The organism is Paenibacillus sp. PL2-23 (assembly GCF_040834005.1).
Classification (GTDB): Bacteria; Bacillota; Bacilli; order Paenibacillales; family Paenibacillaceae; genus Pristimantibacillus.
Window position 1 is genome coordinate 1,594,897 of the sequence record NZ_CP162129.1, and the last position, 112,826, is coordinate 1,707,722.

Here is a 112,826-nt window from a genome sequence, read left to right on the forward strand (position 1 = left end):
CATGCTGGCGACATCCTCTCTAGTGAGCAGGCCGCCGGCGGATACGCCAATGAACACGTCCGCGCCCGCAATGGCATCCTTCAGGCCGCCATTGCGGCGCTCCGGATTGGTGTTGCTAGCGTACCATTGCCACGTCTCGTTGTCGTAGGTCTCATCCGCGTTCAATATGCCGGCCCGATCAACGCCTACGATATGGCGCGCGCCCCCCGCAAGGAGCATCTTCGTGCATGCGGTGCCTGCGGCTCCAATCCCGCATACCACGATACGCGAGTCGCTGAGCTCTCGACCCGTCAGCTTCAGCGCGTTCAGGAGGCCGGCGTACAGCACAACAGCGGTGCCGTGCTGATCGTCGTGGAATACCGGAATGTCCAGCTCCTCGCGCAGCCTGCGCTCGATTTCGAAGCAGCGCGGCGCCGAGATATCCTCCAGGTTAATGCCGCCGAACGCGGGAGCCAGATGCTTGACCGCCGCGATGACGGCTTCTGTATCCTGCGTATCCAGGCAGATGGGGAACGCGTCGACGTCGGCGAACTGCTTGAACAGCATCGCCTTCCCCTCCATGACTGGCATTGCGGCATAAGGGCCGATATTGCCAAGGCCCAGCACCGCGCTGCCGTCGGATACGACTGCAACCGTATTGCGTTTGATTGTAAGCGTATGAGCCTTGGAGGGCTCCGCTTGAATCGCCTGGCATACTCGCGCGACATCGGGCGTGTATACCCTGGACAGGTCGTCGCGGTTCTGAATCGGCGTCTTGGGCTGTACCGTAATCTTGCCGCCAAGGTGCAGGAGGAAGGTTCTGTCCGACACATGCAGCAGACGGATCCCCGGCAGCGCGTCAAATGCTCTGGCCAGCCGCTCGGAGGCGCCTTGCTCCGTTATTTTGACCGTTAAGTCGCGGATGCTCTTGTTCTTGTCGGTATGTATGACGTCGATGGCGACAATGTCGCCTCTTGCTTGCTCGATGGCCGTAGCCGCCTTGCCGAACTGCGCGATTTCAGTATCGATCTCGAGCCTGAGAATAATCGTCTTGCCGTCAGTGATTTGCGTACGCATAGTGGAAATCCCCTTTCTCCTTATACTATTCCCTTCGCCAGCATTATTATTGAAGTGGAAGAAAGCCGTTACTGCATAAGCTGCAGAACGGCCTCCGGACATTTTCTGGCGTTGTACTGATGATTGCGCCTGCGCTGAAGCTCCTCGCGGAACTGAGCGGACGACTCCCTGTCATGAATCAGCTTGAACCAGCGATCCACGGTATCGTTGGAATCCAGCATTTCGCCGAACCCGTTATGGATAAAATATTCGCAGTTCTCTTCCTCCTGGCCGGGAATGGGCTCGTAGAAGAGCATGGGAAGAGCCTTGCTCATGCCCTCCGTGCAGGTCATCCCTCCAGGCTTTGTCACAAGCAGATCGGCTACCTCCATCAGCTTGTGGACCTCTCGCGTGAAGCCGACGATTCGAATATTGGGATGCTGGAACATAGGATCGGTCAGCATCTTCTCCTTCATCTTCTCGTTGGAGCCGACACAGAAGATCAGCTGGGTTGTCTCGCGCCATTTGGTCATATAGGACAAGGCGCTGTCCTCGTAAAGTATACCCCATCCGCCGCCCATAATGAGCACGGTAGGCATCTCCTTTAGATCGAAATCCCTGCGGATCTCGTCCTTGGGATAGGTCACCCAGAAGTTGGGATGAACCGGAATGCCGGTAACCTCCACCCGCTCAGCAAGCACGCCCTTCTCCATGAGACGACGCTTCACATCCGGCGAGGAGACCAGATAATGGTTCACCTCCTGGCTTACCCAGGAGCCGTGAGCGTCATAGTCGGTAATAAGCGTATATAAAGGCATGTCGAGTCCAAGGCGCTTCAGTCGCGCGACAACCGCGTTCGGTACGGGATGCGTGCATACGATGAGATCAGGCTTGAGCTGGGCGATGACTTGAGAGGTCTGCGTATAAAACATACGGTGCAGCGCCAGCTGCGCAAATCGGTTTGTCGGTTTCTTGTAATTGCTGCGGTACATGAGGCCTACCATCTTCGGTCTCGAGCTGACCGTCTTCCGATATGCTGATACAATCCAAGGACCAAGTACAGGATTTAGAAATTTTCCTAGCTCGATGACCCTGGCTGAGATGCTGGGGCATAACTGCTTCATACCAACCGCCAGCGCGTTCGCGGCCTGAGTGTGGCCCGAGCCGAACCCCTCCGAGAGCAACAGCACTCTCTTCTTGCGCATAGTCTCACCCACTTTTCTATTTCCATATTACTTTGCATGTCAGGTTAACACAAGCACCGATCTAACCCTTGCGCTCAAAAAGCCATTGCTTTACAGTAATCACAAGAAACTTATGACGAATCCATAACGCAGGAGGAAATATATCATGTCAATCAAGCTGGAAGTTGGAGATCTGGTCAAGGCAGAGGTGAGGACTGGCCAATATGTAGGGGAGGTGCAGGAAGTCAACGGTCCGCGGGCACTCGTGAAGGTGCTGGCGGTGCTGAAGCATCCGGAGCAGGGCGATCTGCATCAGCCCTACGATCCCGACGTGGCGATGTTCCATGAGCGGCGCGCGCTGAGCTATACCGAAAAAACGAATGTGCTCCTTCGAGATATAACCCCTTACCACGGAGCCGTTCCGGACTATAAGGAGTCGCTTCTGGCATCCGCTGCGGAGCTGGAGGAGGCGCTCGACCGCCTCCATCGCTGGACCGCAAAAGGCTTGGAGGTTATTCGCCAGCTGCGCAAGGATTATGAGTAAACGAAGCATAAATTACGGATTAATGAAGGCTGTGTCCAAAATTTCGCGGTACCGGACTTGAAGGCCAAGCCCTTCCGATAAGGCGGCAAGCGGAACGTATGTTTTTTTCTCGCCGGGGAACTGCTCGAAGTAAGCCGGCTCCGCGTTCAGCGGGACGGTCTTGCCGTTAATCTTGATCGTCTTCGCGCCGATCGTCAGCTCAACGGTGCGGTCCTTCAGCGTAATTGTCGCGGTATTCGTCTTGGCGTTCCACGACCGCGCGGCGCCAATCGCGTCGGTGATGTCAGCGATGGCTACGAAGGTGCGCCCGTTCTTGATGCGCGGGGTATAAACGGTCTGCAGCTCCTTGCCCTTCACAACCACGGAGATAGGCACGCTGGCCGGCTTCTTGCTCACCGTTCTGTATTCGCCGAATACGGCTTCCGCGAACGCCTTGCCTATCGCCTTGTAGCCGTCCCGGGTAGGGTGGATGTCGCGCTCTGAGCCCTTCTTGCCGACATTTGTGTAGATCAGGACATTGCTCTCAATGGCAGCTGCCGCGTCCGCGATCTTGATGCTGAGGGGCTCGGCCACGCTCTCTAATGCCGCGAGCAGCCTTCGCTGCCCGTCCAGCAGAAACTCCGCGGTGCCTGGCGGGACGTAATACACCACTTCATTCCGGATCTTGGCGAACGGTATGGGCAGATATTGATTGGCGATTACGATTTCCGCTCCCGGCTGAAGCTTGCGGATGTCCGCCAGTGCGGCGGACAGCTGCGCTTCGAAGCCGCTCAGCAGGCCGTCAAGCTGGGACTGAAGCGCCGCTTGCTCAGGAGCGGACAGCTTGTCGTAATCGGCGAAGTTGTCGCCGGACTGCAAGCCCTTAATGAGAGACAGGAAATCGTTCCCGCCGATGGTGATCAGGACAAGCTCAGCCTGCTGGATATCCGCCTTCAGCTCAGAGGTCCGCTTGAATATATCGTCCGCCCGAGGATCGTAGAGGCCGGGCTGGATGGATGCCGTTGAAGCGGCCTTGCCGGCGGACGCGGATCTCAGCCACTTGCTGAGGCCCTCTGATGTCAGGCCGATCAAGCCGTAATTATCGTATTCCGCCCGCAGGCCATGGAACAGCGCCTGCTCGTACATATGCTCCGCGTAGCCATAGGGCACGGAGGTCTCCGTGAACCCGTGCTCATAACCAGCCGCAAGCGAATCCCCCAGGACGACTATGTCGTATGTAGACGCTGCGTTCGCGCCAGTCTCAGCCGCTGACAGAAAGGCTCCTTGCGTCAGCATAAGCGCGGCTAGCGTTGCCGCCGCGGTCTTCCTTAATTTACTATGCATCTCCAACACATCCCTCTGTTAATATAGAATTGCATGTTCCGCCAAACAATGCTTATCGCAATAATAAAAAATATTAAATTGATTTCCGATTTGCGCTAATGTTAAAATCATATAATAATCGCTTAGCAACGGTAGATGGCAAGAAGGATGGCAAGGAGCAGGCGGTGCGCCTCGTACCCTACCATTCTATGATACTTCAAGCCAAAAATGAAGCCAAATTAAGTGATCAAACCTGTAGTCATTTCTGCATTGCTTGCCCAAAAATCTTCTGATAGAGAGGTTGCACACAATGAAAGAAAATATTTTGGGATTGCCGCCTAAGCAAGGACTTTATGACCCGCAGAACGAGAAAGACGCTTGCGGAATGGGCTTTGTAGCCAGCATCAAAGGAAAAAAGTCGCATAAGGTGATTCGCCAGGCGCTGACGCTGCTGGAGAATATGGAACACCGCGGCGGACAAGGAAGCGAGCCTAACACCGGCGACGGCGCAGGTATTCTGCTTCAAATTCCGCATGATTTCTTCTCCGCGGAGCTGGGCAAACAGGGCATCCAGCTGCCGGCGGAAGGCGAATATGCGGTGGGCATGATCTTCATGCCGCACGAGGAAGAGGCGCGCGCTGCGATTGAGCGCGAGCTGGAAGCGATCATTCAGGAAGAGAAGCAATCGCTGATCGGCTGGCGCACAGTGCCTACGAACGACGAGAAGCTGGGCCAATCGGCGCTGGCTGTTAAGCCGTATGTACGCCAGGTATTCATCGGCAGGAACGCGGACCTGAGCGACACGCTTGCATTCGAGCGCAAGCTGTATGTCATCCGCAAACGCGCCGAGCTGGCGATTCGCTACGCCGGCAAAGAAGGCGGGAACATGTTCTACTTCTCCAGCTTGTCTACGAAGAAGATCGTATACAAGGGGATGTTGACGACCGAGCAGGTCCGTTCGTTCTATCAAGAATTGAATGACGAATCGGTTGTTTCCGCTATTGCTTTAGTGCATTCCCGTTTTAGTACAAATACGTTCCCGAGCTGGGAGCGCGCGCATCCATTCCATTATTTGATCCATAACGGGGAGATCAACACGCTGCGCGGCAACGTGAACTGGATGCATGCCCGCCAGACGCTGTTCGCCTCCGAGCTGTTCGGCGATGATCTGGAGAAGATCAAGCCGATCATTAACCCTGACGGCTCCGATACGGCTATGTTCGACAACACGCTGGAATTCCTGCATCTGGCGGGACGCTCCCTGCCGCATGTCGCGATGATGATGGTTCCGGAGCCATGGTCCAACCATGAGAGCATGAGCGACGACCGCAAGGCGTTCTACGAGTACCACAGCACGCTGATGGAGCCGTGGGACGGTCCTGCCGCCATGGGCTTCACGGACGGCACGCAAATCGGCGCGGTGCTGGACCGCAACGGTCTGCGTCCGGCGCGTTATTACGTGACCAAAGACGATCATATCATTCTGGGCTCCGAGGCCGGCACGGTTGAAATTCCTGCCGAGGATATCCTGTACAAGGACCGACTGCGTCCAGGCCGCATGCTGCTTGTCGACACGGAGCAAGGCCGCATCATTTCCGACGAGGAAGTGAAGGCGCAGATTGCCTCCGAGCATCCTTACCGGGAGTGGCTCGACGAGCATCTGGTCGATCTGGAAGCTCTGCCGGACGCGCCTGAGCTGCCGGATCCAAGCCATGACACGGTGCAGCAGCGCCAGCAGGCTTTCGGCTACACGTTCGAGGACATTCGCAAGGTGCTTGAGCCAATGGCGGGCAGCGGCCAGGAGCCGATCGCTTCCATGGGCTACGACGCTCCGCTGGCTGTTTTGTCCGAGCGTCCGCAGCGACTGTACAACTACTTCAAGCAGTTGTTCGCGCAAGTGACGAACCCGCCGATCGACGCGATCCGCGAGGAGATTATCACGTCCACCGCGACAACCATCGGACCGGAGCGCAATTTGCTGAATCCGGAGCCGGAGAGCTGCCGCCATATCAAGCTGGAAACGCCGATTCTGTCCAATGAGCAATTCGCGAAGCTGCGTCATATTCGTCGCGAAGGCTTCAAGTCGATTACGCTGCCGATCTTCTTCGCGGCAAGCGAAGGCGAAGAAGGGCTTCGTTCCGCGCTGAAGGGCATGTGCGAGGCGGCTGACCGCGTGATCGCCAAGGGCCATAACATCCTGATTCTGTCCGACCGCGGTGTAGATAAGGAGAATGCAGCGATTCCGGCGCTTCTGGCCGTATCTGCGCTGCACCATCATCTGATCCGCCAGGGCACGCGCACGAAGGTTGGCATCATGCTGGAATCCGGCGAGCCGCGCGAGGTGCATCACTTTGCCTTGCTGCTGGGCTATGGCGTCAACGCCGTGAACCCGTATCTGGCGTTCGAATCGCTCGACGACATGATCAAGCAGGGCATGCTGAGAGGCGTGTCGCATGACAAAGCCGTCAAAAACTTTATCAAGGCCGCAACCAAAGGCGTCGTGAAGGTATTGTCCAAGATGGGCATCTCCACGATCCAGTCCTATCGCGGCGCTCAGATCTTCGAGGCGCTTGGCCTGCGCGAAGATGTTATCAACGAATATTTTACTTGGACGCAATCCCGTATCGGCGGCATCGGCCTCGACGTTATTGCCGAAGAGACATTGAAGCATCATAACCGTGCCTTCGCGGACCAGGAAGGCTCCGAGAAGGAGCTTGATTCCGGCGGCGACTATCAATGGCGCAAGGATGGCGAAGACCATCTGTTTACGCCGCAGACGATTCATACGCTGCAGATGGCGTCGCGCAACAACGACTACAGACTGTACAAGAAGTTCTCGGAGCTTGTCCAAGGCGAGAACAAGAAGCATCTGACGCTTCGTTCCCTGCTTGATTTCAAGAAGGATGGACAATCCGTGCCGCTTGAAGAGGTGGAATCGGTGGAAGCCATTGTCGCTCGCTTCAAGACGGGAGCGATGTCGTTCGGCTCCATCAGCAAGGAAGCGCACGAGAGCCTTGCGATTGCGATGAACCGCCTCGGCGGCAAGTCCAACACAGGCGAGGGCGGAGAGGACCCTGCGCGCTTCACGCCTGACGCCAATGGCGACTCGCGCCGCAGCGCGATCAAGCAGGTGGCTTCCGGACGCTTCGGCGTAACAAGCCATTACCTTGTGAACGCGGACGAAATTCAGATCAAGATGGCCCAAGGCGCAAAGCCTGGCGAAGGCGGCCAGCTGCCTGGCCTGAAGGTGTATCCATGGGTTGCCGAGGTGCGCGGCTCCACGCCGGGCGTAGGCCTGATCTCGCCGCCTCCGCATCATGATATTTATTCCATCGAGGATTTAGCTGAGCTGATTCACGATCTGAAGAATGCGAACCCTCGCGCTCGCATTAACGTGAAGCTTGTGTCCGAGGTGGGTGTCGGCACTATCGCGGCTGGCGTTGCCAAGGGCCGCGCTGACGTTATTATGGTGAGCGGCTTCGACGGCGGCACTGGCGCTTCTCCAATGGGCTCCATCCGCCATGCGGGTCTGCCATGGGAGCTGGGCCTTGCGGAGACGCATCAGACGCTGATGCTGAACAATCTTCGCGACCGCGTAAGAATCGAGACGGACGGCAAGATGATGAACGGCCGCGACGTTGCGATCGCAGCGCTCCTGGGAGCGGAAGAATACGGCTTCTCGACAGCGCCATTGATCGTGCTTGGCTGCGTCATGATGCGCGTCTGCCAGCTGGATACATGTCCGGTAGGCGTCGCAACTCAGAATCCGGAGCTTCGCAAGAAGTTTATGGGAGATCCTTCCCATGTCGTCAATTACTTGCGCTTCATCGCTGAAGAGCTGCGCGAGATTATGGCGGAGCTTGGCTTCCGCACGATCGAGGAGATGGTTGGCCGCGTAGACCGTCTGGAGACCAAGCTGGTGACGGATCATTACAAAGCCAAAGGTCTGGATCTGTCCGGCATTCTGTATCAGGGCGATTACGGACAAGACGCGAACCGTCATTGCGTACAGGAGCAGAACCATGGGCTTGAGCTGTCGCTCGATATGCAGCAGCTTGTGCCAATGGCTAAGCCTGCGCTTGAGAACGGCGAGCTGGTGCGCGGCACATTCCCGATTCTGAATACGCACCGCGTTGTCGGTACGATTCTTGGCTCAGAGGTCACTAGACTGTATGGCGCCCAAGGCTTGCCTGAGGATACGATCTGGTATCACTTCGTTGGCACAGCGGGTCAAAGCTTCGGCGCGTTTGTGCCGAAGGGCATCACTTTATCGGTCGAAGGCGACTCCAATGACTACTTCGGCAAAGGATTGTCCGGCGGCAAGATTATCGTGGCTCCTTCACCGAAGGCTACCTTCGTGGCGGAGGACAATATCATTATCGGCAACACGGCGCTGTATGGCGCTACGAGCGGCGAAGCGTATATTCGCGGCATCGCAGGCGAGCGCTTTGCGGTTCGTAACAGCGGTGTGAATGTTGTGGTCGAGGGCGTTGGCGATCACGGCTGTGAATATATGACTGGCGGTCGAGTTGTCATACTCGGCTCCACGGGCCGCAACTTCGGAGCAGGCATGTCCGGCGGCGTCGCTTATGTGTACGACGCGAACGGCGACTTCTACAACCACACGAACCTGGAGATGGTATTGCTGGAGCGTGTGGAGGAGGAGACTGATATTTCTGAGCTTAGCGCCATGATCGAGAAGCATGTGAAATATACGGACAGCGCTGTGGGCACACGGATTCTGAACGATTGGGAAGCTTCCCTGAGCAAATTCGTGAAGGTCATTCCGAAGGACTACAAGCGGATGCTGGAGCAGATCCGCAAAGCGCAGGATTCCGGCCTCCAAGGCGGAGATGCGCTGCTGGCGGCATTCGAGGCTAACAAACGCGAGCTTGCTCGCACTGGCGGCAAATAATAGTTAACCGACTCGCAATGAAGATATTCTTCATTGCGAGTTTTTTATTTTTAAAATTAGCGGGCCAGCAAGCTGCCGTCTCATTTCGTTCAAAGTGTATTTTTATCGATTATAGGCGTATTCGACAAAAACAGTTCGAATGGCCCCTATCCCCTCCGTCAGCAATCGACAAGTTTCAGACATGCGCTGGGGTATAATATGAGATATTTGCTGCGTATGGAGGTGGACGAACGCGATGAAGATATTGATCCTGGCAAGCGGTATGAGAGAACGGGAACGGAGAATGTCTGCTCTCCCTCCATCCTGTTTGCCCATATTGGACGGACCCGACGGAGGGCCGGAATCGACGCTCGCCCGGCTATGGAGACAACTGTCGACCGCAGATTTACAGGATAAGACGCATATCGTCGCGGCTGGCGAGCATGCAGCGGAGATAAAGCGGCAGCTAGGCGTGAATATGCCTATTATAATAGAGCCCGAGCATAAGGGCAGCTACGGCGCGACAATGGCCGCCGCTGCGTATTTGTATACGGTCGGAGGCGTGACGCCAAACGAAACGATTATTGTGCTTTCGGGGGATGTATATGTAGAAGGCGACTTCTTTCATTGCATCCGAAGCTTGCCGAAGCTGCTAAGGGAGAGCGGCTCATCAGTCATGCTGGTTGGCGCGGAGGCGGAGCAGCCTAGAGAGGGCTATGGCTATATCGTCCCTGAGATACATACAGACGCAGCCGAGGAAAATGCTTATGACTGGAGGGTCAACCATTATTGCAAGGAGCCAAGCGAAGAGGAAGCGCGGCAATTAATGGCCAGAGGCGCGCTGAGGAGCTGCGGAGTGTACGCATTCCGGCTGGAGCTGCTCCTTCATCGCATGTCGGAAGCCGCGCTGCCTGTTTACTATGACGAGCTCTGCAAGCATGATGTTGGGCTGTCCGTACAAGACTTGGAGGACGCGCTGCTGATGGACGCAGCGATTGCACAATCCTGCATCAGGTTTGATGGCATATGTGCCTGCCTGGAGCACACGAAGACGGAGACCCGTACTATGGCGATGTCGACGAACCAAACCGATTAATATACCAATTGTTTCCTGTATGGGGTATAATAGTGGGGATAAGGGGGAGACGCGAACTGATGGAGCAAAATATCGTCCGAATGTTGAATGTAACGAAGCGAATCGGCGGCCGAACGTTGATTGACGGCTTGAGCCTTGATGTGCCTATGGGCGAGGTGTTCGGCTTTCTCGGACCCAATGGGGCGGGCAAAACAACTACGATTCGTATGATGGTCGGGTTAATGTCCATAACGTCGGGGGATATCCTCATTGACGGGAACAGTATTGCCGGAGATTTCGAGAAAGCGATTCGCCATGTGGGAGCGATAGTGGAGAATCCGGAGATGTACAAATACCTGACCGGCTATCAGAATCTCATACATTACGCTCGGATGATTCCGGGCATTACACCGCATAGAGTGAAGGAAGTTGTTGCGCTGGTAGGGCTGGAGGCGAGAATACACGATAAGGTCAAGACGTATTCTCTTGGCATGAGGCAGCGGCTTGGCGTGGCTCAAGCTATTCTGCATAAGCCTAAGCTGCTTATACTTGATGAGCCGACGAACGGGCTGGATCCAGCAGGCATACGCGAGCTCCGGGATTATTTGCGCAGATTGGCCAAGGACGAGGGCGTGGCCGTATTCGTGTCGAGCCATTTGCTGTCGGAGATGGAGCTGATGTGCGATCGCGTCGCGATTATTCAGAACGGCAGGCTGATTGATGTTAGAACGGTTCACCAGTCCAAAGCCTTAGCGGAGGCCAGCGCCAATATCCTGCTTGAGGTGGATAATAAGTCTGAGGCGGCCGCCCTTATTGCCTCGCTTGGGCAACAGGCGCTGGAGAATGCGGAGGGCTATATTGTCGTGCAGGGGAATAAGGAGCGGGCTGCGGAGCTTAACGCCGCGCTCGTCCATGCGGGTATCAAGGTATACGGCGTCCGCGCGGAGACGAAATCGCTCGAGGATCAATTCCTGGAGATGACGGGAGGCGAGCGGATTGGTTGATTTTCTGAATTTGGTACGTAATGAAAACATGAAGATGTTCAGGGCGCCGCGATTATACGTTATGCTGTCCATAGTCGTCGGGATGATCATGATTGTATCTGGCATCTGGTATTGGAACGAGATGGACAACGTCACCTCCACGGTGCGCGAAGTGCTGCTGGTGGAGACGTCGCTGCTGTTCTGGCTGGTCACGATCTTTACCGTTATTGTCTCGTCGAGCTCGGTAGCGGAGGAGTTTTCTACGGGGACCATCAAGCTACTGCTGATTCGTCCTTGGAGCCGTTCCAAAATACTGCTGTCCAAATACATATCAAGCATGCTGTTCGCTCTTATGCTGACGCTCGTGTTCCTTCTGACGGCGCTGCTTGTCAATTGGGTGCTGTTTGACCTGATTGGGGGAGCGAGGAACGTAGACGGCGGCGATACTGGTAATATGTTTATGGAAGGCATGGGAGACGCTACAACGACATTGATTGCAAGGTATTATGCGTTGACCCTCCTCAACACCGTGATGACGGTGACTATTTCCTTTATGCTGTCGACCATCTTCAGGAGCGCGGCGCTGGCGATTGCAATGGCGTTGTTTATCGAGATCATATTGAACAACCTGCTGCAGCTGCTGATGCTGATCGACAAGGCGTGGATTGATTATCTGCTGTTTGTCCATATGAACCTTACCAAATACGCTGGCGGCAATGTTTCTCCTATGGATGGCATGACGCTTGGTTTTTCATTGTCCGTGCTCGGCGTCTATTTTGTACTGTTTATTGCGCTTACGTGGTATATCTTTAACAAAAGAGACGTGGCGTCATAAGCCAATGTGGAGTGAGCAAGCCGCCTCCCTTCGTCCCCTATGAAGGGCGAGGGGAGGCGGCTTGCTTTGCTTCCATTATGCCATGTTGACGTTAACCGGCCTGCCGGGATTTGGCGCGGGCCTCCTGCGCCTTGTCTTCGTTCTTGGCGGCTGTCACAGCGGCAGCTCCTGCGACGCCAGCAGCTTCTCTCTGAGCCTTCTGCTTCGCGTCGGTTGATGCCTCCATCATGCAGCTGCCGTTCAGCGTAGCGCCGTCTTGGACAATGAGCGTATGTGCGGTAATATTGCCCACGAGATGGCCGGAGGAGGTAATAATCAATCTCCCCTTCGTCACAATATCGCCGAACAGCTTGCCTGCAAGCGTTACGTCATTTGCCGTAATGTTGGAGCGCGCGATACCGCACTCGCCGATGACAACATCCCCACGGCATTCAATGTCTCCCCGATATTCGCCTTCAATCCGAAGATTCGCTTCGCTAATGATTTTACCCTCTGCGATCGTTCCTTGCCCAATAAGAGTGTCAGTTGCCAGGGCGCGCTTCGTTTCTTTAAACATAAGTGAGAGTTCCTCCTTCGGCATCGTTAATGGATGTTGCGAGCCGCACCTCCCATTCAGCTATTCCGCGCTAGATACTTGAGCGGATTTACGGGCTCGCTCCTTTGCATAATTTCAAAATGAAGATGAGACCCCGTACTGCGACCGGTAGAGCCAAGCTGGCCGATCTTCTCCCCGCGAACAACGACATCTCCCGATCGCGCATCAATTCTCTTCAGATGATAATAAGCGGTTTGGAGCTCCCCCAGATGATCGATAATGACATAATTGCCAAGTCTGGAGTCATATCCGGTGTCGGATACGGTGCCATCGGCGGCGGAAAATACAGCATCGCCAGTTTCCCCGTCAATATCAATGCCCGCGTGAAAGGCGGCTCTGCCGGTGAATGGATCCTTCCGATAGCCGAAGCCCGATGTCAGCTTGCGGGAGCGAGTCGGCCAAAAGCTGGGATAGGCGTCCACAGTCATTCTCCGGTTTTGCGCCTTCTTTAATGTCTGCTCCATAGATTGCTCCATAGAGTCGACCATATCGCTGAGCGATTGGAAGTCAATAGATGTATGCTGGGCAAGGGCAGCGACAGGCATCATGCTCATGCTCATGCTCATGCCGTCAGGTATGTTGGCCGCTGAGCCGCTTGTTGTATCGATGACGGAGCCGCCGTATTTCTCTATGAACAGCTTCAGCTTGTTCTCCAGCTCGCTCAGCTCCCGCATCTTGTCTTTCATGTCCTGGGCCTGGCGCGACAGCTGCAATAATTCCTGCTGCAGGGTGACGATCGCTTCATCCTTACCGGAGATGACCTCATCCATTCCGGTAATGGTTTGCGTGAATTGTGCTGACTGGGATGCCAATTGCTCCTCCAGCTGCTTCAGCTCGTAGGCGGCCTTCACCTGGAGGCCGGCGATCGTTCCCGTAACCGCGATAGCGGCAGCAAGGGGGGCGGCTACAACAGAACGCTTCGAGACGGAGAACTGCTTGACAGTCTTGTCTGCACCGCGCATCACAACAAATGACCATGCCTGCTTCCGCGCTCGTTTCACTCCATAACTCCTTCCGGCCGGCGTTATAGTCCTGCAGAACGTTCTATGACTATTTATTCTGGAATGCTATAAAACATACCTTAAAACTTCTTCAATTGAGAATAAACAAATGATTTATATATAGTTGTTGTAAAATGGCGATTTTGCAGCGGGAAAGCTTCTACAATGAAAGCGGAGAGAAAAATTTGCAGCTGCGAGGTGTGTGGAGGAATGAATATTGCGGTGTTCGGAGCAGGCTATGTGGGTCTGGTCACTGCCGTTTGTCTGGCTGCCCAGGGCAACAAGGTAACGGTTGTGGAGAAGGATCGCGACAAGCTGGAGAAGCTTCAGGAAGGGCGAGTAACCTTCTATGAGCCGGATGTGGATTCTCTGCTGGATGCTGCCATGTCTTCGGGGCAAATAACGTTTACGAGCGACAGCGCTGCTGCAATAGCGCCAGCCGAGCTGCTGTTCATCTGTGTAGGGACGCCGGCGCTTCCTGACGGCAGCGCGGATCTTTCGCAGGTGGAAGCCGTCATGCGGACCATTCTGAAGCATTTATCCCACTATCAGATACCTTCACTTCAGCAAGAAGCCGAAGGCAAGCTGGTTGTTGTCAAAAGCACGGTGCCGGTGGGAACAGGGGACAGGCTGAGCCGGATGGCTGAGCTCCACATGCAGAGCATCGGGGCTGCCGTTCCGATAGAAGTGGCGTCCAATCCCGAGTTTCTGAGGGAAGGAGCTGCCGTTCACGACTTTTTATTCCCGGATCGGATTGTCATTGGCGTGGGAAGCGCCCGCGGAGAGCGACTGCTAAGGGAGCTATACCGTTCATTTGAATGTCCTGTGCTATCAACCGACACTCGGACTGCGGAGATGATCAAATACGCGTCAAATTCCTTTCTGGCAACCAAAATTTCATTTATTAATATGGTCTCGGATCTATGCGACAAGGTTCAGGCGGATGTCACGCATGTTGCGAAAGGCATGGGCTATGACAGAAGAATCGGCGAACAGTTTCTGAAGGCGGGCATCGGCTTTGGGGGCTCATGCTTTCCGAAGGATCTGCAGGCGTTTGCCGCGGTTGGCCGAAAGCATCATGTTCAGGTGGAGCTTCTGGAGCAGGTCATTCGTATTAATCAGGAACGCCCCGTCAAGCTGCTGGAGAAGCTGAAGGATGCGTTATGGGTGATGAAGGGGAAGCGGGTGACGGTGCTTGGATTAACGTTCAAGCCGCACACGGATGACGTGCGCGATTGTCCGGCTTCCCATGTTATAGCGGGCTTGCTGAGGGAGCAGGCGGAGGTGGTGGCCTATGATCCTGTCGGAATGGCCAACTTCCGAGCGGCTTACCCTGAGCTGTCTGCAAGGATGCGCTTTGCGGACAATGCGTATGAGGCTTGCGACAGGAGCGACGGCATCGTCCTGCTGACGGAATGGCCCCTGTTCAAGGAATTGGACTGGGTGCGCGTTCTCGCGAAGATGGAAACCCCATATCTGCTTGACGCGCGACACTATCTGATCGACGAGGAGCTCGGCAAGCTCGGCTTCGTCTGCAACTGAAGGGGACGGGGCTGAAGCGAAGCGAATAGTTCCAGAGGGAAGGGCAGAAACTAAACATTCTAAAGTATACATTTCCGATTATGAAAGTCGAGGTGGCGCAATGAGTCCGTGGGTTGGGTGGCTGCTTGCGCTGTATGTGCTCCAGTTCGCTGCTATTCTGCCCCTGGAGCATCGCCGCCAAAGCTACTTGACGGCATGGCTGTTCATCGCGCTTGTATGTCCGTTTATCGGCTTTGCGGCTTATTGGTTTATTGGAAGATGGCACAAAAGATCCATTCGCTCCGCAGTCCGGGTGTCCCCGGAGGCTGAGCTGAACGCGGCGGGCTCCAAGGCGGTAATCATTCAGACCTCGGAATGGGGTGACAGCTCCGCTCTCGCCCTGGAGCATCGGCTTCAACAGGCGCTTGCAAGGCTGTCCCCGTTCCCTGTAACGGGCCGCAACCGGACTCGGGTGCTGACGAATGCCGAGGAGACCTTTGAGGCTATACTGGACGCCATTAGAGCAGCGCGGCATCACATTCATATGGATTATTATACGATTCGGCATACTGGCGTCGGAGGGGAGTTTCTGGCGCTGCTTGCGGAGAAGGCGCAGGAGGGGCTGGAGGTGCGGCTGCTCTATGACGGAATTGGCAGCCTAGGCCTGGACGAGAGCTGCGTACGAGCTTTGCAGGAGGCGGGAGTGGAGACGGTCTGCTTCGCGCCTCCTAAGGCCGCTTTCCTGGAGCGAAGGCTGAATTACCGCAATCATCGGAAGATTGTAGTCATTGACGGGAAGATTGGCTTTCTTGGCGGCATTAATATCGGCGATGAATATTTGGGGCTGGATCCTAAGATTGGCTTCTGGCGCGACACTCATCTGCGAGTGCACGGCGATGCGGTTTATTATCTGCAGGTCATGTTCATGCAGGATTGGCGTCTTGCCAGCGGCAAGCAGCTCCCGCTTCGCGAGACATATATGCCGGCTCACAGCATACGGGAGACGGAGCGCGTCATGATTGTGCCGGGAATGCCTGGGGTGAACGACCGGGAAATCGTTGAGGTTATGTTCGCCGCGATAGCCGCTGCGAGAACGCGGATTTATGCCGCTACCCCCTACTTCATTCCAGACCCCGCCATAGCGATGAGCCTGCGGGTTGCGGCGCGAAGCGGCGTTGATGTGCGGCTTATTATTCCAGGTATAAGCGACTCCGAGCTGGTGCTGCTCGCTACGCTGTCTTACGTCCAGGACATGCTGGAGGCTGGCGTGCGGGTCTATCGGTATGGGAAGGGCTTTATTCATGCGAAGGTGCTGATTGTCGACGATATGCTTGCTTCTGTAGGCACTGCCAATCTCGATATGCGCAGCCTGTACAGCAATTATGAGTCCATTGCGCTGGTATTCGACGAGAAGCCTATTCGGGCTCTGGAGCGAGACTTCGAGGAGGATTTGCTGCAGTGCGAGGAGCTGGAGCTGGAGCTGTTCTCGAAGCGTCCCCGCAAGCAGAAGGCGCAAGAGGCCCTCATGCACATGCTCTCTCCGCTGCTCTAAGGCCTGAATGAGACCCCTTCATTCAGGGTATATTTTGTCCGTAGGCAAATACTTTTTTCCATTCAAGGAGGCGGGTCCAATGAGTGAACAGCTGCAATCCGAGCAGGAGAGGCACGCGGCTGCCGAGGGGCAATACGAGGGGCGGGACGTCTATGATATGGACATTGACCGTATGGTGAACGAAGGACTCGGAGGCGGTCAGGTCACCATTCATAATGGCTTGATTGCGGAATCCACCACCGATTCTATGGTCGAGAAGCCCGAAGGCGAATAAAGAAGCCTGAACGATTGGCATAAGGCAGGCAGCGCAAAGCCCGGGATGAAGCTTGACCTACAAGCATCATCTCGGGCTTTTGTCGCAGGAAGAGCCTTTATCCTCCATAAGCATCGCGGAATGCCTGGCATAGACGGCTGCGGTCCACGCCCCACAGCTCCGCGATTTCCCCGCTCACGTGCTCATCCCACCAATCGGCTTGCGCCTTGCGGTTGCTTTTATTGTCTACAATAAACTGCATATGCTGAACAACCTTCTTGTAATAAAGCGTTTCCGCCTGCTCCATTTTGTCCTTGGGCACCCATGTTTTCAGTCGTTTCATCGCGCGATACAGCTCGTTGCTGCAGGATCTGCGAATTTTGCGCGCCGAAGGCAAGTCTGTTGCGTGCTTCTGCTCGTTAGGCTTCATCGGGACCGTCTCCTCTCCCTTCATAAATATGCGCCGCCGCTGCGGGCGGTCACCGGCCTATTCAAGGCGAGACGAGTCATATTGGCGCAAAGCAGGAATAGGATAGGACATGTCGGAGTGGATGGCTTGCCTGAGCCTATGTTAAAATATGAGAGGCGAAGCCGGCTCCCGTCCGGCAGCGCACATATAGGATGGAGGAGCATGCATGGAAAGTTGGATTACCGAGATTATGGAGAAGTTCGGCTATATGGGCATTCTGCTCCTGATTGCGCTGGAAAATTTGTTCCCGCCGATTCCTTCGGAGGTTATCTTGACGTTCGGGGGCTTCATGACCACCTACACGAGCCTCACGCCTCTTGGCGTAATCGTTGTGGCGACGCTAGGCTCCTTGATTGGCGCAATTATTCTGTATTATATCGGCCGGCTGCTTGGCGTTGAGAGGCTGGAGGGCATTGTGGACCGTTATGGGCGCGTGCTGCGCGTCAAGAAGGGGGATATCCGCAAAGCAGACGCCTGGTTCGACAAGTATGGCTATTGGGCGGTGTTCCTGTGCCGCATGGTGCCTCTCATCCGCAGCCTGATCTCGTTGCCTGCCGGGATGTCCGGCATGAGGCTTGTGCCCTTTTTATTTTTTACAACAATTGGAACCTTGATCTGGAATACGATTCTGGTGTCCATTGGCACGGCCGTAGGCGGCAATTGGGAGCAGATTGTGGAGTGGATGGATGTGTACTCTAATATCGCTTACGCTGTTATTGCTGCAGCCATTCTTGTGGTGGTCGTTCTGTACATTCGCAGAGCGCGTAATTTTAAATCCAAATAAGAATTGGGACATACATAAGAGAGATGAGGGATAGCAATGGGAAAAAGTGTAGCGGATAAGCTCGGCAGGGGCATTACCGCCCAGCAGTTCGTGGACGGCATGACCAAAAACAAGGAAGCGTTCATCGCTTGGATGGAGAAGTTCAGCTGGCCCTCCTCTGACGATCGAGCCTATTTCGAATCGCTGAATGAGCGTGACGACCTGCGCTGCCTGATCCTGATGGCGGACTGGTGCGGGGATGTCGTGCGCAATGTGCCTGCCGTATTCGGAGCGCTGGAGGTAAGCGGCATCCCGACGGAGGTGCTCATAATGGAGGAGCATCTGGACACCATGGATCAATTCCTGACGATGGGCGGACGCTCGATACCGGTTGTCATCTTCGCTGACAAGGCAGGAACGGTGCTGGGAACCTGGGGACCCCGGCCCAAGCACATTCAAGAGCCGATGGTGGCGTTCAAGAGAGACAATCAGGATCGAAGCGCCCCTGATTACGATAGCAACCTCGCTGCCGCCCGCAAGGAAATTATGAAGCGCTATGGCGAAGGACCGGGCTATCAGACGCTGGTCGTCCAGGAGCTGCGCGAGCTGCTGGAGTCCTTCCAATGATGGCGACGGCGACCTTCAAGGTAGAGACGTATACGCTGGGACCGCTTCAGACGAACGCGTATTTGCTGACGGTCAAGGACGGGGGGAAGGAACGGGGCATCGTCATCGATCCCGGCATGAATCCCAAGCGGCTTCTGGATCGTATTCAGCATATCGAGCTGGAGGCGATTCTGCTGACGCACGCGCACTTCGATCACATGGGCGGCGTAGAGGAAGTGCGCAAGGCGGCTTGCTGCCCAGTCTACATTCATGACCTGGAGGCGGACTGGCTGACGGATCCGCGCAAGAACGGCTCCATGAGATGGCAGGACGTTACGCCGCCGCTATCGACAGATCCCGCGGAGCATGGACTTGCGGAAGGCCAGAAGCTGGAGCTCATCGGCCATACCTTCTCTGTGATGCATACGCCTGGCCATTCCCCGGGAAGCGTCAGCTTTCTGTGCGGCGCCCACCTGTTCTCAGGGGACGTGCTGTTCCGTCAGTCGGTGGGTCGAACGGATCTGCCGGGCGGCCGAGAGCGCGATTTGTACGATTCCATCCGGCTGAAGCTGTACAAGCTGGATGACGATACGATCGTTTACCCCGGGCATGGAGGCCGGACGGCCATCGGCTTCGAGAAGGCGAACAACCCTTATACGGTATAAGCGAGGAAGCATTCTTGGACGGTGACGGACGGGGATGCTTTTGCAGATTTAGATGGTGAAGCGGACTGGATATGACAAAGGGACGGTGCTAATCTATGGCAAATCAAACGAAATCGGCCGCTGCGAGCGAAGAGCTGGAGGAGCAAGGCGGCAAGAGTAAGCTGACGCCCGAGGAGAGGGAAGCGGAGAGCAAGCGCATCACAGCCGCCATCGCCGCGCAGCTGGCTATACCGGCAGCCAAGGTGAAGTCGGCGGTGTCTCTGCTGGACGAAGGCAATACGATACCGTTTATCGCGAGATACCGGAAGGAAATGACGGGCGAGCTGGATGAGAACGAGCTGCGCTCCATCGAAGAGAAGCTTCAATACATGCGGAACCTGGAGGAGCGCAAGCGCGAGGTGATCCGTCTGATCCATGAGCAAGGCAAGCTGACAGACGCGCTTCGGGCCGGCATTGTGGGGGCTGTGAAGCTGCAGGAGGTCGAGGACCTGTACCGGCCTTATCGGCAGAAGCGGAAGACGCGCGCCAGCGTGGCGAAGGAGCGCGGGCTGGAGCCGCTTGCGGCGTGGATCTGGTCGCAGCCAAGGCAAGGTGACCCCGCTGCGGAGGCCGCTCGTTATGTAAGCGAGGAGAAGGGGGTACTCACTCCCGAGGAGGCGCTGCAGGGCGCGATGGATATACTCGCGGAGCAATTCGCGGACGATGCCGCAATCCGCTCATGGGCAAGGAAATTCACATTCGAGCAAGCCTTGCTCCGTACGGAAGCGCGCAATGCGGAGACGGAGTCCGTCTACGAGATGTATTACAGCTATCAGGAGCCGATTCGCAAGCTTCCTCCGCATCGCATATTGGCCATTAACCGAGGAGAGCGGGAAGAAGTGCTTCGCGTGTCGTTCGACACGCCTGTGGACCGTGTGCACGAGCATATGCGGCGCAGCCTGCTCAGGAACGGGACGGCCGCACCGATCCGCCAGCTGCTGGAGGCCATTATTGAAGATGCTTATAAGCGTTTGATCGCGCCGTCGATTGAACGCGAGGTGAGAGGCGAGCTGACGGAGAAGGCGGAGGAGCATGCCATTACGATCTTCTCCGCCAATCTGCGCAACCTGCTTCTTCAGCCGCCCGTTCGCGGGCATGTTGTATTGGGCGTAGACCCTGCTTACCGGACAGGCTGCAAGCTGGCGGTAATCGATGATACCGGCAAGCTGCTGGAGGTAGCGGTCTCGTACCCGACGCCGCCGAACAACAAAGTAGCCGAGGCGGAGAGGCTGATCAACGGCTTGATCGACAAATATAAGGTGGAGCTGGTCGTCATCGGCAACGGGACCGCGTCGCGGGAGACGGAGCAATTCATCGCTTCGCTGCTGGGCAAGCGCAAAGCCTCGGGAGCTTCTGGCGGCGAGCTGAAATATATCATTGTGAACGAAGCGGGAGCGAGCGTCTACTCTGCCTCCAAGCTTGCGCAGGAGGAGTTTCCTGCGCTTGACGTAGCGGAGCGGAGCGCCGTATCCATTGCCCGCAGATTGCAGGACCCGCTTGCGGAGCTGGTGAAGATCGAGCCCAAGGCGATAGGCGTCGGACAATATCAGCATGACGTCAGCCAGAAGCGGCTCGACGAATCGCTTGGCGGCGTAGTGGAATCCGCGGTCAACCATGTGGGCGTCGATGTGAATACCGCCTCCGCGTCGCTGCTGTCTTATGTCGCGGGGATCAACGCAACGATCGCCAAAAACATCGTCAAATACCGCGAGGAGAACGGCCGATTCATCAAGCGGGCGCAATTGCAGAAGGTGCCGCGCCTCGGCGCCAAATCCTTCGAGCAGTGCATCGGCTTCCTGCGCATACCTGATGGCGCTAATCCGCTCGACCGCACGCCGATCCATCCGGAATCGTATGATGTGGTCGACGGGCTGTTCAGGGAGCTTGGTCTCAAGCTTAGCGAGCTTGGCTCGGAGAGCGCCAAGTCCAAGCTGGCCGCCATCGACGCCGCTTCGTTGTCAGAGAAGCTGGGCGTGGGCATTCCTACGCTTCGCGATATTATCGACAGCCTGCTGAAGCCTGGACGCGATCCCCGCGAGGAGCTGCCGCCGCCCATCTTCCATACCGATGTGCTCCAGATCGAGGATCTGACCGCCGGCATGGAATTGCAAGGAACGGTGCGCAATGTAATAGACTTTGGCGCATTTGTCGATATCGGCATCAAAAACGACGGCCTCGTCCATATCTCTCAAATGAGCGACAGGTTCATCAAGCATCCCATGGATGTCGTATCGGTGGGCGATACCGTTACCGTATGGGTGCTGAGCGTTGATCTGAAGAAGGGACGCGTCAGCCTGACGATGAAGAAGCCGAACTAAGCCGAACTAAGCCGAACTAAGCCGAACTAACACGAGACACTTTCCTCCAATGATACAACATACACCAAGGCAGCCGATTGCGGCTGCCTTTCTGCACATATAAGAAAGGATCACACGACAGCGCAGCTGTTTAGCTGTTTACGTCTTGACGCGTGCTAAGGATTTGTTAGTGAATTGACAAAAGAAAGAGGTGCAGGTATACTCTATAATGTGCTTGAAACAGTTGCAATTAAATATAGACCATCCTGAGGAGGAATCATTCAGATATGATCGTACAAAACGAAGTGGATCTGTCGTTTACTAATATTGTGGAAGGAAGGCGCTCGGTTCGCAAATACGACAGCAGCGCTGTCGTGACGGAGCAAGAAATTCGGGAGCTTCTGGAGCTTGCGACCAAAGCGCCTTCATCCTCCAATCTGCAGCCATGGCGCTTCCTGGTCGTAACCGATCCCGAGCTGAAGGCAAAGCTGCTGCCAATCGCCTTCAATCAGCAGCAGGTAGTTGAGGCCTCCGCTATCATCATCGTGCTTGCCGACCTGGAGATGTACACCCTGTCGGACAAAATTTACGAATCCGCTGCGGCAGCCGGCTACATGACGGAAGAGGTGAAGAATAACATGGTTGCGAATTCCACTCGCATGTATTCTTCGCTTCCGCCCGAGCGTTTGAAGGAAATCGCGGTGTTCGACACCGGCCTGGTCGCTATGCAGCTCATGCTGGCTGCAAGAACAAAAGGATATGACACCGTACCGATGGGCGGCTATAACCGCGATCAGGTGAAGGAGTTGTTCGGAATCTCCGACCGATATTTGCCGACGCTTATGCTGCCAATCGGCAAAGCGGCGGTGCCAGGCCATCCCACGACTCGCCTGCCGATTGATGACATTACTTTCTTCAACAAGCTGTAGCCCAGCAACAGTAGCATGCTAAAAACATGCTAAAAACCCGGCCATCCGCAAGCTGCGGGAGTGGCCGGGTTTTTGTATCAGGTACATTACATAAGCGATCCGCTGCTTTGCTCCTTGGGCGCCTGCTTCGTGCGATAGAAATACCAGCAGTCATTCAGAAGCTTGATTTGCCTGCGGTCCTTCTGTTGGAAAGCGCGCATCAGTTGGTTGCACAGCCACTGCGGCATACGCATCTCCCTCCTCCCGGCCTCACTTGTTGTTCTACTACCATATGGCGGAGGGCGAATGTCCGTGCAGGTCCAACCGAATTAGCCTAATTGCTCTTCCTCGTATTCCTCATACCACTGCTCCAGCTGTGCTTGCAGCGCGCGAATTTCGGTGAGCAGCGAAATCAGTGGGTATGACTTCTCCTGAATGCCCGCAAAATCCGCTTCAAGACTGTTAATGTATGGAAGTCCGCCGATAATGGATACCGCGGGATCATGAACGTCAACGTTATCGCATTCCGCGAGCGCGTAAGGCAAGGACGGAACATGCTCGGCCGTCAGCTTGTCTATCTCCTTGTGCAGCCTCAAGTTCAACGCGCTTAGCTGGTAAGCGTGCGATGCCGGCATCTCCACGAAGGATACGGTGTCCTTCTCTTTCATTAATACATATCTCATAGTTGCCATAAGCGATATTGCTCTCCCCTCGGTCCCTTATTCCTACTTGACAGTGTAGCTTATACAAGCGTTACAATTCAAGTAGTCAGGGGGCTGAGAATGTTGGATAATAGGAGCTTGCAGCTATGGGTGGAGCGCGTCTCACTGGAATGGTTCGGCAGGCCGTTTCTTCATCAGGCTACCTTTAACGCCAGGCTGAAGGCGACTGGCGGTCGTTATTTCACACGTTCGCATCATATCGAGATTAGTCCGCATCAGCTGGAGGCGTTCGGTGCCGACGAGACGGAGAAGATTATTAAGCATGAGCTATGCCATTATCATCTTCATCTTATGAATCGGGGATACCGGCATCGCGACGCGGATTTCAAAGAGCTGCTGGCTCGCGTGGGCGGCTCCCGATATTGCAGCTCGCTCCCGGATGGGGCAGGCAGGAGGGTTATTCCTTATCGCTACATGCTGATCTGCCAGTCATGCGGCATGGAATATAAGCGCAAGAAAAGGGTAGATCCTGCCAGGTATGCGTGCGGAAGATGCAGGGGCAAGTTAACGATACTTACGCTTGACAAGGATATGGCTCCGTGATAAATTATTACTTGTCACTGTCGATTTACTTTCGTTCCCTGATAGCTCAGTCGGTAGAGCACTCGACTGTTAATCGAGTTGTCACAGGTTCGAGTCCTGTTCGGGGAGCCAGTTCATGGAGAAGTACCCAAGTGGCTCAAGGGGACCCTCTGCTAAGGGGTTAGACTGCGTAAGTGGTGCGAGGGTTCGAATCCCTCCTTCTCCGCCACATTTCTTTTTGTTTGCATGGCCCGTTGGTCAAGGGGTTAAGACACCTCCCTTTCACGGAGGTAACAGGGGTTCGAATCCCCTACGGGTCACCAATTTATCCAATCCGGTTTCTTCCCCCTCGAAGACGCTGGTATGAAGGTTTTGGAATATCCTTAATGTTGTGCGGTAGTGGTGGAATGGCAGACACGCTATCTTGAGGGGGTAGTGGGCGTACGCCCGTGGAGGTTCGAGTCCTCTCTACCGCACCATAGTGCTAAGATAGATAACTCTCGCAGAGCTGCTGCGGGAGTTTTTTTGTGGTTATACTATCATTATTCGACAATTTTACGGTACAGAAAGGTCTTTGGGATACAAGCGCCGAATACATTAAGTTTGAAGAGGGGGTGATGGGATGGACTGGTGGTTAATTTGGCTGATCGTCGCGGGCGTGCTGATCGTAGTGGAAATGCTGACGCTGACCTTCTATCTGTTATGGCTGGGGATCGGCGCACTGGCTGCGGCGCTTGTTGACGTCATTTTCCCGGATGCTGTATTGCTGGAGGTTATTGTTGGCTGTCTTGTGGCCCTGCTCCTCACTATATTTACGAAACCGCTAACACGGAGAATACAGACGGGAAGAGGCTTCAAGGATGCTGGGCTTGAGCTTGTCGGCATGCGAGGCACCATTGTGGAAGACGTAAGTCCCGATGCCCCTGGCGTCGTTAAGGTTGGAAGTGAAACATGGAGCGCCAAATCGAATGAAGTCATTCGCCAAGGCGAAAGTGTGATTGTAGTTAGCAGAGGCAGCGCGTTTCTAGAGGTTAACAAATGGGAAGGGTGATCATATGGGAATGACTATAACGATTGTGGTTGTTGTGTTGGCGGTCGTTTTTATTTCGTTGTCGATCAAAATTATTCCGCAGCAAAGAGTAGGCGTCGTCGAGAGGCTTGGCAAATTCAGCCGGCTGCTGACGCCGGGCATTAACATTCTGATTCCGATCATCGATCATGTGCGTACGTACCACGACCTGCGTATTCAGCAGGCGAATGTGCCGCCGCAAACCGTCATTACCAAGGATAATGTGCAGGTGAAGATCGATACGATTATTTTCTATCAGGTGACAGGCCCAGAGCAGGCGACCTATGGCATCTCCGACTATGTGTATGGCGTCCGCAATATTAGCACGGCGACGATGAGGCAGATCATCGGCAAGATGGAGCTGGATGAAACCTTGTCAGGCCGTGAGAAGATTTCGTCGGATATCCGTATTGCGCTTGACGAGGCCACTGAAAAGTGGGGCGTGCGGATCGAGCGCGTCGAGGTTATTGATATTCAGCCTCCCGCTGACATTCAGGACGCGATGGATAAGCAGATGAAGGCTGAGCGCAGCAAGCGCGCATTAGTGCTTGATGCGGAGGCTGCCAAGCAGGATATGATTCTGCGAGCGGAGGGCGACAAGCAGAGTAAAATATTAAAAGCCGAAGGCGAGAAGGAAGCGCGTATTCGTCAGGCGGAGGGCCAGCGTCAAGCAAAGGAGCTGGAGGCGCTGGGCGAAGCGAAGGCGATAGAGTCGATTGCTCAAGCGGAGAAAAACCGGATTGAACGGCTCAGAGAAGCGGGCCTGGACGAGCAGGTGTTGACGTACCGCTCGCTGGAAGCTTTGACGGATATTGCGAATGGTCCCGCCAACAAGGTGTTTATTCCCACCAGAGCGGTAGATACGCTTGGCAGCATCGGCGCGATTGGCGATATGCTGAAGGAGAAAAAATAGAGCTTAGGGAACAAAGGGCTTCTCCCTATGGATAAACATACTTACGGTCAGAGCTTCGATTCATAGAGTATATAGAGGTGAATCGACTTGACCAAGGATTATGCCAGCCGCACCATTAGGGGGAAGCAGCGGGTTTGCCGTTATTTGAGGGCGGATGCCGAGCTGCGGGATTATGTGCCTAGAACGGTTTCCTTCAGCAAAAGCAATATCGAGATGATGGCGTCGGCTTATTCGGCCCTATATGTTAAGCCGGATGTCGGGTCTCTCGGAATCGGCATCTGCAAGGTGACAAAAACGGATGCCGGATACGAGCTGAAGGCTGTGGAGGGCAAACGCCAGTGGAGCTCTTCATTCCACACCATTGGAGCGTTATATCGTCGAATTGTGAAGGGGAAGCGCAGCAGGCTGATTGTGCAGCAAGGCATCTCGCTAGATCGGGTGAATGGCAGAGCCTATGATATTCGAGCAATGGTTCAGCGGAAGCCGGGCAAGTCCTGGGTGCTGACCGGATTTCTGGTGAAGATTGGCGGCGCGAACAAAATCGTAACGAACTATTACCAAGGCGGGGAGCTGTGTACGCTTGGCCGCCTGGAGCAAGAGCTTGGTTATGGTGCCGCGGAGAACGAAAGACGGAAGCGGAAGCTCACGGAAACGGCGCTTCGAATCGCCAGAACGCTTAGCGCAAGGCAATCCGGCATGCACGAGATGGGAATCGATTTCGCTTTTGACCGCAACGGGAGCCTGTGGGTGCTGGAGGTGAACTCCAACCATCCGCAATTCCATCCCTTGAAGCGATTGGCTCCAAGGATGTACAGGAAGATGATGGAGTATGCCAAGGCGTACGGTAGGCACAGCGCCAAATAAAAGCAGGGAAGGCCAGGAGCGGCGCCTGGTCTTTTTTGGGCTTATACTTATTGCCGGCGATGCTTATCAGACGCGCGGCGGTGTTGCAGTGGCCGAGCATATGAAGCTTGCCTTCCCATTCCCCGCTATGGCGACCTGGAATGCGGCGGCAGCGCTTGCCAGCGCGAGGAAGCTAGCAGTGCTTGGGCCGTCGTTGCTGGCGACGGGACATGGGGACATGCTTCCATCGCCTGCTGCGGCGATGGAGCGGGCGATTGGAGCGGCTGAAGCCAAGCTGAAGAAGAAGGGGCGGCTTCCATATGTCACCTAGAGCAGGTCTTGATCTTCATGCCATTATCAAGCAAGCTGCAGAGCTCGCGGATTCCGAAGGCGTAGAGGCGGTTACTTTGGCATCGCTGGCCCAGAGGCTTGGCGTACGCTCGCCATCGCTTTACAATCATGTGAACGGTCTGCCTGCGCTTCGGGCCCATCTGTCGTTATATGGATTAACGCTGTTGGACGAGGCGCTGGCAAAGGGCATGGAGGAGCAGCCGGGCAAGCTCGCCGTCTACGGCTTCGCGGATGCCTATCTGAGCTTCGTGCGGAAGCATCCCGGGCTGTACGCTTTGAGTATTGGAGCTCCCTCTGCGGAGCAGGAGGAGCAGGCAACAATAGCGGAGCGTCTTGTGGGACGGCTGCTGCAAGCCTTGGAGCCGTTCGGCCTGTCGGAGGAGGAGGGCATCCATGCCGTGAGAGGGCTGCGAAGCTTGCTTCACGGATTTGCTTCCATCGAGGAGCAAGGGGGCTTCGGCATGGCGATCGACGTCCGGTCAAGCCTGCATTTTGTATTGGACCGGCTGCTCCAAGGACTCAAGCAATGAAAGCAACTTCCATTGCATTACAAGTGGCTCTGTACAAATCGATTGCTCTGTAGTAATATCCAATCGAATGTACTGTGATGGAAGAAGGTTATAAGCATCCTATGGCACGCGTGACAAAAGCCAACTCTCATCTTGTGAAGTTCGGCATGCCGATGACGGCAAGAGTATGGAGGAATGCCCAGATTGATTTGGGGGCCGCCTGTTTATTTGGACTGTTCAATGTTGTAATGAACCAGTTTTACGTCGTATTTGCCATTCAGCAGGGTGCCAGCCATCTGCAGGTTGGACTGCTGACCGCGGCTCCGGCGATTGGCTTGATTTTTTCACCCCTATGGGCAACCTGGATTGAAAAAACGACTAACCCGAAGCCCTTTGTTATGATTCCGAACGCAATAGGGAGACTGCTGCTGCTGTTCCCCGCTTTTTTCCCGGATCCAACGGTGTATGTGGTTACCGCTCTCGTGTTCCAGCTGCTTATGGGCATTCAAGCGCCGGCCTATGCCTCCCTTGTGTCCCGCATGTACCCCACTGATATAAGGGGCAGGCTAATGGGGTATGTGCGCGTGGCGATGGGCATTCTGATGATCCCTATTGCTTATGCGGTTGGCGGTTGGTCGGACGCCTTCGGGCCGTCGGGGCCATTAATCGCTGCATCCATAGCGGGAATGTTATCGATTGGACTGTTCAATACGCTGAAGCTGTCCAAGAAGGTGGAGCGAACCTCGCTTCCCGTTACGGTAGAGCCGGAAGAAAAAACCGTCAATCGGAGACGGAAGTTCGCTTACAAAGAGCAACTGGAGCTGGTGCTTAACAACAAGACGCTTGCCGTGTTTCTGGCGGCGACGACGTTCGCGGGCTTCGGCAATATGCTGGCCATTCCGCTGTATCAGATCATACAGGTGGATGAGCTGGAGCTGTCCAACGTACAGATTGGCTTCGCCAGAGTCGCTTATTTCACCGCGCTGCTCCTTACGTTCTGGACTGCAGGCCGAATGATTGACCGCTATCCGATCAAATATACACTGCTCATCGGTATTGCCGCCTATGCGATCGTCCCCATGCTGTATGGCTTATGGGGCACGTATCCCGCTGTTATATTAGGGAATGCGATTCAGGGTGTCGGCGAAGCGATATGGGACATTGGCATTCTGGCATTTGTGTTCCGGCTAGTTCCCGGCAGAGAGGCAATGGTGTTCGGCATACATCTTATGCTGTTCGGCATCAGGGGCACTCTAGGTCCGATATTAGGCTCAGCGCTGACCTCAGAGGTGTCGATCAGCTCGCTGCTCATAGCGGCCTCCATCTTCGGATGGATCGGGACGGCCATGTTCATCATCGGCAATCGGGAGCGGGACCCTGATCATATGGCGAGTATCACGCAGCGTGAATAAGAAACGCCCTCCGTCGCTTATGCGATCAGGAGGGCGTTTTGTTCATTAATAGAGGGAAATAGTAAGTGTATCTCTCTCATAATAGGAATGCAGCGTTGCTTCGCTTCCGATAATTTCCACACTGATTAACGAGGCAATACATTTTTTGAGGGCGTTTTTGCCCGTAGTCAGCTTGCGGTTCAACACCGCGGACAGCTTATCCAGCGCCTGCTTGTTCGTATCGGTTAAGTATACAGGAATCGATTTATTCTGAAAGATTAACATTGTTTTCATTATGAAAACCTCCATCCTATGAAGGATTAATTTGCTTTGCCTCATTTTAACGTACAAATATTAAATAAGTCTTAAAAAAGTTCAAGCATTCGGTTACAAATTTGTCATACATTCGCTTCATGGCGGCGATCGAGAGCCATGCCACAATCGATAATCATAACAATGTTGTAATAAGTATACTTCAAAAGCCGCGATTTGCAAGCATAAGCGTATGAGTATGGCTGCGTTTGCGCACCCTGTAAGGGGACAGCGAGAGGCGTAAGGCGCAAATAGCAAAATTGCATAAAAATAAGCTAATTAAATGGCTGTTTTCGTAAGCAAACGATCGATATAATGAAACAGCAGAGCAAAATGAGACATTTGTAATAATCCGATTTCAAGGAGTGAAACGGCAGTGAACAGAATGGGAATAGGTTTGCAGATGTATACGCTTCGTGACGCATTGGCGGAGGATTTCGAGGGTACGCTTCGTCAAGTCGCTGCACTTGGCTACGAAGGCGTTGAATTCGCAGGATATGGCGATATTCCGGCCGAGCGGATGCGCGATTTGCTGCAGGAGCTGGGACTTCAGGCTATTGGGAGCCATATCGGACTTCATTTGCTGGAAAATAATATTGACAATGAAATCGCTTACCTGAAAACAATCGGCGCAAAATACGCGATTTGCCCATGGCTGCCGGTAGACGCTCGCGACTCAGAGGCATGGCGCACGCATCTGGTTAACTTCGAGAAGTATGGCGAGCGCTTCGCTCAAGAGGGCCTGGTGTTCGCTTATCATAACCATGAGTTTGAATTTGAAGTGGAAATTGACGGACAAATCGTATTCGACGCCATGTACGAGCGTATTTCACCTGAGAAGCTTCAGGTTGAGATGGATATCGGCTGGGTGCAATATTCGGGCGTTGATCCGCTTGCGTACATTCGCAAATATGCGGGTAGATTGCCTCTTCTTCACCTGAAGGATTATCGCAGCGGCGAGAAAGGCCAGCAAATCGACACGGTTGAGCTCGGCAGAGGAGATCTGCCTCTGAACGCGATTATTGAGACGGCATCGGAGTCGTCTGTGGAATGGCTGATCGTGGAGCAGGACAGATGCGAGAATCCGCCTCTTGAGTCGGTGGCGACAAGCATGGAATGGGTGAAGGCGAATTATTTGAATAAGTTCTAAAACAACCTACTGAAAGCGGGGAAATCCATATGTCTAAAAAAGTTCGAGTAGCCGTCATCGGCTGCGGATCTATTTCCAAGTATCGTCATATTCCGGAATATGCGGCTCATCCAGATGTTGAGCTGGTTGCCTTTGTAGATCCTGTTATTGAGCGTGCCCAGCATTTTGCCGATCAATATGGAGCCAAGGCGTTCGCAGATTATGAGGCTATGCTGGCAGAAATGAAGCCGGATGCGGTCAGCGTATGTACGCCTAACGCGCTGCATGCTCCCATGTCGATCGCAGCAGCCAAAGCTGGCGCTCATGTGCTTGTAGAGAAGCCAATGGCCGTTACGGATGCGGAAGCAGAAGCGATGATTCAGGCTGCAAGCGACAACGGCGTGCGTCTGATGGTAGGACACAATCAGCGCCTTATGCCGCCGCATGTCAAAGCAAAGCAAATTTTGGAATCCGGTGTACTGGGCAAGGTGCTGACGTTCCGTACCTCCTTTGGCCATCCGGGTCCAGACGCTTGGAGCGTCGACGGAGCGAACAGCTGGTTTTTCCGCAAGGAAGAAGCGCTTATGGGCGCAATGGGCGATCTCGGCGTACATAAGTCCGACCTTATTCGCTGGATGCTGAACGACGAAGTAACGGAAATCGGCGCTTTTGTTGGCACGTTGCATAAGGAAGGCACTCAGGTTGATGATAACGCGTCTTGTATCCTTCGTATGCGCAGCGGTGCAATCGGCACGCTTGTCGCAAGCTGGACTTACTACAAGGGCGAAGACAACAGCACCATTCTGTGGTGTGAGAACGGCGTATTGAAAATCGGCACACATCCCGATGATCAGGTCATTGTCGAGCTTCGCAACGGTACAGTGGAGAAGCATAAGGTTGGCGCAATTTCCACAAATGAGAAGCAGGAATCCAGCGGCGTTGTCGACGCATTCCTGGACAGCATCCTGAACGACAAGACGCCTGCTATCTCCGGCGAAGAAGGACGCGCCTCCTTGAAGGTTATCCTGTGCGCATTCGAGTCGCAGGAGACGGGTAAATTCGTTACAGTTAACTAAATAAACCGATAGCTGGATGAACAGCCTCTCGGCCCGATTTAATCGTGGCGGAGAGGCTGTTTTTCTTGTTTTATACACGTTGAATGTCGGATGAGTAGATTCTAATAATGCAGGAATGGCGCAACCTTGAGCCATTTGTGAAGGCATATGGAAATTTTTGCGTCATGAAACGGTCTACCCCCCATGCTAAGATAGGTGACGTCGGAAGCATCCGAACAAAACGACCTGCATAGGGGGAAAACAATAATGAAATGGCAACCATTGCGCATTGGCGCAGCAAGCGTTATTGCAGCAACCATGATTGGCTCGGGCCTAGCAGCTCCGAAGGCGGATGCGGCATCCGGAGAGTCCATTCAAATAAATATGCAATCCATTAACGATAAGACCTTTCATACTATTGCGCAAAAATACGGCATCGACTTAAGCAAGTTGAACTTTACGTTTAACGGCATCACGATCACGTTCCCATCGAAGCCAACAGCGACGCCAGCGCCAACGGCGAAGCCGACAGCGACGCCAGCGCCAACGGCAAAGCCGACAGCAACGCCAGCGCCAACGGCGAAGCCGACAGCAACGCCAGCGCCGACGGCGAAGCCGACAGCAACGCCAGCGCCGACGGCGAAGCCGACAGCAACGCCAGCGCCAGCGGCGAGTGCGCTTCAACAGGAAATAGTGACGCTGGTTAACCAGGAGCGCGCAAAGGTAGGCCTGCCTGGACTGCAGATGGACGAGCTTCTGAACAAGGTGGCCATGGAGAAAGCAAGAGATATGGACGTCAACAATTATTTCAGCCACACATCCCCAACTTACGGCTCGCCGTTTGATATGATGAAAGCCTTCGGCGTGAAATACAATTACGCTGGCGAAAATATCGCATCGGGTCAACCTACGGCTGCGCGCGTCATGTCTGACTGGATGAACAGCCCAGGACACCGCGCGAACATCGTCAACGCTAACTTTACGAAGATTGGTGTTGGCTATGTAAACGGCGAATGGGTTCAGATGTTTATCGGCTAAATTAGGACTTGCAGCAGAACGTTAAGCTGAACAGCTTGGCGTTCTGCGAGCTTTATTGCATGAGGAGGTATTTGCTTTGAAGAAGCTTTGGATCGCAAGCGCGGCTATCGCTATGACGGGCCTGCTGGCTGCAGGGACGGATAAGGCGCAAGCGGCGGTCAGTATACATACAGTTTCCGCTACAGATACGTTTTGGAAGTTGTCTCAGCAATATTCGGTTTCCCTTCAATCCATTGAGCAAGCCAATAAGGGCGTTAATCCGTTAAACCTGCAGATTGGCATGAAGCTCAATATTCCCAATCAGCCAAGCGCAGCCGCCAAGCAAGACTCTAAGGAAGAGTCGGCACTTCTTCATACGGCAGCAACAGGAACAGCGACAAAGCTGATTCAAGGGCCAGGCGGATACGACTACAGCTACACCAAGGAATTACAGGTTCGGGCTACCGCCTATACAGCCGATCCTTCCGAGAATGGCAAGTGGGGGCCAGTGGATTACTTCGGCAATAAGCTGAAGGTAGGAACGGTAGCTGTGGATCCCAATGTGATTCCGCTTGGAACAAAGCTCTATATTACAGGTTATAATTATATAGGCTTGCCTCAAATTGGCATAATAGCTACAGCATCGGATACCGGAGGCGCCATTAAAGGAGATCGTCTCGACATATTTGTGCTGGGCAGTAAACGCCAAGCGCTTAGCTTCGGTATACAGAATGTTACGGCTTATGTGCTGAAGTAGCCATTAATTACGGTACGGATGCTTGTTAATTAATTCGGACAACGTCACGAGCTCGTAGCCCTTGCCTTCCAACAGCTCAATCAGCGACGGCAGAGCTTGAATGGTACCGGACAAGTCTTGGCCAACACCGCCTCCCGCATGCTGGAGAATGATGGATCCTGGCTGCAGTGTCCTCTTAATATTAGCCATCACCCGGGCACTGTCCGGGTTCCTCTTCCAATCCTCAGAATCCACATCCCAATTCACAATCGTAAACCCGTTTTGCTTGCCCCACGACACCTGCTTCGACAGAAGCTCACCGTACGGAGGCCGAATTAACGTTGGGGAAACCCCTGTAATTTGCTGGATAATGCCATCCGTTTTCCAAATTTGCTGCTGGAATTGATACATGCTAAGCTTCGAAAACACGGAATGATCAAATGAATGATTGCCTATAACATGGCCTTCTCTTATAATTCTGGAGACCAGCTCCGGATGCTTGGCAGCACGCTCTCCCACAACAAAAAAAGTGGCGCAAACATCATATTGTGCCAGCACGTCTAGAATGGCCGGCGTGAAGCGAGGATCGGGCGCGTCGTCGAACGTTAGAGCAACTCTGTTAAGGGAGCGAGAACCATTCGTCAGAAAAACATTAGGGTATTGTCGCTTTAAGGTTTCCCAGGACATAACCGGGGACGGCTTTCGCGTACTGCGGCGTTTTTTCCGTTTGTGATCCGTTTGTCTTTTGGATGGCTGCAACGTTGATGCTGTGTCTGTTGAGATATAAGCAGCAGCCAGATTAGAAGGAGCAGCAGCTGCGGGGAGGTTGGTGCTAGTGACAGTGAAGGCAATAAGCAGGGCAATCCCTATCCGTATATAAGCTCCATGTGACATGTGTTTTCATCCTCCCCTGCTGGCATCACTGTGCTTATTAGTGTGCCGACAAGGGTTCTGGATCATGCATATTTGTACGATGGAATAAAAGAAGCCCGGCAGCGAACATCGCTGCCGGGCTTGAGGACGTCAAGCTTATTTCATCTTAAATACTTGAATTGTGCGCTGGAGCTGAGTGGCCATAGTCAGCATACGCTCCGTCTCTTGTACAACGGCTTGCACGGATGCGATTTGCTCGTTCATGGAAGCGGACACCTGCTCTGTACCTGCGGCCGACTCCTGTGTAATAGCGGATATATTCTGAATGGCTGAGGAAATCTTCTGCGCGCTCTCAAGCATGGCGTCGCTTTCTTGAGCGAAGGAATCAATTTGCTCTGTAATAAAGCTGACGCTTTGTTCAATTTCCCTGAATACCAGCTCGGATTGCTGAATGTGCTCCGTCTGAAGCTTAACAACCTCTTCGTTAGTCTTCATGTTGCTGATCGCCTGCTGGATGCCTTCGTCAATGCTCCTAACGAGATGGAACACTTGCTTGGTCGACGCAGTGGATTCCTCCGCCAGCTTCCTTACCTCTTGCGCAACAACCGCAAAGCCTCTTCCATGCTCGCCAGCTCTCGCGGCTTCAATAGAAGCGTTCAGCGACAGCAGATTGGTCTGCTCCGCAATATCCGAGATGGTTGTCGTAATGGCGGAGATGCCTTGCGCCTTGCGGGCCAGATCTTCGATTGTGGCGGCTGCCTGTGAGGTGGCTTCAACGTTCCGGCGCATGCCCTCAGCTTGTACCTCCAGTGCCTCCCTGCCTTTGTCGACAAGTGTTATGGTCTGCTTCGACTTCTCGTTCATCACCTTGGAGGAGTGAGCGTAAGCGGCGACCTTCCCTTCGATTTCGTTAATCTGCTCGCTCATGTCCATAACATCTTCCGATATGGCATTGGAGCCGGTTGCAAGCTCGTTAGCGGAAGCGGCTACCTGTCCCATAGCCAGCTGAATGCTGTTGTTCTTCTCGAATATGCTTCGGCTTGTGTCTGCGACATGCTTAATAATGCTGGATGTTTCGGTTAGGATGTCTCGAAGCTTGTCTACCATGCTGTTGAAGGAATGACCCAGCTCGCCAGCACCCGTGCTGGAGGATGTATCAATCTTCTGCGTGAAGTCGCCTTTGGAGATGCGATAAGCGGCTCCAGATATTTCACTGAAGGCGTCTGTGATGGAACGTTCGACAAATGAAACGATGGGATAAGCTGCAAGGCCAAGCACGGCGGCTCCAATAAGTACAGGAAGCACTTTGCCCCCCAGGATCGCAGTCATCAAGATGGTAACAATGGCAAATAGCGCGAGATGGAAGTAAGTCGTGACTAGCAATTTAGTTCTTACCGACTGCGAGTAGTACCATTGAATCATTATGTAAGCGCTCCTTTTTTTATAATAACCATATTATAGCACCCATGGTGAAAACGGTCTATAATTGTCGAACGGTAAATTGGCTGAATTTGAGTATTTAGCAGGAGCGCAATTGGTAATGCGGAAAATACCAAAAACGTTTTCGGTGAATATGGAACTGGATGGTGCTACCATAAAAGCAATCAAGCAAGAAAAAAGACGATAATTGTCGGATGAATCGACACATTGTCGAAATGATGAGGAGGATTCTAGATGGAATTGCATTCGGTATCGCTGGCGAGACAGGTTGATTTTGTATTCAAGCAGCTGGAGGGTGAGCTGACAGACACTGCGGCGGGAACGGTATTGATTCATATCCGCAACAATTCGGTAGGTAAATTCGGCTTAAGGCACCACCCCATCGAGACGAAGGACGGCAAGATCGAGCATGCCAGAAAAGGTATGTCGCAATCGCAGGTTCAGGCGTTCCGCCAGCTCGCGATCGAGGCGCTCAAGCACCGGAAGGATTGGACGCATGGCGAAATCTTATATGATTTCTCAGTGAAGCCAAGCACCAACTCGTGGTCCGCGAGCATCCTGTATGAATCCAACTACAACATGGCCACCTGGAATAGCCGTTATGCGCCGAATACGAAGCCTCATCATATGCTTAGAGATTTTTAAATTCTTTTTTCGGCCGCTCTGTCCTGACAGAGCGGTTTTTTTTACCAATCGCATTTTGCGGATTTCCTATTCATTTCTGGCCTCAACTTGTCGACATAAAAGAAGCAAACATGAATCCTTCGACTGTGTCATTTGTACCATTAGGCGTACGATTCAGAAATAATGCTAAAGAACGATATATTTTTTGTTAATTAGACAATAAGACCCATAAAAGGTTTTGTAAACGATTGTAGAGAATTAGAGAGCGTACTATAATAGGAGTGATTCATCGTTTCAGCTTACGGGTGAACTAACTAACAGAGTGGTGACAATTATGAAAGCCCTTCATGCCGATCATCAATCATGGAATCGCTGGATCCTGAACGCTTATTGGATATTGATTCTGCTGATTCTATTATTTTCTTTAATCGCCTATATGCTGAGCCGATCAGGCACCTATATGGTATTGCCTTCAGATTTGATCAAGCTGGAAGCGCCTGCGTTATTTATTCTTATTATTGCTGAGTGCTTGATTCGAATCATGAAGCGTTACTTCGAACACTTGCTAATTATTATTGGATTTTTAATCGCTTTATTTATTATGCTGGCCTACAGCAAACAAGAAATAGGCATGTACATAACGCTTGGCATACCTATGCTGCTATCTTATTGCTATTTCGATCGAGCATTGCTCAAATTTGCGACCTTGTTTACTGCCGGAGGATTTGTTGCAGCCGTGTTGTGCGTGCCTGCTCTTAAGGGGCAAATTCACTTCTGGGATATCATCATTATATTTGCTTTTATGATCGGGATGAGTATGTTGGGCTTTACGATCATATCCCGAGGCGAAGAGCTGCAGCATGCGCTGGAGAAAGCGATCTTGTCGGAGCTGGAGGCGTTCGCAGACTCCGTAGCGGTGGAGAATGATGCCAAGATCGATCATTTGACCGGACTTTACAATCACATCACCTACCAGGAATATGCCCGGCTGCTTGTGGAGCAGCATCAACAATATGGCATGCGTCTTACTCTTGCTGTTATTGATATAGACAATTTCAAATATGTTAACGATTCTTTCGGCCATCATGTTGGCGATGTTGTGCTTATGCAGACGGCGGCGATTGTCAAGCATTCCATCACTAGCGAGGATATTGCCGCCCGTTATGGCGGAGAAGAATTTGTGGTGCTGATGACTGGCAAGAGCGTTCCGGAAGCAGCAGCTGCCATGGAGCTGGTCAGGGCAAGGCTTGAGCAAACCTTTTTCCCTGAGCTTGGCGAGCATCGGGTGACCATGAGCATTGGCATTGCGGAATATAAACAAGGCATGGATACGGACGAGCTGTTCCGACTGGCCGACGTCAACCTGTATAGGGCCAAACGCGGCGGCAAAAACAGGATTGTGGCTGCCATGGACGAGGAGGTGATTCCCAATGCTTAGCTTTCTGCTTAAGCCGCATTACATGTCGTCATGGAATTACCGAATACGGATGACCTACTGGATATTATCCATTATTCTCATTATTGGACTGCTGCTGCTCATACCTGTTGTGAAAACGATCGCGCCGGAGTTTTATCCCCAGTATATGTTCAAGCAGGTTTATGTACAGATATCTTTGCTCTTTATATTGATAATAGCTGCCGAGTGGCTATACAAACGATTTGCTTTTATCCAGGATTATATAGTTATCTCCTTCGGCGCTTGCTTCTCGGATGTGGCCCTTATCTTTAATTACTCGGAATCGGTAAGCATGCTGATCGCACTTATCCTGCCTGTGGTAGCTTCCATTCTGTACTTTAATTACAGGAAAGTCCTATATGCAAGCCTTGTCACACTTATTCCGTTTATTATCGTTATGCCGCTGGATCCCTTCGATCGGCTGGATAATCCTATTCGATGGACCTTTATTGGCATATGTGTCATTGTTGGGACCTCGATCGCGACATGCGGCATAGTGAATCGTGGACTCAAGCTGATCCAGAATGAGAAGGAAGCGCTTGTGAACGAAAGGAACCATCGACTTCAGCAGCTTGCGATTCAGGAGGCATACTGTAAGGATGCCTTAACAGGCCTGGACAATCACAAGCGCTTTCAAGAAAGACTGCGAGCTGCGCTGGATGATGCAGACAGGGCTCCCGTTCATCTGGCGGTGATCGATATTGACAATTTCAAATCGGTTAACGATACCTACGGCCATTCCAATGGGGATCTCGTGCTGCGCAAAGTCGGCGCTCTGCTGAAGGAGATAGAGGCCGAAGGCATTCAAGCCTCCCGGTATGGAGGGGAAGAATTTACAGTCATCTTCTCCGGCATGGAGACTGTCCATGTGCTTGAACGGCTTGAGTTTATACGAGCTGGCACGGAGAGATTATCATTCCCGGAGCTTGGCGGAGGGATCGTTACAGTGAGCATCGGATATCATGCTGCCGGTGACTCGAAGGACGCGAGCGCTTTATTCCAGCAGGCTGACAAAGCATTGTACAGTGCAAAGCGAAGCGGTAAAAATCAAGTACGCAGCGCAGAGCAGGTTACCAAGAATGGAGGTGGTCAGGGATGAGTCCTCTGCAGACGGCGCTTGTTCTGCTCCTGTTTATATCCGGGGTTATGTTCTTGGTGGACACGGCGCTTGTTATTATTCGGCGTAATCCCGGCAATATACAGAACCGCCTCGCATTCCTGGCAACCGGCGGTCTGGCGCTTATGGTGCTTGCTGAACTATTCGTGCAGATGCTTCCGGAGGGGTATGCGGAATGGATTGCGATATACATCTTGTATCCATCTGCAATGCTTTCAGGCTGCAGCGGCTTATTGCTTCATGTGCATGTAACGAAGCAATACCGGAAATGGCCTATGAAATATTGGATTTTTCTAGCGTGTATCCCGTTCATCTATTATGGCTCGACACTGGCAATCGCTGGTGAACCCTTTTTTTTGGAAGGATTTATTCATCATCATGGCTGGAAGGAGGTTTTATTGTCTACCGGCATATTTATTATGCTGGCATTCATGGGGGGTTGCGCGGCACTGAATTTTTATTTCAGCATACAAGCCTTGCGCAAGTCATATAACCGTGTGGAGAGCAGCAGGTATGAAGTTCTGTTCAAGGCAAACCTCTTTTATCTCATATCAACTGCCATTGTAACCTTGTTTTTTATTACATTTTGGGATGAGCTCCATATCCCCGCCTCCATTTTTTATATGACGACCGTAGTTTGGGGCGGAGCGCTTCGCGTCTTTATGCATCATGATTTTTTGCCCACAGCGGAGCGCAAGTACGAGTTGCTCTATCAGCTTTCGCCAGCCGCTATTGTTATTCTGGATCGGAACTTGAAGCTGCTTGAAGTGAATCCGGAAGCGCTTCGGCTGTTTGGATATGAGTCGGAAAGCGAGCTGAAGGGCGGCTCACTTCTGGACTTTGTCAAAGAACCGTTTCGCGAGGCCATCCATGAAGAATATACAGCGCTGTTCCCGAACGAGGAGTGGGCCAACCGGGCTTTTGAAATCGTCAATCGGTACCAGGTAACCAAATATGTGGTTGTCGATACGGAGATGATGATGGACGGTGAAGGCTGGCAGGTGCTTGCCGTCATTAAGGATATTACGCGACAGAAGGAAGAAGAGCAGGCGATGCACTTTATGGCGCATCACGATGCACTGACTAATCTGCCCAACCGCTACCTGTTCAATGCGGAGCTGGAGGCGTCGTTAGCGGACGTAAAGCCGACGCAGCAATGGCTCGGGGTGCTGCTTGTCGATTTGGATCGATTCAAGCTTATTAACGATACATTGGGTCATTCTGTAGGCGATGAAGCGCTTATTAAGGTCGCCGAGCGGCTGCGGCGCTGTACCGGCGAGCAGCATTTGCTGGCTCGTCTTGGCGGAGATGAATTTATTGTGCTCATCAAGTCTGCCGAGGAATATGAGGAGATTATTGGCTTGGCCGAGGAGCTGCTGGCTTCCTTCCAATCGCCGATTACGCTGCTGGGACAAGACTTTTATTTCGGTGGAAGCATTGGCATCAGCGTATATCCTTATGACGGGGACTCCTCCGACAGTCTGATGAAGAAGGCTGACATTGCGATGTACAACGCCAAGCGCAGCGGCGGCAATCAATATCGTCTCTACACCGATGAGATGATTGCGCGTGTACAGCGGGATGTCCGTATGGAGAAGCATCTACGTCGATCCATCGAAAATAACGAGCTGGTGCTCCACTATCAGCCCCAATACGATATCCGGTCGGGAAGGCTTATTGGAGCGGAGGCGTTGATCCGCTGGGACTCTGAGGAGCTTGGAATGGTATATCCTGGCGATTTTATTACATTATCGGAGCAAATTGGTTTAATAAATGAAATCGGCCGGTGGGTCATTCGTGAAGCATGCACCCAAGGCAAACGATGGCAGGATGAGGGCTGGACGGATTTTGTTCTTTCTGTCAATGTTTCATCGAGGCAGCTGGACGAGCCATATTTTGTGAAAAACGTACAGTCTATGCTACTGTCAAGCGGGCTGGCTCCCTCCCATCTCTGTCTTGAAATTACGGAAAGCATGGTGGTGGACAAGCTGCATGCCGCTCGGCACATGCTGGACGAGCTTGTCGCTCTAGGCATACATATTGCGCTGGACGACTTCGGTACTGGCTATTCGTCACTAAGTGTGCTGAGGCAGCTTCCCATCTCGGTCATTAAGATCGATCGTTCATTCATTACGGATATGGAATGCGATCATGAAGGTTTATCCATTGTGAAAACCATTGTGTCCATGGGACATGAGTTGAATATGCAGATCGTTGCTGAGGGTGTTGAAACGAAGGAGCAGCTGGAGCTGCTGCTGGAGCTGGGCTGCGACAAAGCCCAGGGCTATTATTTCGCTAAGCCACTCCCGCTTCCAAGCATGAATGAATTGCTGGGCAGGTCTGGCGAGGTAAGGCGCAGAGCATAAGCAGGAGAACGAAGAGCCGGTCCAGCATGGACCGGCTCTTCGTTCTTGCAAGGCTTTGTCAGGACCCAAAGTCGAGGTCCGGATACACGTATGGCGTGGCGGGAGCTTCGATGGGTTCAACTCTGGTGGCGTCAAGCGATATGATATCAATGCCATCATACGGAATGACGGTCAGCTTGCCCTTCACCTTAATCCACTCATCCTCAGCGAAATGCTTCGCTCTTGGCCAAGTAATGACCAGACCGTAAGGCAGCGCGTCAGCCGAGCAGCAGTTCATCGCAAATCGGGTCACAGCTATTCGGTCCTCTCCCATTGCCTCCTCGCGGTAAACAAAGCCGCTGAGCTCGACCTCCTTGCCGAGCAAGGCGTCTCGGTATATATCCAGCGTCGTCAATGTCTCGATAAATTGCTTCTCGCTGACAACAATGAGGTCCTGCTTGTATAGCTCCATGCCCAGCTTCGCGTGGTCAACTGTATATTGGTCATAAGGGAACAACGCTTCAAGGCTATCAGAGGCTTCGCCAGCCTTCTGCGGGTCCGCTCCTGTCCCATTAAGCTGCCCCTCCTCGTTGGAGCTGTTGCCGGCACTTGTGCTTGCCGGTACCTCGCGCTCTGGCCGATTCACGGCTTCGCTGCCTGAGAAGCTGATGCCCTTCTTCTCGGCCATCGCGCTGCCAAGCGTGCTGGTTGGAATAAGGAATACCGTTAACAGCGGGAGCAGAAACAGGCCGTACATAATGGTATTGGCAAATGGAGATTTGGCATGGCCGTGCCCGCAGCCGCAGGCCTCATCATGCTGATGCTCCGTTGTTCTTGTGCGAATCGCTGCAAAAAACTGATAGGCGGCAGCGGCATACAAGCCGAGCGCCGAGAGCTTAACCAGAAGCTCCATGCGGGGAGCAACAAACATAATGGACTGTCCCGTTTGGAACAGATATACAATCATAAAGGCAAATGCCGCAAGCAGCACGCCTCGGAAAATATGATGTCTCATAGCAGCACCTCCGTCAACATGGCTCCCGCCAGCGTAAACGCAAAGACAAGACCGATAAGAAGCAACACAACTTTCACCTTAAAGGTTGAAAGCAGCATAAGCGTGTTTTTGAGATCCACCATTGGGCCAAAGACAAGAAACGCAAGCAGCGGACCCGTCTGGAACATGCCGCCGAACGAAGCGGCGATAAAGGCGTCGGTTGTGGAGCATATCGACAGCAGGAAGGCGAAAGCCATCATCAGCATATAGCCCAGCAGTGGCTGATCCGCGATGGAGGCAAGCATTTCCCGTTCTATGGAGGTTTGAATAATAGCTGTCAGCAAGGCGCCAAAAATTAAATATTTGCCCATGTCAAAAAATTCATCCGACGCGTGCCCCAGCGTAGCGGACCATTTGCTTTGACCTTTTCCGCCGCCCGTGGCATGAGTATGTGTATGGGTATGGGTATGAGTATGAGCATGTATATGCGCATGTGCATGAGTATGGCCGGCCTCACGCAAAGGACTGTGCTTGGCGAATTTGGCGAACACCAGACCAATGCTGACCGCAACGGCAAACGCGAGCGCCATTCGGGAATAGGTGACTTCCGGATTGGAGCGAAACGCGATATAGGTCGAGGAGAACACGATTGGATTAATAATCGGTCCTGCCAGTAAATACGTCATGCCGATATAGGCGGGCATACCCTTCCGGATAAGCCGACGAATAACGGGAATCATGCCGCATTCGCACAATGGAAAAATAATGCCGAGCAGTCCGCCGAACAATAGTCCGCCCCAAATGCTGCTTGGTGTAAATCTTCTGATGGTTTCGTCAGAAACAAATACTTGCAGGATGGCCGAAAAAATAACGCCGAGCAATATAAACGGAAACGCTTCGAGCAGGATGCCGATAAACAGCACATTAAACGCTTGCAGCTGTGTTGATTGCAGTAAGGCTGTTACGGTCGCAGGAGCCTCCCTGTTCAAGAGGATCAGGCCAAGCATTGCAATACAGCCCAGTGCCAGAAGCGGCGTGCCGTAACGGAATAGGGTTTGTCGCATAGCCAGAAATCCTTTCTTCATTTGTTAATGAATGATTAATAGTAACGATTACGAATCCACACCTTACTATAACATATGCTGCTTGTCCCGGCTATAGGACTACTATCTTCGTTCGGTTCCGTTTTCCTTCCGTCTCAGTCTCGCTTTGGTAATGAAGCCCGCTCCGATGCTGAAGAAGGTCAGTACGCTGAATACAAGCACCAGCCAGCCGTTGTGGGCGATGGAGATAGCGGTTGCGCTCATGAAGAGAACGGATAAGCAAGCAAAAAACAACGATAACGATTTAGACATGCCAGCACTCCTTTCCGAACTATTTTGAAAATATTTTTAAGTCCTAGCATACTTTTTTGGACGATGCACATAATAACTTTGCAAGCTTGCAACACAACAAAGTGCAGAGGACGAAAGGAGATTTATCCTATGAGCAGAAGTAACCAACTGGTGGTTCCACAAGCAACGCAAGCACTTGAGCAACTGAAAATGGAAGCAGCACAAACACTTGGCGTACAAATCCCTGCTGACGGTTACTACGGCAACGTATCCACTCGCGACGCTGGTTCGCTTGGCGGCTACATCACGAAAAAGCTGGTTCAAATTGCAGAGCAGCAATTGTCCGGCGGAATCCGTTAATCGCTTCTCATACACAATGTTGACTGATAGGCCCAAGGGTAACCTTGGGTCTTACCCTATTGGATCTGACTCCAAAAGAATGGCCCCATCCCATTGTGCAGGATGAGGCTTGTTCTCGTCAATGCACGCTAAGCGCGCAACCTCTATTTAATAAGTATCCATCCGCAGCCGCTTCGATAATCGATCGTCGCTCAGCCACCCCACATAGGAGCCAACCGTCTCAAACTGCTTGTTCATAAGCAGAACGCCGACGAAGGGATATTGCTTGCGATGGCGGTATCTCACATCCGACCATCTGACCTCATAGCCCCAGCCGTGCTCCTTCACATCCGCGCAGGCAAAGCTAGTGAAGTACAGGAACGATCGGATGGCGGGATCGCTTTTGGATTTTTCGACGGCCATATGGGTGGAGCACTTGACGCTGTCCAGCCAGCTCAGCGAGCGTCCCCGCAGGATGCCGATATGGAAGGATTGGTCTTCGGAATGCTTGACCACATTCCAGATGGATAAGGAAATGGTCGGAATCGCGATGTAAGAATCGCCCTTCCGGTGATGCTTGTCCAGGCTTTCCAGCAGACGCACCGTTCTTCTGGCCGTAACGGTTCGCCATACAAAATAGAGGGTCAGCAGCGTATACAGGATCGGGAACAGCTCCGCGGGATTTACGAGCCCGCCCGCCCACAGTAAAATAGCAATAATGTGGGATGTAAATATGACGGGATCAAAGATGTGAATAATATTCCATGAAATCCACTTCTCATTGAAAGGCCGCATGGCTTGTGTGCCGTACGTATTGAACAGGTCGGTAAAAACATGCACACATACCGCCAGCAGCACCCAGCCCCCAACATGAAGCCATGGCAGGCTGCCCCGGTAGATCAGCTGGAGCAGGCCGGTAATGGCTGCCGTCCAGATGAGCACAGCGGGCAGCGAATGTGAAAGTCCTCTGTGATTCCGGATATAACAAGCGTTGCCTCTGAGCCGCAGCACGTTGTCCAAATCCGGCGCTTGCGAGCCGGCTATGGTGCCAATCAATACGGCGGTATGCACGGCGGGATTAGCGGCGACGACGGGATCAACCATCGCCAGGCCAGCAAGCCCGATGCCCATAACGAGATGTGTGCCAGTATCCATAAGGTGTTTTGCCTCCCTGATGTCATGATTAGGGATAGTATCGCCTTGGAGCTGTTTCTTTATCAACGCGCCAGAGAGGAGACTTGAGCCAAATGTATATGTGTTTTGCAGAATATCGGATTATGCCGGAATACAGGGAATCATTCCTAGCCGTCAGCGAAAGGCTAGTTGCGGAGGAGCAGGGACGCGTCCGCTTGTACGAGGGTACGGATCAGCCAGGCTTGTTCGTAGAGGTATGGGAGGCTCCCAGCGAGGAGGAGGCGGAACGCGTGAAGGAAGAACGCCTCAGCGGGCGTTCTTCCTGGTCCGAGCTGCTGCCGTTCATATCGGGGGGAGCGGCAAAGCTTCACGTATGGACGTTCAGGCCGGTGATTACCGGTCAGGGATCGACGGATTGATTGAGCCGGGGCCTGGGGAGGGCCGAGGAGCTAGGTGCCGCTAATGGGAGTGCTTTGTGTGACAACCTCTCCATGGAACGGATATTCATAATTGATCGGCTCGTCGAACGTTACGTAATCCAGATTCAGCATGAGGAGCAGGAAACGCATGCCTGTTGCTGGATCGCTGATGACAATGTGATCGCGGCCTGCGGCCTCGATGACGCCTTTGAATATTTTGGCATTCCAATCGCGATTATTTTCATATGTCATATAGAAGGTAGCCAGCTTGCCGCGATTCAGGCGCAAAATGTTTTCAACATAGGACTCCTCCACGGCTGGCAGCGTTACGATGCTTCCACCGGCAGGCGTAACGAATGCGCCGCTTGGCACTGGCGGGGGCACCTGCGCGCTGGAAGGATACATAGCGCCTCCAGTTGGCACAGGCATCGACATAGGCATCATCATTGGTGCAGGAGCGGTCATGCCGTCATTGGCAGGAACAGCCGAGATTGTCGCTGTCTGCTGGTATCCGTATGGATAGTAGCCGCCTCCCGTACTGTAGCCTCCAGCTTGCTGTTCCGGTCTGTAACCGTAATTCGTCATGCTGATCATCCTCGCTTTCGCTTAATATACGGCAGGACAGTCGCCTGCGGTCGGAGTATAGAAGCAATGCGCTTTGTATCGACCGCTGTTGTACTGATCCCACCACGTGCCGGGGCATCCGCCGGCCGGCCGGAAAAACCAGAGCGCGTTGGATGCGGGATGCTGCCGCTCGCCATTAATGACCCGCTTGGCGAGACGGATCTCGCTCTCCCGCGCCCTTTGATAGAAGTAGCTTTTCTGAATAGCCTCGAAGCCGCCGGGGCTTTGGTACACCATCTGAGGAATAGAACGTATGTTTTTGAAATCGAGACAGTTGCCTCGTATGCGGTTGACTCCGACGTTGCCGACCATCAGCATGCCAAGCTCGCCTTCGCCCTCCGCCTCCGCGCGCAGCAGCCTCGCCAGCATCTTCGTATCCTCCGCGTTTGTCTTAATAACCGCCACAGATGCACTTCCTTTCTCATAGGCGTTCGACTACATGGTTATTGTATTGCCATGGTGTTCGATTGGTTCCTGGCCCATTATAATTGAGTGGTCGTGTCGAAATGATGAACAACAGCCGCGAACGTTGTCATGCCTTCTTTTTTTCGGTATGATTAGATTCGATTATCATTGAATGGAAGATGCGCGTTTTATCGCGTCTTGTCGCACAACTCGGGAGGCTGGCATGAAGTGCTTAAAGATTTAATTGCATTAACGAAACCGCGGCTCCTTCGACTGAACATCTTTGCGGCTCTAGGCGGTTTTTGGGTAGCCTCCAAGTGGGAATTCGATATTCCCCTTATGATATGGATGCTGATCGGCTCCACGTTAACGATGGCGTCTGCAACAGTCGTGAACAACTACTATGACAGAGAGCTCGACCAGAAGATGGAACGCACGAGGAACCGCACCCTGCCGCTGGGACGGATGAAGCCTGGGGCGGTGCTCGCTTATGGTCTCATCATGGGAGTGCTCGGCATCTCGATATTGTTCCTGCTCGTCCATCCCATTACAGGCTGGCTGGGGCTGCTGGGCTGGTTCGCCTATATTGTGATCTACACGATGTGGCTGAAGCGCTCCTCCACCTGGAGCACCTCAATTGGCGGCATCTCCGGGGCGATGCCTCCGGTCATCGGTTATTGCGCCGTAACCGGTGAGGTCGATGCCGGCGCCTGGATGCTGTTCGCGCTGCTGTTCCTGTGGCAGCCGGCGCACTTCTGGTCGCTCGCCATTCGCCGGGTAGAGGAGTACAGGGAGGCGGGTTTCCCGCTGCTGCCCGTGGTGAAGGGCATCAAACGGACAAAGCTGCAGATGATCCCTTATGTGCTGCTGCTTATCCCAACGGTTTGGCTCCTGTTCGAGCTGGAATATGTTGGATGGTACTTTCTTGTGATTTCGCTGGCGCTCAGCGTCTTATGGCTGGTGCATACACTGACAGGCCTTAAGGCTAAGGATACGGAGAAATGGGCCAAAGCAAACTTTTTAATTTCGGTGAACTATTTGATGATCGTCTTTATCGTTATGATTCTGGATACGGCGCGTATGTAACGGGATCGGGAAGGATGTGTGGGGCATGAGCTTTATCAGAAAACACAGCTGCAAGCTTGCTGTGCTCGCCTTGTGCGCGGCTATGGGCATTTATTTGTTGTTTACTTATGTGTGGAAGCCGGCGGAGCCGCTGCCAATTGTGCAGGCTGCGCCGTCATTCGAGATGACGGATATCGACGGCAATACCGTATCGCTGGACTCGACAAACGGCAAGGTTCGGCTGGTGTACTTCTACTTCGCCAATTGCCCGGATGTGTGTCCGCCTACGACCTATCTGCTGGGGGAGGCGCAGGAGAAGCTGCGCGAGGAGGGCTCGCTCGGCAAGGACGTGGAGCTGATCTCCATTACATTCGATCCGGAGCGGGATACCCCGGAGGTTATCCGGGAATTCGCGATCAATATGGAGGTGGAATTCGACGGCTGGCACTTCCTGCGCGGCGAAGAAGAGGCAACGATTCAGCTGGCTCGCGATTTCGAGGTAGCGGTGGTCAAGGATGAGAAGAACAATACGTTCATCCACTCCAACGCCATCATGCTCCTGGACCAGGACGGACAAATTCGAATGTGGATGAACGGCAGCGACCTTGAGGTTGTTACGCCGGAATATATAGTGAAGCAAGTGAACAGGCTGCTCTAGAATTCATCCTTGCTCCATTGGCTGGCGGGACTTTGCGCGGGTAACACGATATGCGCATCAAGTCCCGCCTTTTCTAATTGCTGGACCAAATAATCCTCGGGCGTGTGCTCCACGCCTGCATACCCTCTTCTCGTATAGATGTGCTCGGCGTCGGGAAACAGATCACGAAGCATGCCGCGAATCCGCTTGCCGGAGGAATCGTTGTCGGTGAAGATGAACACCTGGCGGTCCCCGACCGCCTTGCGCAGCTTCTCAAGCTGCTCCGTGCCCGGCGTGCCGAAGGTGCAATAAATATCGACCCTGTCGTCAAGCACCCGCCTCAGTCTGCTCCTGTCGTTTTTCCCCTCGACTACGATGGCAATATCCACGAGCCTCGCCTCCTCTATCGCTATACGCCTAGTGTACCACCAATATGCGGCACGGCAAAACGGACGGCCCGCACTCGGCGGACCGCCCGTCTTGAGGAGCTTATGATCGGCTTACCAGAAGCCGGCACATGCGATAATTACGAGCAGAATGAACAATACGAGAACGCCTACTACGTTGTTGCTGCCATGGTGGCCGCAGCCTTTGTCGAAAGCGGAGTTAACACCAGTCATCTATTTGTCACCTCTCTCGCCATTGTTTGAGAGCCAAGCGTGGTCCATCGAGCTGCTGTTTGGTTCGTTGTTCATGGCCGCTTGACATAATGTATCCTATGAGCGGAGGAGACGAATGCCTTGTGCGTTTACCCAGTTTTATGAAAAATGGGTGTTTGGCGATCAGGGGGGATGGGCCGCCATTTGAAAAACGGCAGGAACAGCACCGCGAGCATCATGCCCAGGAAGGCGATGTAGTACGGCGACACATAGCCCCGCAGCTGTCCGGCAAGCATGGGACCAAGAAAGGCGCCAATGGAGAAGGCGATCGACAGGACGGAGAAGGTGCGCCCGTATTTCTCCCCGCCGCTGGCTTCAATCAGAAGCGTGGACAGGGCTGGCAGTATAATGCCCTTCATCATGCCAATGCCAAGCAGCATGACAGGAAGCGGCAGAGGCGCTCCGGCCGCAATGCCGAAATAGAGCAGGGCGAGGCCGATAGAGCCAAGCAGCGTGCGATAAAATGCGGGATAGCGGTTCAGGAACAGCAGGCTCAGCGTAATAAGCGCGCCGATGCTGATGACCGAAAACAATAGCCCCGTCGTCATCATGGCGTCCTGCGTCTTCACCATCAGCGGAAGCTCGAAGGAGAGAATGCCCTGGGCGCAGCTGAAGCCGACGGGCAGCAGAAAGATGAGCCAGGGCAGCGGCTGCGAGCTTGGCCGTTTGCCTGACGGCTTCACGGAAGCGCTGGAGGTTCCATGAGCGGGATGTCGGTCCAGCTTCCGGTTGATATCCTTGATGAACAGAAGCGCGCAAAGGGCGGTTACGACGAGCATCCAGCCAAGCACCATAAAGGCGACGGAGAAGCCGATCTTGGCTACGAGATAGGCGCCGGCCGCGGGGGATACAACAGATGCCAGCGTATGAATAAGGCCGTTGCCGGCCATCAGCTTGCCTTGCTGCGTGATATCGTCCGTCAGCCGGGCCAGCAGCGCCAGACAGGCTGGGGAGAGGAACGCCAGCACAAAGCCGCTGATGGAACGGAGCAGCAGAAGCTGCCACGGATCGGTTACCTGCGACTGGAACAGCAGCACGATGCCCGCAGCCATCAGGCTGAAGACAATAAACAGGCGGCTGCCGTACCGGTCGACTCCGAAGCCCGCGATCAGATTGCCAGGCAGATGAGTGATGGAGTACATGCCCATCATAAGGCCGATAAAGGCTGGCGCGGCGCCGATCGAGATGGCGAACGGGGTCAGGATGGGGTATTGCGCATGCAGATCGAAGAAGGCGACAAACAGAAATAAATAAAGCCATATGGCGGTTTTCACAGGCGGTCCTCCCAGCTCTTTTTCTATATAGTTACTGATACGTGCCGGTGGGACAGGATATGACTACCTCACATGGAAGTGAGCGTTTACGCCCTATGTCCGCTAGGCTATAATGTTTTGTAATAGGGTTGAGAACGAGATATAATGGAGGGGTTCGAAGGTGGATTTTTTAGATTTTTCGTCTTATGACGCAGAGACCTGGACAACGTTTCTGAAGGAAAATTGGCTGATTCTAGTAATTGCGCTGGCTGCACTTTGGCTTATTGTCCGGATTGTGAAGACGGTTGTGAAGTGGGCTATTGTCGCTGCCGTCGTGATTGGCTTAATTCTCTACAGCGGCTATACGCTGGACGACGTGAAGGAGATTGGCGCCAAAGTGATGGACGGAGCGAAGCAGGAGGCGATTCAGCTGCTCGCCAACTCCAAGGACGCGGAGTACAAGATGAACGACGACGGCACCTATACCGTGAAGTCCGAAAGCGTGGAGCTGAAGGGACAGGCGGGCGCCAGCGAGGTTCAGGTATCCCTGTACGGCGCGCCTTACATTACCTTGGAGCTGGACGGCGTCATCCAGGCATTTATCGAGCAAGCGAAACAAAACGGTTAGCGTGCAGGCCATGCTGCCTGCATGAATGGGAGTGAAGGACATGCAGGACGATCCGCAGAAGCGGGAGATAGACAACCGGCGGAACTTCTCGTTCCGTCTGAACTTTTTTTTCTTTATTACCTTTGCGTTATTCAGCATGCTGATCGTGCGTTTGGCGGTGCTTCAGTTCGTGGAAGGTCCCAGCCTGAACGCCAAAGGCGTGGAAATTAGCACAAGAAGCAATCAAATTCCGCCCATTCGGGGCAATATTTATGACATGAACGGCTATCCCATTGCCTATTCGACGTCGACCCAGTCGATATACTACAATATTCAGCCATCTACGAAGGCCAAGTCCAACGAGGAAGCGGCGAAGGAGACGGCCGAGAAGCTGGCGGACATCTTCGCGGAATACGGCGACCCGGACAACGCGATGACGGTGGACGACATCCTGTTCCAGATGGATCTGGGGTCCACGCGGAACGTTCAGTCAGTGCCGAGACGGATCAAGTCGGGTCTGACCAAGGAAGAGATTGCTTACTTCATGGAGAATAAGTCCGCATTCACGGGCATCGACATTATGGAGGAGAGCGTCCGTAATTACGATAAAAGCTCGATCGCGGTGCAGCTTGTCGGTTATCTGAAGAAGTATAAGGGCGTCAGGACGTCCAATGACTTCTATGCGGAGAAGATGAATGAGACGGAGCCGACTCTTCAATATTTGGAGGAAGAAGAGGTGGGTCTCGACGGCCTGGAGTTCATGTACCAGGATGTGCTGCGGGGCAAAAACGGCCTCAAGTCTTATCCTGTCAACAGACTTGAGCATATTATCGGTCCCGTTCGCATCACGAATCCGGAGAAGGGCGCGAACCTATACCTGACGATTAACAAGGATGTGCAGCTGAAGACGGAAGAAGCCATTATGTCTCATCTGGAGAAGATCCGCACCTCGGAGAATCGTTACGAGAAGGCGCTTTACGCGCAGACCGGCTTCGCCGTGGCGATGGAGGTCGACACCGGCAAGGTTGTCGCTATGGCGAGCATGCCGGATTATGACCCCAACATCTGGGCCGGCGGGAGTATCAGTACGGAGGATTATAATAACTTCCAATATCGGCTCGCCAACGGGACGATCCGCACGGTATATGGCTCATATTCCGATGAGGAGCGGAAGCAGCATCCCTCCTCCATTGTACCGTCGGGCTCTGTCATCAAGCCGCTTACCGTGCTTGTTGGGCTGAGCGAGGGATTATTCAATACCAACTCGTATTACAACGATACGGGTGCATTCTATTACGGCAAAGCTGGTCATGAGACACGTATTGGCAACTCTGAAGGCAAAGTATTCGGCCGTATCGACGGCGCGGGCGCAATTAAAAACTCATCCAATCCGTTTATGGCGGCTATGGTTGGCAACGCTCTTTTTCTGCGCGGCCCCGTCAACGGCCAATCCAGCGTAGAGATTTGGGACAGCTATATGAAGCAGTTCGGGCTGGGCGTATCAACCGAAAGCGGCTTGCCAGGCGAAGTGCTGGGCGTAATTGACTACTTCAAGGAGGCGCAGAACGGAAGCCCTCAGTCGGCCCTTGTCCAAGCGTCGTTCGGCCAGCAGGGCCGGTATACAACGCTGCAGCTGGCGCAATATACGGCCATGCTGGCCAACAGGGGGCAGCGGATGAAGCCGCAGTTCGTGAACGAAATCAAGGACGCCGACGGCAATGTTGTGGAAGGCTTCCAGCCGGTTGTGTTGAATACGGTTGAGCTGCCGGAGGAATATTGGGAAGAGATTGAATATGGCATGTCGCAGGTGAAGGTGCAGGGCTTCGAGGGCTTCCAGCACAGCTTCAACCGGAAGACGGGCACGTCGCAGCAGCCGGTTTCCAAGCGCGAGGCGAACAACGCGGTGTTCATCGCGTACGCTCCTGCGGAGAATCCCAAGCTGGCCGTCGCCGTTGTTGTGCCGGATGGCGGCTTCGGCAGCTTCGGCGCAGCCCCCATCGCGAGGCAAATCTTCGACGCTTACGATGTGGAGATTGGTCTGACCGGCACGCCGAACACAGCGCTGAAGAACGCGTTGGCGGCTCAGGCGAACGGCGCCGCAGACGCCGCTGGAGAGGTGCCTGGCGATGCGGCAGATGCTGGAGATGAAGAGCAAGCGGCGGCGGAGGAGCAATAACCTCCGTCAGCAGTTATGGCTGTCCTTAACGGGTTTGGTTAAGGACAGCTATTTTCATAAAATAAATGTTGCACAAGAGAAACATTTTTGTGTATTATTAAAAAAAAGGCGCTGGACTAAATAAGCTTGACCAGGGCAACACCTAGGGGAACCCATGAAGTGCAGACAAGCGAATTTTAAAAACTTTGAATGGATATGAGGAGGAACATACGATGCGTATGGGAAGCAGAGGGAATTCCGCATTTAAGAGATTTATGATGACGATTTTATTCCTGGTTGTCACAACGCTTGCTTTATCGGCTTGCAGCAATACGGAAGATGGCGGGGCAGGGGACGGCAAGCTCAATATTACGGCAACAACGGGGATGATTGCGGATGTGGTTGCGGAGGTTGGAGGCGAGCACGTTCAGGTGTCGGGACTGATGGGACCGGGTGTCGATCCTCATCTGTACAAGGCGTCGCAAGGCGACGTGAAGAAGCTTGACGACGCGGATCTCATCTTCTACAACGGCCTTCATCTGGAGGGCAAGATGGGTGAAATATTCGAGAGGCTGGAGAAGAGCAAGCCAGTCGTAGCTATATCCTCCAGGCTGGAGGAAGCCCAGCTGATGATGGACCCCGCGGCAACGGACGGCGCGGTGCATGACCCGCATATCTGGTTCGACGTGAAGCTGTGGATGTCCGCGGTAGAGGTTATACGGGATACGCTTGTAGAGAAGGACCCGGACCATGCAGCGGCTTACGAGCAGAACGCGGCAGCTTATCTGGTGAAGCTGGAGGAGCTCGACAGCTACGCGAGGGAGCAGATCGCATTAATTCCGGAGAAGAGCCGCATTCTCGTAACGGCGCATGACGCCTTCGGCTATTTCGGCAGAGCTTACGGCCTGGAAGTCACAGGTTTGCAGGGAATGAATACGATGTCGGAATACGGCTCCAAGGATGTAAGCGAGCTGCGTGATTTCCTAGTCGAGAATGGCATCAAGGCCGTATTCATTGAATCCAGCGTGTCGTCGAAGTCCATCGAATCCGTCATCGAAGGCGCCAAGAAGCTGGGTCATGAGGTGAAGATTGGCGGAGAGCTGTTCTCTGACGCGATGGGCGATGCGGGGACGGAGGAAGGCACCTACCTCGGCATGGTAAGACATAACGTAGACACGATTGTCAGCTCGCTGAAGTAACGGTGAGCTGACCGAGACGAAAGGACGTGAGCGTGGTGAGTGAAGCAGCGAGCATACAGCAGGGAGCGAACGGGAGTGCTCCCCTCTCCGTGAGGGGACTCAGCGTCGCTTATCAGAAGAAGCCCGTGCTTCGAGACGTTACGTTCGAGGTGAACGAAGGCGAGCTGATCGGCGTTATTGGGCCGAATGGCGCGGGCAAATCCACCATGATGAAGGCTGCTCTCGGCTTGATACCATCCATCGCTGGCGAAGTGCTTGTATACGGCAAGTCGGTCAAGGCCCAGCGGAAGCTGATTGGTTATGTGCCGCAGCGGGAATCCGTAGACTGGGATTTCCCGACGAACGCGCTTGATGTTGTTCTTATGGGCACATACGGCAGGCTGGGCTGGTTCGGCCGTCCCGGCCCGAAGGAGAAGGCGCTGGCGCTGGAATGTCTGGAGAAGGTCGGCATGGCCGACTTCGCCGACCGCCAGATCAGCCAGCTGTCGGGCGGCCAGCAGCAGCGGGTGTTCCTGGCGAGAGCGCTGGCCCAGAACGCCAAGCTGTACTTTATGGATGAGCCGTTCGCGGGCGTTGACGCCGCAACGGAGAAGGCTATTATCACCCTGCTGCAGGAGCTGAAGAAGCAAGGGAAAACCGTCATCGTCGTGCATCACGATCTGGCGACGGTGCAGCAATATTTTGACTCTGTGCTGCTGCTGAACGTGGAGCTTCAAGCCTTCGGGCCGACCCCTATCACGTTTACGCAAGAGAAGCTCCAGCGTACGTACGGAGGACGGCTCGCATTCCTGGATCACAGCCTGATTCAGGGAGGAAGAGGTGATCGGCCATGACAAACTTTATGGCAATGATGGCCGATCCCAACATGCAATGGATATTTTTTGGATGCTTGCTGCTGGGTCTGAGCAGCGGGGTCATCGGCAGCTTCTCCTATTTGCGCAAGCAGAGCCTGGTCGGTGATACACTGGCGCACGCGGCATTGCCTGGCATCTGTATCGCGTTTATGCTGACGGGCGTCAAGTCCATCGGCATATTCCTGGTTGGAGCGGGCATTGCGGGCGTTATCGCGACCTTCGGCATCGGCTATATTACGCGCCATTCCAGATTGAAGCAGGATGCGGCGCTGGGCATTGTGCTGACGGTATTTTTTGGACTGGGCATTGTGCTTCTCACGTTTATCCAGCATGGCGATTATGGCAATCAGTCCGGTCTTGACAAATTTCTGTTCGGCCAGGCTGCCGCTATGGTCGGCTCGGATGTGGTGACGATGTCAGTCATAAGCTTATCGCTAGTGACGATCTGCACGCTGTTCTTCAAGCAGTTCAAGCTCATCTCATTTGATCCCGGCTTTGCCAAGGGCATCGGCTATCCCGTCGCCCTGTTAGAGCAGCTGCTTATGCTGCTTATTGTGGTTGCGGTGGTTGTCGGCATCCAGGCGGTAGGCGTCGTGCTTATCGCGGCGCTGCTAATAACCCCCGCCGTCTCGGCGAGATATTGGACGAATCGGCTTGGCGTCATGGTTGCGCTGTCGGGTCTGTTCGGCGCGTTAAGCGGCGCGCTGGGCACCTGGATCAGCTCTTCGGTGTCTAACCTGCCTACAGGTCCTGTGACGGTGCTGGCGGCTACGCTGTTTTTCCTCATCTCGATTCTGTTCGGTCCACAGCGCGGCCTCATCGCCAAACGCCTTGCCAGGCTGCGCGTGAAGAGACGCTTCCATCTCGAGAACAAGCCCCGCGGGGAGGGCATGAAAGGAGAGACGGCGGTATGAGCGATTTCTGGATATTGTTGACGGGCTCGCTTGTAGCGGCATGCTGCGGCATCGTTGGCGTCTTTCTCGTGCTCCGCAAGATGGCGATGATCGGGGACGCGATCAGCCATTCCGTTATGCCGGGAATCGTGATTGCGTTTCTGATGAGCGGCTCAAGAGATTCCTTGCTTATGATGTTTGCGGCGCTAGTGTTTGGCGTGTTTACAACGTTCCTCATTGGCCTGTTCGAGCGGGGCGGCATTCAATCGGATGCCTCCATCGGCGTTGTCTTCACCGCACTGTTCGCGATCGGGGTCATCTTGGTCAGCCTGTTCGCCCGCCAGGTGCATCTTGATCAGGATGCCATCCTCTACGGTGAGATCGCGTTTGTGCATTGGAATATATGGGAGGTGGGCGGCGTCAGCATGGGCCCGAAGGCGGTCTGGCTGCTTGGCGTTACCCTGCTGATCATCCTTCTGGTCATCGGTCTGCTATACAAGCAATTTAAGCTTTGCTCGTTCGATCCCGCGCTGGCGGCTGCGATCGGCATACCGGTAGCCTTCTTCCATTACCTGCTTATGGGCCTTGTATCCATGGCGACCGTCAGCTCCTTCGAAAGCGTCGGCGCGATTCTGGTCGTCGGCATGCTGATCGTCCCTGCTTCAACGGCATACCTGCTCACGGATCGTCTTGGCATGATGCTGGCGCTCAGCGTCATCGCAGGCATTGCAAGCACGTTCCTTGGCTATGGCGTCTCCATTCTGCTGGACGCCTCCATCGCCGGCTGTATGGTGTGCGCGGCGGGCGTCCTGTTCCTGGCGGCGTTCCTCTTCTCGCCAAGTCAAGGGCTTATCATCCGCAAGCTGCGCCAGCGGGCGCTCGCCTCCTCAGCTCCATAATCAGGCAATATTGAGACTGTACATGCGCGAACCAGACCGTTGTCTGCCACTCTTATTGGAGAGTGCGGGCGGCGGTCTTCTTTTTTTCATGAATTTGGTACATTATGTGTTAAAATAAGCTGTGCGAATGGTACGGCCACAGAGATAAAGGAGATGAGAACCATGCCCAAATATAAACTGCTGGCGCTTGATATGGATGGAACCTTGCTGAACGAAAGAAGTGAAATCAGCGAAGGAAACGCAGAGTGGATCAGACGCGCGCGCGAGGCGGGCGTTACGGTCTGCTTCTCGACGGGAAGAGGCTTCGTCAGCGCGCTGCCCTACGCGGAGCAGCTGAACCTCGATTCGCCGATGATTACGGTGAACGGCGGAGAGATATGGAGCAAGCCGCATGTCCTCTACAAACGAACGGAGCTTAGTCCGTATTATGTAAGGCGGCTCCACGCCCTTGCGAAGGAGCATCCCGAGGTGTGGTATTGGGCCTATACGACGCTTGGCATTTATAACAAGGAGCGCTGGTTCGAGCCGGAGGACGATTATGAAGCGCATCATTGGCTGAAGTTCGGCTATTACACCGAGGATGACCGGGCCCGCGAGCTTATATTGGCCGAGGCGCAGAGCTGGGGAGCGCTGGAGATCAGCAACTCGTCGCCCTGGAATCTGGAGCTCAATCCGGAGGGCGTATCCAAGGCAAGCGCGCTCAGGGAGCTGTGCGAATGGATGGGCATCGGGATGGAGGATGTTGTGGCCGCGGGCGACAGCCTGAATGATATTGCAGCGATTCGGGAGGCCGGGCTGGGCGTCGCGATGGGCAACGCGCAGACTGCTGTGAAGCAGGCGGCTGACGTTATTACGCTTACGAATGATGAGGACGGAGTAGCGGAAATCATTAAACGATTTGTGCTGTAGCTCCGGCAGCGTGTGGAAGGGAGCGAGTGGACATGGATATTTTGGGCTGGACGCTGGTCATCCTGTTGTTTGTTGTTGGAATGGCTGGCGCGATTTATCCCATTTTGCCGGGAGCTGTAGCGATATACGGCGCGTTTTTTGTATATGGCCTGTTCTTCTCCTTCAGCGAATTCGGCATTATTTTCTGGATATTGCAGACGTTAATCTTTATCGTGCTTTTTGTCGCGGATTACGCGGTAAGCGCATGGGGCGTCAAGAGGTTCGGAGGCAGCAAGCCCTCCATCTACGGGAGCACGCTCGGCCTTGTCTTGGGACCCTTCGTCATTCCGGCGTTCGGGCTTATAATTGGACCGTTCGCAGGGGCAGTAGTTGGCGAAATGATCGCGGGCTCCAATCTGGAGAAATCCTTGAAGGTTGGCTGGGGCTCGCTTGTCGGCCTGTTCACCAGCGTCGTCGTCAAGATTATTCTGCAGAGCGCGATGATTGCCATATTCGTATTCCAGCTTGTAATCTAAGGTAAACACTATTCGAAGCAGAGGCGGTAATGAACAATGATCAAAGTGACGGTTTGGAATGAATTCCTGCATGAGAAGCAGCATGAAGAAGTGAAGGCGGTATACCCGGACGGCATACATAACGCGTTGGCGAAGGGCATTGCGGCGGGCGACATCGAGGCAGCGACAGCGACGCTGGAGGAGCCGGAGCATGGCTTGACGGAGGAGCGCCTGAACAATACGGATGTACTGATCTGGTGGGGGCATATGGGCCATGACCAGGTAGACGACGCCATCGTAGAGCGCGTGCAGCAGCGCGTTTGGGCGGGAATGGGATTAATCGTGCTGCATTCCGGCCATTTCTCCAAAATATTCAAGAAGCTGATGGGGACCGGCTGCGATCTGAAATGGCGGGAAGCCAATGAGAAGGAACGGCTGTGGGTCGTAAATCCTGCCCACCCCATTGCCGCTGGCCTGCCGGAATACATTACGCTGGAGAAGGAAGAGATGTACGGCGAGCACTTCGATATTCCGGCTCCTGACGAGCTGATCTTTGTCAGCTGGTTCGAGGGCGGCGAAGTCTTCCGCAGCGGCTGCACGTTCAGCCGGGGCCAAGGCAAGATCTTCTACTTCCGTCCCGGCCACGAGACGTATCCGACCTATTATAATCCGCAAATTCTGCAGGTCATTCAGAATGGTGTCCGCTGGGCTGCGCCATCCGGAGCGGCGGCTCCAGTACGCGGCAACCACAAGCCGCTTGAGCCCATCGCGAACAAATCGTAAGGGATGGCGCAGAGGGTATGCTGAAGAAGGATTCGCTTATTAAAGGTACTTTAATTCTTGCCGCGGCCGCGCTTATAGCGAGGTTCCTTGGGCTGTTCCAGCGTATTCCGCTGGACTACATGCTGGGAGACGAGGGCAATATCGCCTTCTCTGCGGCCAATATGGTTTATTTGATCGTGCTTATGATTGCGACGGCTGGTTTTCCCAGCGCGATCAGCAAGATGGTCTCGGAGCGGTACGCGCTTGGCAGGCCTGACGAGGCTCAGCGCATTTACCGGGCCGGCCTGCTGTTCGGCGCGGCAGCCGGCCTTGTGCTGGCCGTCTCGCTGTTCGTGCTGGCGCCCGTATTCGCGGCAGTGGCCAAGAAGCCAGGCATTGATCTGGCGGTTCGAGCCATCGCGCCAGCGCTGCTGTTTTTCCCCATCATCGCGATGATGCGAGGCTACTTCCAGGGCAGACAGATGATGTCCGCCGGCGGCACCTCGCAAATTGTCGAGCAGTTCGTCCGGGTTATCCTGGGGCTGCTGCTGGGCTGGCTCGTGCTTGAGCTGGGCTGGGGCGACCGCTGGGCGGCTGCGGCCATTACGTTCGGAAGCGTGTTCGGGGGTATCGCGGCATTTGCTGTGATGCTCCGCTTCGCCCGCAAGCTGAAGCGCCAGGACCAGGAGACGATGGATACATACAACGCCGAGGCATCAGCGGCTTTGCGGCCGTCACGCGGTGCTTCCGGCGTCTCGGGCGCTTCGTCCAGCAGGCTGCGCTACCGTACGATCTACAAGGAAATTATGAGCATGTCGATACCGGCACTTATAACGTCTATTGCGATCAACTTCATCAGCCTGTTCGACATTACGTTTTTTATGAGACTGACGGAGCGCTTCTACACAGAGGCCGAAGCGACGCTGGAGCTTGCGGATTACGGTATTAAAGCCATCTCGCTTGCCGGCATTCCGCCCATACTGGCCATTGCGCTGAGCTCGTCGATTATTCCGGTTATATCCTCCGCTTATTCATTGAAGCGAATGAACGAGGTGCAAAGTCAGGCGTCGATGGTCCTGCGTATCGTCTGCTTCACGGGCGTGCCGTTTGCGCTCCTGCTGACAGTAGCCTCTTATTCCATAACGGGACTTATATTCGCGAGCCCAAGCGGCAGCGGGGCGGTTGCGGCGTTGTCAGCCGCTACGATTCTGCAAATTACGATGATGACCTCCAACTCCATTCTGTACGGCATGGGCAAGCAGAGGCTGTCTATGCGGCATACGATTATTGGACTGGTGACAAAAATGGCATGCAGCGCGGGGCTGGCGCCGTTTATGGGCATTTACGGGTTCATACTCGCTTCGACGATCTGCTTTGGCGTTGTGACGGCACTGAATTTGTCTGCAATCAACAAGGAGGTTAAGCTGATTGTGCTGGGCAAGCGTTGGCTGCCGTACATGCTGGCTGTTGCCATAGCGGCAGCGGCGGGCTGGGGAGCGGAGGTCGGACTATTGAGCTTGACGGAGAGCTGGGCCGACAAGCTGAGCTTCTTCGCGGCAGCGGCGGCGGCGTCCATCGTTGTAGGCGGCTTATACGGTGTGCTGCTGCTTGTGCTGCGGGTCATCACACCTCAGGATGTGGCTTCGTTCCCAAGACCGCTGAGAGGGCCGCTGAACAAGCTTCTGCGCCTGCTGAAGCGCGGACCGGCAGAAGCATCATCCCAATAGGGGAGAGGGAGAGGTTAGAATGCTGACGAAAAAAATGGTAAGAGCGGCTTCGCTGCTGCTGCTTGCCCTGCTGATAACGATTGCGGCTGGCTGTCAATCCTATGGGGGCGTAGATTTTAACCAGACGCTTAAAAACGGGCTGACGGTGACGTCCGTGGAAAGCAAGGGAGTTTACGAGCTGGAGCTTCATATGGACGAAGCTATGCTTGACTCCCACGCGGAGTATTACGGCGAAGAGGAGGCTGCGCTGCTGCGGCTCTTCTCCAATATACAGCTGGAGCTTCATCAGTCGAAGCTTCAGGACGAGACGCGTATGTCAATGGATGGGGTATTGAAGCTTGGATCCCAGGAGTCATTATCGATTGGCTTCCAAACCCGCATGGACGGGGAGACGCTTGCCATTGAGCTGGAGGGCGCGAAAGCGCCGCTCACTCTTGATCTGACAGGAGAGGAGCTGCTGCAGCTTAACGGCTTGGAAGCCGCTGCAATGGAGTCCCCATTGGAGCCGGCAATGGACGAGGAGACGATGACGCAAATCGGCTTCGAGTTAATGGATATCATTGGTGATTATAGTATTGGCAATCTGCCTAATCCGTCCAATCTGAAGGTTGCGCCCGTGAGTCTGCCCATTGGCGGTAAGGATACAGCGCTGCTGCGAGCTTCGTTCACGATGAGCGGCGACGAATTGTGGACATGGATTCAAACTTATGTAGAGGCGCTGATTGCGGATCGGAATGGCCTGGATGCCATGGTGGAGCGCATCCTCGATGTAGTCGACAGTAATCCAGAGCTATGGGCCCTGATTGGCGGAATGAATCCTATGCAGACGGGCTTTCTAGATGCTCCTACTGAACGTGAGATGATCGAAGAAGCCAGCGAAGCCATATTGGACTCGTTAGTGACGCTTCAGGAGGAGTTAGAGGCCATTCACGAAGAGGAGCAGGCCATGCTGGAGTCCACGTTGTTCGGAGACGCGCTTCAGCTGAAGCATGAGATGTATGTGGACCATAAGATGGATATTCGCAAGCAGACCTTTGAGCTGACTTATTCACAGGAGGAGCCGGCTGAGGAGGAATTGAGTATGGGTTTGCCCATCTCCGGCTTCACGATTCGCGGGGACATCGAGAATTGGAACGTAAATGGTCCAGTTGTGGCGGATCAGCCTGACAACGCTCGAGAGACGATTGCGCTTGAGCAAGTCCAGCAGGGCTTCCAATTGATGAAGCATGTGGAGAAGGGCAGCGATTTGTATACGCTGCTGACGGAGGGCTTTCACCTTAATAGGCAAACCTACAACGCGTACACATATTCTTACAGAAATCCTCCCATCATTATGCCAGGCTTCACCTCTATGGTGGCCGTACGTGATGTAGCTGATGCGCTGGGCGCTGAGGTCGAATATAATGGGTCCACAAGACGTGTAGCCGTGAAGGACCCCTACACGAATACAACGATTGAATTCACCCCAGGCGATGATCAGGTGCTGGTTAACGGGGAGCTGGAGGAATGGCCCATTCCGCCGTTTGTCATCAACTGGACCACCTATGTGCATGCCCGTAAGCTTGCTGAAGCCCTTGGAGCCGATATTGAATGGACCGGGTATCCCGGAGGCGGCGGTTATGTAACGATTCAGAGGGAAATATAAGAGCAGAGAGGTGGGGCACATCATGGAGAAACTAATAACTGATGCCGCTTTCCGTGAGGTGATTAGCGGAGGAGAGCTGACCATTGTCGTGTTCAAGACAACATGGTGCAAGGATTGCCATTTTATCGATCCCTTTATGCCGGAGCTCATCCAGCAATATGAAGGAAGGGCGCGGTTCTATGAGATCGACCGCGACGACCTGCCGGAGCTGTGCGCAGAGCTGAATATCCTCGGCATTCCAAGCTTCATTGCGTTCCGAGGCGGACAAGAGCTGATACGGTTCGTAAGCAAGCTGCGCAAGACGCGCGACGAGATCGAGGGCTTTGTAGACAAGGCAATAGCAGTGAACGAAGCGATCGCGTAACAAGCCTCACCTGCTGGTGGGATCAAGTAACAGCATCAGTCCGTATACAAGCCGAAGCATAATGGCTCGCTTGTATGCGGGCTTTCTTTTTCCAGCTATGGCAGGGCGTTATATCGTCACATTTTCAACATGGCTTTTGCATGTCTGAATCGATATAATTGAAGGGTCATAACTTACGGAAATTAGGTGATTATTATGGTAACCGGCCGTTTTCGCGCGTTTGCTGTCGCATCGTGCATCGGAATGCTTCTCGTACTGCTAGCCGGAGCTCTTGTTACGAATACCGAATCCGGCCGCGGCTGCGGAGATGATTGGCCTCTCTGCCACGGCAAGTTTATACCCGCTTATACCTTCGAGACGGCAATGGAGCTGTCCCATCGTGTCGTCAGCGCACTGGAGGGATTTCTTGTACTGGGCGTCCATATCGCGGTGTATCGTATGTACAGACGTAATCGCCAGGCGTTCAAGGAGCCGCTCTTTTATTCCGGCGCTGCCCTGCTGTTCACCATCATTCAAGCGCTGATGGGCGCAGCCGCTGTGAAGTGGTATCAGTCTCCGCCAGTTATGGCGATCCACTTCGGCATATCCATTATCGCATTTGCGGCGACCTTTCTGCTGGTTATCTGGGCATTCCGCGCCAAGAAAGCGCCTCAGACGTTTACGGTGCCGCGCTCCATTTATCCAAGAGCGCTCGCCACAGTCATTTATACGTATATCGTTATTTATATGGGCGCGTTTATTCGTCATACGGATTCGTCGGGAGGCTGCTTGGGCTGGCCGCTATGCAACGGCGAGGTGATTCCAGAGCTGTCCGGCGCTACGGGAGCCGTGTTCCTTCACAGAATGGGAGCTTTCATCTTAGGTCTTGCCATTGCGGGTCTGTATATCCATATCAGACGCGTTACCAAAGACGGTGCGGGGCTAATTAAGCCAGCCTGGTGGGCGCTTGTGCTGCTGGTTGCCCAGGTGCTGAGCGGCGCTTATCTCACCTTTACGATTGGCGACGAGGATGTGTTCATTTTCTCCAGCTTGATTCATAATGTTATTATTGTTGGTTTGTTCGGCCTCCTGGTGGATATCGTCATTCGCTCATGGCGGCTTAGAGAAGGCCGAGAGCGGTAAGTCACATGAAGGCAGTATACGAGGAGGCACAGCCATGCTGCGATTTATGTTCGATGAAGAGGAACGGGCGCCCGAAGGTAACGTGATGGAGGCCTGCTCGCATATGGATCAATTTGCAGCGATGCTGTCGAAGCGCATTCGTGAAGCTGGAGATTCCGACAACAAGCTGCGCAAGTTCGAGATATGGACAAGAGGGCTTCGCTCCTCGCTGATGGAGCTGGAGCAAAGCCATTACGCCGCTCTTCGCTTTAAGGAGCGTATTCATTCCAGCTCGGTCCGCGATATGAGCGCCGAGGAGCGCCTTCAATACGATCGGTATGTGTATTTTGACAAAAACGGCTTTATCCGCGTATTTTCCTTGCTCGATAAGCTGGGCACCTTCCTCAATGAGCTGCTGGGCATGCGCACGGAGAAGATCAAGCCGCATTTCTCTTACTTCACCGTGCTTCGCAGCATGAGGGAGCGCAACGCTCATCCGGACTTGACGTGGCGGCTTAACGAGAGCAAGGAGAAGCACAAGGAGGCTACGAATCGTCTCCGCAAAAGAAGGAATACCGAAATTCATTATATGAATTCGGAGATGCAGGATGATTTGATACAAAGCAACCGTATGTATGGAGCGGAGATTCAGCTGGAGAACCTGCAGCAGCAATCGGAGGATCTGGCCTGCTGCTTGAATATGGCGACGGAATCGCTTAAGCTGACCTTTCAATACGCGGTTTCGCTTGCGAGGCAGCATCACGTATAATCCAGGGAGAGGGTGGATTCTGTGGAGCTTAAGGGGAGATGTGCGCTTGTCACCGGCAGCGCCAAGGGATTGGGGAAGCGGACGGCGCTGCAGCTTGCCGAGCAGGGCTGCAACCTCATTATTAATTATCGGGAGAGCGAGCAGGAAGCGCTGCAGGTGAAGGCTGACATTGAGCGTCTAGGCGTGAAGGCCATAACCGTTCAGGCGGATATCGCGACGATTGAAGGCGCCCATAAGCTTGCCGATGAGGCGGAGGCGTGGGCAGGCGGAGTCGATATTCTGGTGAACAACGCGGGACCCTTCGTCCGCAAGCGCAAGCTGTACAGCGAATATGACGAGGAGACGATTATCCAGCTGATGAACGGCAACCTGCTGAGCGTCATGTTATTGGATCATCGACTGCTGCCGCGTATGAGAGAGAAGAAGTGGGGCAGAATTATTCACTTTGGCTTCGGCCATGTGAATGAGGCCAGAGCGTGGCCGCATCGCGCCGTGTACGCCACGGCCAAGACGGGCCTGGTGTCCTTCACGAAGTCGCTGGCGGTGGAGGAAGCGCCCTTCGGCATTACGGTCAATCTGATTGGACCTGGCGACATTCGCGGCGCGAATAAGGAACGCTCCATTGAGGAAGCGGAGCATGAGCTTGATCCGGAATCGCCGCTGGGCCGACCGGGCACAGGGGAAGATGTGGCGAGAGTGATCCTGTTCCTCTGCCAGGACAAATCGAGCTTCCTGACAGGCAACGTCATCGATGTAACGGGAGGCTTCGATCCCATCCGCGCCAATATCAAAGGCATGCTCTAAGCAGTACGAGCAAGCAAAAAAAGAGTCTTATCCGCCGGCATAGCCGGCTGGGATAAGACTCTTTGCATTAAAATACTTGTACGACTTCTACCACGCCGTCCACTTCTTCAAGCAGCGCGCGTTCGATACCGGCCTTCAGCGTAATGGTCGAGCTCGGGCAGCTGCCGCAAGCGCCAACCAGGCGAAGCTTCACGATACCGTCTTCAACGTCGACTAGCTCCACGTCGCCTCCATCGCGTTGCAGGAATGGACGGAGCTTGTCAAGAACGTCCAGCACTTCGTCATACATCGTGTCTTGTACTTGTTCACTCATTGCAATCAACTCCTTTCTCCCCTATTATAGTACAAAGCGAAACAATTGAAAATGGTTCGCAAATGTATTCCTATTCCCATCATGCTAAAGTAAGGTGATTATGATGATAAAACCAATGATTGAATTTTGCGCCAGCAATATGCACCATGGAACGGACGAGCTCATGCAGGAGCTGGAGCGGGATGATTCCGTTGAGGTGATGGAATATGGCTGCCTGGGCAATTGCGGCGAATGTTATTTGAAGCCATACGCGCTGGTGGACGGCACCATTGTCGCAGCAGACAGCGTGCCCCAGCTTGCGGCTCGTATCCGTGAAGCTATCGCGTCGCAGCAGGCTGACCGGGACGCTCTGGATAAGCTGCTGGACGACCTTTAGGCCTGTAAGCCTCTGCTCTGAACCGCGAATCCGCTCCGGCTTAGCCCAGATGGCGCTTGGAGCGCCATAACACACCGCTCTTCACGAGCCGCGGCACACGCCCCAGAATAGGCGTTCCGCCCATTAAGCCAAAGCCGCTTTTTTTGCCAAGCGAGCCAAGCACGCCCTTCAGCTTGATTTTGCCAAGACGCGGCTTCTTGTTCTCCCATATGGCTTGAAGCACCTCGGCGATCTGCTTGCCTTGGGCGCCTGCGGCCTGGCCGCTGGGCGAGAACGGAAGCGAAGCGCAATCGCCAACTACAAATACATTGCTGTAGGCGGGAAGCTGGTGATGCGGGTTAATCATCAGTCGACCCTGGGAGTCCTTGGGCAGGGCCATTCTCTGCACGAGCTCTACTGGCTGAATGCCGGCCGTCCACACGGTTACATCCGTATAGATGGGCGAGTCCGGCTGATTGCCGTCATACAATACGCCTTGCTCCAAGCGGGTCAAGGATACGTGCCCTCTCATCTCCACCTGATGCTCCGTGAACCACTCCGCGACAAAGTCCTGCAGCTTGCCAGGGAAGGCCGATAATACGCGCGGTCCTCTGTCCAATATTCGAATGTTCAGATCCGGTCTGCTCTCCCGAAGCTCCGAAGCCACCTCTACGCCGCTCAGCCCGCCGCCCACGATTGTCACTTGTCCGTATGGCTTCACGTCGTTCAGCAGGGCATATGTTTTTCTAGCCGCCGAAAAGGTCTGGATGCTCGTGGAATATTGCTGCGCGCCTTCGATTCCATGATATCTGTCGGTACAGCCGAGGCCGATCACGAGCCAGTCGTAAATAATGGGATCTTGATTCTCCAGCATAACAGCCTGGTTCTCCATATCAATATCCGTTATTTCCCCGTAAGCCAGCTTCAGACGAGGATCTACGGGGAACTTAACCCGCAAATCCAAATCCGAAACGGTTCCAGCCGCCAGCGCGTAATATTCTGTCTTCAGTCCCTGAAATGGCATACGATCCACCAGTACGATGGAAACGTCATGCGGCATGCCACTCTCCAGCAGTTCGTTCGCAATCGCGGCTCCGCCGTACCCGCCGCCCAATATGACCAATTTTCTCATAAGATTCCCCAGCTCCAAAATGTCCAAGATGGATGATGATAATACAAGTAGGTTGCGCTTAGGTCCTCGGGATTAATCATTCATAAATTTTGATTTCGTTGTAGAACGTATCACGTTCCACCGGAATTCTTCCCGCACCCTTGATCAGCCAGATCAGATCCTCGCGCGTAATGCCCTCCGGCGTCAGCGCGCCTGCGGCATGGCTGATTTTTTCCTTGACGATTGTGCCGTGAGCATCCGAGGCGCCCATCGTCAGCGCAACCTGTGTCAGCTGAACGCCAATGTTGATGAAATACGCTTTGATATGCTGAATATTATCCAGCATCAGACGGCTGATCGCGATCGTCTTGAGATCCTCGAACGCCGAGTTCCTTCTGCGGATGCCCGCCTTGGGATTGATTGGCTGCATGGACAGCGGAATAAACACAAGAAATCCGTTGGTCTCGTCCTGCAGATCGCGGATGTGCATCAGATGGCGAATGCGATCCTCCTTGGTCTCGATAGAGCCGTACAGCATCGTTGTGTGCGTGCGGAGACCAAGATTATGGGCAGTGCGATGCACCTCCAAATATTGCGACACATCGGCTTTGTCGACCCGCATCTTCTTGCGATAATGGTCGGACAGAATTTCTGCGCCGCCGCCGGTCAGCGATTTCAGTCCGGCCTTCATCAGCTCCTGGAGCACTTCCTTGTAGCTAAGTCCGCTGATGCGGGAGAAGAAGTCAATCTCGGCCGCTGTATAAGCCTTCAGCGTGACGTCGGGATATTTGGCATTCAGCGCCTTAAGCGAATCTACATAATATTGGAAGGGCACATGAGGATTATGGCCGCCTACAATATGGAACTCCCTGACGCCGGGATGAATGTGCTGCTCCACATATTGAATCATCTCTTCGCCGGACAGCGTGTAAGCGCCCGGTGCTCCCTCGTCCTTGCGGAAGTTGCAGAAGGCGCAATGCGCTTCACACACATTCGTGAAATACAGGCTCATATTTTCAATAAAATAAACCTTTTTTCCGTTTTTCTGTAGCGCGACCTCATTAGCCAGCTGGCCAATGGTCAGCAGATCGTCGGATTCATATAAGAATACGCCGTCCTCCAGCGACAGGCGCTGGCCGCTGCGTAACTTTTCGATAATATGCCCCATGCGGCTTTCTTGTGTCGGGATGATGACATTCATTAGGAAGTCCTCCTTCTAAAGTGCGTTCGCAACAGCAGATATGAGATAACTTTGTGAAAAAAATAACTTGTTATATCATCTAATTTGCTGTAACCATTATAAACCTCACACGTAGCAGGGGCAACAAGAAAGTCATGCAAGCGCTTCGATCTTCCATCCATTTCCGCCTTGCGGGAGGCTCTTGAGCAAGCACAAGTTGTGGGGTATACTATGGATAAGTAAGTAATGCGATTGGAGGGATGTAGGATGATCACGATCAGTGAATTGGCATCCGAAAAAATAAAAGAAATGCTGGAGCAGGAAGGCTCGCCGGATTTGTTCTTGCGGGTTGGCGTCAAGGAGGGCGGCTGCAGCGGCTTCTCTTACGGTATGGGCTTCGACGATGAAGAGCAGGAAGGCGACCAGGCTCTGACGGCTCACGGCATCAAGGTTGTAGTCGACAGCGACAGCGTCAAATATTTGCATGGTCTCATTATCGACTTTAAGGAATCCGCGATGGGCGGAGGCTTCACCATCGAGAATCCGAACGCCAGCGCAACCTGCGGCTGCGGCTCGTCGTTCCGCACGGCTACCGATGCGGGCAAGCCTGCGGCTGAAGGCGAGTGCTAACACTGCAATAGACATAGGAAACGAGCATGACGATTCAAACCTCTCCTGCGAATGGCGCCGGAGAGGTTTTTTTGGCGAAAGGGAGGCTTGAGAGCCTATGTATCGGATATTTGTTGTGGAGGACGACCCCAAAATTGCGGCCATTCTAAACCATAAGATGGAGCAGTATGGCTACCATGCGGCAACTGCATCCGAATTCCGCGATCTGCTGCCGGAGCTGACGGCATTTGATCCGCAGCTCGTGCTGCTGGACATTAACCTGCCTTATTACGACGGATATTACTGGTGCAGGCAGATCCGTATGCGCTCCAGCGTGCCCATCATCTTCATTTCGGCTCGGGCGGGAGAGATGGACCAGGTGATGGCTATCGAGAATGGCGGCGATGATTACATTACAAAGCCGATTCAGCTGGAGCTGCTGATGGCAAAGGTCCGCGGCGTGCTGCGCAGAGTGTATGGGGAATACGCCAAATCGGACGCCGGCACGGAACGGGAGCATGCTGAGATGGTCGCAACGGCCGCTTCATCACTCCTGAGTGTACATGGACTGACGCTTTATCTGGGTCGCAATGAGCTGGAATGGGAGGGCAGACGCACGCAGCTGACGAAGAATGAAGGGCTGCTTGCGGAATGCTTCCTGCGCCAGCCCCAATCGATTGTCTCAAGAGAGACGCTGCTGGAAGCGCTGTGGGACGATGTGCAATTCGTAGACGACAATACGTTGTCCGTCAATGTTACCAGACTCCGCAAGAAGCTGGAGGAGCTCGGACTGGACAAGGCGATTGAAACCGTCAGGGGACTGGGCTACAAGCTGGTGCTGAACGGTCTGGAACCGGAGGGCAGAAATGGATGAGCGTCGAAGAAATGCCGTATGGCTCCTATTTTTGAAGGATCGCAAGAGTTATCTGCTCTGTTATGCCTTACTGCTTGCTCTTGGCTGCTGCCTGTATCTATTGGAGAACATCAGGTATCCCGGACTGGTCGATACATCAACGCTTGTCTATTTTGTCCTGCTGGCTCTTGTCATTTGTTCATCTTGGCTCGTCATCGACTATATGCGTCAGCGTCCTTATTACAAGCAGGTATTCGAAGCGCTGGCAAGGTGGGACGAGCTCGGAGGCGCGGCGATTATTCATACTATGGCGACCGAAGAGCAGAGGCTTGTGACGCGTCTTATGCGCGAGCAGCATCGGGCCTACTTGAATGAGCTGAACGCCTTCAAAAGACAGCAGGAGGTTCACAATCACTTTGTCCTTCAGTGGGTGCATCATATGAAAACCCCGGTGTCCGTTGTGGACCTGCTCCTTCAGGAGGTGCGCCGCCAGCCGCCCTCGGACGAGGGCAAGTGGGTGGAGCTGGCAGAAAGCATTCATGAGGAGACGGAGCGTATGGCTCGCTCGCTGGAGATGATGCTGCATACGGCGCGGCTTGAGAAGTTTGAGCTTGATCTGCATATTCGCAGGATTTCTCTCCACGACTTCATTCGCAGCGTAGTCAATGCCCATAAACGGCAGTGCATCAAATATTCCATCTTCCCGCGGATAGAAGGAGAAGCATGGGCGGAGACGGACGAGAAATGGATGGCCTTCGTCCTGAATCAGCTCATCAGCAACGCCATCAAATACAGCAAGCTGAAGTCTGGCTCCAAGACGCTGCTGTTCCGTCTATCGGAAACGGAGGGAGAGAGCGGCGGCATTCGCCTGCAGGTTGTTGACTCCGGCATTGGCATAGCGGCGCATGATTTGCCGCGTATATTCGATCCCTTCTTTACGGGTGAGAACGGGCGCACGACAGGTGAATCGACCGGAATGGGGCTGTACCTGGCCAAACAGGTGTGCGGCCGGCTCGGCATGACAATCGAAGCGGAGTCGGAGCTGGGCGCGGGGACGACGTTTACGCTTTATTTTCACAAGAGGGGGATTCATGTCTTAGAGGAGTAGTGGCTAGGTGACAATATTGTAAGACGGCAGGGACGTATTGAAAGGCAAATCGATGGGTTCGCTGCTCCCGCGGATCTATACTAAGCTCATAAGGCTATTCAAGACAAAGCATTCCGGGGAGGACGAAGCACGATGAGCGTACTGAAGGCGCAAGGGCTTGGCAAGCTTTACAGCAGCAAAGGCAGTCTCGTATATAAGGCATTGGAGCATATTGATCTGGAGGTGGAGGCTGGAGAGTTCGTCGGTGTCATGGGACCGTCGGGCAGCGGTAAAACGACGTTGCTTAATCTGCTGGCGACGATCGACCGGCCGACGTCCGGGACAATCGAAATTAACGGGGTCAATCCCGTTAAGCTGACGGACCATAAGCTGGCGTTGTTCCGCCGGCGCGAGCTCGGATTTGTGTTCCAGGACTTTAATCTGCTGGACACGCTATCGATGAAGGAGAACATTATTCTGCCTCTGGTCATGGAGGGGATGAAGCCGAGATTGATTGAGGATCGTCTGAAGCCCATTGCCGAGCTGCTTCAGATCGAAGGCATTCTAGGGAAGCGCACATACGAGGTGTCCGGCGGCCAGAAGCAGAGAGCGGCGATTGCAAGGGCAATTATACACAAGCCTTCCCTGGTGCTGGCGGACGAGCTGACAGGCAACCTGGATTCCAAGTCGGCAAGAGATGTGATGGACGCCCTGAAGGAAATGAACGAGGCATTCCACGCAACTGTGCTCATGGTCACGCATGATCCTTTTTCGGCGAGCTATTGCAAGCGTATCATATTCATCAAGGACGGCAAGTTTTTTTCGGAAATCCGCCGAGGCTCCAATCGCCAGGCGTTCTTCCAGCAAATATTGGATGCGCTGAGCGTGCTGGGAGGGAATTTCGATGACATTCCGTTCGCTCGCGCTTAGCAACATAAGGGGCAACTGGCGCTCGTACAGCGCTTTTTTCCTCAGCAGTGTCTTCTCCGTGCTGATCTTCTATGTGTATGCAGCCTTTCTGAATCATCCCGACGTGCTCAGCGGGTATATTATCGGTGCGTCCAAGGTGAGGGTTGGCATGCAATATTGCCTGTATATCATTATGATTTTTTCGTTTCTGTTCATTCTGTACAGCAACTCGGCGTTTCTGAAGACGAGGAAGCAGGAATTTGGCTTATTCTCCTTATTCGGTATGACCAAGGCACAGCTCAGAAAGCTGGTTGTCTACGAAAATATGGCCATTGCAGCAATGGCCATCGCATCGGGAATCGGCCTAGGCGTCTTGTTCAGCAAGCTGTTCTTCATGGCGCTCGGCGCGCTGCTCGGCATGGAGGAGACGATCTCATTCGCCGTTCCGGTCAAGGCGGTATGGCTGACGGCTGGCGGATTTATGGCATTATTCCTGCTGATCTCTATCCTGTCAATGCTTCGGCTTGGCAGGGATCAAATTATCGACCTGCTGAAGGCGGCCAGACAGCCCAAAGGAAAGCTGACGTACAAGAAATGGCAGGTTGTGCTGGGAGCGTTATGCCTGGCAAGCGGGTATGGGATGGCGCTCGTAATGAATTCCTATACGTTCGTCATTTTCTCCTTGCCCATACTCGCCACCGTCGTGGCGGGCACATATTGGCTGTTCACGCAGCTCAGTGTCGTGCTGCTCCGATTTGTTCAGAAGCGGCACAGTGTGTATTACAAAGGGACGAATATGCTTATCCTTGCCCAGCTCGGGTACAAGATTAGGGACAACGCACGTATTCTGTTTGTCGTCTCCATTCTGAGCGCGGTTATTATGACGGCGCTTGGCGCGGTGTATTTGCTGCAGATTCAGTCCAAGCAGGATATGATGGAGACGTCGCCGTTCTCGCTCGCTTATGTGGAGAAGGGACTCCATGCGCAAGAGGTGATCCATCCCAGAGAGCTGGAGGGGATGATTGCGGAGGAAGGCTTCACGATAGAGAGAGAAACGAAAGTGGTGGGGGTCGGTCTTGAGCAATACCTCGTGGAGCTCGGCGAAGGCGAGAGCGCGGTCCAGATTGGCAGGGGAGACGCTGGGGAGTCCAGCTATAGCACGGACGCCATGATTATATCCCTCTCCGATTATAACAAGCTCGCGAGAGAAGCCGGCGAAGAGGAGATAACCGTTGAGAGCGGCAAGCTGATCGTGCTTTTTCCTAATTTTGACCAAAAGACCTACAGGGGAGGCACAGCCTCAGGCTGGATCAATGGAGAACAAGTGGAGCTGTCCATTTCGCGTTCCTTAAATATAAGACTATTAAACAATCGAATCCAATCGAACGGCACAACGGTTGTCATGGATGACCTTAGCTTCGTTCATCTGCTGGCAAGCGTGCCGGAGGAGAAGCAGCGAGTTTTCTACGGCTATGAGCTGGGAAGCTGGGAGGATTCCGCCCAGCTTGTGAAGAAGCTGGACGGACTCCTTGCTGAAGGGCAAGCCAGCCATAAGGATTTTGGCCGCGCGGAGCGATTTGCCGAAATGAAGGAGACGATTTCATTAACGTTGTTCATCGGCATGTTCATCAGCTTGCTGTTCTTCATCGCGGCAGGCAGCATGATTTACTTCAAGCTGTTTACGGAAATTCAGGAGGATCAGACACAGTTTAGAGCTCTGTCGCGCATCGGCATGACGGGCAAGGAAATTCGCCGTGTCGTCGTGTCGCAGATTGCGATTGTATTCTACATCCCTTGTGTCGTGGGCATCAGCCATGCGCTTTTTGCGATGCGTTCGCTCGATAACATGATGAACACGTCCAACTGGATCTATTCTTTTGTGGTCATCGGGATTTATATTGCGATGCAGACGTTGTATTTCCTGCTGGCGAGCAACAGCTACATGAAGAGCATGCTTCGCGAAGCAGGAGTGTAGGGAAAGGACCGTCTCCCCCGCCGTTATGGGCGGTGGAGGCGGTCCTTTGCCGTGCCTACGCGAAAATCGGTGCTGCTGTACCCGGCTCCGGACTGGCAGGAGTAGGTGACGCCGCTGCCGACGTCCAGCAGCGTCAGCCGATGGCCGTGCTTCGAGCCCGTATCGATGGCGATTCGCCGGTCGTCGGACCATATCTCGCCAGGCTCTGCGCCCAGCTTGAATGTTGGCGTATGCCCGAACATAATGCGGGTGAAGCGGTTAAGGGGATGATTCATGGGGTCCGAATGAATAAGAGAAGCCAGCTCGTTCACCGGATAAGCGTGGAACGCCTCTCTAATTTCCGTTAAATCCCGAATGGATTGGCTGGCTAATGGAATACCCGGCCGTACGCCGGCATGGACGAACAGGATGCCGGCTTCCACATGCGTGAGGGGAAGCGACTGAATCCATTTCACATAAGCGGCAAGCCTGCCGGATGGACGGACGCCGCTTCGCCTGCTGCTGCGCTTGTGGGCCGACACCAGCTTGAGCTCCTGATTGCCTGGCAGCACGACGGCTCCTTGCCGGGCCAGCTCGCGCACAAGCTCCAGCGTGCTCCAGGAGACGGGATTGTCGGCGTCGATATAGTCTCCAAGAAGGATGAGCCGATCCCGGCTTGGCGAATAATCAGCTTCGCGCAGCAGGCGCAACATCCCCTGCTTATGCCCATGGATGTCGGATATAGCAAGCAGCCGCGCGCTGTGGCTGCTGTCTCGATGTGGTTCATTGTTCATCTGGATCGACTACCTTTCATCCTCGCTGCGATATATATATGCGGTTTCGTAGTGGATCTCGGCCATAATCTGCTGGCCTTGCGCAAGAGGGGTCTCATGAACAATATATAGCTTCTGCTTGCAATTGGTCTCGGCTACTGCACGCCACCGAGTGCCCTCGAACGAGCAGTGAAGCACTCGAAGTGATAGGCGTCCCATTGCCTCCGACTCCATTGGCTGGCCCTCTTCGTGCGGTATAACCTTCGTCTGCTCCGGGCGGAACATAAGGATGGCGTCGCATTCCCCGCTTGAAGGCGGTCCTTGTTGATCCCGCTGGCCCTGCTGGCCCTGCGCCGCTTCCGTGCCGGGCCAAACGCCTCGGAGCTGCTGATCCCCAATTTCAATAAATGCCCCCGCAGAGTTGAAGGTGGCTCGCCCTTTCAAGGAGTTATACGCGCCCATTAGCGAAGCGGACCATCTGCTGGCGGGACGGCGGAAGCATTGCTCGGGCGTATCCAGCTGCTCGATCGTGCCGTTCCGCATAATGAGCAGCCGGTCGGCCATGGCAAACGCTTCTTCGGGATCGTGCGTCACATGGAACGCGCTGATGCCCAGCCGGCGGAATAGATAAGCCATCTCCGTACGCATCTCTACTCTCAGCCTCATATCAAGATTGGAGAGCGGCTCGTCGAGCAGCAGGAGGCGCGGTCGGGTCGCAAGCGCCCGGGCAATCGCGACCCGCTGCTGCTGTCCGCCGGACAGCTGCGGGGGAAGCCTGCGCTCCAGGCCCTCCAAGCGCAGCAGCTCGACAAGCTCTGCTATTCGTGCGCGAGACTCCTCCGGCTTCAGCTTCATTCGTTTCAATCCGTATCCGATATTGTCAACTACGTTCATGTGCGGCCATAAGGCGTAATCCTGGAACACCATATTAACGCCGCGCTTCTCCGGCGGCAGCAGGGTATGGGCAGAGGCGATTGTTTCGCCGCCTAGCTTAATCGTCCCGGAATCCGGACCTGCCAGTCCGGCTACCAGAGACAGCAGCGTGGACTTGCCGCAGCCCGAGGGACCGAGGACGCTAATGATTTCCCCCTGCTTCATGGCAAATGAGATGCCGTTCAGCGCCTGGAAGCTGCCGAAGGACTTCGTCAGCTCCGAAACAACGAGGAGGGTGGAATCGTCTGATGGGTTGTTGATCATAATTTGGCCTCCTTGCGTCTAAGCAATCGTTCGGCTATCCATATAAGCGCAATGACGATGAGCGAGCTGGCTATCGTCGCCGCGGAGGCGTATCCGAAATCGAGATCCTCGAACGCTTTGTTAATCGTTACCGGCAGCGTCTCGAATTTGGGAGGGAACAGGATCGTGTTGACGGCAAGATCGAATATTCCGGCACCAAACGCGGCGAGTCCGGCGGATACGAGAGCGCTCTGAACGAGCGGAAAAAGAATATAACGCATGCGCCGCCCGAGCCCGTCACCCTGGAGCTGGGCCGCAGCCAGCAGATTCGCAGGAACCTTGGCCATCGCGCCTGTCAGCAGCCTTGTAATAACGGGAATGGCGCCGGCGATTGCAGCTAACACAAGAATCCATGGCGTACCGTACAGGAGGAGGCCCAGAGGCTCCAGCCACTTCTGATTCCAAATAAAAATATAGCCAATCCCCAGAACAACGCCCGGAACGGCCAGCGATAGTATGGATATCATCTCGATGCCGCGCTTATATCGGAAATTCGAATACGTCAGCACGAAGGCTACCCCTATGCCGATGATCAGGCCGAACAAGGCGGCTGACCCCGCAATAAGCAGGGAGTTCCACAGTCCTTCCATCAGATTGCCGACGGAGCTGAACAGCATGACGTAATGGTCGAATGTCAGGTTCGAAAGCTTGAAGCCGCCTCCTTGGGTCTTCAGCAAGGAGATGACGACGTTGGAGCCAATCGGTATACCGATGACGATGAACAAAAAGCCAATGTTCAAGGCGGCCAGGGCGTAACGAAGCTTGCCCGCAGGTCTCGGAACGGAGCGGGTCGCGCTTCCCGTCAGGAAGTCGAAGCGGGAGCGACGAAGCGCGTAGAACTGCACAAGCATCGCAAGTCCGATCAGCAGGACGAGGTAGAAGGACAAGACGCCGGCCATATCGAACCGGATCGGCGATGTATATATAGCCGAATAGATGGAGTACGGCAGCGTCGGGAAACGATAGACGGCGGCGATTGACGCGGGCAGACCGAAATCTCCTATGGTATCCATGAAAACAAGCGATGCTCCCGCAACAATAGCAGGCAGCAGCAATGGGGCTTGAATGGTGCGCCACATGGTCCATCTGGAAGCGCCGCACAAGCGGGCCGCGTAGGACAGCTGATCCATCTTCCACTCCAATGCGGCTTGTACGCTCAAATAAGCGAACGGAAACTTGCTTAAGGTCATCATGAAGATAAGTCCGATCGGTTGGAAAATAAAGTCCTTCACAAAGCCCCAGCCGAACAGTCCGGCTGCAATCCCTTCTCCTGCAGAGAAAAGCACCCAGCCCTGCGCCAGGATGAAGGAAGGCGTAATAAACAGCAGCCATACGGAGGCGTCAAGCAGCTTGGCTGTCGGGAACGACCAGCTCGCGCGCACGGATGCAAGCACCGTGCCAAGCATCGTCGCGAATATGGTGGTGCCGAAGCCCAGCAGCAGGGAGTTCTCCAGCGATTTCTGCCAAAGCGGACGATGGAATAGTTCAAGCAGCAGCTTCCAATCGCCAAGCTTCAAATGACCAAAGAAGACCCCTGGCAGCAGCACCTGAATCATAACCGCCGCCAGGGGGAGCAGGACGAGCAGAATGAGGAGGAAGCTGACGCTCCACCCCAATCTGTCGCGTAGAAGGGTCCTCATGGTATTACTTAACGGCTTGGTCGGCGAACCATTGCTTGATCGCCGCTTCATGCTCCGAGGCCCAGGAAGCTTCGGCTGCCACGAGCTTCGCGTTCTGAGCGCGATCTGGCTTGACATTTACGCCTTGGACGGAAGGCTGGAAGTAGCTTTCGTCGCCATCGTCGATCAGAGCCTGTTGGGTTGCAGGATCAAGCAGGAATGTAATAAACGCTTTGGCTGCATTCGGGTTCTTGGTATCCTTCTGAATGGCGGCAACGCGTACCGAAGCGGGAGCGCCTTCCTCCGGCCAGATGATCTCGATAGGCTCGTTTTTGTTTTTCATGGCGTAAGCGTTGCTCTCTTGAAGTGCGGCAATGGAAATTTCACCGCTTGTTAAGGCGCTCACGACGTTCGGGTTTTTGGGATATACCTTCAGTCCGTTGTCCATCCAGCCCTGGAACAATGCCTGTCCGCCTTCCATGCCTTTGTCGCCAAAAAACCACGAGACAAACGGATAAGCGGGAGCGGCTACAGCGGGATCAGCCATGCCTGCCATCTTAGAATACTTGGCGTCCGAGAAATCGGCCCATGTGCGAGGTGCGTCCTCTGCCTTCACTTTGTCGGTGTTGTATACGATGACGCCAGCCGCGTGAGCGCCGGTAGGCACATACCAGTTATTGTCCGGAACAAAGCCTTTGGCGAAATCAGTCAGATTGCCGATGTTGTCCGGAGCCCAGTTCTCCATAAGCTGTCCCGCTTCGCCCAGTCCGTGAATGGAAGGCATCGCGTCCATCCAAAGCACATCCCAATGGGGATTGCCTTTCTCCGCTTCCACCCGGGACATAATTTCGGCGCCGTTGCCAACGACCAGCTCTACCTTATAGCCTGTCGCTTCTTCGAAGAGAGGAGCGATGATGCCGTCGAAGTCGTTCAAGTAGACCGTAAGTACGCCTTCGTCCTTCGTCTCCATAGTCGGCTCGGGCGAAGCGCTTGTCTGCGCCGTTGCGGCAGCGGATGCCGCTGGATTGCCGGAAACGTTTGACCCCGTATTGGCGTTGCCGTTGCCGCAGGCGCTGACGAGAAGCGTAACAGCGGCGATCATAAGTACGTTAACTTTGTTTTTAATAAAACTGCTCATGAATGGATTCCCTCCAAATCGTATTGGTCTTGCATGTCTAACTTTAAGGGAGGAATGTCAGTTGAGCGTCAACGCAATATCTTCTTTTTATTAAATAACATCTATATATATTGATATTTATATTGATATTATCTATATTCAGAATATCGTATAAGGAAATGCAGAGGCTTATTTGAACGGGGGAAACGCTTGAATATTCATCAACTGAAGGTGTTTATCGAGATGTGCGGAGGCAGCACGCTTGCTGAGACGGCGGAGAAGATGGGACTGAAGCAGCCTACGGCAAGCTTCCATCTGCGGAAGCTGGAGGAGGAGCTCGGCGTCGAGCTGTTCCGGAAGCAATCCAGAAGCCTGTATCCTGGCGAGGCGGCCGCAGAGCTGCTGCCATTCGCCAGGCGTATCGTCCATCTGACGGAGGCGGCGCAGGAGGCCATGTCGTCCTACAAGAGCAGGCAGGGAGGGAGACTCCGGCTGGGAGCCAGCTATACACCCGCAACCTATGTGCTGCCGAGTTATATTGCCGACTTTCAAAGCAAGCATCCCGGCGTCAGTCTTCAGCTTACGGTGAAGCAAGCGGAGGGTGTGCTGGCGATGCTTCGGGAATATATCGTAGATGCGGGAATTGTGTCGCTTGGAGCAACGGAGAGCGAGGGACTTGTCGTGGTGCCGCTTCTGCCTGACGAGCTTCAGCTGCTGATGTCTCCGGAGCACCCGCTTGCGGCCAGCGGCGAGCCTACGATTGAGAGATTGGCCAAGGAGACGTTCCTGCTGCATGAGACGGGGTCCACGTCACGTACATTATCCGATGAGTGGGCGGAATCGAATGGACTCTCCTGGTCGCATGTGCTGGAGCTGGGAGCCATTGAGACGATCAAGGAAGCCATCAAGTGCAACATGGGGATCGGCATATTGCCCGGCCGAAGCGTCAGGCGCGAGGTGGAGGCCGGCGAGTTGGCGATGAAGAAGCTGCCAGGTTATGTGAACAGACGTTATATATGTCTAGCGTATCGCGACGAGGACCAGCTTTCGGGAGCGGTGAGGTCGTTCCTCTCGTATATCGGACAAGCGCTGGCACAGCATGGTAAACTATAGGCAATTTCATTAGCGGAAGGGGAGCATCAAGAGATGGGAAGTGGACAAATGGAGGGGAAGCTCGTCGCCGTGACAGGAGCGAACGCCGGCATGGGACTAGCAACCGTCGTGGAGCTTGCGCGTATGGGCGCTGAGGTCGTGATGATATGCAGAAGCAGGTCGCGTGGCGAGGCGGCGCTGGCCAGGGCGAAGGAGGAGAGCGGGAGCAAGGCGATTACGCTTATGCTGTGCGATCTGGGATCGTTCGCCAGCATTCGCGGCTTCGCTGAAGCATTCCGCAATCGTTATGACAGACTGGACGTGCTCGTGAACAATGCGGGTGTTGTATCGCTGAAGCGGCAATCCACGGAGGATGGCTATGAGCTCATGATTGGGGTCAATCATCTGGGCCATTTCCTGCTTACGGGCGAGCTGCTTCCTTGTCTGCTCCGTGCGGAGCAGGGGCGGATTGTCAATGTGTCCTCCGGCGCTCATAAGATCGGGCGAATCCGATACGACGATCCTTGGATGCTCAGCGGCGTGAACGTGGTGAACGGCTATGCGCGGTCGAAGCTTGCCAACATCCTGTTCACCAAGGAGCTGGCGCGAAGGCTGCAGGGCACAAAGGTCACGGTCAACGCGCTTCATCCCGGAGCGGTAGCTACAGATATTGGCGTCGATCGTAAGTCAGGCTTCGGGAAATCCGTGCATCGTCTGTTGAAGCCATTTTTCAGGACGCCGCTGGAAGGCGCGGCAACTGCCATTTATCTGGCATCGAGTCCAGACGCAGCCCGAATGACAGGGCTTTATTTGATCGATGGCAGTCCGGCTCGTGTCGCCGGCACAGCGAGCGATGAGGGTGAAGCTGCCCGTCTGTGGGCATGGAGCGAGGCGCAGACTGGGGCGGTCTACTCGTTGTAGCTCATCGCCGATCTTCAGTTAACTTTCAGCGGGAGTTAAAGGTAGTTTAAGGGTGATTTAAGGAGAGCCGTCCATAATGAAGACGTAACCTACCATTAACGAAAGGCGGAGATGAAGAATGAGACATATGAACCTGAAAACGGCAGCCGCATGCGCGCTTGCGCTTACCCTGACACTGGGAGGCGGAGCTATCTGGCAAAGTCAGCAAGCGTACGCGGCGGAGCTGGAGACGGCGGAGGAGACACAGACACCTGCAGTCAAGGACAGTGCAGCTAAGGACAAGCCAGCAGGGGCTAAGGGAAAGGCCGCAGCTGCAATGGAGGGAAAGGGCAAACGAGGCGGTGGAGAAGGCAAAGGCTTCGGTCACGCAGCCTGCTCGGAAGCTGCGGCAACGGCGCTTGGCATGACGAAGGAAGAGCTGCGGGCTTCCATTAAGGAAGGCAAGAACTTGGCCGCTATTGCTGCTGAGAAGGGAGTAGCGCTGCAAACGGTAATCGACGCCCAGTTGGCGGAGCTGAAGGAGAAGCTGACAGAGGAGCTGGCAGCAGGCACGATGACACAGGAGCAAATCGACGAGAAGCTGGCCAAGGCGCAGGAGCGCCTGACTCAAGCGGCGAACGGCGAGCTGCCTGATCGCGGCAATGGCCATGGCAGAGGCGGCCACAAGGGCAAAGGCGGCCCTGCTGCCAAGCCTCAGGCAGAAGCGTCTGCCGAGGAGAACAGCGGCGAAACCGCATAAGCAAGCAAGTAAGCAAGGAAGCTGTGCCTTACGGGGCGCAGCTTCTTTGCTTTGTTTTAGCGTTGAACGCATGAACCATGAAGCCAGCAGCCCAGCAGCCCAGGTAGCCCAAGAGCCCAACAGCTCAGGTAGCCCAGTAGCCAAGCAGCCAGATAGCCCAGCAGCTCAGGTAGCCCAAGAGCGCAAGAGCGCAAGAGCGCAAGAGCGCAAGAGCGCAAGAGCGCAAGAGCGCAAGAGCGCAAGAGCCCAAGAGCCCAAGAGCCCTTCTACCCCTTCAGCTTCGTTACCCAGAATCCCGCAACGACCATAGACAGCCCCACGTACGTCTGCCACCTCGGCTCTTCCTTCATCAATATCGCCCAGGATACTCCCGTCTTCTATAAGCGGGGGAAGAATGGGCGTTCGGCGTTAGCCGGAATGATATTTGGTGTGTTCTTGTTCTCCCTACTATGCTAAAATTAGTATAGTGAGGAGGCGAACGTATGATCGTTACCGTGACGGCGAAAATCAAAATCAAACCGTCAGACAGTCAAGTGATGGCCCTGCAACAAACGATGATCGCTTATCGTCAAGGCTGTAATTTTGTCTCTGCCCTTGTGTTTGAGACGAGCGAGCGCCGGCAGTCTGCCCTGCACCGAATGACGTATCGAACCCTGCGCAGCGCGATGGGCCTGCGTTCTCAAATGGCGCAGTCGGTATTGAAAACGGTACGGGCTAAATACAAGACCATCTTGAGCAGTGGGCATGCTTGGACTCTCGTACAATTTAAGAAGCCGGAATACGATCTCGTCTGGAGACGGGATTACTCGCTAAGCGCAAAGCTATTCTCCGTCAATACGCTGCAAGGCCGCATTAAGATCCCCTTCGAAGCCAAAGGAATGGAGACCTATTTCGACGGCACATGGACATTCGGTACAGCCAAGCTGGTATGCAAAAAACAGAAGTGGTTTTTGCATATTCCAGTGTCTAAGGAAATGGCCTCTCCTGAGCTTAAGGAGATTGAACACGTTGCAGGGATTGATCTGGGCATCAACTTTGTAGCTACGGTGTATGACACCGAGGGGAGAACGCTGTTTTTTCGAGGAAGGGAGCTCAAACACAAACGAGCCAACTACCAACGATTGCGTTCCGAGCTGCAACGCAAACAAACGGCTTCGTCCCGCCGCAGGCTGAAGCAAATCGGAGAACGAGAAAACCGCTGGATGACCGATGTGAACCATCAGGTCAGTAAGGCACTCGTTACCCGATATGGGGCGAATACGCTGTTTGTGCTGGAGGATCTGACAGGGATCCGCCGCAGGGCGGAAAAGGCAAAGCTGAAGTATCGGTATGTGACGGTATCGTGGGCGTTCTATCAGCTGCGTCAGATGGTGACGTATAAGGCGAAGCTTGCAGGATCGATGGCGATAGCCGTGGATCCGAAGCACACTTCGCAAGCGTGTCCCCTATGCCGCCACACGGCCAAAGAAAACCGGGATAAACGCAGGCATCGCTTTCGTTGCCAGGCATGCGGATATGCAAGCAATGATGACCGGATCGGCGCCATGAATCTCTGTTTGAAGGGAAAAGAGTACCTTCTTGAAGGTGCAGGCTTAGCATGACTAGGTTTGCAGGGCAGCTGTCAATCTGCCCATCGGTAGGCGAAGGCTTACTCGAGGATGTAACACCACGTTCTTCGGAACGCCAAAAGATCGGAGTCGCAAGACGTTCGTACGATCGGGTTGTTATAAGCCCCCACTTCAAACGTTAGTTAAGTGGGGGTCATTGACCAGAAATATGCCCAGAATCACACAGACCACAATTTCCACTCCCTTGGATACAGTGAGCACGAAGGTCATATTGCCAAAAGCTTGGTACAGCCACTTGATTCCGTAACCAATCATCATATTAGCCGCAAAAAACAGGGGTAAAAGCGTAAGCTGATAGCGGAAGATCGACCAAAAGGCGGCTTCGATATGCTTGCCCTGGTAGGCGAATATGCCATTAATGGCGAATAAGCCGGCAAGCAGGAGCGCGAAAGCGTATAGGATTAGCATCTCAATCTCCTTGGTAATTGGAATAAGCGCCACACCGACATCGTTATGTTGCCCCCGGTCAACCTTTTTAACCCTTCGCAACTTTGGCAATCGTTCGCCTGCGTGGCTGCTGTTAGTGTCTTGAAAAGTCTAAAGTCGAAGGTGGGTGCGGAATGGGGCAAATAGACGTGCCAGAAACGTCTAAATCTCGCGAACGGGGCGGAATGGAGCAAATAGACGTGCCAGAAACGTCTAAATCCCCCGGTGGGGATGGTTAGTGGCGGGGAGGGGGCGGGTTGAGGCGGAGTGGGGCTGTTGGAGTCGGGAATGGGTGGAGGGGAGTGGGGCTGTTGGAGTCGGGGATGGGTGGAGGCGGATGGGGCGTTTCAAGGGGGAAGGGTCGAGGTGGGGCATAGGGCTGTTCGAGGCGGAGGCGGGACGAGGCGGAATTTGACTGTTAGAGGCGGGGGAGGATCTCGGCGGGATGGAGCGGGTCGAGCCAGGTCGAAGTGGGCCAGTCGAGCCAGGCGGGAGCGCTATGCGGCTTATCGCTAGCGCTTGCAGAAGAAGCGCAGCATCGCTTTGATCATATATTCTCTCCCGATGGGGCCCCACGGGTCCCATTCCTTGCTGTCGGGATAATAGACCTTGCTCTCCTTCACAGCCGACAACTGCTGCCACCTTGGATCCGCCGCGAACTCATGAATGGCGGCTTCGCTGCTCCATATGACAAGGATTTGCTCGGGGTCCAGCCGCAGAAGCTCTTCAAAGGCGTTATCCATATACGTGCCATGCGTGATACGATCGTCGGGCTGAAAGCCGAGCCGATGATAGATCAGCTCAGTGAAGGTATGCTCCTTGATCCCGTACAGCCGGCAATTGCCGGGCATCAGCCGAATGACGGTCCATTTGCCATTTTTCACGCAGCGCTCAAGCTTCCGCCTTGCCGCTTGCTCCAGCTGCGACATGGAGCGAATAACGCGCTCTGCCTCGGCCTCACGCCCCACCTTGGACGCGATTGTCCGGTAATATTGCTCCCAGCTGGAGAAATGATCGATGAAGATGGCATCGTGATTTTCTCCCCAATGCTTGTCATTCTGGTCGTGCAGCAGCCTCGTTCGAAGAATGAGATCGGGCGCCAGCCGGACGACGTCGCTTGATGGAATCGGCCTCTCTGCGTTCAGGGGGGTTGTTCCGCTCAGCCGGTCATGCAGGTAGCTGGGGAAGCCGGAGGCCGTGTCAAAATAGCTCGGAAAGCTGGGCGCGGCAATGGGAAGAATGCCGAGCGACAAGAGATGGTCCTGCAGGAAGAAGCTGCTGACGACGGCGATCCGACGGTCGCTTCGCTTCAGGTAAACGGATGGCGAGATGCCCTCCGCCTTCTTGAATACGCGGCTGAAATACAGCTCGTCCTGATAGCCGACGCTCACCGCAATGTCTCGTAGCGAAGCGTTATGGTCCGCCATCAGCTCCTTCGCGCGCAATATTCGCAGCCTGGTCAAATAATGCCCCGGCGTCAAGCCTGTAAGCCGCTTGAACGCGCGGCTGTAGGAGCTCGGCGTCATGCCGGCAAGCTTGGGCAGCTCGCTGATCTGCAACGGCTTTGTCAGCCGCTGCTCCATATATTCAATCGTCGCCTGAATGGAGTCGTTGCCGTTACGATCGGGCGTCAGCTGATGAGCATGCAGATGCAGGAGCAGCTCCAGCAGCGCATGCTGTCTCTTCAGCTCGCCGATCTCATTGTCCTCCGCCATCGCTTGACGAAGCTGGGCAAGCAGCGTTTCGGTGAGGGAGGCTGCGGCATGATGAATCGTGCCATTGCCGAGCATGGAACTCAGCCTTCCAGGAGCATCAGCGGACCCGGAGGGATTCCTCACGCAATAGGACACCAAGGTCACCCTCAGCATGCCGATGGGATCGGCCATCAGCTGGAAGCTTCCTTCTCCGTGATGAACGAGAAAAAAAGCGCCTTTTCGAACCGGGCTGGCGCTTCCGTTACGCATAAACAGCTTGCCGCTGCCACCTTCCACAATGCCGATCAAGCCATTCTCGGCATGCAGGGGCTCCGAACGAAAGCCGTCCTTGTATTGAAGCTGCTGCAAAGCAAGGGGGGAGCAGGACAAATAGGCAGCTGCTGTCATGATATTCTCCGTCCTTTTATTTCAGTAAATTTTAATATTGATAATTATTATCAATTACGAGTGTAGCAATTTTCAGAGGCTCACACAATATGAAATTTGTAGAGCTGATTATTTTGTCCATGCAAAGATGGCAAAATCGTGTATTGGATTCCAAAATGGGGATAGGTACAATAGTCCTTGTGGTGAAAATGATTATCATTAACAGAAAAAAGGGGTTGTGGAAAACGGTTCGGTACATATCGCTCCTATTGTTTGTTGTATGCGTATTGACCGGCTGCGGAGCTGCCGATTCCGGTGCTCAGGAGCAAAACCAGCATGTCGCGGGGGAAGCTTCGTCAGATGAATCGACAGGCGATCCGCTTGGCCATATAGAGGCGGCACAGCTTGACGATCCGGCAGCCGCGGCAGAAGAGATGAACAGCTTGATTAAGTCGTTCAAAATCGCGGTGGAATCGGACAATAAGGAAGAGACTGTCGCGCAAGCGGAGAGAATGGCTTCGATCTGGAAGGCGCTGAGCGCCCCATTGCCAGCGGAGCAGTCAGAACGCGTGAATCAGATGAACGCCGATCTAAACGCACTGCTGGAGGCTGTGAAAGCGGACAGCTGGGACAAAGCAAGGCTGGTCGATCTCGATTATTCGCTTTACCAAGGGTTCCGAGACGTAAAGGCAGCATTACAAATTTCATAAAGGGAAAGGTGAAACAAACATGTTATCCAGCAAAAAATGGCTTGTATTCTTACTCTGCATCGCCCTTGTTATGGCGCTTGCTCCTGTAACGGCGGCAACTGCCGCTTCCAAAACGATTAATGTTACAATCGACGGCAAAAGCCAAAGCTACTCGGTTAGCCCGCGCATTGTCAACGGCCGGACGCTGGTTCCTTACCGCGCAATCTCCGAGGCGCTTGGCGGCACAGTTGCTTATGACGCCAAAGCCAAAAAAGCAACAATTACGAAAAGCGGCTCCACTATCGAGCTGACGCAAAGCAGCAAGACGGCTCGCATTAACGGCAGCGCAGTTACGCTTGACGCGGCTCCGCTGAACGTTAACGGAACATTGCTTGTGCCCCTGCGCTTCGTAGGCGAATCGCTGGGCGTATGGGTGACATGGAACAACGCTTCCTCTACAGCTGTGCTGGAGACAAAACGCACGTTCAAGCACCAGCTCGGCAGCGCGGTATTGAACAAAGTGCCGAAGCGCGTTGTTGTCCTGTTCAACGGCGGCGTGGACATCTCCGTCCTGCTGAAGGTTAAGCCTGTGGGCGCAGTTGAATCCTATATCCAACAGCCATTCTATGAGTATATCCGTCCTAACCTGATTGGCACAAAAACGCTTGGCGACGAAACTCAGCCGAACGTGGAGGCTATTGCAACACTGAAGCCTGACGTTATTATCGGCACTATCGAGCGCCATGAAAAAATTTATCCGCAGCTGAGCAAGATCGCTCCGACTATCATTATGGACGATCTCTCCGCATGGCAAGATAATCTGCAGGTGATGTCCAAGGTGTACAACAAGGAAGACATCGCGACAACGTTTATGGCTGACTGGAAAGCTCAGGTTGCCGACTTCAAGCGCAAGCTGCCTTCCAGCGTCAAAGGCGCGGCGGTCTCCATTATCCGCATTAATCCGAACGGGACTGCTCGTGCTTATAACGCGGGCTTCGCGTACAAAATCTTCAAGGAGCTGGGCTTCTCGACACCGAAGGCGCAGCTGGCGACTGGCGAGCAATTTATTGCGGTCACCTCGCAGGAGCAGGTTTCCCTTCTGGACGGCGATTACATCTTCGACTTCACGACGGATTGGGACGGCGACGGCGCCGTGCTTCAGCACCAGAAGACATGGACGACAAGCGCTCTGTGGAAAAACCTGAAGGGCGTCAAAAACAACCACTACTACAAAGTTAACTCCGTAACGTGGAATCTGTCCGGCGGAGCGCTCGCAGCCAAGCTGATGCTGGATGATCTTTATTTCTACTTCGGTCTTGAATAAGGCAGACAAAGCAAAGAATGAGCCTGAATTGGCTCATTCTTTTGCTGCGTATAGGAAGCGGGAGAGGAAGCGGGTATAGGCATGGATATCCATACAAAAATAAAGCTATACCGGAGTGCGGGCTTGCTTGCCAGCTGCGTCCTGCTGCTGCTCAGCCTGCTCTCCAGCATTATATTTGGCTTCGTGTCCATTGGATTCAAGGATTTGACAGCCTCATTCACAAGCTATGACGAAGGGGATATGGAGCAGGTTATTGTGCGCACCGCCAGGCTGCCAAGGGCGATGATTGCTGCGGCAGTAGGAGCTTCGCTTGCTCTGGGTGGAGCGGTGCTGCAGAGCGTGACACGAAATCCGCTCGCCTCGCCGAGTGTGCTTGGCATTAACGCCGGCGCCTCTGTCGCAGTGGTCGCGGCTATAACCGTAATGGAGATCCGGCATACGGAGGCGCTGATGTGGTTCGCTTTCGGGGGAGCGGCTATTGCAGCTGTCATCGTATATGTGCTGGGGTCATTAGGCCGCGAGGGCCTGTCCCCGCTCAAAATTATTTTGGCAGGCGCTGCGTTGACCGCATTATTCTCATCGTTGACGCAGGGTATGCTGGCGCATAACGAAAATGGTCTGCAGGAGGTGCTCTTCTGGCTGTCCGGATCCGTCGCGGGCCGTACTACGGAGATGCTGCTGCCGGCTTTGCCTTATATGGCCCTCGGAATTGCTCTGTCCTTCGCGCTGGCCAGACATTGGAATGTCATCGCGATGGGGGAGGAGTCCGCCAAAGGACTGGGGCAGCATCTATTGTTCGTCAAAGCTGCAGCTGGCGTTATCGTCATCCTGCTGGCGGGCAGCGCGGTGGCTGTTGCGGGACCAATAGGCCTAGTAGGCATCATCGTGCCCCATATTGCCAGGCGCTTCGCTGGCCGGGATTACCGCTGGCTGCTGCCGTACAGCGCAATCATTGGTGCAACGCTGCTTGTGCTGGCGGATGTGGCTGCCCGATTCATTCATTACCCCATTGAAATTCCGGTAGGCATTATGACAGCCGCTATCGGGGCTCCGTTCTTCATCTATATTGCCCGGAAGGAGCGTGGGAAGGGATGATGGCGTCAAGAAGCCAAGATAGGACTGGCGGCAGGGAGCGGCGCGTCATGCTCCATCGCCCAACGGTTAAGGCAACTACAGGTCTGGCTGCAGCTTTGCTGGCGCTGGCCGCGGCCTATCTCATGATTGGAGAAGTCATATATACTCCTCTAATGGCCTGGCAGGCGTTGTGGGGAAGCGGAGCGGAGGAGGACGTGATGATCGTCCAGTCGCTCCGGGCGCCGCGCCTGGCCATCGCGATATTGGTAGGGGCGTCCCTCGCTTTGTCAGGCGCCATTCTGCAAGCGATTATCCGAAATCCGCTTGCTGCGCCTGACGTTGTTGGCATTACGGGCGGAGCGTCCTTCGGCGCGGTGCTGTTCATTACGGCGCTGTCCGGTGCGATGACGATTCGCCTGCTGCCCGTGGCGGCTATGATCGGCGCTTTCTGCGCCGCGGCTCTGGTCTATGCACTGGCCTGGAGGCGGGGGGTGAGCTCGCTTCGGCTCGTGCTTGTCGGGATTGGGTTATCCTCTCTGCTGTCGGCCGCTGTTTCCTTCATGTTGGCCTTCAGCCAGGTCTATTCCGCGACCTCCGCGTATATATGGCTGACGGGAACGATCTATGGCTCATCCTGGGAACATGTGTGGACGCTGCTGCCCTGGACGATGGGGCTGTGCGCGGCCGTCTATTTCCATACCCGTATTCTTCAGGCTCAGCTGCTAGGCGATGAGCTTGCAATCGGAATCGGCTCGGCCCTTCAGCGCCATCGCTTGCTGCTTGTGCTGCTTAGCGTAGGTCTGGCAGGCTCGGCCGTGGCCATTGGCGGCGCCATCGGCTTCGTTGGTTTAATTGCGCCGCATGTGGCGAGACGTCTCGTAGGCCCCGTTATGGGGAGAGTGCTCCCTGTCAGCGCGTTGTTCGGAGCGATCGTCGTGACGGCGGCAGATTTGTTGGGCAGATCGTTGTTCCTGCCGCTCGACATTCCCGTGGGCGTCTTCACGTCGGCGATTGGCGCGCCATTCTTTATCTATCTGCTCTACCGGTCACGAAGCCGAATATAAGGTCCATGAAAAAAGCCGCTCAGCGGATCATGATGATCCCTGAGCGGCTCCTGTGTTGAACTGTATATCGATGCGAAGCACCTCCGAACGGCTGCCGATTCGGATCGGCGGCCCCCAGAAGCCGAAGCCTGACGATACGATGGCGTGCAACGGGCCTCGCTTCTTATAACCCCAGTCAAGCGGAAATGCCCTTCTTGTAATCAGGTTGTTCGGGAACATCTGTCCAAGATGGGTATGGCCGGATAATGAAAGGTCGATTCCGTTCTCCTCCGCAGACGCCAGATCGGTGGGCTGATGGTCCAGCATAATAAGCGGCAGCGATTGATCCAGCGGCCGAATGAGCTCATCAATGCTCTTGCGTCCCCCTGGCCCGGAGGAGCCCGCGGCTCTGTCCTTGCGGCCGATTACAATAAAGCTGTTGTCGATGACAGCCGCCTCGTCCATCAACAGTCGAATGCCGATGGCGTCAAGCTGAGCAGCGAATTCAGGCACCTTGCCGCCAATATATTCATGGTTGCCCGTTACGGCATAGACGCCGAGCGGAGCCTGCAATTGGCCTAGCTTCATCGCCATGTTCTTCCGCAGGAACGGGGCGAGGTCATCGTCCAGCAAATCGCCGGGAAGCATGATGATGTCCGGCTTGATCCGCTTGATTTGACGGATGAGCCGATCCAGTTGCCGGTTTCCAATGACGGTTCCCAGATGAAGGTCAGAAGCCATCGCGATGGTTAGGCTGGAGCGCGCGCCGGCGCTCTTCGGTATTTGCACCTTATACTCACGGATGACGGGGAGCCAAGCGTTGCGGGAGCCCGCTAGCAGAATAGCGAGCGCTATCGCGGCTATGCAGCTGCCCACCACCAGGATAGCTGATCGGACGGGCATACCGCCCCAAATGAGCAGCAGGCCGATGAGATCCGCCAGCGGAAGAAGCAGAATACCATATTGCAGAACAGCCAGCCAATAGGAGCCCAGCAGCTTGAGAGGCTCTGCGACCCAGTGGAGGGGCGTGCTCTGTCCCGCTCTTCCCAGCACATATCCCAAAGCCAATATGGCAATGAAGATGGCATAAACGAAGGAGCTGCTCCAGCCTGTCAGCTGCGAGAGGTACAGCCAGCCATTCCAGCCGACATAGGCGGACAATCCTCCGTATACCGCCGTAAAGCCTAATAAAGCCGGTAAGTAGCGAAGCTTCATGGTAGAACCGATCTCCTTCTGCTCGAGGAATAAGAATGATCCTACTATAGCATATCACCTGCCCCGCGGGCGAACCCGCTAGATTATGAGGGACGGAGCCTGCTCCGCCAGCCCGCACGAGATGAATATACGACCGCTTAAGGCGCGATATGTAGCGTTTACGAACATTACATAACACATTGCGGACCATTCGCCCCTTGTGGTATCTTGTGTCCATACTGGAACGAAAGTGGGAGAGGCATACGATGAAAGCATTGGTGCTGGCGGAGAAGCCAAGCGTAGCCAAAGAAATTGCGCGGGTGCTGGGCTGCTCGTCCCGGCAGAAAAGCTATATCGAGGGCCCTAATTATGTGGTGACTTGGGCGCTGGGCCATCTGGTCACCTTGGCGGAGCCGGAGGACTACGATGCCAAATACAAGACCTGGAGTCTGGAGGACCTGCCGCTGCTGCCCCAGCGGATGAAGCTGAAGGTGATGAAGGAAACGTCGCATCAATTCAAGGCTGTTGCGCACCTCTGCAAGCGGAGCGATATTAACGAGCTGATTATAGCGACTGACGCCGGCCGCGAGGGCGAGCTGGTCGCCCGATGGATCATGGAGCTTGTTCAGTGGCGCAAGCCGTTCAAGAGGCTGTGGATTTCATCCCAGACCGACGGTGCGATCAAGGAGGGATTCAGGCGGCTTAGACCAGGCAAGGAATACGATGCGCTGTACGCCTCGGCCGTCTGCCGCGCGGAAGCGGACTGGCTCATTGGCCTGAACATGACTCGGGCGCTGACAAGCAAATATAATGCTCAGCTTGCGGCGGGACGCGTTCAGACCCCAACGCTGGCGATGCTGCTGGAGCGGGAGCGCGAGATATCGGAATTCCAGTCGAAGCCCTATTGGACGGTAACGGCTGGCTTCGGCACATTCCAGGGCGTCTGGCGCCTGCGGGATGACCATGACGGTCGCCTGTGGGATCGCGCAGAGGCGGACGCCGCGGCGGCCCGCGCTTCGAAAGCGGGTGCGGCGAAGGTTGTGAATCTGCGTACGACTGAGCGGTCGGAGCCGCATCCTCAGGCTTACGACCTGACGGAGCTGCAGCGGGACGCCAACAGGAAGCTGGGCTTCTCGGCGAAGCAGACGGCGAATGTGCTTCAGAAGCTGTATGAGGCGCATAAGCTTGTGACCTATCCACGGACGGATTCCCGGTACCTGTCCAGCGACATTGCGCCAACGCTGAAGGGCAGGCTGGAGAGCGTAGCTGTCGGGCCTTACGCAGCGCTTGCGCGCAAGCTGCTGCGCGCGCCGCTTCCCGTTACGAAGCGTATTGTAGACGACGCCAAGGTAACCGATCATCATGCGATTATTCCAACGGAGCAGTTCGTTAATCTGGGCGCGCTGAGCAGCGAGGAGCGCAGACTGTACGATCTGATCGTGCGTCGCTTCATTGCTCTGTTCTATGGTCCTTACCGCTATGACGAGACAAGTGTCGTGCTGGAGGCGGGGGGAGAACGCTTTTATGCCAAAGGAAAGACGGAGAAGGATGCGGGCTGGAGAGAAGTGTACCAGGGCGTCAGCTCCTCGTTCGACGATGAGGAGGAGGAGGACGAGGGTGCCGCCCGCACGACGGAGCAGAAGCAGGCTTCCCAGCTTCTCCCCCCATTGGCAGTAGGCCAGACGGTCAGCGTGAAGAGCGCCGCCTCGAAGGAGCTTCGCACGCTGCCTCCCGCGCGCTATACAGAGGCGTCTCTGCTGACGCGTATGGAAAAGCATGGACTCGGCACGCCGGCCACCAGAGCCGATATTATCGAGAAGCTGCTGTCCACCGACACCATTGAGAGAGTTCGCAGCTCTCTGGTTCCGACCGGCAAAGGCAAGCAGCTGCTGGAGCTGGTCGTCGACGATCTGAGAAGCCCGGAGCTCACAGCCAGCTGGGAGCGCGAGCTGGAGAGGATTTCCAAGGGCCAGGCAGACCCTGCGGCCTTCATGCGCGGCATTCGGGAGCAAGCGAGCAAGTGGATTGGGCAGGTGAAGCGAGAGACGAAGGATTACAAGCCTCATAACGAAACAAACTCCAGCTGTCCAGAGTGCGGGAAGCGACTGCTGGAGGTGAAGGGCAAACGTGGCAAGTCGCTGATGTGCCCTGACCGGGAGTGCGGGTATCGCCGCTCTACCGAGCCTATTCTGCTGAACAAGCGCTGCCCGCAATGCCACAAGAAGATGGAGATGCATGACGGCAAAGCGGGCAAATACGCGCAATGCCGTCCCTGCAATGTAATCGAGATGCTGGGCGACAAGGATGGCGGGCGTATGAACCGCAGAGAGCAGCAGAAGCTGATCCAGCAATACAGCGACAGCGCCCCAATGGGGAACAGCCTGGCGGACAAGCTGAAGGCGGCGCTGGACAAAAAAACCGATTCATAAAACCTTATCTCCATCACCCGGCAATCATCCAAGAGCCCTCCCTCCATTCGTCATACACTATATGGATATGGCGAATGGAAAGGAGATGGATCGTCATGGCTGATCACGCGGGAAGGCAACTGGCCAGCAAGTGGACCAAGACGGCAGCGCTGCTCTCCCATCCCGTGCTTGCCGGCCACATCCCGGAGACAATCCGCTATTCACCGGCTCAGCTGCGCCGCATGCTGGATAGGCATGGCTTTGTTGTCATTAAGCCCATTGTTGGTTCCGGAGGAAGCGGTGTGATAAAGGTAACGAGGTCCGCAGAGGGCTACGCGTTGACGCATCGTGACCTGACTAATAGATTCGATGCATTCGACAAGCTCGTTAACGCGCTGCGAGGCCGGACGGGGAGACGGAAATATCTGATCCAGCAAGGAATCGATCTGGCGCGGGTGAACGGCCGGCCTATTGATTATCGGGTGAAATATGTGAAGGCCTTCGGCAAATGGGAATACCGCGCGCTTGTTGGAAGAATCGCCAGACGAGGGCTGTTCGTCACGAACCTGAGCCAAGGGGGCGACATGGTGCTGGCGGGCGAAGGCATCCGCGCGTCGCTGGGCCGCGCACATGTGAAGGAAAAGAAACGGAAGATGAGAGAGCTTACCGTTATCGCGACCAGGGTTCTGGAGCAGAGGTACCCCGGCATATCGCAGCTAGGGTTTGATTACGGGATTGACCGAAGGGGCAGAATTTGGATTTTTGAGGTGAATACTCGGCCGCATTGACACATGCGGCCTCGACAAAAGGGAGCCTGCTACGCTGATAAAGCGCAGGCTTCTTTTTAATGCCATTAAAATATTTCGTTAATAGATTTAGAGAGATCCATCAAAGTTTTTTATGGTTACGGGTGTATTTACAGGATGTGGATAAATATATCCACATTATCCACCCGAATATTTCCGTATTTTTACGTTTTATGCACATGCCATTCACAAGGTATCCACAGCGGGCTGTGCATAGCAGGGGCTGTTGTTTCGGTTCTAAATGGCGTGCTACACTAAAAACTGTAAAATACGTATTCAAGGAATATGAAAAGGTGGAGGGATGATGATGGATCAGTTGTCGGACGAGCTTCTTGCTGATACGTATTACGCTGCCATCGAATACAAGCTGGAGCCGGAATTTATTCGGATGCTGGCGGATGAGCTGAAGCGAAGAGGCGTCGAGTTATCATCACATAAGCATACGGCATAGCCGATGCGACGTTTGATTTCACCCACTCTCCCATTGCTGGAGATCAACCTCCATAGAACGATCGCAGACCCCGCAATAAAAGACGTGGCAGCAAACCGCTTCTAAAGAAATAGACAACGCTGCGCTGGCCGGCGATTGGCTGGTAAGCGGCTCGTAAGGCTCGTAAGGTCCCGTCCAATCGGATGAACGTCCATAATCCATCAGCTCGCCGCCGCAGGCTGAGCAGAGCTGTTGATAGGAGGCAAGGCCGTTGCATAACGGACAAAGCATAAGGGTAACCCTCCCTGGATTCAAGTGATGGAGATCGTGTGAACCAAGGTTAGGTTACCCTTATTGCCCGCTGGGCATGCGATTAGAGCTTCAAATTGCTGCTGTGTCCAGGCGACAGCTTGGCAGTGGGATCAATGTACACCTTGGCGTTGTTGACGGCCGTGGGCGCTTCCCCGAAGCCGACAGCGATCAGCTTGAGCTTGCCGGGATATGTCGTAATGTCTCCGGCGGCGAATATGCCCGGTATATTCGTCTCCATTCTTGTATCGACGACAATGGAGCCGCCTTGAATGTGAATACCCCAATCCGCTATAGGGCCAAGCGAGGAGACAAAGCCGAAATTGACGATGACGGCATCCACCTCAAGCAGAGTCTCTTCCTTTGTTTTGACATCAGTCAAGGTGACCTTGGCAATGTCGGAATCCCCGTGCAGGGCCGTGATTTCGGCTGGAGTTATAACCTTGACGCTAGAATTCATCAGATTCTGGACGCTGTGCTCATGTGCTCTGAATTTATCACGCCGATGAATGAGCGTGACGCTCTTCGCAATGGGCTCCAGCATAAGCGACCAATCCACCGCGGAATCGCCGCCCCCGCTGATCAGTACGTTCTGATCCTTGAATCGCTGCAAATCCCCGACAAAATAATGCAGATTGCGGCCTTCGAATCGCGAGGCTTCGGCAAGCTCCAGACGACGGGGCTCGAACGCTCCTACCCCTGCAGTAATAATAACGGCTTTGGCGAAGTGTGCACCTTTGTCCGTTACGACCTCGAACAGCCTTTCATCCCGCTTGATGACATGAACAACCTTCTCCTCCAGGCAAACCTGGGGTTGAAATAAGCTGATCTGCTCCTTCAGCCGATCCACGAGCTCCTGCGCCGTTACCTTAGGGAAGCCAGCAACATCATAGATGTATTTCTCAGGGTAGAGCGCCGCGAGCTGACCGCCCAGCGCCGGCATGCTTTCAATAATTTTGACGGACGCCTGGCGCATGCCGCCATAGAACGCCGCGAACATGCCTGCGGGTCCGCCTCCTATAATAGCAAGATCGACCATCTCGTTAGAACCTTGCGCGTTTGTCACCAAGTGCACCTCCCGCGTGTAGTGGTTACGATATTCATTATAAGCTTAGGAATCCGTGGATGGAAATATTCGAATTGTGCAGGACTCTAAAGTTTTTCGTATAAAATACTCTTGAACTTTTCATAAAAAGTCTGTAATATGTCTGATGTATATGATAGATTGGAGCATTTGAGAGAAGCTGACGAGCCTTGTCGATTTGTCTCAGAATGCGGCTTTCTTGCATATTGTGATAATAATACTTATTCAAGAGCAGACTCTATAGTAATCATTATTTTATGGTTCGGTTTGTGTAATTTTTCACAAGCTGTCGAGACGCTCGCAACAAGCCGTTTATTATTGTTTGTTAAGCGAACCCGCTGACCGCGGGCATATTCATATCGCCAAATCAAAAAGAAAAAATAGGAATGGATGGGATTCAACGATGAGCAACATACCCAAAATTGTGATCCTCGGCGCTGGCTACGGCGGCGTGCTGACGGCGCTTCGACTGCAGAAGGAATTGAACTACAACGAAGCGGACGTTACGCTGGTGAACAAGCATGACTACCACTATATTACGACGCATCTGCACATGCCTGCTGCAGGCACAGACAATCCGGAGAACGCTCGCGTCAGCATCTCCAAGCTGATCGACGAATTCAAGATTGACTTCGTGAAGTCGACGGTTGTTCAAATCCGCCCGCAAGACAAGAAGGTCATTCTTGAGGACGGAACGCTGTCTTACGATTACCTGGTTATCGGCCTTGGCGGCGAGCCTGAGACATTCGGCATTCCTGGTCTTGCGGAGAACGCGATGAACATCCGCAGCATCAACTCCGTTCGCCTGATCCGCGAGCATATCGAATACCAATTCGCTCGCTTCAAGCGCGAGCCGCATCGTACCGACTACCTGACGTTTATCGTAGGCGGAGCGGGCTTCACGGGCATCGAGTTCGTAGGCGAGCTGTCCGATCGTATTCCTGAGCTGTGCAAGCAATTCGACGTAGATCCTGCCCTCGTGAAAATCTACAACATCGAAGCGGCTCCAACCGCGCTTCCTGGCTTCGATCCGGAGCTTGTGGAATATGGTATGGATGTGCTCACCAAAAAAGGCGTAACGTTCCGCATCGGAACGGCCATCAAAGAATGTACGCCTGACGGCGTTGTTGTAGGCGAAGGCGAAGAGATTAAGTCGCAGACGGTTATCTGGACCGGCGGTATCCGCGGCAACCGTCTCATTGAGGAAGCCGGCTTCGAGACCATGCGCGGACGCGTGAAGGTTGACGAGTTCCTGCGCTGCCCTGGCAGCGAGAACATCTACATCGTTGGCGACAACTCCCTGATGTTCAACGAGGAAGGCCGTCCTTATCCGCCGACAGCGCAGATTGCGATGCAGCAAGGTGTTGTGTGCGCGCATAACCTGGTCGCTTCCATCCGCAACCAGCCGCTTAAGACGTTTGTGTTCTCCAACAAAGGAACGGTTGCGTCCTTGGGCAAAGGCGAAGCAATCGGTATCGCGTTCGGCAAAAAATACAAGGGCCGCGTAGCCGCTTGGCTCAAAAAGATGATCGACATTCGTTACCTGTTTATTATCGGCGGTATTCCGCTTGTGCTGCGCAAAGGTAAATTCCTGTAATGAGACACTGCAGCGTTCAAGTCCGCGGCTTGTTGACCCGAGACGAGCTTGATCGTTACAACGCCTTGATCGAGGTTGGTTCATACCTGGAATCGCAGATGCGTCACGATCTGGCTTATCCCGTGCAGAAGGAAATCGATCTTCTGATCCAGCCAGCCATCGAGAGGCTGAAGGATAAGGGAAGAGCGAGAGACAAGGCGACCCAAGAATATTTGGAAGCGAAAGCGCAGGCTGCTGCAGAGCTGGACGAGGAAGACGAACGATAACCCTATATGATTCCATAAAAGAGCCGCCCTTCAGACAGATTCAACGTCTGGAGGGCGGCTCTTATTGGGTTATACGGAGAGCAGGGTATGGAATTTGTCCGCGTCAAGGAAATTGCCGACGTAGAAGTCGCCGAAGTCTCCGAAGCGGGCGCTGACTTCATCGAATCGCATCTCATATACGAGCTTCTTGAACTGAAGCGCGTCCTCAGCGAACAGCGTGACGCCCCATTCCCAGTTGTCGAAGCCGACGGAGCCGGTAATAATCTGCTTCACCTTGCCGGCGTATTGGCGGCCGATCATGCCGTGGCTGCGCATCATCGCTTTGCGCTCGTCCATGCTCAGCATATACCAATTGTCCGTTCCGGAGCGGCGCTTGTTCATGGGATAGAAGCAAATATGCTTCCACTTCGGCAGAATAGGCTTCAGCCTCGCGACGACCTCCGGGTTCTGCATGGGATCGCTGCCAGGCTGGGCCATATAGTTGCTGAGCTCAACAATGCTGACATAGGAATGCACGGGATATGTAAAGCTTGCAAAGGTCGTTTTGTTAAAGGCAGTTTCGATTTCATTCAGCTCTTCCAGGGTCTCGCGCAGGTGCATAAATACGAAGTCTGCCTTCTGGCCCACAATGGAATATACAGCCGTGCTGCCTTCCTTGCGTTCCTCGACATCATGCCATTGCTTCAAGAAGGCGGTTAGCTCGTCCAGAGCGCGTTGACGCTCGCTCTCGTCGGCAAGTCGCCATGCCGTCCAGTCGATGCTGCGGAAATCATGGAGGGAATACCAGCCCTCCAGCGTTTGTGCGGCTTCACTCATGATTGATATTGCTCCTTTCGGTTTGACGAATTGGCGGAGATTATAGGCTTGTCGCTGCAATTAAGCTCCTATTATTGTAGCTAAAGGCCGGGCATTGAGCAAATGTCGGACTTGTGACAAATCACCTATGCTGATTGACTTCAATTGTCGCTTTCATTAAACTAAAAATGTACAGCGGACGCGCTTTAAGCTTGAGAGGAGTATGGAAATGCCGGATTTAGTTGTATATATCATCCAGACATGCGTAGCGACAGTGCTGTTCTTCGTCATGATGTTCGGGATTGGCTTTATATTGAACATGCTGCTGAAGACGACCTGGTTTCCGATGGTGCTGTTCTTTATCGTCTTAATTGGCCTTGCCATCTGGTCGCCATGGGATGACGCTTCCAGGCCTACGCTTGATAATATCGGCGATTACACGATTATTTATTATATCCCTATTATTGGCGCGATGATCGGCGCTTACGTTAGCGGCTGGGCGATTCGCGCGCTGCGCAAGGGCGGCTACAAGATGTTCTAGGTCATACATAGAACGAGCAGAAATCCCTCTAACGGGGGATTTTTCTATTTGTCGGGATAACCATTCTTGTGCCGAATTGTGCTAGAATGATAGAAAGACAGCTAAGGATGGAGTCGGTGCGATGCGCATCAATCATATTATGCAGTTCACAGAGCATCACCGTTATTACATATTCCGTGATTTTTCACTCAGCAGCCTGGACTATAAGATGCTTTCGCTCATCTATCAGCCTATGATAGGCGCGTTCGCCATTTCCTTATATCAGCAGCTGTATCACGGTATAGCAGAGGACAAGGCTGGTTATTCCGGTCTGGAGCCTCATCGCAAGCTTTTTCTTGGACTTGGTCTTGAGATGAATGAGAAAAGCCGCCGTTTTGTAGTGGAGCAGACCTCCAAGCTGGAGGCTGTGGGCTTGCTGGCTTCCTCGCGACTCGGGGGTCCTGATCATCCCGATGTCATCTATGAATATGAGCTGTCGCAGCCGCTGTCGCCTTCGGAGTTTTTCCGTAATATGCATCTGGCGATGCTGCTGCGGGATAAGATAGGCAAATACGCGGTGATCGCGCTCAGAGAGTCCTTCGGAGCCAACGAGCCTGACGAGCTGGCGGACGCCAGGCTGGAGAAAGAGAATATATCGGTGCCGTTCTATGAGCTGTTCAAGCTTAATATGCAATCCTTTGATTCGGAGCTTGAGCAGGCTTTGATGGAGGTTGCGCCGTCCAGGCAGTCGGCTGCTAAGCCGGAGCCTGCGTCTGCGGGCATCTCCTATGGGGAGCTTATTCTCCGATTTCCGCGGGGCTCGGCCAATCGGCCCCACGTCGAGAAGCTGCGTCACGATATGGAAAGCATGGCCCAAATCAACTATGTCGCGTACAAATATCATTTATCCGCCGCAAGCGTCTGCCGTCTGTTGGATGAAGACGGCGTATTCGCGTCCACTGGCGAATTGAATATGGATGAGCTTCAGCTGCGGGCTAATGGCTTGTACAGGCAGGACAAGAAGCGGGATGGCGAGCGGCAGCGCACTCTGGCTCAGACAGCCGTTCGGCAGAATGAAGCTTCCCTTTCCCTGCAGGAGGATGATCCCAGCGAGGAGTTCGAGGTAAGGGAGCAGGATTACCTGCCTGTGCCAGCTGCTCTTACGGGGCGCTGCGACATTCAGCAATACAATATGCTGATGCGCAACGAGCCCCATACACGCTTCCTGAAGCGATTTTTCCCTGGAGCGGTGCCGGATTGGCTGGATAATCTGTTCGAGAGAATCGATTTGAATTACCGTCTGGAGGGTCCGGTTATTAACGTGCTTGTCCATTATGTGCTGGGGGGGACGGATTCCGCACGCGTAACTCGCAGCTTTATAGATACTGTAGCCTCGAATATGCTGATGAAGGGCGTCAATACATTCGAGAAGGCGGTTCAATACGTGCGGGAGCAAGCCGCTGTGGAGCAGGCGAAGGAACGCCGCAGGGACGCAGGGCAGCCGGGCGGAGCGTCTGGCTATACCGGTAGGTCCGGCGGACGGACGGGGACTGGACAGCGGGGCGCAGCGCGCAAGCCATCCATACCCATTGTGCAAGAGGATCAGGGGACGGGAGCGGTATCGGCTGACGAGCTTGAGGAGCTCCGCAGGCTGGCAAGAAAGCTGGATGGCAAATCGTAGAAGCGGGAGGGAAGAGACATGGAATCGCTGGGCGAGCTTCTGAAGTCCTGGCCGGGGGGCCGGTCATGGTCAGAAAACGCGGACAATAAGCTGGCGGAGCTGATGAAGGATCCGCTTGTTGTCAAGTTTATGGATAAGCATCCGGAGGTGGACGAAGCCACCATCCGGCTTAATTTGAATCGCGTCTATCAATATGTGAAGGAATATCGCAGCTGTTCGAACTGTCCAGGTCTCAGCGCCTGCCCGAACGACTACGAGGGGCATTATACGGTGTTGTCGGCTGAGACGGTTCATGGCCAGACTCAAATGTACGACCGCAAGGTATCCTGCAAAAAATATCTTGCAAGGCAGACGGAGGATGCCATCCGAAGCCGGATTAGAAGCTTCTATGTGGATGACGCCGCGCTGCGCAGAGTGTATTCGCCAGATGAGATGCTGACCAAGGATTTGGAGAGGGCCAAGGCTGTCGGGCAGGTGCTTCGTTATATCGATCGCACCCGCGAGTCCGGTCTTGCCCAGCAAGGCTTGTATCTGGCCGGCCGGTTCGGCACAGGCAAGACGTTCCTGATGTGTTATTTGCTGCAGGAGCTGGCGAAGGCGGGGTTCTCGGGCGTTATCGTCTATATGCCGGATTTCGTAGAGGATTTGAAGGCGCTTATGCACGAGCCAGCGAAGCTGAAGGAAACGGTCGAGATGATGAAATCGACGGATCTGCTTATCTTCGACGATATTGGAGCGGAAAACTTGAATCCATGGGTGAGGGATCATGTGCTTGGCGCCATTCTGAACTACAGGATGGAGCGCAAGCCGACCTTCTATACCTCTAATTATGATCTGGAGGCGCTGGAGAGGCATTTCAGCTTCACGAGCAAGGACGGGGATGAGCTGCACAAGGGACAGCGTATTATGGACCGGATTCGGCCTTATGTCCAGACGGTTATGGTGACGGGTGAAAACAAACGAGGCGCTAAAGCATGAGAAATCATCTATCGAGGCCTTTCAAAGATGAGCGACCGCGTTTAGATGTAGGATTTATCGCCAAATAGTTAAAAAAAAGCTCCGCTGCCAACCGGAATTCCGGGAGGCGCGGAGCTTCTTGTTTCTCCTGTTAGGAGATAATGAATTTCACAATAACCGCAGCTGCGAATACAACGGTCATGAAAATCAACATGCCGCCGAAACCGAAAACAACATCCATCAAGTCATGGCGAGGCTCTTCGTTATAATGCTCGCGCGGGTCTCTAACATTCTCCATCGGTTGACGTCCTCCTTCAAGGCTTGCAGGGCAACAATTCGCCGTAAGCATACGCTCTATATTCTTTCAATAGTATACCCAAACTGACGAACAAATGTAAAGACATAGTAAGACAAATCCTGCCCTGAGTGTGCTAAAATGTGAGCAGGTCGGTATGGTACCGGAAGGAGGTCCCAAATGGCGGAACAGACAGATAACGAACGGGCCGGCGAAGCCGAAGCGGCCAAGGATCGAATTCGGAATAAGCTAGCCCTGCTGCCGGACAAGCCGGGCTGTTATATGATGAAGAACAGGGACGGCGTCATTATTTATGTAGGCAAAGCGAAGGTGCTCCGGAATCGGGTCCGTTCGTATTTTATAGGCAGCCATAACGGCAAGACGCAGAGGCTTGTCTCGGAAATTGTTGATTTTGAATTTATTGTGACTTCCAGCAATATGGAGGCGCTCATCCTGGAGTGCAACCTGATCAAGCAGCATCATCCCCGATACAACGTGCTGCTCAAGGACGACAAAACCTTTCCTTATATTAAAATAACCAATGAAAAGCATCCCAAGCTGGAGGTGACGCGACGGATCGTTAAGGATAAAGGCAAATATTTTGGCCCGTATCCCAACGCGTTCGCCGCTCAGCAGACCAAGAAGCTGCTGGATCGGCTGTATCCGCTTCGCAAATGCAACACGCTGCCGGACAAGGTGTGCTTGTACTACCATATGGGGCAATGCGTGGCGCCCTGCGAATTCGACGTGGAGCCATCCACCTATGACGGGATGATCTCCGAAATCTCGAAGTTTCTGAACGGCGGCGAGGATGTCGTGAAGGCGGAGCTGGAGCGCAAGATGCAAGCGGCCGCGGAGGCGCTGGAGTTCGAGCGGGCCAAGGAGTTCCGCGATCAGCTGATTGCGATCGACGCCGTTATGGAGAAGCAGAAAATTACGATGACGGATGCGATGGACCGCGACATCTTCGGCTATGCGGTAGACAAGGGCTGGATGTGCGTGCAAATTCTATACATGCGGAAGGGCAAAATCATTGAGCGTCACGGTACGACGTTCCCTTATTACGGGGAGGAGTACGATGATTTTATGACGTTCGTCACCCAGTATTACAGCGATAATCCGGCGCTCCCCAAGCAGATTCTGCTGCCTCATCCGCCCGTTCAGGACGATGAGCATGAGGAGGAGGTTATCGCTTCGCTGCACAGCTGGCTGAAGATCAAGGTGCTTATGCCGCAGCGCGGGCGCAAAAGCGAGGTTGTCAGCATGGCGCTGGACAACGCGCGTGTCATGCTGGAGGAAAAATTTCGTTTGATCGAGAGGGACGAGCAGCGCAGCGTCAAGGCGTCACAGTCGCTCGCGGAATGGCTGGGACTTGAAGCCGTGAAGCGCATCGAGGCGTTCGATAACTCCAATATCCAGGGCACTAACCCCGTCTCCGCGATGGTCGTTTTCACGGACGGCAAGCCGGACCGCAAGGAATATCGCAAGTACAAGGTGAAGACGGTAGAGGGACCGGATGATTATGAGACAATGCGGGAGGTTGTCCGGCGGCGTTATGAGCGAGTGCTGAAGGAGGGCTTAACGAGGCCGGATCTCATCATCGTAGACGGGGGCAAGGGACAAATCGCTGCGGCGATTGACGTGCTGGAGAATGAGCTGGGGCTGTTCATTCCGGTATGCGGTCTCGTGAAGGATGCGAAGCATAAGACCGCCCAGCTGATGACGGGCGATCCGGCAGAGATTGTGCCGCTTCCGCGGGACAGCCAGGAGTTCTATCTGCTGCAGCGCATTCAGGAGGAGGTGCATCGCTTCGCGATTACGTTCCACCGCGAGCAAAGAGCGAAGTCCATGGTGGAGTCGAAGCTGGACAGCATTCCTGGAATCGGGGAGAAGCGGCGCAAGGCGCTGCTGAAGCACTTCGGCTCGCTCAAAAAAATAAGAGAGGCCTCCGTCGAAGACTTCAGGCCTCTCTCTATCGGCGACAAGCTTGCCGGTGAAATAATTGCAGCTCTCAGGGATGAGCCGACCTAATAGGTTGGGCTCATCCTTTTTCTATTGCTCCATTGGCGCAGCACGAACGCGATAAGAACGGGCAGCAGAATGAAGAAGACGGCCGACGTAAGATTGGCCGCTCCGCCCACCAGCATAAGCGAGCTGCCTACGGCAACGCTGTTGAAGATGGCATGCGTGAACATGGCGGTGATGAAGCCGTATTTGACAAATATAAAGCTGAACAGCAGGCCGATGATCATCAGCTCGAACAGCCGGGTCGTAGCCGGATAGAAGGGGTAGAGCACATGGCCCAGCGCCCAGAACAGTGTAGGCGGCAGAGTCGCCGCGAACGTATGCCGGAACCATCTGCGGAATAAGCCGATGCCGAAGAATCGGAACACCGCCTCCTCCGATATAGCCGCTGCCCAAGCAAGCACAGGCATCAGCCACAGCACGCTCATGTTGTACGGGGACATCGCCACATCCGTGGCGCCCCAGGTGCCGATCACCAGCTCCAGCGCCAGGAAGAGAATCGGCTGGATGCCCAGCAGGATGGCCGCGAACAAATAGGACAGTCCAACGCTCCGCCAGATGTAATCGCCGAACCCGGCATCCTTCACTCTAGGCCATAATGTGCGGCCCTGCGCCTTCCACAAGCCATCGCCCGCAACGATGGAGAAATAGACGGAGGCGGCCATGATGACAGTCAGCACGATGGTAGTGATGATGACGGATATGACGAGAAGGCCGTCGCCGCTGCCGCTTTCGCCTTGAGTCGCAACGATGCCGTCCATAATGCCAAGATTCATGATGATATACGTGATAAAAAAGACAACGGTTAATACGATGCCGTATGTAAACGAAGTCCAGCCTCGGTACAGCACGGCATAAATAATGGCCAGCACCCCAAGCACAAAGCTCATGAAGCCGTATCCGATGCCGCTAAGCCAGCCTGCAAGCTTATCCTGTTTCTCTACATAGCGGATGTAGTCGTCCGGAACAGCGAGAGCAGGCTTGAACTTCGTCAGGACTGGCCCCCCTTCAAGCAGCTGGGCATTGGCCTCTACGGACAAGCTGGCTTCCCCGATGCTGACGCCTTGCCCATTAAAGGTCCAATCGTCATTCTCGCCTATGCCATCGAATGTCAGGCTCGGCGCTGGCGAAGCCGCCCCGTTCCACTGCTGCTCCAGCAGCAGCTGCGTCTCCTTGGCGTCCAGCCCCTCTCCTTCCAGGTAGTAGCTCCAGGCGATGATCTCATTCGTGAACATATGGACATAGACAAAGCCGTAATCGCCGTTGTCTCCCATGTCCAGGTTAACCTGGAACGTATCGAAGGGATAATGCCTGTCATATTGCTTCTCGAAGTCCTCCATCAGCTTTTCCTTGGCCAGGTAGCCGGCCAGCAGCTTGTCGGACTGGTGCACGACTCGCGTCGCCTCGACCTTCAGGCCTGTCTGCTCAGCGGCAAATGCTGTTGCGGCTTGCACAGCTGCGGACTTCGCTATGACGTTGTTTCCGTATGGATTGTTGATGACGGCTTGAATGGAGGGCACAATCTGTATAACCGTAAAAATGATCACGAGGATGGCTGCTGCTATCCCGTACTTTTTCCATTCATTCCTTTTAATAAGCTCGTTCATTCATTCACCTCAGCTCGTTATGATAAACAGTCTTACACTACCTTATCACATCAATGGCGAAATTATCCATCCTCACATGGGACAAAGCAAATATCGCGCGGCAGGATTTGCGGCCGTCGATATGGCAATAATGGTATTAATGAAATCTTGCCGTAATTTCATTGATGCATTGCCGTACGGCTGGGCTTAATGAGGCGGGAGGAATATGGATGAGCGAAGTGGTCCGTTTCGCTTCCTCCAGCTCCCGGATGGGCACCGCAATCAGCTCGTTGTCCTCCAGCAGCTGATCCCGCATATACGATTTGGGCAGCAAAGTGCCGGCGCGGCAAGTATGAAGCAGCCGCAGAATGGCTTCGAAGGAGTCAATCTCCATCCGCACGTCGGGTGAGATCCGGTGCTTCTCGAACAGCTCGTCCGTCAAGATGCGGTACCAGGTGCCCTTGGAGAACATAATCATCGGCAGACCATTCAAATCATCAATGTGCAGGCTGCCCTTGTCCGTCACCAGATGATTGCGCGGCAGCACAAGAAGCAGGTGATCGTCGAAGAGCGGCACGCAGCGCAGCGTCGGATCGTCGATGCTGGAGGCGATGATGCCAATATCGACACGATGCTCCCGTACATAAGATATGATCTCATGCGTCTTGCCCGTGACCGCCTTGATATCGCATTCGGGATGGGTCGAGGTGAGCTGCTGAATCAGATCAGGCAAGGTCGTCTGCAGCGTCGTCAAGCTGGCCCCGATGGTCAGGGTGGTTCTGCCCGTCGCCGTAAATTCGGACACAGTCTGCATGTAGCTGCGATGCAGCTGCCTCAGCTCCAGCGCGTATTCATACGTTAATTGGCCGATACGCGTCAGCTCCAGCCGCTTGCCGACGCGCCGGAACAGCTGCGTCCCGATCTCGTCCTCCAGCTTGGCCAGCTTGCGGGACAGGGCGGGCTGGGACAGATTCAGCAGGGCTGACGCCTTATTCATGCTGGATTGCTCGACGATTACGGTGAATACGTGAAGCTCCTCGTACATGTGGAAGACTCCTTATGTCATTTTGTTATAAGAAATTATAAAAAATAAGCAATTCCATTATAAGCTGAAAAGGAGTAGGATGGAAGTGTGGCAAACGTGTGTCGACTTTTGTTGACGGGGGTACATGCAAGCGTTACAATGTAGAATGGTTTGTTTGAACAGTCACAAGACTTGAAAGGAGTAGACAAAATGAAAGGAAATTCGTATTTCTCGCGCAAGCTGCACTCGCTTCTGGGGATTATTCCGCTGGGCGGGTTCATTATTTTGCACGGGCTCACGAACTACCAGGCGTTTGAGCGGGGTCCGGAGGGATTCGCTAAGGGCGTGGAGACGATCAACAGTCTGCCGCTGCTGATGATGTTTGAAATTTTCGGCATCTACGTTCCACTATTGTTTCACGGTATTTATGGCTTATACGTGGCCTACCAATCGAACTCCAACACGGGCCGCTTTCAATACGGCCGCAACTGGGCGTTCACGGCGCAGCGCGTAACCGGTGTCATTACATTTGTATTCGTTTTCTGGCATGTGTACCAGACCCGGATGCAGATCTACCTGGGCAATATCACGCATGAGGAGCTTGGCTCTACGATGAATCATATCGCAAGCAGCCCGGTTATGTTCACGCTGTACGTCATCGGCGTACTGGCAGCGGTATTCCACTTCAGCAACGGTCTCTGGGCTTTCCTGATTAGCTGGGGCATTACGATCGGCCCTCGTGCACAGCGTATTTCCTCTTATATTTGCATGGGCATTTTCGTCATTGTATCGGCCCTGTTCATCCTTTCCCTGGTTGCCTTCACGGGCGATGAGTTTAAGGAAGCAGCGAATGCCGCTTTGACATGGACGAATATCGGCTAATAGTACCGAAGACAAGGAGCGAAGCGTAATGGCAAAAAATAAAATTATCGTTGTCGGCGGCGGCCTTGCCGGCCTGATGGCGACTATAAAGGCGGCGGAAGCCGGCATTCACGTAGACCTGTTCTCCCTCGTCCCGGTGAAGCGCTCGCACTCCGTGTGCGCGCAGGGCGGCATCAACGGCGCCGTCAACACCAAAGGCGAAGGCGACTCTCCGTGGGAGCATTTCGACGATACGGTATACGGCGGTGACTTCCTCGCCAATCAGCCTCCGGTTAAAGCAATGTGCGAAGCTGCACCGGGCATTATTCACTTGATGGACCGGATGGGCGTTATGTTCAGCCGTACGTCCGAGGGTCTGCTGGATTTCCGCAGATTCGGCGGCACGAAGCATCACCGCACGGCGTTCGCGGGCGCGACGACCGGCCAGCAGCTGCTGTACGCGCTGGACGAGCAGGTTCGCCGCTGGGAAGCAGCCGGTCTCGTTACGAAGTACGAGCACTGGGAATTCCTTGGCGCGGTGCTGGACGACGACGGCGTATGCCGCGGCATTACGGCGCAGGACCTGCGCTCCATGGAGGTCATGAGCGTTCGCGCTGACGCGGTTATTCTTGCGTCCGGCGGTCCTGGCATTATTTTCGGCAAAACAACAAACTCCGTTATCAATACAGGCACAGCGGCAAGCGCCGTGTATCAGCAAGGCGTGAAATACGCGAACGGCGAGTTTATCCAGATTCACCCTACGGCCATTCCGGGCGACGACAAGCTTCGTCTTATGTCGGAATCCGCGCGCGGTGAGGGCGGACGCGTATGGACGTACAAGGACGGCAAGCCTTGGTACTTCCTTGAAGAGAAGTATCCGGCATACGGCAACCTGGTGCCGCGCGATATCGCAACACGCGAGATCTTCCATGTGTGCGTCGACCAGAAGCTTGGCATCAACGGCGAGAACATGGTTTACCTTGATCTGTCGCATAAGGATCCTAAGGAGCTGGACGTGAAGCTCGGCGGCATCATTGAGATCTACGAGAAGTTTATGGGCGACGATCCGCGGAAGATTCCGATGAAAATTTTCCCTGCGGTTCACTATTCCATGGGCGGCATGTGGGTGGACTACAACCAAATGACGAATATCCCTGGTCTGTTCGCCGCTGGCGAATGCGAATACCAATATCATGGCGCGAACCGTCTCGGAGCCAACTCCCTGCTCTCCGCCATCTATGGCGGCATGGTAGCCGGACCGAAGGCTGTCGAATATATCAAAGGCCTGAAGAAGTCCGCGGAAGACGTCGCTTCCTCCGTATTCGACCGATACGCGAAGCAGCAAACGGATAGACATAACCGTATTATCGGTATGAACGGCACAGAGAACGCGTATGTAATCCACAAGGAGCTTGGCGAGTGGATGACGAACAACATGACGGTTGTTCGCTTCAACGACAAGCTGGAAGCAACAATCGGCAAGATCAAGGAACTGAAGCAGCGCTACAACAACATCAACATTAACGATACCGCGCAATGGAACAATGCAGGCGTTGCGTTCACCCGTCAATTGTGGAACATGCTGGAGCTCTCCGAAGCGATGACGCTGGGTGCGCTTATGCGGAACGAAAGCCGTGGAGCTCACTACAAGCCTGAATTCCCAGACCGGAACGACGATCAGTTCATGAAATCGACGATCGCCGACTGGACACCGGACGGACCAAAAATTTCGTACGAGGATATCGACGTCAGCCTTATCGCTCCTCGTAAGCGCGATTACTCCACCGACAAGAAGAAAGGAGAATAATGATGGCTGAAACGACTACGGCTAAAAAAACCGTCAAGTTCATTATCTCTCGTCAGGACTCGCCGGAAACTGCGCCTTACTCCCAAGAGTTCGAGCTGCCTTACCGTCCCAATATGAACGTAATCAGCGGCCTGATGGAAATTCAGCGCAACCCTGTTACGGCAGAAGGCGCCAAAACATCGCCGGTATGCTGGGAATCCAACTGTCTCGAAGAAGTGTGCGGCGCGTGCTCGATGGTTATCAACGGCAAGCCGCGTCAGGCGTGCAGCGCGCTGGTCGACCAGCTGGAGCAGCCGATTCGCCTTGAGCCTATGCGTACATTCCCGGTTGTCCGTGACCTCGTCATCAACCGCGAGCGTATGTTCAACGCCCTGAAGAAGGTTAAGGCATGGATTCCCATCGACGGCACATATGACTTGGGTCCTGGACCGCGTATGGCCGAGACGAAGCGCCAATGGGCTTACGAGCTGTCCAAATGTATGACCTGCGGCGTCTGTCTGGAATCCTGTCCGAACGTCAACGACCGGAACAGCTTTATCGGTCCTGCAGCGATTTCCCAGGTTCGTCTGTTCAACGCTCACCCTACGGGCGAGATGAACAAGGAAGAGCGTCTGGAGGCTCTGATGACGGACGGCGGCATCGAAGGCTGCGGCAACTCCCAGAACTGTGTGCGTTCTTGTCCGAAGGGCATTCCGCTCACGACTTCGATTGCCGCGATGAACAAGGATACCACGAAGCACCTGTTCAAAAAATGGCTGGGCATGTAGCCTAGCGGCTAATATGCGTTACACCTGTGGACTCCGGAGCGGTCAGCTGCTCCGGGGTCTTTTTTGGGTCAATTTTGCCTATACACATATTGATAATGATTATCATTAATACTAATAGAAATGGAAGGAGAAGTCAACTGGAACGATTAAATAAGAAAGGAAGAGTTGTAATTGGGCTCATTTGGAGTACAATATAACTAGTAATCAAATTTGAGTAATGGAATGAGGGATTGCAGCTGGACGCGAATAAAAGCAATGTGAGGCTTGTTGTTGCCGGCTTATTGCTGGGCTTGTTTATGGCGGCGCTTGATCAGACGATCGTATCGACAGCGATGACGACAATTATTAAGAAGCTCGGGGGCTTCGAATATTTTATTTGGGTGTATTCGGCCTATATGATCGCCATGGTTGTCGCCACGCCGATCTTCGGCAAGTTGTCGGATATGTATGGCCGTCGAAGATTTTTCCTGCTTGGACTGGTGCTGTTTGTTGCGGGCTCCATTCTATGCGGCACCTCGCAGAACATGGAGCAGCTCATTATCTATCGAGCGATTCAAGGGATAGGCGGGGGCGCGCTTATGCCGATTGTTTTTACGATCATCTTCGATCTGTTTCCGGGCGAGAAGCGTGGCAAAATGATGGGCCTGTTCGGAGCGGTATTCGGCATCTCCAGCGTGTTTGGCCCCATTATGGGCGGCGCGATTACGGACCAATTCAGCTGGCGCTGGATTTTCTACATTAATGTGCCCATCGGCATCTTGTCGTATTTCTTTATTTGGCGCGGTTATCACGAGAGTAGAAATCCGAACAAGCAATATATTGACTGGGCTGGCGCGATTCTGCTTACTGCCTCTATCCTGACGCTGATGTTCGGTCTGGAGCTGGGCGGCACAGAGGGCTGGGCTTGGCAATCGGTGCAGACGATATCGCTGTTCGCGTCATCGGCTGTATTGCTTGCGCTGTTCCTGTATGCAGAGACCAAAGCCAAGGATCCCATCATTAAGCTGGATCTGTTCAGCAGGCGGCTGTTCACAAGCAGCATGATGATCAGTCTATTGTATGGGGGCGTGATGATTGCGGGCGCCACCTACATCCCTATCTTTATACAGGGCGTGTTCGGCGTCAGCGCGACGCAGACGAGCACAGTGCTTATTCCCATGATGCTGGGTGTTGTGCTTAGCAGCCAAATCGGCGGACGAATCGCAGGCAAGTATCCGTTCCGCAATATTATGCTGGTCTCGGCGTTTACGCTGATGCTGGGCACAAGCCTGCTTGGATTTGTTATGGATGCCGATACAAGCAGATGGTTGATTACCGTCTTTATGGTCATCGTAGGCCTTGGCATGGGGGTTTCCTTCTCGCTGCTGAATATCTCGACGCTCAGCTCCGTGCCGCCGCAATATAAGGGCTCTGCGTCCTCTCTGATCACCTTCTTCCGGACAATCGGCTCCGCGCTTGGCGTAACGGTATTCGGTGTGCTGCAGAAATCCAGCTTCCAGGCTGGCGTCGAGGAGCTGCCGAACCTGAATCCGGAGATGGCTGCCGGAATCAAGGGTGGGCAGGCGCTCCTAGATCCCGCAATTCAGCAGCAGATGGGATTGACGCCTGAAATTGTCCAAGTGCTGCTGGGCAAGCTGGCGGATTCCATTGTGTTCGTATTTCAGTGGTCTGTCATGCTTCCATTAGTTGCGCTTGTATTCGTATTCCTGATGGGGAGCTCCCGTCTTGAAGCTAATCCGCAAGCCCCTGCTCGGGGAGGGCATCAAGCGAAGCCTTCCCCAACCCGGAGCTAGCCGCTGTGATGATGAGGCTGCTGGTGCTGGGGCTGTTGATGGAGATGGAGCGCCATCCCTACGACATCAGACAGACGATCAAGGAGCGCAACTGGCATTTGACCTTCAAGCTGCAGGACGGCTCTCTGTATTACGCTGTTGATCAGCTGCGTGACCATGGCTATATTGAAGCTGCCGAGGTCATCCCGGTACGGGGAGATAATCGGCCTGACAAAACGGTATATCGTATTACGGAGGAAGGGAAACGTGAATTTCTGGAGCTGCTCCACAAGCAGATGGAGCAGACGGCCTTCCCGCAGCATCCTTTTTTTGCTGCAATGCCGTTCCTGATGCACAGTGACCGCGAGGTGGTGAAGGCTTGCCTGTGGGGGCAATATGAAGCGTGCCTGTCCAGAATCGAGCTGCTCAGGGACGTTGCGTTGAAGAAGGAAGGCTTGTTGCCCAGAGGGTCGGTGAAGCTGATTGAAGGCATGATCAGGCTGAGCCAGGCTGAGCGGGAGTGGCTGGAGGATGTGATGGCGGAGGCGGAGAGCGGAATGCTGTTTCAGCCGAGACCGCAGGGGATATGAGAAATACGAAAATCTATACATTCTATTGTGGCGAGAAAGGGGCTGTCCGCGTTGTGGACAGCCCCTTTCTCCTATATTCGTGCGTGTTACATCCAGGCTTCTCCCCATCTCTGGATGGATTCGATCACCGGCTGTAAATCTCTGCCTTTAGGCGTTAATTCATATTCAATGCGTACAGGCATCTCCGGATACACCCGGCGGACCACGACTCCCATCGTTTCGAGTTCCTTCATCCGGTCGGTCAGCATCTTGTCGCTCATCTCGGGAATTTGTTCCTTCATATCTTTAAATCGTTTCGGGCCGCCAAGCAGCACCCGTATGATTCTACCCGTCCACTTCTTGCCTAATAAATCAGCAGCAGCCTCGTATCTTGGGCACATTGTCGAATAATCCAACAGAATCACCCCGCTTTTTGTAGTTATATTGTAGCATACGGACAAACTAAAAGTAAGTGCATATCCAGTAGGAATAACAGGCTCTATTGAAGCGTTACAGCCGGATCACAATTAACCCTGCAAGCAGGCAGAGGAAAGCGGCGATCTGCGTAGCGGTTAGTCTCTCCTTGTACCAGAGGATGGAGCCAGCGGCAACGACCAGGCTGTTCGTTGCGAATATCGGCGCAGCGAGATTGGCTTGGCCCGTCTCGATGGCAAGCGCATAAAGCTGCAGGCCGCCATAAGAGAATATGCCGGCTGCCAGCCCCAGCCGCAAGCCCGTTCGATTGGCGGCGGCTGTGGAGCGCTCTTGGGCGGGCATAAGAAACCAGGCCAGCGACAGCGTGTAGGCGATGAACAGGATGGGGGCGCTGGACAGCCCGAGCTCGTCCGTCACCTTAAGGCCGCCGTTCCGCAGGGCAAACATCGCGATGGCGAGAAGGACCAGAAGGAACCAGCGTTTCTCGGTAATGGTCAGCTTCTCCTTGCGTTTGT

The 112,826-nt window shown here is 54.2% G+C and carries 112 protein-coding genes and 4 tRNA genes (2 of these 116 only partly in view); 79 read left to right on the forward strand and 37 right to left on the reverse strand.

Annotated elements, in window-relative coordinates:
• Window positions 1-1,056: the 5' portion of an NAD-dependent malic enzyme gene (locus tag AB1S56_RS06735; protein WP_340869680.1), read on the reverse strand. It extends 360 nt beyond the left edge of the window; only the first 1,056 of its 1,416 coding nucleotides appear in the window; the start codon lies at window positions 1,054-1,056; its stop codon lies off the left edge, out of view.
• A 68-nt stretch (window positions 1,057-1,124) separates the two neighbouring features.
• Window positions 1,125-2,240, reverse strand: a complete 1,116-nt coding sequence (locus tag AB1S56_RS06740; protein ID WP_340869681.1) for a glycosyltransferase — start codon at window positions 2,238-2,240, stop codon at window positions 1,125-1,127.
• 145 nt (window positions 2,241-2,385) lie between these two features.
• On the opposite strand from AB1S56_RS06740, the gene kapB reads away from it, so the two are divergent.
• Window positions 2,386-2,763: a sporulation phosphorelay system protein KapB gene (kapB, locus tag AB1S56_RS06745; RefSeq protein ID WP_340869682.1), complete on the forward strand. Its 378-nt coding sequence runs from the start codon at window positions 2,386-2,388 to the stop codon at window positions 2,761-2,763.
• A gap of 12 nt (window positions 2,764-2,775) precedes the next feature.
• Here kapB and AB1S56_RS06750 read toward each other — a convergent pair whose 3' ends face one another.
• Window positions 2,776-4,086 (reverse strand): stalk domain-containing protein, encoded by a 1,311-nt coding sequence (locus AB1S56_RS06750; protein ID WP_340869683.1) that lies wholly within the window; start codon window positions 4,084-4,086, stop codon window positions 2,776-2,778.
• A 289-nt stretch (window positions 4,087-4,375) separates the two neighbouring features.
• Here AB1S56_RS06750 and gltB point away from each other — a divergent pair, with 289 nt between their 5' ends.
• The 4 genes from gltB to AB1S56_RS06770 all read left to right on the forward strand — a co-directional run bounded on the left by gltB (window position 4,376) and on the right by AB1S56_RS06770 (window position 11,852).
• On the forward strand, window positions 4,376-8,980 hold the full coding sequence (gene gltB, locus AB1S56_RS06755) for a glutamate synthase large subunit (protein ID WP_340869684.1): 4,605 nt from the start codon (window positions 4,376-4,378) through the stop codon (window positions 8,978-8,980).
• 235 nt (window positions 8,981-9,215) lie between these two features.
• Window positions 9,216-10,055, forward strand: a complete 840-nt coding sequence (locus AB1S56_RS06760; protein ID WP_340869685.1) for a sugar phosphate nucleotidyltransferase — start codon at window positions 9,216-9,218, stop codon at window positions 10,053-10,055.
• Window positions 10,056-10,114: 59 nt separating this feature from the next.
• Window positions 10,115-11,038 (forward strand): ABC transporter ATP-binding protein, encoded by a 924-nt coding sequence (locus tag AB1S56_RS06765; RefSeq protein WP_340869686.1) that lies wholly within the window; start codon window positions 10,115-10,117, stop codon window positions 11,036-11,038.
• Window positions 11,031-11,852, forward strand: a complete 822-nt coding sequence (locus tag AB1S56_RS06770) for an ABC transporter permease (RefSeq protein WP_340869688.1) — start codon at window positions 11,031-11,033, stop codon at window positions 11,850-11,852. The genes AB1S56_RS06765 and AB1S56_RS06770 overlap by 8 nt, the downstream gene beginning before the upstream one ends.
• 91 nt (window positions 11,853-11,943) lie before the next feature.
• On the opposite strand, the gene AB1S56_RS06775 is transcribed toward AB1S56_RS06770, so the two are convergent.
• Together AB1S56_RS06775 and AB1S56_RS06780 are read right to left on the reverse strand one after the other, a co-directional pair.
• Window positions 11,944-12,408 (reverse strand): polymer-forming cytoskeletal protein, encoded by a 465-nt coding sequence (locus AB1S56_RS06775; RefSeq protein ID WP_340869690.1) that lies wholly within the window; start codon window positions 12,406-12,408, stop codon window positions 11,944-11,946.
• 56 nt (window positions 12,409-12,464) lie between these two features.
• Window positions 12,465-13,448, reverse strand: a complete 984-nt coding sequence (locus AB1S56_RS06780; RefSeq protein ID WP_340869692.1) for a peptidoglycan DD-metalloendopeptidase family protein — start codon at window positions 13,446-13,448, stop codon at window positions 12,465-12,467.
• Window positions 13,449-13,658: 210 nt separating this feature from the next.
• Here AB1S56_RS06780 and AB1S56_RS06785 point away from each other — a divergent pair, with 210 nt between their 5' ends.
• The 3 genes from AB1S56_RS06785 to AB1S56_RS06795 all read left to right on the forward strand — a co-directional run bounded on the left by AB1S56_RS06785 (window position 13,659) and on the right by AB1S56_RS06795 (window position 16,795).
• Window positions 13,659-14,990 (forward strand): UDP-glucose/GDP-mannose dehydrogenase family protein, encoded by a 1,332-nt coding sequence (locus AB1S56_RS06785; RefSeq protein WP_340869693.1) that lies wholly within the window; start codon window positions 13,659-13,661, stop codon window positions 14,988-14,990.
• A gap of 100 nt (window positions 14,991-15,090) precedes the next feature.
• The gene (gene cls / locus AB1S56_RS06790) at window positions 15,091-16,521 is read left to right on the forward strand and encodes a cardiolipin synthase (RefSeq protein WP_340869694.1); all 1,431 of its coding nucleotides are present in this window, start codon (window positions 15,091-15,093) and stop codon (window positions 16,519-16,521) included.
• A 79-nt stretch (window positions 16,522-16,600) separates the two neighbouring features.
• The gene (locus AB1S56_RS06795; RefSeq protein WP_340869695.1) at window positions 16,601-16,795 is read left to right on the forward strand and encodes a hypothetical protein; all 195 of its coding nucleotides are present in this window, start codon (window positions 16,601-16,603) and stop codon (window positions 16,793-16,795) included.
• A gap of 97 nt (window positions 16,796-16,892) precedes the next feature.
• Here AB1S56_RS06795 and AB1S56_RS06800 read toward each other — a convergent pair whose 3' ends face one another.
• Window positions 16,893-17,204 carry a dehydrogenase gene (locus AB1S56_RS06800; RefSeq protein ID WP_340869696.1) on the reverse strand — a complete coding sequence of 104 codons (312 nt, stop codon included), beginning with the start codon at window positions 17,202-17,204 and terminating at the stop codon, window positions 16,893-16,895.
• Between the two features lie 205 nt (window positions 17,205-17,409).
• Between AB1S56_RS06800 and AB1S56_RS06805 the strand changes: the two genes are divergently transcribed.
• The 5 genes from AB1S56_RS06805 to AB1S56_RS06825 all read left to right on the forward strand — a co-directional run bounded on the left by AB1S56_RS06805 (window position 17,410) and on the right by AB1S56_RS06825 (window position 22,542).
• A complete protein-coding gene (locus tag AB1S56_RS06805) occupies window positions 17,410-18,027 on the forward strand; it encodes a DedA family protein (protein WP_340869697.1) in 618 nt (205 codons plus the stop codon).
• Window positions 18,028-18,063: 36 nt separating this feature from the next.
• Window positions 18,064-18,633 carry a thioredoxin family protein gene (locus tag AB1S56_RS06810; protein WP_340869698.1) on the forward strand — a complete coding sequence of 190 codons (570 nt, stop codon included), beginning with the start codon at window positions 18,064-18,066 and terminating at the stop codon, window positions 18,631-18,633.
• Window positions 18,630-19,277 (forward strand): MBL fold metallo-hydrolase, encoded by a 648-nt coding sequence (locus AB1S56_RS06815; RefSeq protein WP_340869699.1) that lies wholly within the window; start codon window positions 18,630-18,632, stop codon window positions 19,275-19,277. Before AB1S56_RS06810 ends, AB1S56_RS06815 begins: the two co-directional genes overlap by 4 nt.
• Window positions 19,278-19,372: 95 nt before the next feature.
• Window positions 19,373-21,634, forward strand: a complete 2,262-nt coding sequence (locus AB1S56_RS06820; RefSeq protein ID WP_340869700.1) for a Tex family protein — start codon at window positions 19,373-19,375, stop codon at window positions 21,632-21,634.
• Window positions 21,635-21,900: 266 nt separating this feature from the next.
• The gene (locus AB1S56_RS06825) at window positions 21,901-22,542 is read left to right on the forward strand and encodes a nitroreductase family protein (protein ID WP_340869701.1); all 642 of its coding nucleotides are present in this window, start codon (window positions 21,901-21,903) and stop codon (window positions 22,540-22,542) included.
• Between the two features lie 86 nt (window positions 22,543-22,628).
• On the opposite strand, the gene cmpA is transcribed toward AB1S56_RS06825, so the two are convergent.
• Together cmpA and AB1S56_RS06835 are read right to left on the reverse strand one after the other, a co-directional pair.
• Window positions 22,629-22,769, reverse strand: coding sequence for a cortex morphogenetic protein CmpA (gene cmpA, locus AB1S56_RS06830; RefSeq protein ID WP_340869702.1), 141 nt, complete (start codon window positions 22,767-22,769; stop codon window positions 22,629-22,631).
• 81 nt (window positions 22,770-22,850) lie between these two features.
• Complete coding sequence (locus AB1S56_RS06835; RefSeq protein ID WP_340869704.1) at window positions 22,851-23,213, reverse strand: hydrolase/acyltransferase; 363 nt, start codon at window positions 23,211-23,213, stop codon at window positions 22,851-22,853.
• Between the two features lie 90 nt (window positions 23,214-23,303).
• Here AB1S56_RS06835 and AB1S56_RS06840 point away from each other — a divergent pair, with 90 nt between their 5' ends.
• From AB1S56_RS06840 to AB1S56_RS06890, 11 genes are all read left to right on the forward strand, one after another.
• Window positions 23,304-23,786 (forward strand): SprT family protein, encoded by a 483-nt coding sequence (locus tag AB1S56_RS06840; RefSeq protein ID WP_340869706.1) that lies wholly within the window; start codon window positions 23,304-23,306, stop codon window positions 23,784-23,786.
• Window positions 23,787-23,821: 35 nt separating this feature from the next.
• Window positions 23,822-23,897 (forward strand) — tRNA-Asn (locus AB1S56_RS06845).
• 6 nt (window positions 23,898-23,903) lie between these two features.
• Window positions 23,904-23,994 (forward strand) — tRNA-Ser (locus tag AB1S56_RS06850).
• Window positions 23,995-24,013: 19 nt separating this feature from the next.
• Window positions 24,014-24,088 (forward strand) — tRNA-Glu (locus tag AB1S56_RS06855).
• Window positions 24,089-24,158: 70 nt separating this feature from the next.
• Window positions 24,159-24,244 (forward strand) — tRNA-Leu (locus AB1S56_RS06860).
• A gap of 143 nt (window positions 24,245-24,387) precedes the next feature.
• The gene (locus AB1S56_RS06865) at window positions 24,388-24,816 is read left to right on the forward strand and encodes an NfeD family protein (protein WP_340869707.1); all 429 of its coding nucleotides are present in this window, start codon (window positions 24,388-24,390) and stop codon (window positions 24,814-24,816) included.
• A gap of 4 nt (window positions 24,817-24,820) precedes the next feature.
• A complete protein-coding gene (locus tag AB1S56_RS06870) occupies window positions 24,821-25,747 on the forward strand; it encodes an SPFH domain-containing protein (protein ID WP_340869709.1) in 927 nt (308 codons plus the stop codon).
• Window positions 25,748-25,834: 87 nt separating this feature from the next.
• Window positions 25,835-26,611 (forward strand): YheC/YheD family protein, encoded by a 777-nt coding sequence (locus tag AB1S56_RS06875; protein ID WP_340869710.1) that lies wholly within the window; start codon window positions 25,835-25,837, stop codon window positions 26,609-26,611.
• Window positions 26,577-26,921: a hypothetical protein gene (locus AB1S56_RS06880; protein ID WP_340869712.1), complete on the forward strand. Its 345-nt coding sequence runs from the start codon at window positions 26,577-26,579 to the stop codon at window positions 26,919-26,921. Before AB1S56_RS06875 ends, AB1S56_RS06880 begins: the two co-directional genes overlap by 35 nt.
• Entirely contained in the window at window positions 26,911-27,471 is a 561-nt protein-coding gene (locus tag AB1S56_RS06885) for a WHG domain-containing protein (RefSeq protein ID WP_340869714.1), read from the forward strand. The genes AB1S56_RS06880 and AB1S56_RS06885 overlap by 11 nt, the downstream gene beginning before the upstream one ends.
• A 101-nt stretch (window positions 27,472-27,572) precedes the next feature.
• A complete protein-coding gene (locus AB1S56_RS06890; RefSeq protein WP_340869716.1) occupies window positions 27,573-28,862 on the forward strand; it encodes an MFS transporter in 1,290 nt (429 codons plus the stop codon).
• A 45-nt stretch (window positions 28,863-28,907) separates the two neighbouring features.
• On the opposite strand, the gene AB1S56_RS06895 is transcribed toward AB1S56_RS06890, so the two are convergent.
• Complete coding sequence (locus AB1S56_RS06895; protein WP_340869718.1) at window positions 28,908-29,135, reverse strand: 3-dehydroquinate dehydratase; 228 nt, start codon at window positions 29,133-29,135, stop codon at window positions 28,908-28,910.
• A 394-nt stretch (window positions 29,136-29,529) separates the two neighbouring features.
• Between AB1S56_RS06895 and AB1S56_RS06900 the strand changes: the two genes are divergently transcribed.
• The 4 genes from AB1S56_RS06900 to AB1S56_RS06915 all read left to right on the forward strand — a co-directional run bounded on the left by AB1S56_RS06900 (window position 29,530) and on the right by AB1S56_RS06915 (window position 33,111).
• Window positions 29,530-30,303: a sugar phosphate isomerase/epimerase gene (locus AB1S56_RS06900; protein ID WP_340869720.1), complete on the forward strand. Its 774-nt coding sequence runs from the start codon at window positions 29,530-29,532 to the stop codon at window positions 30,301-30,303.
• 29 nt (window positions 30,304-30,332) lie between these two features.
• Window positions 30,333-31,358, forward strand: a complete 1,026-nt coding sequence (locus tag AB1S56_RS06905) for a Gfo/Idh/MocA family oxidoreductase (RefSeq protein WP_340869722.1) — start codon at window positions 30,333-30,335, stop codon at window positions 31,356-31,358.
• A 246-nt stretch (window positions 31,359-31,604) separates the two neighbouring features.
• Window positions 31,605-32,375 (forward strand): CAP domain-containing protein, encoded by a 771-nt coding sequence (locus tag AB1S56_RS06910; protein ID WP_340869724.1) that lies wholly within the window; start codon window positions 31,605-31,607, stop codon window positions 32,373-32,375.
• A 76-nt stretch (window positions 32,376-32,451) separates the two neighbouring features.
• Window positions 32,452-33,111: a 3D domain-containing protein gene (locus AB1S56_RS06915; protein WP_340869725.1), complete on the forward strand. Its 660-nt coding sequence runs from the start codon at window positions 32,452-32,454 to the stop codon at window positions 33,109-33,111.
• 3 nt (window positions 33,112-33,114) lie between these two features.
• Here the strand turns inward: AB1S56_RS06915 and AB1S56_RS06920 are convergent, their stop codons facing one another.
• Window positions 33,115-33,984 (reverse strand): polysaccharide deacetylase family protein, encoded by an 870-nt coding sequence (locus AB1S56_RS06920; protein WP_340869726.1) that lies wholly within the window; start codon window positions 33,982-33,984, stop codon window positions 33,115-33,117.
• 135 nt (window positions 33,985-34,119) lie between these two features.
• Window positions 34,120-35,385, reverse strand: a complete 1,266-nt coding sequence (locus AB1S56_RS06925; protein WP_340869727.1) for a methyl-accepting chemotaxis protein — start codon at window positions 35,383-35,385, stop codon at window positions 34,120-34,122.
• Window positions 35,386-35,637: 252 nt separating this feature from the next.
• Here AB1S56_RS06925 and AB1S56_RS06930 point away from each other — a divergent pair, with 252 nt between their 5' ends.
• The 4 genes from AB1S56_RS06930 to AB1S56_RS06945 all read left to right on the forward strand — a co-directional run bounded on the left by AB1S56_RS06930 (window position 35,638) and on the right by AB1S56_RS06945 (window position 40,966).
• Window positions 35,638-36,048 (forward strand): O-methyltransferase, encoded by a 411-nt coding sequence (locus AB1S56_RS06930; RefSeq protein WP_340869728.1) that lies wholly within the window; start codon window positions 35,638-35,640, stop codon window positions 36,046-36,048.
• Window positions 36,049-36,361: 313 nt separating this feature from the next.
• Window positions 36,362-37,465: a GGDEF domain-containing protein gene (locus AB1S56_RS06935; protein WP_340869729.1), complete on the forward strand. Its 1,104-nt coding sequence runs from the start codon at window positions 36,362-36,364 to the stop codon at window positions 37,463-37,465.
• Window positions 37,458-38,582, forward strand: a complete 1,125-nt coding sequence (locus tag AB1S56_RS06940; RefSeq protein ID WP_340869732.1) for a GGDEF domain-containing protein — start codon at window positions 37,458-37,460, stop codon at window positions 38,580-38,582. The genes AB1S56_RS06935 and AB1S56_RS06940 overlap by 8 nt, the downstream gene beginning before the upstream one ends.
• Window positions 38,579-40,966: an EAL domain-containing protein gene (locus AB1S56_RS06945; RefSeq protein ID WP_340869733.1), complete on the forward strand. Its 2,388-nt coding sequence runs from the start codon at window positions 38,579-38,581 to the stop codon at window positions 40,964-40,966. Before AB1S56_RS06940 ends, AB1S56_RS06945 begins: the two co-directional genes overlap by 4 nt.
• 58 nt (window positions 40,967-41,024) lie before the next feature.
• Here the strand turns inward: AB1S56_RS06945 and AB1S56_RS06950 are convergent, their stop codons facing one another.
• The 3 genes from AB1S56_RS06950 to AB1S56_RS06960 all read right to left on the reverse strand — a co-directional run bounded on the left by AB1S56_RS06950 (window position 41,025) and on the right by AB1S56_RS06960 (window position 43,294).
• Window positions 41,025-41,960 (reverse strand): TIGR03943 family protein, encoded by a 936-nt coding sequence (locus tag AB1S56_RS06950; RefSeq protein WP_340869734.1) that lies wholly within the window; start codon window positions 41,958-41,960, stop codon window positions 41,025-41,027.
• Window positions 41,957-43,003: a permease gene (locus AB1S56_RS06955; RefSeq protein ID WP_340869735.1), complete on the reverse strand. Its 1,047-nt coding sequence runs from the start codon at window positions 43,001-43,003 to the stop codon at window positions 41,957-41,959. Before AB1S56_RS06955 ends, AB1S56_RS06950 begins: the two co-directional genes overlap by 4 nt.
• A gap of 102 nt (window positions 43,004-43,105) precedes the next feature.
• On the reverse strand, window positions 43,106-43,294 hold the full coding sequence (locus tag AB1S56_RS06960) for a DUF5325 family protein (protein ID WP_340869736.1): 189 nt from the start codon (window positions 43,292-43,294) through the stop codon (window positions 43,106-43,108).
• Window positions 43,295-43,423: 129 nt separating this feature from the next.
• Between AB1S56_RS06960 and AB1S56_RS06965 the strand changes: the two genes are divergently transcribed.
• A complete protein-coding gene (locus tag AB1S56_RS06965; RefSeq protein ID WP_340869738.1) occupies window positions 43,424-43,633 on the forward strand; it encodes an alpha/beta-type small acid-soluble spore protein in 210 nt (69 codons plus the stop codon).
• 147 nt (window positions 43,634-43,780) lie between these two features.
• Here the strand turns inward: AB1S56_RS06965 and AB1S56_RS06970 are convergent, their stop codons facing one another.
• Window positions 43,781-44,767 carry a metal-dependent hydrolase gene (locus tag AB1S56_RS06970; RefSeq protein WP_340869739.1) on the reverse strand — a complete coding sequence of 329 codons (987 nt, stop codon included), beginning with the start codon at window positions 44,765-44,767 and terminating at the stop codon, window positions 43,781-43,783.
• A gap of 92 nt (window positions 44,768-44,859) precedes the next feature.
• On the opposite strand from AB1S56_RS06970, the gene AB1S56_RS06975 reads away from it, so the two are divergent.
• Complete coding sequence (locus tag AB1S56_RS06975; RefSeq protein WP_340869741.1) at window positions 44,860-45,165, forward strand: hypothetical protein; 306 nt, start codon at window positions 44,860-44,862, stop codon at window positions 45,163-45,165.
• A gap of 30 nt (window positions 45,166-45,195) precedes the next feature.
• On the opposite strand, the gene gerQ is transcribed toward AB1S56_RS06975, so the two are convergent.
• Entirely contained in the window at window positions 45,196-45,600 is a 405-nt protein-coding gene (gene gerQ, locus AB1S56_RS06980) for a spore coat protein GerQ (RefSeq protein ID WP_340869800.1), read from the reverse strand.
• Window positions 45,601-45,771: 171 nt separating this feature from the next.
• Window positions 45,772-46,194 (reverse strand): cell wall hydrolase, encoded by a 423-nt coding sequence (locus tag AB1S56_RS06985; protein ID WP_340869743.1) that lies wholly within the window; start codon window positions 46,192-46,194, stop codon window positions 45,772-45,774.
• A gap of 198 nt (window positions 46,195-46,392) precedes the next feature.
• Between AB1S56_RS06985 and cyoE the strand changes: the two genes are divergently transcribed.
• Both cyoE and AB1S56_RS06995 read left to right on the forward strand, forming a co-directional pair.
• A complete protein-coding gene (cyoE, locus tag AB1S56_RS06990) occupies window positions 46,393-47,280 on the forward strand; it encodes a heme o synthase (RefSeq protein ID WP_340869801.1) in 888 nt (295 codons plus the stop codon).
• 25 nt (window positions 47,281-47,305) lie between these two features.
• Window positions 47,306-47,917, forward strand: a complete 612-nt coding sequence (locus tag AB1S56_RS06995) for an SCO family protein (RefSeq protein WP_340869744.1) — start codon at window positions 47,306-47,308, stop codon at window positions 47,915-47,917.
• Here AB1S56_RS06995 and AB1S56_RS07000 read toward each other — a convergent pair.
• Together AB1S56_RS07000 and AB1S56_RS07005 are read right to left on the reverse strand one after the other, a co-directional pair.
• Window positions 47,914-48,285, reverse strand: a complete 372-nt coding sequence (locus tag AB1S56_RS07000; RefSeq protein ID WP_340869746.1) for a toprim domain-containing protein — start codon at window positions 48,283-48,285, stop codon at window positions 47,914-47,916. The genes AB1S56_RS06995 and AB1S56_RS07000 overlap by 4 nt on opposite strands.
• Window positions 48,286-48,644: 359 nt before the next feature.
• Complete coding sequence (locus tag AB1S56_RS07005; RefSeq protein ID WP_340869747.1) at window positions 48,645-49,829, reverse strand: MFS transporter; 1,185 nt, start codon at window positions 49,827-49,829, stop codon at window positions 48,645-48,647.
• Between the two features lie 160 nt (window positions 49,830-49,989).
• Here AB1S56_RS07005 and AB1S56_RS07010 point away from each other — a divergent pair, with 160 nt between their 5' ends.
• The 15 genes from AB1S56_RS07010 (at window position 49,990) to AB1S56_RS07080 (ending at window position 64,990) form a co-directional block, all read left to right on the forward strand.
• Window positions 49,990-50,436, forward strand: coding sequence for a hypothetical protein (locus tag AB1S56_RS07010; RefSeq protein WP_340869749.1), 447 nt, complete (start codon window positions 49,990-49,992; stop codon window positions 50,434-50,436).
• 40 nt (window positions 50,437-50,476) lie between these two features.
• Complete coding sequence (locus tag AB1S56_RS07015; RefSeq protein WP_340869750.1) at window positions 50,477-52,591, forward strand: penicillin-binding transpeptidase domain-containing protein; 2,115 nt, start codon at window positions 50,477-50,479, stop codon at window positions 52,589-52,591.
• A 212-nt stretch (window positions 52,592-52,803) separates the two neighbouring features.
• Window positions 52,804-53,769 carry a metal ABC transporter solute-binding protein, Zn/Mn family gene (locus AB1S56_RS07020; RefSeq protein WP_340869751.1) on the forward strand — a complete coding sequence of 322 codons (966 nt, stop codon included), beginning with the start codon at window positions 52,804-52,806 and terminating at the stop codon, window positions 53,767-53,769.
• 35 nt (window positions 53,770-53,804) lie between these two features.
• Window positions 53,805-54,602, forward strand: coding sequence for a metal ABC transporter ATP-binding protein (locus AB1S56_RS07025; RefSeq protein WP_340869752.1), 798 nt, complete (start codon window positions 53,805-53,807; stop codon window positions 54,600-54,602).
• Window positions 54,599-55,537: a metal ABC transporter permease gene (locus tag AB1S56_RS07030; RefSeq protein ID WP_340869753.1), complete on the forward strand. Its 939-nt coding sequence runs from the start codon at window positions 54,599-54,601 to the stop codon at window positions 55,535-55,537. Before AB1S56_RS07025 ends, AB1S56_RS07030 begins: the two co-directional genes overlap by 4 nt.
• On the forward strand, window positions 55,534-56,415 hold the full coding sequence (locus tag AB1S56_RS07035; RefSeq protein ID WP_340869754.1) for a metal ABC transporter permease: 882 nt from the start codon (window positions 55,534-55,536) through the stop codon (window positions 56,413-56,415). Before AB1S56_RS07030 ends, AB1S56_RS07035 begins: the two co-directional genes overlap by 4 nt.
• Window positions 56,416-56,577: 162 nt before the next feature.
• Window positions 56,578-57,324 (forward strand): Cof-type HAD-IIB family hydrolase, encoded by a 747-nt coding sequence (locus AB1S56_RS07040; protein ID WP_340869755.1) that lies wholly within the window; start codon window positions 56,578-56,580, stop codon window positions 57,322-57,324.
• 32 nt (window positions 57,325-57,356) lie between these two features.
• Window positions 57,357-57,839, forward strand: a complete 483-nt coding sequence (locus tag AB1S56_RS07045; RefSeq protein WP_340869756.1) for a DUF456 family protein — start codon at window positions 57,357-57,359, stop codon at window positions 57,837-57,839.
• A gap of 36 nt (window positions 57,840-57,875) precedes the next feature.
• Window positions 57,876-58,601, forward strand: a complete 726-nt coding sequence (locus AB1S56_RS07050; RefSeq protein ID WP_340869757.1) for a ThuA domain-containing protein — start codon at window positions 57,876-57,878, stop codon at window positions 58,599-58,601.
• A 17-nt stretch (window positions 58,602-58,618) separates the two neighbouring features.
• Window positions 58,619-60,307 carry a polysaccharide biosynthesis protein gene (locus AB1S56_RS07055; protein ID WP_340869758.1) on the forward strand — a complete coding sequence of 563 codons (1,689 nt, stop codon included), beginning with the start codon at window positions 58,619-58,621 and terminating at the stop codon, window positions 60,305-60,307.
• Window positions 60,308-60,326: 19 nt separating this feature from the next.
• The gene (locus AB1S56_RS07060) at window positions 60,327-61,952 is read left to right on the forward strand and encodes a copper amine oxidase N-terminal domain-containing protein (RefSeq protein ID WP_340869759.1); all 1,626 of its coding nucleotides are present in this window, start codon (window positions 60,327-60,329) and stop codon (window positions 61,950-61,952) included.
• 22 nt (window positions 61,953-61,974) lie between these two features.
• Window positions 61,975-62,316 (forward strand): thioredoxin family protein, encoded by a 342-nt coding sequence (locus AB1S56_RS07065; RefSeq protein ID WP_340869760.1) that lies wholly within the window; start codon window positions 61,975-61,977, stop codon window positions 62,314-62,316.
• A 195-nt stretch (window positions 62,317-62,511) separates the two neighbouring features.
• Window positions 62,512-63,438 carry a COX15/CtaA family protein gene (locus AB1S56_RS07070; RefSeq protein ID WP_340869761.1) on the forward strand — a complete coding sequence of 309 codons (927 nt, stop codon included), beginning with the start codon at window positions 62,512-62,514 and terminating at the stop codon, window positions 63,436-63,438.
• A 34-nt stretch (window positions 63,439-63,472) separates the two neighbouring features.
• Window positions 63,473-64,186 carry a Cthe_2314 family HEPN domain-containing protein gene (locus AB1S56_RS07075; RefSeq protein WP_340869764.1) on the forward strand — a complete coding sequence of 238 codons (714 nt, stop codon included), beginning with the start codon at window positions 63,473-63,475 and terminating at the stop codon, window positions 64,184-64,186.
• A 21-nt stretch (window positions 64,187-64,207) separates the two neighbouring features.
• Window positions 64,208-64,990, forward strand: coding sequence for an SDR family oxidoreductase (locus tag AB1S56_RS07080; protein WP_340869765.1), 783 nt, complete (start codon window positions 64,208-64,210; stop codon window positions 64,988-64,990).
• A gap of 67 nt (window positions 64,991-65,057) precedes the next feature.
• On the opposite strand, the gene AB1S56_RS07085 is transcribed toward AB1S56_RS07080, so the two are convergent.
• Window positions 65,058-65,303: a NifU family protein gene (locus AB1S56_RS07085; RefSeq protein ID WP_340869766.1), complete on the reverse strand. Its 246-nt coding sequence runs from the start codon at window positions 65,301-65,303 to the stop codon at window positions 65,058-65,060.
• Between the two features lie 106 nt (window positions 65,304-65,409).
• Between AB1S56_RS07085 and AB1S56_RS07090 the strand changes: the two genes are divergently transcribed.
• Window positions 65,410-65,679: a YuzB family protein gene (locus AB1S56_RS07090; RefSeq protein WP_340869802.1), complete on the forward strand. Its 270-nt coding sequence runs from the start codon at window positions 65,410-65,412 to the stop codon at window positions 65,677-65,679.
• A 40-nt stretch (window positions 65,680-65,719) separates the two neighbouring features.
• Here the strand turns inward: AB1S56_RS07090 and AB1S56_RS07095 are convergent, their stop codons facing one another.
• Window positions 65,720-66,790 (reverse strand): FAD-dependent oxidoreductase, encoded by a 1,071-nt coding sequence (locus AB1S56_RS07095; protein WP_340869767.1) that lies wholly within the window; start codon window positions 66,788-66,790, stop codon window positions 65,720-65,722.
• 76 nt (window positions 66,791-66,866) lie between these two features.
• Window positions 66,867-67,970, reverse strand: a complete 1,104-nt coding sequence (gene mqnE / locus AB1S56_RS07100) for an aminofutalosine synthase MqnE (protein WP_340869769.1) — start codon at window positions 67,968-67,970, stop codon at window positions 66,867-66,869.
• A 246-nt stretch (window positions 67,971-68,216) separates the two neighbouring features.
• Here mqnE and erpA point away from each other — a divergent pair, with 246 nt between their 5' ends.
• The 5 genes from erpA (at window position 68,217) to AB1S56_RS07125 (ending at window position 73,382) form a co-directional block, all read left to right on the forward strand.
• Window positions 68,217-68,579, forward strand: a complete 363-nt coding sequence (erpA, locus tag AB1S56_RS07105) for an iron-sulfur cluster insertion protein ErpA (protein WP_340869771.1) — start codon at window positions 68,217-68,219, stop codon at window positions 68,577-68,579.
• 97 nt (window positions 68,580-68,676) lie between these two features.
• Window positions 68,677-69,432 carry a response regulator transcription factor gene (locus AB1S56_RS07110; RefSeq protein ID WP_340869775.1) on the forward strand — a complete coding sequence of 252 codons (756 nt, stop codon included), beginning with the start codon at window positions 68,677-68,679 and terminating at the stop codon, window positions 69,430-69,432.
• Window positions 69,425-70,519, forward strand: a complete 1,095-nt coding sequence (locus AB1S56_RS07115) for a sensor histidine kinase (RefSeq protein WP_340869778.1) — start codon at window positions 69,425-69,427, stop codon at window positions 70,517-70,519. The genes AB1S56_RS07110 and AB1S56_RS07115 overlap by 8 nt, the downstream gene beginning before the upstream one ends.
• A gap of 132 nt (window positions 70,520-70,651) precedes the next feature.
• Complete coding sequence (locus tag AB1S56_RS07120; protein WP_340869781.1) at window positions 70,652-71,428, forward strand: ABC transporter ATP-binding protein; 777 nt, start codon at window positions 70,652-70,654, stop codon at window positions 71,426-71,428.
• Window positions 71,403-73,382: an ABC transporter permease gene (locus AB1S56_RS07125; RefSeq protein WP_340869782.1), complete on the forward strand. Its 1,980-nt coding sequence runs from the start codon at window positions 71,403-71,405 to the stop codon at window positions 73,380-73,382. Before AB1S56_RS07120 ends, AB1S56_RS07125 begins: the two co-directional genes overlap by 26 nt.
• A gap of 23 nt (window positions 73,383-73,405) precedes the next feature.
• Here AB1S56_RS07125 and AB1S56_RS07130 read toward each other — a convergent pair whose 3' ends face one another.
• The 4 genes from AB1S56_RS07130 to AB1S56_RS07145 are packed head-to-tail and all read right to left on the reverse strand — an operon-like array spanning window position 73,406 to window position 78,127.
• Window positions 73,406-74,155 carry a metallophosphoesterase gene (locus AB1S56_RS07130; RefSeq protein WP_340869783.1) on the reverse strand — a complete coding sequence of 250 codons (750 nt, stop codon included), beginning with the start codon at window positions 74,153-74,155 and terminating at the stop codon, window positions 73,406-73,408.
• Between the two features lie 9 nt (window positions 74,156-74,164).
• Window positions 74,165-75,331: an ABC transporter ATP-binding protein gene (locus AB1S56_RS07135; protein WP_340869785.1), complete on the reverse strand. Its 1,167-nt coding sequence runs from the start codon at window positions 75,329-75,331 to the stop codon at window positions 74,165-74,167.
• On the reverse strand, window positions 75,328-77,010 hold the full coding sequence (locus tag AB1S56_RS07140; protein WP_340869786.1) for an iron ABC transporter permease: 1,683 nt from the start codon (window positions 77,008-77,010) through the stop codon (window positions 75,328-75,330). Before AB1S56_RS07140 ends, AB1S56_RS07135 begins: the two co-directional genes overlap by 4 nt.
• Before the next feature lie 4 nt (window positions 77,011-77,014).
• Window positions 77,015-78,127: an extracellular solute-binding protein gene (locus tag AB1S56_RS07145; RefSeq protein WP_340869788.1), complete on the reverse strand. Its 1,113-nt coding sequence runs from the start codon at window positions 78,125-78,127 to the stop codon at window positions 77,015-77,017.
• A gap of 189 nt (window positions 78,128-78,316) precedes the next feature.
• On the opposite strand from AB1S56_RS07145, the gene AB1S56_RS07150 reads away from it, so the two are divergent.
• From AB1S56_RS07150 to AB1S56_RS07165, 4 genes are all read left to right on the forward strand, one after another.
• Entirely contained in the window at window positions 78,317-79,219 is a 903-nt protein-coding gene (locus AB1S56_RS07150; protein WP_340869789.1) for a LysR substrate-binding domain-containing protein, read from the forward strand.
• 33 nt (window positions 79,220-79,252) lie between these two features.
• Window positions 79,253-80,119, forward strand: a complete 867-nt coding sequence (locus AB1S56_RS07155; RefSeq protein ID WP_340869790.1) for an SDR family oxidoreductase — start codon at window positions 79,253-79,255, stop codon at window positions 80,117-80,119.
• A gap of 118 nt (window positions 80,120-80,237) precedes the next feature.
• Complete coding sequence (locus tag AB1S56_RS07160; protein WP_340869792.1) at window positions 80,238-80,858, forward strand: hypothetical protein; 621 nt, start codon at window positions 80,238-80,240, stop codon at window positions 80,856-80,858.
• 482 nt (window positions 80,859-81,340) lie between these two features.
• Window positions 81,341-82,459 carry an RNA-guided endonuclease InsQ/TnpB family protein gene (locus tag AB1S56_RS07165; protein WP_367903439.1) on the forward strand — a complete coding sequence of 373 codons (1,119 nt, stop codon included), beginning with the start codon at window positions 81,341-81,343 and terminating at the stop codon, window positions 82,457-82,459.
• A gap of 138 nt (window positions 82,460-82,597) precedes the next feature.
• Here the strand turns inward: AB1S56_RS07165 and AB1S56_RS07170 are convergent, their stop codons facing one another.
• Window positions 82,598-82,894, reverse strand: coding sequence for a hypothetical protein (locus tag AB1S56_RS07170; RefSeq protein WP_340871474.1), 297 nt, complete (start codon window positions 82,892-82,894; stop codon window positions 82,598-82,600).
• Window positions 82,895-83,424: 530 nt separating this feature from the next.
• Window positions 83,425-85,014 carry a helix-turn-helix domain-containing protein gene (locus AB1S56_RS07175; protein ID WP_340871471.1) on the reverse strand — a complete coding sequence of 530 codons (1,590 nt, stop codon included), beginning with the start codon at window positions 85,012-85,014 and terminating at the stop codon, window positions 83,425-83,427.
• A 215-nt stretch (window positions 85,015-85,229) separates the two neighbouring features.
• On the opposite strand from AB1S56_RS07175, the gene AB1S56_RS07180 reads away from it, so the two are divergent.
• The 4 genes from AB1S56_RS07180 to AB1S56_RS07195 all read left to right on the forward strand — a co-directional run bounded on the left by AB1S56_RS07180 (window position 85,230) and on the right by AB1S56_RS07195 (window position 89,144).
• Window positions 85,230-85,703, forward strand: coding sequence for a hypothetical protein (locus AB1S56_RS07180; protein WP_340871469.1), 474 nt, complete (start codon window positions 85,230-85,232; stop codon window positions 85,701-85,703).
• A gap of 19 nt (window positions 85,704-85,722) precedes the next feature.
• Window positions 85,723-87,006 (forward strand): stalk domain-containing protein, encoded by a 1,284-nt coding sequence (locus AB1S56_RS07185; RefSeq protein WP_340871467.1) that lies wholly within the window; start codon window positions 85,723-85,725, stop codon window positions 87,004-87,006.
• An 81-nt stretch (window positions 87,007-87,087) separates the two neighbouring features.
• Window positions 87,088-88,101 carry an iron ABC transporter permease gene (locus AB1S56_RS07190; RefSeq protein WP_340871466.1) on the forward strand — a complete coding sequence of 338 codons (1,014 nt, stop codon included), beginning with the start codon at window positions 87,088-87,090 and terminating at the stop codon, window positions 88,099-88,101.
• Window positions 88,098-89,144: an iron ABC transporter permease gene (locus AB1S56_RS07195; protein WP_340871465.1), complete on the forward strand. Its 1,047-nt coding sequence runs from the start codon at window positions 88,098-88,100 to the stop codon at window positions 89,142-89,144. The genes AB1S56_RS07190 and AB1S56_RS07195 overlap by 4 nt, the downstream gene beginning before the upstream one ends.
• Before the next feature lie 27 nt (window positions 89,145-89,171).
• Here the strand turns inward: AB1S56_RS07195 and AB1S56_RS07200 are convergent, their stop codons facing one another.
• Window positions 89,172-90,338: a metallophosphoesterase gene (locus tag AB1S56_RS07200; RefSeq protein ID WP_340871464.1), complete on the reverse strand. Its 1,167-nt coding sequence runs from the start codon at window positions 90,336-90,338 to the stop codon at window positions 89,172-89,174.
• 245 nt (window positions 90,339-90,583) lie between these two features.
• Between AB1S56_RS07200 and AB1S56_RS07205 the strand changes: the two genes are divergently transcribed.
• The 3 genes from AB1S56_RS07205 to AB1S56_RS07215 all read left to right on the forward strand — a co-directional run bounded on the left by AB1S56_RS07205 (window position 90,584) and on the right by AB1S56_RS07215 (window position 93,982).
• Window positions 90,584-92,746, forward strand: a complete 2,163-nt coding sequence (locus tag AB1S56_RS07205; protein WP_340871463.1) for a DNA topoisomerase III — start codon at window positions 90,584-90,586, stop codon at window positions 92,744-92,746.
• Between the two features lie 95 nt (window positions 92,747-92,841).
• Window positions 92,842-93,513 carry a YheC/YheD family protein gene (locus AB1S56_RS07210; RefSeq protein WP_340871462.1) on the forward strand — a complete coding sequence of 224 codons (672 nt, stop codon included), beginning with the start codon at window positions 92,842-92,844 and terminating at the stop codon, window positions 93,511-93,513.
• Between the two features lie 319 nt (window positions 93,514-93,832).
• A complete protein-coding gene (locus AB1S56_RS07215) occupies window positions 93,833-93,982 on the forward strand; it encodes a sporulation histidine kinase inhibitor Sda (RefSeq protein ID WP_340871461.1) in 150 nt (49 codons plus the stop codon).
• 18 nt (window positions 93,983-94,000) lie between these two features.
• Here the strand turns inward: AB1S56_RS07215 and AB1S56_RS07220 are convergent, their stop codons facing one another.
• Window positions 94,001-94,252 carry a hypothetical protein gene (locus AB1S56_RS07220; RefSeq protein WP_340871460.1) on the reverse strand — a complete coding sequence of 84 codons (252 nt, stop codon included), beginning with the start codon at window positions 94,250-94,252 and terminating at the stop codon, window positions 94,001-94,003.
• A gap of 82 nt (window positions 94,253-94,334) precedes the next feature.
• Window positions 94,335-95,309 (reverse strand): NAD(P)/FAD-dependent oxidoreductase, encoded by a 975-nt coding sequence (locus AB1S56_RS07225; protein WP_340871478.1) that lies wholly within the window; start codon window positions 95,307-95,309, stop codon window positions 94,335-94,337.
• A 448-nt stretch (window positions 95,310-95,757) separates the two neighbouring features.
• Here AB1S56_RS07225 and AB1S56_RS07230 point away from each other — a divergent pair, with 448 nt between their 5' ends.
• Both AB1S56_RS07230 and AB1S56_RS07235 read left to right on the forward strand, forming a co-directional pair.
• The gene (locus AB1S56_RS07230; RefSeq protein ID WP_340871459.1) at window positions 95,758-96,951 is read left to right on the forward strand and encodes an NAD(P)/FAD-dependent oxidoreductase; all 1,194 of its coding nucleotides are present in this window, start codon (window positions 95,758-95,760) and stop codon (window positions 96,949-96,951) included.
• On the forward strand, window positions 96,951-97,217 hold the full coding sequence (locus AB1S56_RS07235; RefSeq protein WP_340871457.1) for a hypothetical protein: 267 nt from the start codon (window positions 96,951-96,953) through the stop codon (window positions 97,215-97,217). The genes AB1S56_RS07230 and AB1S56_RS07235 overlap by 1 nt, the downstream gene beginning before the upstream one ends.
• 69 nt (window positions 97,218-97,286) lie before the next feature.
• On the opposite strand, the gene hemQ is transcribed toward AB1S56_RS07235, so the two are convergent.
• Window positions 97,287-98,033 (reverse strand): hydrogen peroxide-dependent heme synthase, encoded by a 747-nt coding sequence (gene hemQ, locus AB1S56_RS07240; protein ID WP_340871456.1) that lies wholly within the window; start codon window positions 98,031-98,033, stop codon window positions 97,287-97,289.
• A gap of 208 nt (window positions 98,034-98,241) precedes the next feature.
• Here hemQ and AB1S56_RS07245 point away from each other — a divergent pair, with 208 nt between their 5' ends.
• From AB1S56_RS07245 to dnaI, 3 genes are all read left to right on the forward strand, one after another.
• Entirely contained in the window at window positions 98,242-98,553 is a 312-nt protein-coding gene (locus tag AB1S56_RS07245; protein ID WP_340871454.1) for a YuiB family protein, read from the forward strand.
• Between the two features lie 121 nt (window positions 98,554-98,674).
• Window positions 98,675-100,213, forward strand: coding sequence for a helicase DnaB (locus tag AB1S56_RS07250; protein WP_340871453.1), 1,539 nt, complete (start codon window positions 98,675-98,677; stop codon window positions 100,211-100,213).
• An 18-nt stretch (window positions 100,214-100,231) separates the two neighbouring features.
• Window positions 100,232-101,191 carry a primosomal protein DnaI gene (gene dnaI, locus AB1S56_RS07255; RefSeq protein WP_340871452.1) on the forward strand — a complete coding sequence of 320 codons (960 nt, stop codon included), beginning with the start codon at window positions 100,232-100,234 and terminating at the stop codon, window positions 101,189-101,191.
• A 130-nt stretch (window positions 101,192-101,321) separates the two neighbouring features.
• Here the strand turns inward: dnaI and AB1S56_RS07260 are convergent, their stop codons facing one another.
• The gene (locus AB1S56_RS07260; protein WP_340871450.1) at window positions 101,322-101,468 is read right to left on the reverse strand and encodes a YqzM family protein; all 147 of its coding nucleotides are present in this window, start codon (window positions 101,466-101,468) and stop codon (window positions 101,322-101,324) included.
• 177 nt (window positions 101,469-101,645) lie between these two features.
• Between AB1S56_RS07260 and uvrC the strand changes: the two genes are divergently transcribed.
• Entirely contained in the window at window positions 101,646-103,496 is a 1,851-nt protein-coding gene (gene uvrC / locus AB1S56_RS07265) for an excinuclease ABC subunit UvrC (protein ID WP_340871449.1), read from the forward strand.
• Here the strand turns inward: uvrC and AB1S56_RS07270 are convergent.
• Both AB1S56_RS07270 and AB1S56_RS07275 read right to left on the reverse strand, forming a co-directional pair.
• Window positions 103,493-105,097, reverse strand: coding sequence for a CPBP family intramembrane glutamic endopeptidase (locus AB1S56_RS07270; protein WP_340871448.1), 1,605 nt, complete (start codon window positions 105,095-105,097; stop codon window positions 103,493-103,495). The two genes, uvrC and AB1S56_RS07270, sit on opposite strands and share 4 nt — an antisense overlap.
• Before the next feature lie 136 nt (window positions 105,098-105,233).
• Window positions 105,234-106,121 carry a LysR family transcriptional regulator gene (locus AB1S56_RS07275; protein WP_340871447.1) on the reverse strand — a complete coding sequence of 296 codons (888 nt, stop codon included), beginning with the start codon at window positions 106,119-106,121 and terminating at the stop codon, window positions 105,234-105,236.
• 189 nt (window positions 106,122-106,310) lie between these two features.
• Between AB1S56_RS07275 and AB1S56_RS07280 the strand changes: the two genes are divergently transcribed.
• From AB1S56_RS07280 to AB1S56_RS07300, 5 genes are all read left to right on the forward strand, one after another.
• On the forward strand, window positions 106,311-106,982 hold the full coding sequence (locus tag AB1S56_RS07280) for a succinate dehydrogenase cytochrome b558 subunit (protein WP_340871446.1): 672 nt from the start codon (window positions 106,311-106,313) through the stop codon (window positions 106,980-106,982).
• Window positions 106,983-107,010: 28 nt separating this feature from the next.
• On the forward strand, window positions 107,011-108,768 hold the full coding sequence (gene sdhA, locus AB1S56_RS07285) for a succinate dehydrogenase flavoprotein subunit (protein WP_340871444.1): 1,758 nt from the start codon (window positions 107,011-107,013) through the stop codon (window positions 108,766-108,768).
• Between the two features lie 2 nt (window positions 108,769-108,770).
• Window positions 108,771-109,535 carry a succinate dehydrogenase iron-sulfur subunit gene (sdhB, locus tag AB1S56_RS07290; RefSeq protein ID WP_340871477.1) on the forward strand — a complete coding sequence of 255 codons (765 nt, stop codon included), beginning with the start codon at window positions 108,771-108,773 and terminating at the stop codon, window positions 109,533-109,535.
• Window positions 109,536-109,765: 230 nt separating this feature from the next.
• Entirely contained in the window at window positions 109,766-111,328 is a 1,563-nt protein-coding gene (locus tag AB1S56_RS07295; protein WP_340871443.1) for an MDR family MFS transporter, read from the forward strand.
• 8 nt (window positions 111,329-111,336) lie between these two features.
• Entirely contained in the window at window positions 111,337-111,897 is a 561-nt protein-coding gene (locus tag AB1S56_RS07300) for a PadR family transcriptional regulator (protein ID WP_340871476.1), read from the forward strand.
• An 86-nt stretch (window positions 111,898-111,983) separates the two neighbouring features.
• Here the strand turns inward: AB1S56_RS07300 and AB1S56_RS07305 are convergent, their stop codons facing one another.
• Both AB1S56_RS07305 and AB1S56_RS07310 read right to left on the reverse strand, forming a co-directional pair.
• A complete protein-coding gene (locus AB1S56_RS07305; RefSeq protein WP_340871442.1) occupies window positions 111,984-112,277 on the reverse strand; it encodes a helix-turn-helix domain-containing protein in 294 nt (97 codons plus the stop codon).
• Between the two features lie 109 nt (window positions 112,278-112,386).
• A protein-coding gene (locus tag AB1S56_RS07310; RefSeq protein ID WP_340871441.1) for a DMT family transporter crosses the window boundary here: on the reverse strand, window positions 112,387-112,826 show its 3' portion. Its footprint extends 406 nt past the window's final position; the window shows 440 of its 846 coding nt (coding positions 407-846); the start codon falls outside the window, past its right edge; its stop codon occupies window positions 112,387-112,389.

Excerpts from the sequence above, each read along its gene's own strand:
- AB1S56_RS07170 (WP_340871474.1), bottom strand. The coding sequence starts at position 82,894 with ATGCTAATCCTATACGCTTTCGCGCTCCTGCTTGCCGGCTTATTCGCC.
- AB1S56_RS06905 (WP_340869722.1), top strand. The coding sequence starts at position 30,333 with ATGTCTAAAAAAGTTCGAGTAGCCGTCATCGGCTGCGGATCTATTTCC.
- AB1S56_RS06815 (WP_340869699.1), top strand. The coding sequence starts at position 18,630 with ATGATGGCGACGGCGACCTTCAAGGTAGAGACGTATACGCTGGGACCG.
- AB1S56_RS06835 (WP_340869704.1), bottom strand. The coding sequence starts at position 23,213 with ATGGCAACTATGAGATATGTATTAATGAAAGAGAAGGACACCGTATCC.
- AB1S56_RS06995 (WP_340869744.1), top strand. The coding sequence starts at position 47,306 with ATGAGCTTTATCAGAAAACACAGCTGCAAGCTTGCTGTGCTCGCCTTG.
- AB1S56_RS06880 (WP_340869712.1), top strand. The coding sequence starts at position 26,577 with ATGCCAAGGCGTACGGTAGGCACAGCGCCAAATAAAAGCAGGGAAGGC.
- AB1S56_RS07160 (WP_340869792.1), top strand. The coding sequence starts at position 80,238 with ATGAGACATATGAACCTGAAAACGGCAGCCGCATGCGCGCTTGCGCTT.
- AB1S56_RS07230 (WP_340871459.1), top strand. The coding sequence starts at position 95,758 with ATGAGCAACATACCCAAAATTGTGATCCTCGGCGCTGGCTACGGCGGC.
- AB1S56_RS06940 (WP_340869732.1), top strand. The coding sequence starts at position 37,458 with ATGCTTAGCTTTCTGCTTAAGCCGCATTACATGTCGTCATGGAATTAC.
- AB1S56_RS07075 (WP_340869764.1), top strand. The coding sequence starts at position 63,473 with ATGCTGCGATTTATGTTCGATGAAGAGGAACGGGCGCCCGAAGGTAAC.
- AB1S56_RS07190 (WP_340871466.1), top strand. The coding sequence starts at position 87,088 with ATGGATATCCATACAAAAATAAAGCTATACCGGAGTGCGGGCTTGCTT.
- AB1S56_RS07030 (WP_340869753.1), top strand. The coding sequence starts at position 54,599 with ATGACAAACTTTATGGCAATGATGGCCGATCCCAACATGCAATGGATA.
- AB1S56_RS07225 (WP_340871478.1), bottom strand. The coding sequence starts at position 95,309 with ATGGTCGATCTTGCTATTATAGGAGGCGGACCCGCAGGCATGTTCGCG.
- AB1S56_RS07165 (WP_367903439.1), top strand. The coding sequence starts at position 81,341 with ATGATCGTTACCGTGACGGCGAAAATCAAAATCAAACCGTCAGACAGT.
- AB1S56_RS06955 (WP_340869735.1), bottom strand. The coding sequence starts at position 43,003 with ATGCGACAAACCCTATTCCGTTACGGCACGCCGCTTCTGGCACTGGGC.
- AB1S56_RS07145 (WP_340869788.1), bottom strand. The coding sequence starts at position 78,127 with ATGAGCAGTTTTATTAAAAACAAAGTTAACGTACTTATGATCGCCGCT.
- AB1S56_RS06785 (WP_340869693.1), top strand. The coding sequence starts at position 13,659 with ATGAATATTGCGGTGTTCGGAGCAGGCTATGTGGGTCTGGTCACTGCC.
- AB1S56_RS06920 (WP_340869726.1), bottom strand. The coding sequence starts at position 33,984 with ATGTCACATGGAGCTTATATACGGATAGGGATTGCCCTGCTTATTGCC.
- mqnE (WP_340869769.1), bottom strand. The coding sequence starts at position 67,970 with ATGAATGTCATCATCCCGACACAAGAAAGCCGCATGGGGCATATTATC.
- cls (WP_340869694.1), top strand. The coding sequence starts at position 15,091 with ATGAGTCCGTGGGTTGGGTGGCTGCTTGCGCTGTATGTGCTCCAGTTC.
- AB1S56_RS06910 (WP_340869724.1), top strand. The coding sequence starts at position 31,605 with ATGAAATGGCAACCATTGCGCATTGGCGCAGCAAGCGTTATTGCAGCA.
- AB1S56_RS07135 (WP_340869785.1), bottom strand. The coding sequence starts at position 75,331 with ATGATCAACAACCCATCAGACGATTCCACCCTCCTCGTTGTTTCGGAG.
- AB1S56_RS07300 (WP_340871476.1), top strand. The coding sequence starts at position 111,337 with ATGATGAGGCTGCTGGTGCTGGGGCTGTTGATGGAGATGGAGCGCCAT.
- AB1S56_RS06820 (WP_340869700.1), top strand. The coding sequence starts at position 19,373 with ATGGCAAATCAAACGAAATCGGCCGCTGCGAGCGAAGAGCTGGAGGAG.
- AB1S56_RS07035 (WP_340869754.1), top strand. The coding sequence starts at position 55,534 with ATGAGCGATTTCTGGATATTGTTGACGGGCTCGCTTGTAGCGGCATGC.
- AB1S56_RS06810 (WP_340869698.1), top strand. The coding sequence starts at position 18,064 with ATGGGAAAAAGTGTAGCGGATAAGCTCGGCAGGGGCATTACCGCCCAG.
- AB1S56_RS07195 (WP_340871465.1), top strand. The coding sequence starts at position 88,098 with ATGATGGCGTCAAGAAGCCAAGATAGGACTGGCGGCAGGGAGCGGCGC.
- AB1S56_RS06975 (WP_340869741.1), top strand. The coding sequence starts at position 44,860 with ATGTATATGTGTTTTGCAGAATATCGGATTATGCCGGAATACAGGGAA.
- AB1S56_RS06925 (WP_340869727.1), bottom strand. The coding sequence starts at position 35,385 with ATGATTCAATGGTACTACTCGCAGTCGGTAAGAACTAAATTGCTAGTC.
- AB1S56_RS07125 (WP_340869782.1), top strand. The coding sequence starts at position 71,403 with ATGACATTCCGTTCGCTCGCGCTTAGCAACATAAGGGGCAACTGGCGC.
- cmpA (WP_340869702.1), bottom strand. The coding sequence starts at position 22,769 with ATGCCGCAGTGGCTGTGCAACCAACTGATGCGCGCTTTCCAACAGAAG.
- AB1S56_RS07120 (WP_340869781.1), top strand. The coding sequence starts at position 70,652 with ATGAGCGTACTGAAGGCGCAAGGGCTTGGCAAGCTTTACAGCAGCAAA.
- AB1S56_RS07070 (WP_340869761.1), top strand. The coding sequence starts at position 62,512 with ATGGTAACCGGCCGTTTTCGCGCGTTTGCTGTCGCATCGTGCATCGGA.
- AB1S56_RS06825 (WP_340869701.1), top strand. The coding sequence starts at position 21,901 with ATGATCGTACAAAACGAAGTGGATCTGTCGTTTACTAATATTGTGGAA.
- sdhA (WP_340871444.1), top strand. The coding sequence starts at position 107,011 with ATGGCAAAAAATAAAATTATCGTTGTCGGCGGCGGCCTTGCCGGCCTG.
- AB1S56_RS06765 (WP_340869686.1), top strand. The coding sequence starts at position 10,115 with ATGGAGCAAAATATCGTCCGAATGTTGAATGTAACGAAGCGAATCGGC.
- AB1S56_RS06930 (WP_340869728.1), top strand. The coding sequence starts at position 35,638 with ATGGAATTGCATTCGGTATCGCTGGCGAGACAGGTTGATTTTGTATTC.
- AB1S56_RS07040 (WP_340869755.1), top strand. The coding sequence starts at position 56,578 with ATGCCCAAATATAAACTGCTGGCGCTTGATATGGATGGAACCTTGCTG.
- AB1S56_RS07020 (WP_340869751.1), top strand. The coding sequence starts at position 52,804 with ATGCGTATGGGAAGCAGAGGGAATTCCGCATTTAAGAGATTTATGATG.
- AB1S56_RS06890 (WP_340869716.1), top strand. The coding sequence starts at position 27,573 with ATGGCACGCGTGACAAAAGCCAACTCTCATCTTGTGAAGTTCGGCATG.
- AB1S56_RS07155 (WP_340869790.1), top strand. The coding sequence starts at position 79,253 with ATGGGAAGTGGACAAATGGAGGGGAAGCTCGTCGCCGTGACAGGAGCG.
- AB1S56_RS07280 (WP_340871446.1), top strand. The coding sequence starts at position 106,311 with ATGAAAGGAAATTCGTATTTCTCGCGCAAGCTGCACTCGCTTCTGGGG.
- AB1S56_RS07045 (WP_340869756.1), top strand. The coding sequence starts at position 57,357 with ATGGATATTTTGGGCTGGACGCTGGTCATCCTGTTGTTTGTTGTTGGA.
- erpA (WP_340869771.1), top strand. The coding sequence starts at position 68,217 with ATGATCACGATCAGTGAATTGGCATCCGAAAAAATAAAAGAAATGCTG.
- AB1S56_RS07270 (WP_340871448.1), bottom strand. The coding sequence starts at position 105,097 with ATGAACGAGCTTATTAAAAGGAATGAATGGAAAAAGTACGGGATAGCA.
- AB1S56_RS06750 (WP_340869683.1), bottom strand. The coding sequence starts at position 4,086 with ATGCATAGTAAATTAAGGAAGACCGCGGCGGCAACGCTAGCCGCGCTT.
- AB1S56_RS07185 (WP_340871467.1), top strand. The coding sequence starts at position 85,723 with ATGTTATCCAGCAAAAAATGGCTTGTATTCTTACTCTGCATCGCCCTT.
- AB1S56_RS07260 (WP_340871450.1), bottom strand. The coding sequence starts at position 101,468 with ATGGAGAATGTTAGAGACCCGCGCGAGCATTATAACGAAGAGCCTCGC.
- AB1S56_RS06760 (WP_340869685.1), top strand. The coding sequence starts at position 9,216 with ATGAAGATATTGATCCTGGCAAGCGGTATGAGAGAACGGGAACGGAGA.
- hemQ (WP_340871456.1), bottom strand. The coding sequence starts at position 98,033 with ATGAGTGAAGCCGCACAAACGCTGGAGGGCTGGTATTCCCTCCATGAT.
- AB1S56_RS07085 (WP_340869766.1), bottom strand. The coding sequence starts at position 65,303 with ATGAGTGAACAAGTACAAGACACGATGTATGACGAAGTGCTGGACGTT.
- AB1S56_RS06805 (WP_340869697.1), top strand. The coding sequence starts at position 17,410 with ATGGAAAGTTGGATTACCGAGATTATGGAGAAGTTCGGCTATATGGGC.
- AB1S56_RS07050 (WP_340869757.1), top strand. The coding sequence starts at position 57,876 with ATGATCAAAGTGACGGTTTGGAATGAATTCCTGCATGAGAAGCAGCAT.
- gltB (WP_340869684.1), top strand. The coding sequence starts at position 4,376 with ATGAAAGAAAATATTTTGGGATTGCCGCCTAAGCAAGGACTTTATGAC.
- AB1S56_RS06840 (WP_340869706.1), top strand. The coding sequence starts at position 23,304 with ATGTTGGATAATAGGAGCTTGCAGCTATGGGTGGAGCGCGTCTCACTG.
- AB1S56_RS07275 (WP_340871447.1), bottom strand. The coding sequence starts at position 106,121 with ATGTACGAGGAGCTTCACGTATTCACCGTAATCGTCGAGCAATCCAGC.
- AB1S56_RS06865 (WP_340869707.1), top strand. The coding sequence starts at position 24,388 with ATGGACTGGTGGTTAATTTGGCTGATCGTCGCGGGCGTGCTGATCGTA.
- AB1S56_RS06960 (WP_340869736.1), bottom strand. The coding sequence starts at position 43,294 with ATGTCTAAATCGTTATCGTTGTTTTTTGCTTGCTTATCCGTTCTCTTC.
- AB1S56_RS07250 (WP_340871453.1), top strand. The coding sequence starts at position 98,675 with ATGCGCATCAATCATATTATGCAGTTCACAGAGCATCACCGTTATTAC.
- AB1S56_RS07015 (WP_340869750.1), top strand. The coding sequence starts at position 50,477 with ATGCAGGACGATCCGCAGAAGCGGGAGATAGACAACCGGCGGAACTTC.
- AB1S56_RS06740 (WP_340869681.1), bottom strand. The coding sequence starts at position 2,240 with ATGCGCAAGAAGAGAGTGCTGTTGCTCTCGGAGGGGTTCGGCTCGGGC.
- dnaI (WP_340871452.1), top strand. The coding sequence starts at position 100,232 with ATGGAATCGCTGGGCGAGCTTCTGAAGTCCTGGCCGGGGGGCCGGTCA.
- AB1S56_RS06795 (WP_340869695.1), top strand. The coding sequence starts at position 16,601 with ATGAGTGAACAGCTGCAATCCGAGCAGGAGAGGCACGCGGCTGCCGAG.
- AB1S56_RS07220 (WP_340871460.1), bottom strand. The coding sequence starts at position 94,252 with ATGCTTTGTCCGTTATGCAACGGCCTTGCCTCCTATCAACAGCTCTGC.
- AB1S56_RS06970 (WP_340869739.1), bottom strand. The coding sequence starts at position 44,767 with ATGGATACTGGCACACATCTCGTTATGGGCATCGGGCTTGCTGGCCTG.
- AB1S56_RS06800 (WP_340869696.1), bottom strand. The coding sequence starts at position 17,204 with ATGAAGCCTAACGAGCAGAAGCACGCAACAGACTTGCCTTCGGCGCGC.
- AB1S56_RS06870 (WP_340869709.1), top strand. The coding sequence starts at position 24,821 with ATGGGAATGACTATAACGATTGTGGTTGTTGTGTTGGCGGTCGTTTTT.
- AB1S56_RS06775 (WP_340869690.1), bottom strand. The coding sequence starts at position 12,408 with ATGTTTAAAGAAACGAAGCGCGCCCTGGCAACTGACACTCTTATTGGG.
- AB1S56_RS07205 (WP_340871463.1), top strand. The coding sequence starts at position 90,584 with ATGAAAGCATTGGTGCTGGCGGAGAAGCCAAGCGTAGCCAAAGAAATT.
- uvrC (WP_340871449.1), top strand. The coding sequence starts at position 101,646 with ATGGCGGAACAGACAGATAACGAACGGGCCGGCGAAGCCGAAGCGGCC.
- AB1S56_RS07095 (WP_340869767.1), bottom strand. The coding sequence starts at position 66,790 with ATGAGAAAATTGGTCATATTGGGCGGCGGGTACGGCGGAGCCGCGATT.
- AB1S56_RS07245 (WP_340871454.1), top strand. The coding sequence starts at position 98,242 with ATGCCGGATTTAGTTGTATATATCATCCAGACATGCGTAGCGACAGTG.
- AB1S56_RS07065 (WP_340869760.1), top strand. The coding sequence starts at position 61,975 with ATGGAGAAACTAATAACTGATGCCGCTTTCCGTGAGGTGATTAGCGGA.
- gerQ (WP_340869800.1), bottom strand. The coding sequence starts at position 45,600 with ATGTCGATGCCTGTGCCAACTGGAGGCGCTATGTATCCTTCCAGCGCG.
- AB1S56_RS06895 (WP_340869718.1), bottom strand. The coding sequence starts at position 29,135 with ATGAAAACAATGTTAATCTTTCAGAATAAATCGATTCCTGTATACTTA.
- AB1S56_RS06945 (WP_340869733.1), top strand. The coding sequence starts at position 38,579 with ATGAGTCCTCTGCAGACGGCGCTTGTTCTGCTCCTGTTTATATCCGGG.
- AB1S56_RS07140 (WP_340869786.1), bottom strand. The coding sequence starts at position 77,010 with ATGAGGACCCTTCTACGCGACAGATTGGGGTGGAGCGTCAGCTTCCTC.
- sdhB (WP_340871477.1), top strand. The coding sequence starts at position 108,771 with ATGGCTGAAACGACTACGGCTAAAAAAACCGTCAAGTTCATTATCTCT.
- AB1S56_RS07110 (WP_340869775.1), top strand. The coding sequence starts at position 68,677 with ATGTATCGGATATTTGTTGTGGAGGACGACCCCAAAATTGCGGCCATT.
- AB1S56_RS06950 (WP_340869734.1), bottom strand. The coding sequence starts at position 41,960 with ATGAGACATCATATTTTCCGAGGCGTGCTGCTTGCGGCATTTGCCTTT.
- AB1S56_RS06965 (WP_340869738.1), top strand. The coding sequence starts at position 43,424 with ATGAGCAGAAGTAACCAACTGGTGGTTCCACAAGCAACGCAAGCACTT.
- AB1S56_RS07215 (WP_340871461.1), top strand. The coding sequence starts at position 93,833 with ATGATGATGGATCAGTTGTCGGACGAGCTTCTTGCTGATACGTATTAC.
- AB1S56_RS07305 (WP_340871442.1), bottom strand. The coding sequence starts at position 112,277 with ATGTGCCCAAGATACGAGGCTGCTGCTGATTTATTAGGCAAGAAGTGG.
- AB1S56_RS07210 (WP_340871462.1), top strand. The coding sequence starts at position 92,842 with ATGGCTGATCACGCGGGAAGGCAACTGGCCAGCAAGTGGACCAAGACG.
- AB1S56_RS06885 (WP_340869714.1), top strand. The coding sequence starts at position 26,911 with ATGTCACCTAGAGCAGGTCTTGATCTTCATGCCATTATCAAGCAAGCT.
- AB1S56_RS07115 (WP_340869778.1), top strand. The coding sequence starts at position 69,425 with ATGGATGAGCGTCGAAGAAATGCCGTATGGCTCCTATTTTTGAAGGAT.
- AB1S56_RS07200 (WP_340871464.1), bottom strand. The coding sequence starts at position 90,338 with ATGAAGCTTCGCTACTTACCGGCTTTATTAGGCTTTACGGCGGTATAC.
- AB1S56_RS07130 (WP_340869783.1), bottom strand. The coding sequence starts at position 74,155 with ATGAACAATGAACCACATCGAGACAGCAGCCACAGCGCGCGGCTGCTT.
- AB1S56_RS06935 (WP_340869729.1), top strand. The coding sequence starts at position 36,362 with ATGAAAGCCCTTCATGCCGATCATCAATCATGGAATCGCTGGATCCTG.
- AB1S56_RS07235 (WP_340871457.1), top strand. The coding sequence starts at position 96,951 with ATGAGACACTGCAGCGTTCAAGTCCGCGGCTTGTTGACCCGAGACGAG.
- AB1S56_RS07175 (WP_340871471.1), bottom strand. The coding sequence starts at position 85,014 with ATGACAGCAGCTGCCTATTTGTCCTGCTCCCCCCTTGCTTTGCAGCAG.
- AB1S56_RS07055 (WP_340869758.1), top strand. The coding sequence starts at position 58,619 with ATGCTGAAGAAGGATTCGCTTATTAAAGGTACTTTAATTCTTGCCGCG.
- kapB (WP_340869682.1), top strand. The coding sequence starts at position 2,386 with ATGTCAATCAAGCTGGAAGTTGGAGATCTGGTCAAGGCAGAGGTGAGG.
- AB1S56_RS07060 (WP_340869759.1), top strand. The coding sequence starts at position 60,327 with ATGCTGACGAAAAAAATGGTAAGAGCGGCTTCGCTGCTGCTGCTTGCC.